The sequence below is a fragment of the Kitasatospora sp. NPDC048662 genome, assembly GCF_055587065.1.
The window spans coordinates 1-109,544 of sequence record NZ_JBVJHA010000013.1 but is presented as its reverse complement, the minus strand read 5'-3'; the positions used below and the strand labels follow the sequence as shown (position 1 = coordinate 109,544).

General features: G+C 73.2%; 107 protein-coding genes and 4 pseudogenes (1 of these 111 running past the window's edge). 47 read left to right on the top strand and 64 right to left on the bottom strand.

Annotation, left to right across the window (positions count from 1 at the left end; all coding sequences use genetic code 11):
• Positions 1–66, top strand: the 3' end of a protein-coding gene (locus tag ACZ6R9_RS28220) for a hypothetical protein (protein WP_380478351.1). The gene continues 378 nt to the left of window position 1, outside the view; only the last 66 of its 444 coding nucleotides appear in the window; its start codon lies off the left edge, out of view; it ends in the stop codon at positions 64–66.
• Positions 67–73: 7 nt separating this feature from the next.
• Here ACZ6R9_RS28220 and ACZ6R9_RS28215 read toward each other — a convergent pair whose 3' ends face one another.
• Positions 74–457 carry a hypothetical protein gene (locus ACZ6R9_RS28215; protein WP_380478353.1) on the bottom strand — a complete coding sequence of 128 codons (384 nt, stop codon included), beginning with the start codon at positions 455–457 and terminating at the stop codon, positions 74–76.
• A gap of 59 nt (positions 458–516) precedes the next feature.
• On the opposite strand from ACZ6R9_RS28215, the gene ACZ6R9_RS28210 reads away from it, so the two are divergent.
• Entirely contained in the window at positions 517–1,548 is a 1,032-nt protein-coding gene (locus ACZ6R9_RS28210; protein ID WP_380478355.1) for a hypothetical protein, read from the top strand.
• Here ACZ6R9_RS28210 and ACZ6R9_RS28205 read toward each other — a convergent pair.
• Entirely contained in the window at positions 1,478–3,013 is a 1,536-nt protein-coding gene (locus ACZ6R9_RS28205) for a helix-turn-helix domain-containing protein (RefSeq protein ID WP_465541148.1), read from the bottom strand. The genes ACZ6R9_RS28210 and ACZ6R9_RS28205 overlap by 71 nt on opposite strands.
• 275 nt (positions 3,014–3,288) lie before the next feature.
• Here ACZ6R9_RS28205 and ACZ6R9_RS28200 point away from each other — a divergent pair, with 275 nt between their 5' ends.
• Positions 3,289–6,483: a M28 family peptidase gene (locus tag ACZ6R9_RS28200; RefSeq protein WP_465541146.1), complete on the top strand. Its 3,195-nt coding sequence runs from the start codon at positions 3,289–3,291 to the stop codon at positions 6,481–6,483.
• Between the two features lie 78 nt (positions 6,484–6,561).
• Here ACZ6R9_RS28200 and ACZ6R9_RS28195 read toward each other — a convergent pair whose 3' ends face one another.
• Entirely contained in the window at positions 6,562–7,404 is an 843-nt protein-coding gene (locus ACZ6R9_RS28195; protein ID WP_380478361.1) for a hypothetical protein, read from the bottom strand.
• 156 nt (positions 7,405–7,560) lie between these two features.
• On the opposite strand from ACZ6R9_RS28195, the gene lepB reads away from it, so the two are divergent.
• A complete protein-coding gene (gene lepB / locus ACZ6R9_RS28190) occupies positions 7,561–8,301 on the top strand; it encodes a signal peptidase I (RefSeq protein ID WP_465541144.1) in 741 nt (246 codons plus the stop codon).
• A gap of 88 nt (positions 8,302–8,389) precedes the next feature.
• The gene (locus ACZ6R9_RS28185) at positions 8,390–8,524 is read left to right on the top strand and encodes a hypothetical protein (protein ID WP_465541142.1); all 135 of its coding nucleotides are present in this window, start codon (positions 8,390–8,392) and stop codon (positions 8,522–8,524) included.
• A gap of 4 nt (positions 8,525–8,528) precedes the next feature.
• On the opposite strand, the gene ACZ6R9_RS28180 is transcribed toward ACZ6R9_RS28185, so the two are convergent.
• Positions 8,529–9,080, bottom strand: coding sequence for an NIPSNAP family protein (locus ACZ6R9_RS28180; protein ID WP_380478367.1), 552 nt, complete (start codon positions 9,078–9,080; stop codon positions 8,529–8,531).
• Positions 9,077–9,547, bottom strand: coding sequence for a hypothetical protein (locus ACZ6R9_RS28175; protein WP_380478369.1), 471 nt, complete (start codon positions 9,545–9,547; stop codon positions 9,077–9,079). The genes ACZ6R9_RS28180 and ACZ6R9_RS28175 overlap by 4 nt, the downstream gene beginning before the upstream one ends.
• A 64-nt stretch (positions 9,548–9,611) precedes the next feature.
• On the opposite strand from ACZ6R9_RS28175, the gene ACZ6R9_RS28170 reads away from it, so the two are divergent.
• Both ACZ6R9_RS28170 and ACZ6R9_RS28165 read left to right on the top strand, forming a co-directional pair.
• Entirely contained in the window at positions 9,612–10,538 is a 927-nt protein-coding gene (locus ACZ6R9_RS28170; protein WP_380478371.1) for a helix-turn-helix transcriptional regulator, read from the top strand.
• A gap of 58 nt (positions 10,539–10,596) precedes the next feature.
• On the top strand, positions 10,597–11,529 hold the full coding sequence (locus ACZ6R9_RS28165; RefSeq protein ID WP_380478372.1) for a DUF389 domain-containing protein: 933 nt from the start codon (positions 10,597–10,599) through the stop codon (positions 11,527–11,529).
• 108 nt (positions 11,530–11,637) lie between these two features.
• Here ACZ6R9_RS28165 and ACZ6R9_RS28160 read toward each other — a convergent pair whose 3' ends face one another.
• The 5 genes from ACZ6R9_RS28160 to ACZ6R9_RS28140 all read right to left on the bottom strand — a co-directional run bounded on the left by ACZ6R9_RS28160 (position 11,638) and on the right by ACZ6R9_RS28140 (position 15,366).
• Positions 11,638–13,230 (bottom strand): MFS transporter, encoded by a 1,593-nt coding sequence (locus ACZ6R9_RS28160; RefSeq protein ID WP_465541138.1) that lies wholly within the window; start codon positions 13,228–13,230, stop codon positions 11,638–11,640.
• A 37-nt stretch (positions 13,231–13,267) separates the two neighbouring features.
• Positions 13,268–13,564 (bottom strand): SHOCT domain-containing protein, encoded by a 297-nt coding sequence (locus ACZ6R9_RS28155; RefSeq protein ID WP_380478376.1) that lies wholly within the window; start codon positions 13,562–13,564, stop codon positions 13,268–13,270.
• 88 nt (positions 13,565–13,652) lie between these two features.
• Positions 13,653–14,126, bottom strand: coding sequence for a DUF6325 family protein (locus ACZ6R9_RS28150; protein WP_380478378.1), 474 nt, complete (start codon positions 14,124–14,126; stop codon positions 13,653–13,655).
• Between the two features lie 157 nt (positions 14,127–14,283).
• Positions 14,284–14,940, bottom strand: coding sequence for a hypothetical protein (locus tag ACZ6R9_RS28145; protein WP_465541136.1), 657 nt, complete (start codon positions 14,938–14,940; stop codon positions 14,284–14,286).
• 63 nt (positions 14,941–15,003) lie between these two features.
• Positions 15,004–15,366: an SUKH-3 domain-containing protein gene (locus tag ACZ6R9_RS28140; protein WP_465541134.1), complete on the bottom strand. Its 363-nt coding sequence runs from the start codon at positions 15,364–15,366 to the stop codon at positions 15,004–15,006.
• Positions 15,367–15,740: 374 nt separating this feature from the next.
• Here ACZ6R9_RS28140 and ACZ6R9_RS28135 point away from each other — a divergent pair, with 374 nt between their 5' ends.
• The 4 genes from ACZ6R9_RS28135 to ACZ6R9_RS28120 all read left to right on the top strand — a co-directional run bounded on the left by ACZ6R9_RS28135 (position 15,741) and on the right by ACZ6R9_RS28120 (position 20,485).
• Positions 15,741–15,992 (top strand): hypothetical protein, encoded by a 252-nt coding sequence (locus ACZ6R9_RS28135; protein WP_380478381.1) that lies wholly within the window; start codon positions 15,741–15,743, stop codon positions 15,990–15,992.
• Between the two features lie 760 nt (positions 15,993–16,752).
• Complete coding sequence (locus ACZ6R9_RS28130; protein WP_380478383.1) at positions 16,753–17,295, top strand: hypothetical protein; 543 nt, start codon at positions 16,753–16,755, stop codon at positions 17,293–17,295.
• A 66-nt stretch (positions 17,296–17,361) separates the two neighbouring features.
• Entirely contained in the window at positions 17,362–19,770 is a 2,409-nt protein-coding gene (locus ACZ6R9_RS28125) for a hypothetical protein (protein WP_465541131.1), read from the top strand.
• 151 nt (positions 19,771–19,921) lie between these two features.
• Positions 19,922–20,485 carry a hypothetical protein gene (locus ACZ6R9_RS28120; protein WP_465541129.1) on the top strand — a complete coding sequence of 188 codons (564 nt, stop codon included), beginning with the start codon at positions 19,922–19,924 and terminating at the stop codon, positions 20,483–20,485.
• A 15-nt stretch (positions 20,486–20,500) separates the two neighbouring features.
• On the opposite strand, the gene ACZ6R9_RS28115 is transcribed toward ACZ6R9_RS28120, so the two are convergent.
• Positions 20,501–21,553, bottom strand: a complete 1,053-nt coding sequence (locus ACZ6R9_RS28115) for a hypothetical protein (protein ID WP_465541127.1) — start codon at positions 21,551–21,553, stop codon at positions 20,501–20,503.
• A gap of 93 nt (positions 21,554–21,646) precedes the next feature.
• Positions 21,647–21,880 carry a hypothetical protein gene (locus tag ACZ6R9_RS28110; protein ID WP_465541125.1) on the bottom strand — a complete coding sequence of 78 codons (234 nt, stop codon included), beginning with the start codon at positions 21,878–21,880 and terminating at the stop codon, positions 21,647–21,649.
• A gap of 237 nt (positions 21,881–22,117) precedes the next feature.
• On the opposite strand from ACZ6R9_RS28110, the gene ACZ6R9_RS28105 reads away from it, so the two are divergent.
• The 4 genes from ACZ6R9_RS28105 to ACZ6R9_RS28090 all read left to right on the top strand — a co-directional run bounded on the left by ACZ6R9_RS28105 (position 22,118) and on the right by ACZ6R9_RS28090 (position 25,370).
• Complete coding sequence (locus ACZ6R9_RS28105; protein WP_465541123.1) at positions 22,118–22,621, top strand: toxin-antitoxin system HicB family antitoxin; 504 nt, start codon at positions 22,118–22,120, stop codon at positions 22,619–22,621.
• 76 nt (positions 22,622–22,697) lie between these two features.
• Positions 22,698–23,543: a DUF4097 family beta strand repeat-containing protein gene (locus tag ACZ6R9_RS28100; protein ID WP_465541121.1), complete on the top strand. Its 846-nt coding sequence runs from the start codon at positions 22,698–22,700 to the stop codon at positions 23,541–23,543.
• A 37-nt stretch (positions 23,544–23,580) separates the two neighbouring features.
• Complete coding sequence (locus tag ACZ6R9_RS28095) at positions 23,581–24,576, top strand: ATP-binding cassette domain-containing protein (RefSeq protein WP_465541119.1); 996 nt, start codon at positions 23,581–23,583, stop codon at positions 24,574–24,576.
• On the top strand, positions 24,573–25,370 hold the full coding sequence (locus ACZ6R9_RS28090) for an ABC transporter permease (protein WP_465541117.1): 798 nt from the start codon (positions 24,573–24,575) through the stop codon (positions 25,368–25,370). Before ACZ6R9_RS28095 ends, ACZ6R9_RS28090 begins: the two co-directional genes overlap by 4 nt.
• A gap of 41 nt (positions 25,371–25,411) precedes the next feature.
• On the opposite strand, the gene ACZ6R9_RS28085 is transcribed toward ACZ6R9_RS28090, so the two are convergent.
• Positions 25,412–27,070, bottom strand: coding sequence for an alkaline phosphatase D family protein (locus ACZ6R9_RS28085; RefSeq protein ID WP_465541115.1), 1,659 nt, complete (start codon positions 27,068–27,070; stop codon positions 25,412–25,414).
• A 290-nt stretch (positions 27,071–27,360) separates the two neighbouring features.
• Complete coding sequence (locus ACZ6R9_RS28080) at positions 27,361–29,907, bottom strand: collagenase (protein WP_465541113.1); 2,547 nt, start codon at positions 29,905–29,907, stop codon at positions 27,361–27,363.
• A gap of 313 nt (positions 29,908–30,220) precedes the next feature.
• On the opposite strand from ACZ6R9_RS28080, the gene ACZ6R9_RS28075 reads away from it, so the two are divergent.
• The 3 genes from ACZ6R9_RS28075 to ACZ6R9_RS28065 all read left to right on the top strand — a co-directional run bounded on the left by ACZ6R9_RS28075 (position 30,221) and on the right by ACZ6R9_RS28065 (position 32,888).
• Complete coding sequence (locus ACZ6R9_RS28075) at positions 30,221–30,748, top strand: alpha/beta hydrolase family protein (RefSeq protein ID WP_465541111.1); 528 nt, start codon at positions 30,221–30,223, stop codon at positions 30,746–30,748.
• A gap of 173 nt (positions 30,749–30,921) precedes the next feature.
• Complete coding sequence (locus ACZ6R9_RS28070; RefSeq protein WP_465541109.1) at positions 30,922–32,298, top strand: ATP-grasp domain-containing protein; 1,377 nt, start codon at positions 30,922–30,924, stop codon at positions 32,296–32,298.
• Entirely contained in the window at positions 32,292–32,888 is a 597-nt protein-coding gene (locus tag ACZ6R9_RS28065; protein WP_465541107.1) for a GNAT family N-acetyltransferase, read from the top strand. Before ACZ6R9_RS28070 ends, ACZ6R9_RS28065 begins: the two co-directional genes overlap by 7 nt.
• Before the next feature lie 97 nt (positions 32,889–32,985).
• Here ACZ6R9_RS28065 and ACZ6R9_RS28060 read toward each other — a convergent pair whose 3' ends face one another.
• The 3 genes from ACZ6R9_RS28060 to ACZ6R9_RS28050 form a co-directional block, all read right to left on the bottom strand.
• A complete protein-coding gene (locus tag ACZ6R9_RS28060) occupies positions 32,986–33,864 on the bottom strand; it encodes an aminoglycoside phosphotransferase family protein (protein WP_465541105.1) in 879 nt (292 codons plus the stop codon).
• 34 nt (positions 33,865–33,898) lie between these two features.
• Positions 33,899–34,540 carry an HNH endonuclease family protein gene (locus ACZ6R9_RS28055; RefSeq protein ID WP_465541103.1) on the bottom strand — a complete coding sequence of 214 codons (642 nt, stop codon included), beginning with the start codon at positions 34,538–34,540 and terminating at the stop codon, positions 33,899–33,901.
• 209 nt (positions 34,541–34,749) lie between these two features.
• Entirely contained in the window at positions 34,750–35,244 is a 495-nt protein-coding gene (locus ACZ6R9_RS28050; protein ID WP_465541101.1) for an Lrp/AsnC family transcriptional regulator, read from the bottom strand.
• Between the two features lie 105 nt (positions 35,245–35,349).
• On the opposite strand from ACZ6R9_RS28050, the gene ACZ6R9_RS28045 reads away from it, so the two are divergent.
• The 5 genes from ACZ6R9_RS28045 (at position 35,350) to ACZ6R9_RS28025 (ending at position 39,621) form a co-directional block, all read left to right on the top strand.
• Positions 35,350–36,645 (top strand): APC family permease, encoded by a 1,296-nt coding sequence (locus ACZ6R9_RS28045; RefSeq protein WP_380478415.1) that lies wholly within the window; start codon positions 35,350–35,352, stop codon positions 36,643–36,645.
• A 153-nt stretch (positions 36,646–36,798) separates the two neighbouring features.
• Entirely contained in the window at positions 36,799–37,752 is a 954-nt protein-coding gene (locus tag ACZ6R9_RS28040; RefSeq protein WP_465541099.1) for an aldo/keto reductase, read from the top strand.
• Positions 37,753–38,140: 388 nt separating this feature from the next.
• Entirely contained in the window at positions 38,141–38,383 is a 243-nt protein-coding gene (locus tag ACZ6R9_RS28035) for a hypothetical protein (protein WP_465541097.1), read from the top strand.
• Positions 38,380–38,766, top strand: coding sequence for a hypothetical protein (locus tag ACZ6R9_RS28030; protein ID WP_380478421.1), 387 nt, complete (start codon positions 38,380–38,382; stop codon positions 38,764–38,766). Before ACZ6R9_RS28035 ends, ACZ6R9_RS28030 begins: the two co-directional genes overlap by 4 nt.
• A gap of 240 nt (positions 38,767–39,006) precedes the next feature.
• Positions 39,007–39,621 carry a hypothetical protein gene (locus tag ACZ6R9_RS28025; protein ID WP_465541094.1) on the top strand — a complete coding sequence of 205 codons (615 nt, stop codon included), beginning with the start codon at positions 39,007–39,009 and terminating at the stop codon, positions 39,619–39,621.
• Positions 39,622–40,242: 621 nt separating this feature from the next.
• Here ACZ6R9_RS28025 and ACZ6R9_RS28020 read toward each other — a convergent pair.
• The 3 genes from ACZ6R9_RS28020 to ACZ6R9_RS28010 all read right to left on the bottom strand — a co-directional run bounded on the left by ACZ6R9_RS28020 (position 40,243) and on the right by ACZ6R9_RS28010 (position 41,642).
• Entirely contained in the window at positions 40,243–40,590 is a 348-nt protein-coding gene (locus tag ACZ6R9_RS28020; RefSeq protein ID WP_465541092.1) for a hypothetical protein, read from the bottom strand.
• Positions 40,591–40,729: 139 nt separating this feature from the next.
• Positions 40,730–40,981 (bottom strand): hypothetical protein, encoded by a 252-nt coding sequence (locus tag ACZ6R9_RS28015; RefSeq protein WP_465541090.1) that lies wholly within the window; start codon positions 40,979–40,981, stop codon positions 40,730–40,732.
• On the bottom strand, positions 40,956–41,642 hold the full coding sequence (locus tag ACZ6R9_RS28010; RefSeq protein ID WP_380478423.1) for a hypothetical protein: 687 nt from the start codon (positions 41,640–41,642) through the stop codon (positions 40,956–40,958). The genes ACZ6R9_RS28015 and ACZ6R9_RS28010 overlap by 26 nt, the downstream gene beginning before the upstream one ends.
• A gap of 109 nt (positions 41,643–41,751) precedes the next feature.
• Here ACZ6R9_RS28010 and ACZ6R9_RS28005 point away from each other — a divergent pair, with 109 nt between their 5' ends.
• From ACZ6R9_RS28005 to ACZ6R9_RS27995, 3 genes are all read left to right on the top strand, one after another.
• On the top strand, positions 41,752–42,186 hold the full coding sequence (locus ACZ6R9_RS28005) for an Hsp20/alpha crystallin family protein (protein WP_465541088.1): 435 nt from the start codon (positions 41,752–41,754) through the stop codon (positions 42,184–42,186).
• A 130-nt stretch (positions 42,187–42,316) separates the two neighbouring features.
• On the top strand, positions 42,317–42,610 hold the full coding sequence (locus ACZ6R9_RS28000) for an STAS domain-containing protein (RefSeq protein ID WP_465541086.1): 294 nt from the start codon (positions 42,317–42,319) through the stop codon (positions 42,608–42,610).
• 42 nt (positions 42,611–42,652) lie between these two features.
• Positions 42,653–43,057, top strand: coding sequence for a DUF2267 domain-containing protein (locus ACZ6R9_RS27995; RefSeq protein ID WP_380478428.1), 405 nt, complete (start codon positions 42,653–42,655; stop codon positions 43,055–43,057).
• Between the two features lie 42 nt (positions 43,058–43,099).
• Here the strand turns inward: ACZ6R9_RS27995 and ACZ6R9_RS27990 are convergent, their stop codons facing one another.
• Entirely contained in the window at positions 43,100–43,930 is an 831-nt protein-coding gene (locus ACZ6R9_RS27990) for an oxidoreductase (protein WP_380478430.1), read from the bottom strand.
• A 93-nt stretch (positions 43,931–44,023) separates the two neighbouring features.
• Here ACZ6R9_RS27990 and ACZ6R9_RS27985 point away from each other — a divergent pair, with 93 nt between their 5' ends.
• Entirely contained in the window at positions 44,024–44,632 is a 609-nt protein-coding gene (locus tag ACZ6R9_RS27985; protein ID WP_465541083.1) for a TetR family transcriptional regulator, read from the top strand.
• 7 nt (positions 44,633–44,639) lie between these two features.
• Here ACZ6R9_RS27985 and ACZ6R9_RS27980 read toward each other — a convergent pair.
• From ACZ6R9_RS27980 to ACZ6R9_RS27970, 3 genes and pseudogenes are all read right to left on the bottom strand, one after another.
• Positions 44,640–44,810 (bottom strand): annotated as a pseudogene (locus ACZ6R9_RS27980) (methyltransferase); the annotation flags it as partial.
• Between the two features lie 80 nt (positions 44,811–44,890).
• Positions 44,891–45,334, bottom strand: coding sequence for a hypothetical protein (locus tag ACZ6R9_RS27975; protein ID WP_465541081.1), 444 nt, complete (start codon positions 45,332–45,334; stop codon positions 44,891–44,893).
• The gene (locus ACZ6R9_RS27970; RefSeq protein WP_465541077.1) at positions 45,331–45,780 is read right to left on the bottom strand and encodes a MarR family winged helix-turn-helix transcriptional regulator; all 450 of its coding nucleotides are present in this window, start codon (positions 45,778–45,780) and stop codon (positions 45,331–45,333) included. The genes ACZ6R9_RS27975 and ACZ6R9_RS27970 overlap by 4 nt, the downstream gene beginning before the upstream one ends.
• Positions 45,781–45,942: 162 nt before the next feature.
• Here ACZ6R9_RS27970 and ACZ6R9_RS27965 point away from each other — a divergent pair, with 162 nt between their 5' ends.
• Complete coding sequence (locus tag ACZ6R9_RS27965; protein ID WP_465541075.1) at positions 45,943–46,605, top strand: DUF6193 family natural product biosynthesis protein; 663 nt, start codon at positions 45,943–45,945, stop codon at positions 46,603–46,605.
• A gap of 50 nt (positions 46,606–46,655) precedes the next feature.
• Here the strand turns inward: ACZ6R9_RS27965 and ACZ6R9_RS27960 are convergent, their stop codons facing one another.
• From ACZ6R9_RS27960 to ACZ6R9_RS27925, 8 genes are all read right to left on the bottom strand, one after another.
• A complete protein-coding gene (locus ACZ6R9_RS27960; protein WP_465541074.1) occupies positions 46,656–47,963 on the bottom strand; it encodes an SUKH-4 family immunity protein in 1,308 nt (435 codons plus the stop codon).
• Between the two features lie 58 nt (positions 47,964–48,021).
• Entirely contained in the window at positions 48,022–49,830 is a 1,809-nt protein-coding gene (locus ACZ6R9_RS27955) for a P-loop NTPase family protein (RefSeq protein WP_465541072.1), read from the bottom strand.
• A gap of 52 nt (positions 49,831–49,882) precedes the next feature.
• Positions 49,883–52,009 carry an SUKH-4 family immunity protein gene (locus ACZ6R9_RS27950; protein WP_465541070.1) on the bottom strand — a complete coding sequence of 709 codons (2,127 nt, stop codon included), beginning with the start codon at positions 52,007–52,009 and terminating at the stop codon, positions 49,883–49,885.
• Between the two features lie 34 nt (positions 52,010–52,043).
• Positions 52,044–57,572 (bottom strand): toxin glutamine deamidase domain-containing protein, encoded by a 5,529-nt coding sequence (locus tag ACZ6R9_RS27945; protein ID WP_465541275.1) that lies wholly within the window; start codon positions 57,570–57,572, stop codon positions 52,044–52,046.
• Positions 57,573–57,733: 161 nt separating this feature from the next.
• Positions 57,734–58,063 (bottom strand): hypothetical protein, encoded by a 330-nt coding sequence (locus ACZ6R9_RS27940; RefSeq protein WP_380478446.1) that lies wholly within the window; start codon positions 58,061–58,063, stop codon positions 57,734–57,736.
• Positions 58,064–58,507: 444 nt separating this feature from the next.
• The gene (locus ACZ6R9_RS27935; protein ID WP_380478447.1) at positions 58,508–59,188 is read right to left on the bottom strand and encodes an ArsR/SmtB family transcription factor; all 681 of its coding nucleotides are present in this window, start codon (positions 59,186–59,188) and stop codon (positions 58,508–58,510) included.
• 194 nt (positions 59,189–59,382) lie between these two features.
• Entirely contained in the window at positions 59,383–61,080 is a 1,698-nt protein-coding gene (locus tag ACZ6R9_RS27930; RefSeq protein WP_465541067.1) for a hypothetical protein, read from the bottom strand.
• Positions 61,077–61,799 (bottom strand): ABC transporter ATP-binding protein, encoded by a 723-nt coding sequence (locus ACZ6R9_RS27925; protein WP_465541065.1) that lies wholly within the window; start codon positions 61,797–61,799, stop codon positions 61,077–61,079. The genes ACZ6R9_RS27930 and ACZ6R9_RS27925 overlap by 4 nt, the downstream gene beginning before the upstream one ends.
• 248 nt (positions 61,800–62,047) lie before the next feature.
• Between ACZ6R9_RS27925 and ACZ6R9_RS27920 the strand changes: the two genes are divergently transcribed.
• Positions 62,048–62,269, top strand: coding sequence for a helix-turn-helix domain-containing protein (locus ACZ6R9_RS27920; protein ID WP_465541273.1), 222 nt, complete (start codon positions 62,048–62,050; stop codon positions 62,267–62,269).
• Positions 62,270–62,277: 8 nt separating this feature from the next.
• Here the strand turns inward: ACZ6R9_RS27920 and ACZ6R9_RS27915 are convergent, their stop codons facing one another.
• A complete protein-coding gene (locus ACZ6R9_RS27915; RefSeq protein WP_465541063.1) occupies positions 62,278–62,826 on the bottom strand; it encodes a GNAT family N-acetyltransferase in 549 nt (182 codons plus the stop codon).
• A 61-nt stretch (positions 62,827–62,887) separates the two neighbouring features.
• Complete coding sequence (locus tag ACZ6R9_RS27910) at positions 62,888–64,048, bottom strand: FAD-dependent monooxygenase (RefSeq protein WP_465541061.1); 1,161 nt, start codon at positions 64,046–64,048, stop codon at positions 62,888–62,890.
• Between the two features lie 149 nt (positions 64,049–64,197).
• Here ACZ6R9_RS27910 and ACZ6R9_RS27905 point away from each other — a divergent pair, with 149 nt between their 5' ends.
• On the top strand, positions 64,198–64,920 hold the full coding sequence (locus ACZ6R9_RS27905) for a TetR/AcrR family transcriptional regulator (protein WP_465541059.1): 723 nt from the start codon (positions 64,198–64,200) through the stop codon (positions 64,918–64,920).
• A gap of 355 nt (positions 64,921–65,275) precedes the next feature.
• Here the strand turns inward: ACZ6R9_RS27905 and ACZ6R9_RS27900 are convergent, their stop codons facing one another.
• From ACZ6R9_RS27900 to ACZ6R9_RS27890, 3 genes are read right to left on the bottom strand one after another with little or no spacing between them, the layout of a single operon-like run.
• Positions 65,276–66,061 carry a heme ABC transporter ATP-binding protein gene (locus tag ACZ6R9_RS27900; RefSeq protein WP_465541057.1) on the bottom strand — a complete coding sequence of 262 codons (786 nt, stop codon included), beginning with the start codon at positions 66,059–66,061 and terminating at the stop codon, positions 65,276–65,278.
• Positions 66,058–67,134: a FecCD family ABC transporter permease gene (locus ACZ6R9_RS27895; RefSeq protein WP_465541055.1), complete on the bottom strand. Its 1,077-nt coding sequence runs from the start codon at positions 67,132–67,134 to the stop codon at positions 66,058–66,060. The genes ACZ6R9_RS27900 and ACZ6R9_RS27895 overlap by 4 nt, the downstream gene beginning before the upstream one ends.
• Positions 67,131–68,198: a heme/hemin ABC transporter substrate-binding protein gene (locus tag ACZ6R9_RS27890; protein WP_465541053.1), complete on the bottom strand. Its 1,068-nt coding sequence runs from the start codon at positions 68,196–68,198 to the stop codon at positions 67,131–67,133. The genes ACZ6R9_RS27895 and ACZ6R9_RS27890 overlap by 4 nt, the downstream gene beginning before the upstream one ends.
• 145 nt (positions 68,199–68,343) lie before the next feature.
• Here ACZ6R9_RS27890 and ACZ6R9_RS27885 point away from each other — a divergent pair, with 145 nt between their 5' ends.
• From ACZ6R9_RS27885 to ACZ6R9_RS27875, 3 genes and pseudogenes are all read left to right on the top strand, one after another.
• The gene (locus tag ACZ6R9_RS27885) at positions 68,344–69,759 is read left to right on the top strand and encodes an HtaA domain-containing protein (protein ID WP_465541051.1); all 1,416 of its coding nucleotides are present in this window, start codon (positions 68,344–68,346) and stop codon (positions 69,757–69,759) included.
• 192 nt (positions 69,760–69,951) lie between these two features.
• Positions 69,952–71,508, top strand: a complete 1,557-nt coding sequence (locus ACZ6R9_RS27880) for an HtaA domain-containing protein (RefSeq protein ID WP_465541049.1) — start codon at positions 69,952–69,954, stop codon at positions 71,506–71,508.
• A 184-nt stretch (positions 71,509–71,692) separates the two neighbouring features.
• A pseudogene (locus ACZ6R9_RS27875) lies at positions 71,693–72,130 on the top strand (NAD(P)H-binding protein); the annotation flags it as partial.
• Positions 72,131–72,328: 198 nt separating this feature from the next.
• On the opposite strand, the gene ACZ6R9_RS27870 reads toward ACZ6R9_RS27875, so the two are convergent.
• Complete coding sequence (locus tag ACZ6R9_RS27870; protein WP_380479267.1) at positions 72,329–72,649, bottom strand: hypothetical protein; 321 nt, start codon at positions 72,647–72,649, stop codon at positions 72,329–72,331.
• A gap of 82 nt (positions 72,650–72,731) precedes the next feature.
• Positions 72,732–73,406, bottom strand: a complete 675-nt coding sequence (locus ACZ6R9_RS27865) for a biliverdin-producing heme oxygenase (RefSeq protein WP_465541047.1) — start codon at positions 73,404–73,406, stop codon at positions 72,732–72,734.
• Positions 73,407–73,552: 146 nt separating this feature from the next.
• On the opposite strand from ACZ6R9_RS27865, the gene ACZ6R9_RS27860 reads away from it, so the two are divergent.
• Entirely contained in the window at positions 73,553–74,317 is a 765-nt protein-coding gene (locus tag ACZ6R9_RS27860) for an SAM-dependent methyltransferase (protein ID WP_465541045.1), read from the top strand.
• A 7-nt stretch (positions 74,318–74,324) separates the two neighbouring features.
• Here the strand turns inward: ACZ6R9_RS27860 and ACZ6R9_RS27855 are convergent, their stop codons facing one another.
• On the bottom strand, positions 74,325–75,272 hold the full coding sequence (locus tag ACZ6R9_RS27855; RefSeq protein WP_465541043.1) for a hypothetical protein: 948 nt from the start codon (positions 75,270–75,272) through the stop codon (positions 74,325–74,327).
• 202 nt (positions 75,273–75,474) lie between these two features.
• Here ACZ6R9_RS27855 and ACZ6R9_RS27850 point away from each other — a divergent pair, with 202 nt between their 5' ends.
• On the top strand, positions 75,475–76,644 hold the full coding sequence (locus ACZ6R9_RS27850) for a serine hydrolase domain-containing protein (protein ID WP_465541041.1): 1,170 nt from the start codon (positions 75,475–75,477) through the stop codon (positions 76,642–76,644).
• Positions 76,645–76,689: 45 nt separating this feature from the next.
• Here ACZ6R9_RS27850 and ACZ6R9_RS27845 read toward each other — a convergent pair whose 3' ends face one another.
• A complete protein-coding gene (locus ACZ6R9_RS27845; protein ID WP_465541038.1) occupies positions 76,690–77,724 on the bottom strand; it encodes a methyltransferase domain-containing protein in 1,035 nt (344 codons plus the stop codon).
• An 86-nt stretch (positions 77,725–77,810) separates the two neighbouring features.
• Between ACZ6R9_RS27845 and uppS the strand changes: the two genes are divergently transcribed.
• Positions 77,811–78,587 (top strand): polyprenyl diphosphate synthase, encoded by a 777-nt coding sequence (gene uppS / locus ACZ6R9_RS27840; protein WP_380478478.1) that lies wholly within the window; start codon positions 77,811–77,813, stop codon positions 78,585–78,587.
• A gap of 37 nt (positions 78,588–78,624) precedes the next feature.
• On the opposite strand, the gene ACZ6R9_RS27835 is transcribed toward uppS, so the two are convergent.
• Together ACZ6R9_RS27835 and ACZ6R9_RS27830 are read right to left on the bottom strand one after the other, a co-directional pair.
• Complete coding sequence (locus tag ACZ6R9_RS27835; RefSeq protein WP_380478480.1) at positions 78,625–80,262, bottom strand: alkaline phosphatase D family protein; 1,638 nt, start codon at positions 80,260–80,262, stop codon at positions 78,625–78,627.
• A gap of 137 nt (positions 80,263–80,399) precedes the next feature.
• The gene (locus tag ACZ6R9_RS27830) at positions 80,400–80,891 is read right to left on the bottom strand and encodes a YfbM family protein (protein WP_465541036.1); all 492 of its coding nucleotides are present in this window, start codon (positions 80,889–80,891) and stop codon (positions 80,400–80,402) included.
• Positions 80,892–81,617: 726 nt separating this feature from the next.
• On the opposite strand from ACZ6R9_RS27830, the gene ACZ6R9_RS27825 reads away from it, so the two are divergent.
• Together ACZ6R9_RS27825 and ACZ6R9_RS27820 are read left to right on the top strand one after the other, a co-directional pair.
• Positions 81,618–82,139 (top strand): NUDIX hydrolase, encoded by a 522-nt coding sequence (locus tag ACZ6R9_RS27825; protein WP_465541034.1) that lies wholly within the window; start codon positions 81,618–81,620, stop codon positions 82,137–82,139.
• A 92-nt stretch (positions 82,140–82,231) separates the two neighbouring features.
• Entirely contained in the window at positions 82,232–83,038 is an 807-nt protein-coding gene (locus ACZ6R9_RS27820; RefSeq protein ID WP_465541032.1) for a GNAT family N-acetyltransferase, read from the top strand.
• Positions 83,039–83,045: 7 nt separating this feature from the next.
• Here the strand turns inward: ACZ6R9_RS27820 and ACZ6R9_RS27815 are convergent, their stop codons facing one another.
• Positions 83,046–83,864 carry a class I SAM-dependent methyltransferase gene (locus tag ACZ6R9_RS27815; RefSeq protein ID WP_465541030.1) on the bottom strand — a complete coding sequence of 273 codons (819 nt, stop codon included), beginning with the start codon at positions 83,862–83,864 and terminating at the stop codon, positions 83,046–83,048.
• Between the two features lie 157 nt (positions 83,865–84,021).
• Between ACZ6R9_RS27815 and ACZ6R9_RS27810 the strand changes: the two genes are divergently transcribed.
• Entirely contained in the window at positions 84,022–84,627 is a 606-nt protein-coding gene (locus ACZ6R9_RS27810) for a hypothetical protein (protein ID WP_465541028.1), read from the top strand.
• A gap of 84 nt (positions 84,628–84,711) precedes the next feature.
• Here ACZ6R9_RS27810 and ACZ6R9_RS27805 read toward each other — a convergent pair whose 3' ends face one another.
• The gene (locus ACZ6R9_RS27805) at positions 84,712–84,939 is read right to left on the bottom strand and encodes a hypothetical protein (protein ID WP_465541026.1); all 228 of its coding nucleotides are present in this window, start codon (positions 84,937–84,939) and stop codon (positions 84,712–84,714) included.
• Positions 84,940–85,531: 592 nt separating this feature from the next.
• Here ACZ6R9_RS27805 and ACZ6R9_RS27800 point away from each other — a divergent pair.
• Positions 85,532–86,257 (top strand): GNAT family N-acetyltransferase, encoded by a 726-nt coding sequence (locus ACZ6R9_RS27800; protein ID WP_465541024.1) that lies wholly within the window; start codon positions 85,532–85,534, stop codon positions 86,255–86,257.
• Between the two features lie 91 nt (positions 86,258–86,348).
• Positions 86,349–87,191, top strand: coding sequence for an aminoglycoside phosphotransferase (locus tag ACZ6R9_RS27795; protein WP_465541022.1), 843 nt, complete (start codon positions 86,349–86,351; stop codon positions 87,189–87,191).
• Between the two features lie 73 nt (positions 87,192–87,264).
• Here ACZ6R9_RS27795 and ACZ6R9_RS27790 read toward each other — a convergent pair whose 3' ends face one another.
• Complete coding sequence (locus ACZ6R9_RS27790; RefSeq protein ID WP_465541283.1) at positions 87,265–87,414, bottom strand: hypothetical protein; 150 nt, start codon at positions 87,412–87,414, stop codon at positions 87,265–87,267.
• Between ACZ6R9_RS27790 and ACZ6R9_RS27785 the strand changes: the two are divergent.
• Positions 87,395–87,505, top strand: a pseudogene (locus ACZ6R9_RS27785) (hypothetical protein); the annotation flags it as partial. The gene ACZ6R9_RS27790 and the pseudogene ACZ6R9_RS27785 overlap by 20 nt on opposite strands.
• A 144-nt stretch (positions 87,506–87,649) precedes the next feature.
• Here ACZ6R9_RS27785 and ACZ6R9_RS27780 read toward each other — a convergent pair.
• From ACZ6R9_RS27780 to ACZ6R9_RS27760, 5 genes and pseudogenes are all read right to left on the bottom strand, one after another.
• Positions 87,650–88,003: pseudogene (locus ACZ6R9_RS27780) on the bottom strand (methyltransferase domain-containing protein); the annotation flags it as partial.
• Between the two features lie 209 nt (positions 88,004–88,212).
• A complete protein-coding gene (locus ACZ6R9_RS27775; RefSeq protein ID WP_465541020.1) occupies positions 88,213–92,286 on the bottom strand; it encodes an SAV_2336 N-terminal domain-related protein in 4,074 nt (1,357 codons plus the stop codon).
• A 4-nt stretch (positions 92,287–92,290) separates the two neighbouring features.
• Positions 92,291–93,286 (bottom strand): AAA family ATPase, encoded by a 996-nt coding sequence (locus ACZ6R9_RS27770; protein WP_465541019.1) that lies wholly within the window; start codon positions 93,284–93,286, stop codon positions 92,291–92,293.
• Positions 93,287–93,362: 76 nt separating this feature from the next.
• Positions 93,363–95,567 (bottom strand): VMAP-C domain-containing protein, encoded by a 2,205-nt coding sequence (locus ACZ6R9_RS27765; RefSeq protein WP_465541017.1) that lies wholly within the window; start codon positions 95,565–95,567, stop codon positions 93,363–93,365.
• 5 nt (positions 95,568–95,572) lie between these two features.
• Complete coding sequence (locus ACZ6R9_RS27760; protein WP_465541015.1) at positions 95,573–96,001, bottom strand: CU044_2847 family protein; 429 nt, start codon at positions 95,999–96,001, stop codon at positions 95,573–95,575.
• Positions 96,002–96,188: 187 nt separating this feature from the next.
• On the opposite strand from ACZ6R9_RS27760, the gene ACZ6R9_RS27755 reads away from it, so the two are divergent.
• Positions 96,189–96,758, top strand: coding sequence for a TetR/AcrR family transcriptional regulator (locus tag ACZ6R9_RS27755; RefSeq protein WP_380478505.1), 570 nt, complete (start codon positions 96,189–96,191; stop codon positions 96,756–96,758).
• A gap of 535 nt (positions 96,759–97,293) precedes the next feature.
• On the opposite strand, the gene msrA is transcribed toward ACZ6R9_RS27755, so the two are convergent.
• Complete coding sequence (msrA, locus tag ACZ6R9_RS27750; RefSeq protein WP_380478507.1) at positions 97,294–97,812, bottom strand: peptide-methionine (S)-S-oxide reductase MsrA; 519 nt, start codon at positions 97,810–97,812, stop codon at positions 97,294–97,296.
• 132 nt (positions 97,813–97,944) lie between these two features.
• Positions 97,945–98,523: a YbaK/EbsC family protein gene (locus tag ACZ6R9_RS27745; protein WP_380478509.1), complete on the bottom strand. Its 579-nt coding sequence runs from the start codon at positions 98,521–98,523 to the stop codon at positions 97,945–97,947.
• Between the two features lie 151 nt (positions 98,524–98,674).
• Here ACZ6R9_RS27745 and ACZ6R9_RS27740 point away from each other — a divergent pair, with 151 nt between their 5' ends.
• Positions 98,675–99,955 (top strand): YhgE/Pip domain-containing protein, encoded by a 1,281-nt coding sequence (locus ACZ6R9_RS27740; RefSeq protein ID WP_465541012.1) that lies wholly within the window; start codon positions 98,675–98,677, stop codon positions 99,953–99,955.
• An 8-nt stretch (positions 99,956–99,963) separates the two neighbouring features.
• Here the strand turns inward: ACZ6R9_RS27740 and ACZ6R9_RS27735 are convergent, their stop codons facing one another.
• Entirely contained in the window at positions 99,964–100,533 is a 570-nt protein-coding gene (locus tag ACZ6R9_RS27735) for a maleylpyruvate isomerase N-terminal domain-containing protein (protein ID WP_465541010.1), read from the bottom strand.
• A 41-nt stretch (positions 100,534–100,574) separates the two neighbouring features.
• Complete coding sequence (locus ACZ6R9_RS27730; protein ID WP_465541008.1) at positions 100,575–100,949, bottom strand: VOC family protein; 375 nt, start codon at positions 100,947–100,949, stop codon at positions 100,575–100,577.
• Positions 100,950–101,241: 292 nt separating this feature from the next.
• On the opposite strand from ACZ6R9_RS27730, the gene ACZ6R9_RS27725 reads away from it, so the two are divergent.
• A complete protein-coding gene (locus tag ACZ6R9_RS27725; protein WP_465541006.1) occupies positions 101,242–101,967 on the top strand; it encodes a class I SAM-dependent methyltransferase in 726 nt (241 codons plus the stop codon).
• A gap of 7 nt (positions 101,968–101,974) precedes the next feature.
• Here the strand turns inward: ACZ6R9_RS27725 and ACZ6R9_RS27720 are convergent, their stop codons facing one another.
• From ACZ6R9_RS27720 to ACZ6R9_RS27685, 8 genes are all read right to left on the bottom strand, one after another.
• Positions 101,975–102,385, bottom strand: a complete 411-nt coding sequence (locus ACZ6R9_RS27720; protein WP_465541004.1) for an Imm7 family immunity protein — start codon at positions 102,383–102,385, stop codon at positions 101,975–101,977.
• Positions 102,386–102,395: 10 nt separating this feature from the next.
• On the bottom strand, positions 102,396–102,932 hold the full coding sequence (locus tag ACZ6R9_RS27715) for a DUF6193 family natural product biosynthesis protein (protein WP_465541002.1): 537 nt from the start codon (positions 102,930–102,932) through the stop codon (positions 102,396–102,398).
• 63 nt (positions 102,933–102,995) lie between these two features.
• The gene (locus tag ACZ6R9_RS27710) at positions 102,996–103,766 is read right to left on the bottom strand and encodes a MerR family transcriptional regulator (protein ID WP_465541000.1); all 771 of its coding nucleotides are present in this window, start codon (positions 103,764–103,766) and stop codon (positions 102,996–102,998) included.
• Between the two features lie 26 nt (positions 103,767–103,792).
• The gene (locus ACZ6R9_RS27705) at positions 103,793–104,617 is read right to left on the bottom strand and encodes an alpha/beta fold hydrolase (protein ID WP_465540998.1); all 825 of its coding nucleotides are present in this window, start codon (positions 104,615–104,617) and stop codon (positions 103,793–103,795) included.
• A 71-nt stretch (positions 104,618–104,688) separates the two neighbouring features.
• Positions 104,689–105,630 carry a sigma-70 family RNA polymerase sigma factor gene (locus ACZ6R9_RS27700; RefSeq protein ID WP_465540996.1) on the bottom strand — a complete coding sequence of 314 codons (942 nt, stop codon included), beginning with the start codon at positions 105,628–105,630 and terminating at the stop codon, positions 104,689–104,691.
• Positions 105,631–105,640: 10 nt separating this feature from the next.
• Positions 105,641–106,867 carry an NAD(P)/FAD-dependent oxidoreductase gene (locus tag ACZ6R9_RS27695; RefSeq protein ID WP_465540994.1) on the bottom strand — a complete coding sequence of 409 codons (1,227 nt, stop codon included), beginning with the start codon at positions 106,865–106,867 and terminating at the stop codon, positions 105,641–105,643.
• 80 nt (positions 106,868–106,947) lie between these two features.
• The gene (locus tag ACZ6R9_RS27690) at positions 106,948–107,307 is read right to left on the bottom strand and encodes an MmyB family transcriptional regulator (protein WP_465540992.1); all 360 of its coding nucleotides are present in this window, start codon (positions 107,305–107,307) and stop codon (positions 106,948–106,950) included.
• 100 nt (positions 107,308–107,407) lie between these two features.
• Complete coding sequence (locus ACZ6R9_RS27685) at positions 107,408–108,016, bottom strand: TetR/AcrR family transcriptional regulator (protein WP_380478529.1); 609 nt, start codon at positions 108,014–108,016, stop codon at positions 107,408–107,410.
• Between the two features lie 90 nt (positions 108,017–108,106).
• On the opposite strand from ACZ6R9_RS27685, the gene ACZ6R9_RS27680 reads away from it, so the two are divergent.
• On the top strand, positions 108,107–108,490 hold the full coding sequence (locus ACZ6R9_RS27680) for a DUF4345 domain-containing protein (protein WP_465540989.1): 384 nt from the start codon (positions 108,107–108,109) through the stop codon (positions 108,488–108,490).
• 153 nt (positions 108,491–108,643) lie between these two features.
• A complete protein-coding gene (locus ACZ6R9_RS27675) occupies positions 108,644–108,784 on the top strand; it encodes a hypothetical protein (protein ID WP_380478533.1) in 141 nt (46 codons plus the stop codon).
• 53 nt (positions 108,785–108,837) lie between these two features.
• On the opposite strand, the gene ACZ6R9_RS27670 is transcribed toward ACZ6R9_RS27675, so the two are convergent.
• Positions 108,838–109,380, bottom strand: a complete 543-nt coding sequence (locus ACZ6R9_RS27670) for a HEAT repeat domain-containing protein (protein WP_380478535.1) — start codon at positions 109,378–109,380, stop codon at positions 108,838–108,840.
• Positions 109,381–109,544 lie beyond the last annotated feature (164 nt).

Genomic DNA, 109,544 nt, shown 5'->3' with positions numbered 1-109,544 from the left:
CCCTCGGACGAGTCCCTGCGCATCGCCCGGACGATCGCCTACTACGAAGCTCGGCGGGGCAGCTGACGAGGCATCAGCGCCGTTCGTCGCGCGGGCGGTCCCACTCGTCGTCGGGCTCGTCCGGCCCGTACTCGGCCTCGGACTGCTCGCGCAGCTTCTGCGCCCGCTTCTCGGACGCCGCGCGTTCCTCGGGCGACATGTTCTCCGCCGCGGCGCGCATCTCACCGAGCCGCGCCCCGATCGCCGAGAGGTACCGGTCGGACTCGACCACGTCCCGCATCCCGATCCGCCCGCTCAGCACTTCCCGGGCCATCTGCTGGAGCTCCGGCCCGACGCCGTCCGTCTTGGCGAGCGTCCGCAGCGCCCGGTGCAACTCCGCGGCCTGCGACGGATTGTCGGCGACGTCGAGCAGGTCCGCGTCCGAGATTTCCGGCTCGCGATCGTCTGCTGCGCCCATGGCTGCCCCCTCGGGATCGGTGGATCAGGCGATCATAATCCCCGCCCGGAGGGGGCGTCATGTGCCTCGATCTCCACCCGGCCGAGTGGCGGCGCCGTTGCGGGGATGCGCGGAAAATGGCCTCTCCGCCACCGGTGGAACGATACTGGCCCGCCATGACGAGCGATGAGGACTCGCCCGATCCGGCGTTGCGCCGAGTTCTGGCCAAGGCGGGCGGACCGGAACTGCTGGACCTGCTGACCGAGGGGCTGACCGGTGCGGATCTGACCACGCTGCTTCTGGAAGTCTTCCGGCGCCGGGCCGAGCGGCTCACCCCGACCGAGGTGATGCGGCGTTGTCGCACCGACCGTTTCGTGACCCCGGCCTCGACCGGATTCACGCAACTGCGGCGGGCCGAAGACCTCCTGCTCTCGGCGCTGCCGGACGACTTCCAGTTGGTCACCTTGGCTCCGCTCGTCCCGCTGGCAACGCATACGGCGGTCGCGACCGTGGACCCGCGCAAGGTCGTCGCCACCGTTCGAGGCAGCGAGGTCGCAGCCGACCCGACCAATGCCCTGGCCCTGGAGGCGGCCCGGCGGAGGTCCCAGGCCCTGGCCGCCGATCCCCGCTCGGCCGTGCCGGTCCGGCTGGCCGCCGGCCAACGAGTCGTGCGTGCCCAGCACTTCGACGCGCCCGGCATGCTCGCCCACTTCCAGCTGTTCGCCCTGGTGACCGCCGGCCGGGACACCGGCGGCCGGGCCTTCGAGCAGCAGCACCTGGTCGAGCACCTGCGTTTCGCCGTCCGGGCGATGACACGTGCGGGAGCGCGCCGGACGGAGATCCGCCTCACCTGCCTCGACGAGTCCGCCGCTCCGGTCCTGGCCCGCACACGTACCGAGCTGGCCGGAACACCGGGCATCGACATCATCGACGACCCCGACCGGGCGACCGGACGCGGCTACTACACCGGCCTCCCACCGGCCCAACTGCCCTGCAGGAGCCCGCCTCGCCGCGCCGTACCAGCCGGCACGGACCGAGTTGTCAGATCGCGGCGGCCAGCCGGGCCGCGGTCTCGGTGGCGGTGCGGCCCCAGCGGGGGGCTCCGGCGGTGAGGCGGGTGCGCAGGCCGCGCAGTTCGTGGCGGACCAGGGCGGGGAGGGCGGCGGGCGGGGTGTCGAGGAGGGGGGTGAGGGTGGCGACGGCGGCGTGGGGGTCGTCCTGGCAGAGGTGGCAGTCGGCGAGGCGGGCGGTCAGCATGGCGCGGGCGGCGGGGAGTTCGCCGGTGCCGAGCAGGTCGAGTGCGGTGTGGGCGGCGGCGAGGGCGCGGCGGGCGAGGCGGGGGTCGCCGTTCGCGGCGGCGAGGTCGCGCAGGGCGGCGGCGGACCCGGCTTCGATCCGCATCCGCAGGGCGGCCGGGGTGAGCCAGGGGACCAGGAAGGAGGTGTCCTCGGGCTGGTCGAGGTGGAGGCGGGCCCGGCCGAGGTGGTGGACGGTGGCGGGGGCGTCGCCGGCCAGGGCGGTGGCGCGGGCCTCGCCGATCTGGGAGAGCGCGCCGGACCAGTGGTGGCCGGGCGCTGCGCGGCGGATCTCGCGGGCGTAGTCGCGGGAGGAGAACGGGTCGTCATCGAGCAGGCCGAGCACGGCCATGTCGCTGAGGGCGGCGACCTGGGTGGCGGGGTCGCCGGCGAGTTGGGCCCAGCCGACGGCGCGGTCGAAGCAGGCCATCGCGGTGGCGGGGCGTCCGCCGTGCAGGCGCAGGCTGCCTGCGGCGTGGGCGTGTTCGGCGGCGAGGCGGGCGAGGACGCGGCGGTGCCGGGCGGGTGCGTCCGCGAGCCGGGCGACCACGGCGCGCAGCGTGGTCTCGATCACGGCGCCGGGTCCGCGTTCGCCCACGGCTCGTTCGGCGCTGTGGAGTTGGGCGCCGAGGACGGCGGCGAGGGCGTGCACGGTGTCGGTGTCGATCGGCGCGGCGGGGTTGTCGCAGAACGCCGTGTGCAGCGCCAACACCTCTGCGTAGGACGGGAGTTGACATCCGGCGGCGCCGTGCAGCGGGCACTGCAGGTCGTGGTGCGGCAGCCGGGCGGGGACGTGGTCGGGAGAGGCGTGGGGCACGGCAAGGATCTCGCCGGGCGGCAGCGGCGGCCGCAGCAGGTGGGCCGGCAGGGCGGGCCGGTCGGCCTCGGCGGTTTCGGCGCGTCCGTAGCAGCGGGTCAGTTCGCCGCCGGCGGACAGGAGTTCGTCGAGGCGGCGGACGAGTCGGGGGGTGGCGCGGCGGGCGCCGTGTTCGAGGCGGCTGACGGCGGTGTGGTCGTAGCCGACGGCGGCGCCGAGTTGGGCCTGGGTCCAGCCGGCCTGGCGGCGCCAGTGGCGCAGGAGTGCGCCGAATTCCTGCCAGCTGCCACCGCCGACGCCACTGCCGGCGCCACTGCCACTTCCGCCGCCGGCGCCGATCCCACTGCCACTTCCGCCGCCGGCGCCACTGCCACTGCCACTTCCGATACCGCCGCCACTACCGATGCCGCCGCCGGTGCCACTGCCGCTGTCCGGCGTCGCGGCCGGGTCGGGTGCGCCCAGCATTCGCCGCCACCTCCCCGAGGGTTCCGCTGCGCCCGCCCGTGCGGGGGCGGTATTCGAGACGGTACCGAACCGGCCCGGCCGCGTACATGGCGTGGTCTGTACCTGTTGTCTGCCAACTCCGCTGAAGATCCGGGCATTTGACGGAACTTGCCAGCCTTTGGCACGCCCTGTCAGCTCCGTTGACCGTGGCATGGCGAGGGTGTGAGGGTTCCGGGCACCCCCACACCTGTGGCGCCCCCACACCTGTGGCACCCCCCACACCATAGGAGCTCTGAATGAAACGCAGATTGCTGACCGCCGGCACCACCCTGGCCGTGCTGGGCGGCATGCTGGGCGGTTTCGCCGGCCAGGCGTCCGCCGCCCCCGCGCCCGCTCCGCTCGCGCCGACGCCGCTGGCCGCGGCGGTCTCGGCGGCGGATCTGGCCGCGTCGGCCGGGTTGGACGCGTTGGCCAAGGGGCCTGACGAGTCGTACGAGCGGCGGTCCGTCACCCCGTTCCTGGGCGGCCTGTACTCGGTGTCCTACGAGCGCACCTACCAGGGTCTGCCGGTGGTCGGCGGCGACGCGGTGGTGCTCGCCGACGGCCAGGGCCGGGTCCGGGCGGTGCAGAACGCGGCGTCCGGGCCGGTCGGGGTGCCGACGAAGGCGAAGATCGACGCCGCGGCGGCAGAACGGGCGGCGCGGGCGAAGCTGGCGAAGGTCGACTCCGCCGAGGCTCCCCGCCTGGTGGTCCGGGTCAAGGACGGTACCTCGCGCCTGGCCTGGGAGTCGGTGCTGTCGGGTTCGGACGGGAACCGGCCGAGCCACCTGCACGTGTTCGTCGACGCGGTCACCGGCGAGGTCGCCGACAGCTACGACGACGTGCGGGCCGGCACCGTCAACAGCAAGTGGAACGGCCCGTCGCCGCTGACCATCTCCACCACCGGCTCCGGCAGTTCGTACTCGCTGCGCGACCCGAGCCGTCCGGGCCTGCAGTGTTCGGACTACTCGACCGGTTCGGTGTTCAGCAAGTCCTCCGACTCCTGGGGCACGGGCAATCCCGCCTCGAAGGAGACCGGCTGCGCCGACGCGATGTTCGCGGCGCAGAAGGAGTGGGACATGCTCCGCGACTGGCTGGGCCGCAACGGCCACAACGGCAACGGCGGCAGCTGGCCGGTGAAGGTCGGTCTGAACGACGTCAACGCGTACTGGGACGGCTCGACCATTTCGATCGGCCACAGCCAGGCCAACGAGTGGATCGCCGCGATCGACGTGGTGGGCCACGAGTTCGGCCACGGCCTCGACCAGTACACGCCGGGCGGCGCGAACAACGAGGCCGGTCTCGGCGAGGGCACCGGCGACATCATGGGTGCGCTGACCGAGGCGTACGCCAACGAGCCGGCGCCGTACGACTCCCCGGACTACACGGTCGGCGAGATGATCAACCTGGTCGGGCAGGGTCCGATCCGGGTGATGTACAACCCCTCGCAGATATCCGGCAACCCGAACTGCTACTCGGCGTCCATCCCGAACACCGAGGAGCACGCGGCGGCGGGCCCGCTGAACCACTGGTTCTACCTGCTGGCGGAGGGCTCGAACCCGGGCGGCGGCAAGCCGTCCAGCCCGACCTGCAACTCCTCGTCCGTGACGGGCGTCGGCGTCCGGGACGCGGGCCGGGTCTTCTACGGCGGCATGCTGCTGAAGACCAGCGGCATGACGTACAGGAAGTACCGCACCGCGACCCTGACGGCCGCCAAGAACCTGGACGCCTCCTGCAACCTGTTCAACCGCACCAAGGCCGCCTGGGACGCCGTCAGCGTGCCGGCCCAGGCCGGCGACCCGACCTGCGTGGGCACCCCGACCAGTGACTACTCGCTGGCGCTGAGCCCGTCCTCGGGCACCGTGCAGCAGGGCGGCTCGACCACCGCGACGGTCTCCACGGCCGTGGTCACCGCCCCGGCGGCGAACGTCTCGCTGTCCGTCAGCGGCGCGCCGTCCGGCACCACCGCGACGGTCTCCCCGTCGAGCGTGCAGTCCGGCGGTTCGGCGACGCTGAACATCGCGGTGGGCGCGAACACCCCGGCGGGAACCTACCCGCTGACCGTCACCGGCTCCGGCCCGGCCACCCACACCGCGCAGTACCAGTTGACCGTGAGCGGCGGTGGCGGCAACCCGGGCGGCCCCGCCCCGGACATCGACGTGGCCAAGGTGCAGGCGCACCTGAGCCAGCTGTACACCGTGGCGCAGCAGAACGGCGGCAACCGCCGGGCGGGCAGCGCGGGTTACACGCAGTCGCTGGCGTACCTGAAGGGCAAGCTGCAGGCGGCGGGCTACACCGTCACCGAGCAGACCTGCACCTCGTGCAGCTACCCCTCCAACAACCTGATCGCGGACTGGCCGGGCGGCCCGTCCGACCAGGTCACCATGTTCGGCGCGCACCTGGACTCGGTCGCGGCCGGCCCGGGCATCAACGACAACGGTTCCGGTTCGGCGGTGCTGCTGGAGAACGCGCTCGTGCTGGCGCAGCAGAACCCGACCATGAGCCGGCACGTCCGGTTCGCCTGGTGGGCCGGTGAGGAGCAGGGCATGCAGGGTTCGGCGTCGTACGTGGGGCAGCTGTCCTCGGCCCAGCGCTCGGCGATCAAGGGCTACTACAACTTCGACATGGTCGGCTCCCCGAACGCGGGCTACTTCATCAACAACGTCAACTCGGCCACCGCGGCCCCGCTGAAGGCGTACTGGGACTCCCTCAACCTCCAGCCGGAGGAGAACGTCGAGGGCCAGGGCCGTTCCGACGACTACTCGTTCCAGCAGGGCGGCATCCCGACCTCGGGCTACGCGGCGGGCGCGGACGCCACCAAGACCTCGGCGCAGGCCGCCAAGTGGGGTGGTACGGCGGGCCGTTCGTACGACTCCTGCTACCACCAGTCCTGCGACACCACCTCGAACATCGACGCGACGGTGCTGAACCGCAACGCCGACGGTGTGGCGTACGCGATCTGGAAGACCTCGGTGGGCGGCACCACCACGCCGGACAACGACTTCAGCGTCTCGGTGAACCCGGCCACCGGCACCGTCCAGGCGGGTGGCTCGGCCACCGCGACGGTCTCCACCGCGACCACCTCCGGCTCGGCGCAGAGCCTGTCGCTCACCGCGAGCGGCGCGCCGTCCGGCACCGCCGTCTCGTTCAGCCCCGCCACCGTCTCCAGCGGCGGCAGCTCGACGATGACTCTCGCCACCTCCGCCTCGACGCCGGCCGGCACCTACACGGTCACCGTGACCGGCTCGGGCGCCTCGGCCACCCACGCCACCACCTTCACCCTGGTGGTGAACGGCGGCGGTGGCGGTGGCACCAGTTGGACCGCGGGCGTCAACTACAACGTGGGTGATGTGGTCACCTACAACGGCGTCGGCTACCGCTGCCTGCAGGCCCACACCTCGCAGAGCACCTGGACTCCGGACGTGGTCCAGGCCCTCTGGCAGCGCGTCTAGCCCGGGGGCGCGGAACGCGGGTGGTACTGCGGCCGGTTGGGGGACCGGCCTCGGCACCACCCGTGCTTCGGGGTGTCGTCAGCCGGGCAGGCGGACCACGGCGACTCCCGCCTGGGACTCGCCGAACCCCCAGCCCATGACGAGCGAGCAGCCGGCCGCGTCCAGCACCTCGCTCCACGGCCAGTGCCCGGAGCCGCTGCAGAAGCCGCCCTCGCTGCGCGCGTCGGCCTCGGAGCGGCAGAGCAGGCGCAGATGGTCGCGGAGCCCGGGGTGCGCGACCGCGCCCAGCCGCGTCTCCCAGGGCTCGGCGGCGGGGCGGTCGGTGCGTGCCTCGCGCCTGGTCATCAGGTGCGCGGGGCCGCGCTCGGTGAAGGTCGCGGCCCGCATCGCCTCGTGCAGGGTGCCGCCGGTGGCGACGCGCAGCACGACGGTCAGCCAGTGGTTCAGCTTTCCGGACGCCTCGCCGGTCAGGTCGATCCCGTGGCGGCGCAGCAGCGGTGCCAGTTCGGCGCCGCGCAGCACCGCTCCGTCCGTCTCGTCCACGGCGGCGACGGCGCGCAGGTCGGCGACGAAGTCCTCGTCGAACGGCCGGGGGCCCTTGTGTCCGTCCTCGCCCCACGCTCCCGCCGCGGCCAGCAGGTCGGGGTCGAAGCGGAACAGCGACGCGCCGAGGTCGAACTGCCAGTTCCACGGGGAGAAGGGGTGCGGGCCGTCCGGGTCCGGCAGGTGGCTCGGCCGCGCCGCCGACAGGGCGTCGGGGGTGGCCCAGGAGTTGGGGAACAGGAACTCGTCGAGGGTCTCCGAGGCGTAGTACGCCCCGTACCGGGCGGCGGGGCCTGCCGCCGCTCCTTCGCCGAGGAGTGTCGCGAAGGCCTCGGCCAGCGTGGCGTCCCATCCGCCGAGGTCCGTTTCGGTCGTCACGGGTGATGCTCTCCTGCCTTTCGTGTCACGGGAGTTGGGGCACGGTATCGGCTTGCGGTGACAGGCGTTTTACGTTCCCCCGACGGGCCGTGTCCCTACGATGGCGCCCGGGCGGAGCCGCAAGGGCGGTCCGGCCTCCGGGGGAAGGGTCGTCCGTTGTCGTACCGTGCCGCGCTGCTCGCCAGCACCTCCGCCCGCCTGCGGGCGATCACCTCGTCGAAGCGGAAGCGGCCCACCGGCCGGCGTTCGGTGCTGCGCGGGCTGGTGGTGCCTGCGGCGGTGGCGCTGGTGCTGGCGTTCGTGCTGAAGACCTTCGTGTTCCAGGTCTTCGTCATCCCGTCCGGCTCGATGATGGGCACCCTGCAGAAGGGCGACCGGGTCGCGGTCGACAAGTTCAGCCCCTGGCTCGGGGACACCCCGCGGCGCGGGGAGGTCGTGGTGTTCCGCGACCCGGGCGGCTGGCTCACCGGCGCCACCGACACGGGGGGTGTCCTCGGTGGCGTCCGCTCCGCGCTGAGCTGGGTCGGGCTGGCGCCCTCCGCCGACGAGAAGGACCTGATCAAGCGGGTCGTCGCGGTCGGCGGCGACACCGTGGACTGCCGCGCCGGCCGGCCCCTGACGGTGAACGGCACCGCGCTCGACGAGCCGTACCTCTACCCCGGCGCGACGCCCTGCGACGACTACCCGGTGGGCACCGTCACCGTCCCGGCGGGCCACCTGTGGGTGATGGGCGACCACCGCAACGACTCCGCCGACTCCCGCTACCAGCAGCTCCACAACCCCGGCGGCGGCTTCGTCCCCACCGACCACGTCGTCGGCCGCGCCCGCGTCCTCCTGTGGCCCCTCCCCCGCTGGGCCTCACTGCCCGTCCCGGCGACCTTCCACCGCCTCGGCTGACGGCCCGGGGCCCGGCCGGGCCGCCGCGACTCCCCGGTTCCCCGTGCTCCTCCGGGTCGCGCGGATCGCCCCGGAGTCACACAACGCCTTGAACAGCAGGGCCAATTCGGGGCGCAGGTACGGCGCCGGGCTCGACGCCGAGGGCTCGTGCGTCGAGGTCGGGGAGGCGGCGGTGGTGTGCGAGAACGCCACGCTGCTGGGGTGCACGGTGCAGCGCCGGTGAACCGTCAGGCCGTCACGGGCGCCAGCCGCAGGCGCTGGAGCGGCGGCCACGGCGGCGGGGCGGCCGGGCCGAACCAGACGCGGACGTCGAGGCCGGTGCGGACGGGGAGTTGCGGGTAGTCGTTGACGGCGTGTTCGGTGCGGTGCAGGGCGTGGCACGGGTGCAGGTGCCGGTCGGCGTACGTGTCGAACGCGGTGGCGGACGGCGGCCGGCAGATCGTCACCTCCACCTCCTTCGTGCCCGGGTCGGGGCGGAAGCCGGGGCCGCGCAGCAGCAGGACGTCGTCGCTGTCGGCCATCGTGGCGTTGGCCTCCTCGCGGTGCGCCCGCCACACCTGGCCGCCGTAGAACGCCTCCAGGGCGCGCCGGCGGTGTGCCATGTCGGGGAAGGCGCGGATCCAGACGAAGCGGTCGGGGTCGTCCAGGTCACGGAAGCGGCCGCCGAGCGTGATGCCCGCGTCCTGCTGGCCGGCGACGAACTCGCGCTCGAACAGGTCGATCAGGGTGTCCCGGGCGCCGGGGTGCAGGGTGTACTGGCGAAGTTCGACGATGTTCATGCGGCGGCTGCCCCGGTGCGGGTGAGGTCCATGGTCCAGTTGAGTTCCCAGCTGCGGCCGCCGTCGGTGGAGAAGGCCTGTTCCCAGCGGGCGGTGTCGGGTCCGAGGCGGTGCCAGGTGAAGTGCACGCGGATCGGGCGGCCCTCGTACTGGTCGTCGCCGTAGAAGTCGCCGCGGTCGCCGGTGAACCCGCCGACCACCGGCGGGTCGAGCCGGCCGGTGCGGCTGTCGGACCAGTGGATCGTCCACTGCCGCGCCCGGTGGTCGTACAGGCGCAGCGTCACGCCCTGCCGTCCGAGGGTGGGGAAGTCGATCTCGTCGATGTTCCCGGCGCCGCCGAACAGTGGCCGGACCACCGCGTGGCCGGGGAACTCCGCCCAGGTGCCGCCGGGCGGCTCGGCCAGCGGGGTGGTGAGACGGCGGTTGGCGACCTGCCAGGTGCCGTGCAGGAAGTCGAAGTCGTTCATGCGGCGCACGCTACGGCCGCTCCCCTGACATCCACTGTCAGTGAAGTCCGGGACACTGGCGATCATGCGTGCGAGCCGACTGGTCACCCTCCTGCTGCTGCTCCAGAACCGGGGTCGGTTGACGGCCCGTCAGCTGGCCGACGAACTCGAGGTCTCCGTCCGGACGGTCTACCGGGACGTCGAGGCGCTGGCCGCGGCGGGCGTCCCGCTGTACGGCGAGGCCGGGCACGCGGGCGGCTACCGCCTGGTGGACGGCTACCGGACCAGGCTGACCGGGCTGACGGCCGACGAGGCGCAGGCCGCGTTCCTCGCCGCGCTGCCGGGCACCGCCGCCGAGCTCGGCCTGGGCGAGGCGCTCACCACCGCCCGGCTGAAGCTGCGGGCCGCGCTCCCGGCGGAGCTGCGCGCGCACGCGGACCGGATCCAGGAGCGTTTCCTGCTCGACGCCCCCGGCTGGTACGGCGACGCGGACCGCACCCCGCACCTGGCGGCGGTGGCCGGCGCGGTGTGGGCACGGCAGGCGGTACTGCTGCGCTACCGCCGCTGGCGCGCCCCCGAGGAGATCTCGCGGCGAGTCGAACCGTACGGCCTGGTACTGAAGGCCGGCCGCTGGTACCTGGTGGCGGGCGGGCCGTCCGGGATCCGCACCTACCGGGTCGACCAGATCCTCGAACTCACCTGCCTCGACGAGGAGTTCACCCTCCCGCCGGACTTCTCCCTGCCCGCGTACTGGGCCTCCCACCTGGCCGATTTCCGCGCCCGCCTGCACACCGGCCACGCCCTGGTCCGCCTCACTCCCGAGGGCGCCCGCCGCCTCGGCGTGCCCCCGGAGGGCGCGTGGACGCACGCCCGGGTGCCGATCGAGTCGGTCGACCACGCACACGGCGAGTTCCTCCGTCTGGGCACCGGGATCGAGGTCCTGGAACCGCCCGAACTCCGCGCCCGCCTCGCCGCCACGGCACGCACCCTGGCGGCCCGCTACGCCGGGTGAAGCGGGCCCGGGGGCAGGGCCTAGGGTTTGGCGGACAGGCGACCGTCCGGAGGACTCCTTGCTTCAGCTGCGACTCATCGTTCCCACCGACCTGCGCGGGCAGGTGCTCGACCGGCTCGACGCCTGCGTCGGCGTCGCCCATGTCGCGGTGCTGCCCGGCGGGGCGGTCCGCCCGGCCGGCGACCTGGTGCTGTGCGACGTGGCCCGCGAGGCGGCTTCCGAGCTGCTCGGCGAGCTGCGCGCGTTGGGCCTGGCCGAGCACGGGGCCATCACCGCGGACGAGTCGGGGCTGACCATCTCGCGGGCCGCCGAGGAGGCGGAGGAGCGGGCCCCGGGCGAGGGCGTGGACGCGCTGGTGTGGGAGGAGGTGTCCGGGATCGTCCACGAGGAGTCCACTCTCAGCTGGGTCTTCCTCGCCCTGCTGACCGTCGCCACCATGCTGGCCGCCTGCGGCGCCGTCCTGGACAGCGCGATCCTGGTGGTCGGTGCGATGGCCGTGGGCCCGGAGTTCGGCCCGCTCGCCGGGCTGTGCGTCGCGATGGTGCAGCGCCGGGCCCGCCCGGCGGCCCGCTCGCTGCTGGCGCTGCTGGTCGGGTTCACCGTGGCGATGGTCCTCACGGTGGGGTTCGCGCTGGCGATGGACGCGCTCGGCCTGTTCAGTGACGCCAAGTTCGCGGCGGCCCGCCCCAATACCTCGTTCATCTGGCAGCCGGACGCGATGTCCTTCGTGGTCGCTTTCCTGGCCGGTGTCGCGGGCCTGCTGTCGCTGACCTCGGCCAAGGCGTCCGCGCTGGTCGGGGTGGCGATCTCGGTCACCACCGTGCCGGCCGCGGCCAACGCCGCGGTGGCCGTGGCGTACGGCGAGTACGCGCAGGGCTGGGGCTCCGCGGTGCAGCTCGCCCTCAACCTGTCGGGGATCGTCCTCGCCGGGGTGCTCACCCTGCTCGCCCAGCAGGGCGCCTGGCGCTTCGCCCGCCGCAGGCGGCGCTGAACGCTGCGGACGGCGCTGACCGCTGCGGGCGGCACCGAACGCCGCGAAGGCTCTGGGCGCCGCGAAGGCTCTGGGCGCCGCGAAAGGCGCTGAGCGCCGCGAACGGCGTCAGCCCGGCGGCCGGGGTGCCGCGCGGGTGGTGGGGAGGTGGCGGGTGAACAGCAGCGCGCCGCCGGTGATGATCGCGCAGGCGAGGACGGCGGACTTGAGGCCCTGGATCTGCGCGTCCTGGTAGTGGCCGACGATCGCCTCGGCCTCCTGCGGCGGGATGTCGGTCCGGGCCGCCAGGTCGGCCGCGACCTGGTCGGCGGGAACGAAGGACACCCCCGCCTCCACGTGCGTCCCGGTCTCCTGGGCGACGGCCTCGCTCACCCGTGGGTCGCTCTCGATCCGGGTGGTGACGGAGGCGGCGAGGGCGCCGATCAGGAGTGCGCCGATCAGCGCCGTGCCCAGCGAGGAGCCGAGGTTCTGCGCGGTGTACTGCAGGCCGCCGGCCTCGCTGCGTTCCTCCGTCCGCACGCTGGACTGCACGGTGTTGCCCAGCTGCGAGGCGAGCATGCCCATGCCGACGCCGAGCAGCGCCATCGCACCCGCGAACGAGGCGCCCTTCAGCTGCGGCCCGATCGCCGCGATCAGCCACAGCGTGGCGGCGAGCAGCACCAGCAGGCCGGTCCGGACGATCGTCCGGGAGGAGGCGAACCGCAGCAGCAGCGAGCCGCACATCGAGGTGGCGAGCATCGCCACGGACACCGGCAGCAGCCGCAGGCCGGTCTGGAAGGCGTCCAGGCCCTGCACGACCTGGAGGTAGAGCGGGATGACGAAGAACAGGCCCAGCAGCACGGTGTTCTGGTTGAACAGCGTCACCAGCCCGGCGCGCAGCGGCTGGTTGCCGAACAGGTCCAGCGAGACCAGCGGCGTTCCGCCCCGCCGTTCGCGGTGCCGTTCGTGGACGGAGAAGAGGTACAGCAGTACGACGCCCAGCCCGATGGCGAACAGCGTCGGCGCGAAGCCGAGCACGGTGAACGGCGGGTTGCGGGGCTGCACCCAGCCCCAGGTGCCGCTCTGCAGGACGGCCAGCACCATCAGGGCGAGACCGGCGGCGGACAGCGCGGCACCGAGCACGTCCAGCGCGGGTCGCACCTTCGGCGGGGGCTGCGCCGGCACCCAGCGCATCACCGCCAGGATCGCGACGACCAGCACCACCTCGCCCGCGAACACCAGCCGCCAGGTCAGGTAGGTGGTGACCCAGCCGCCGAGCAGCGGCCCGACGGCGATGCCCGCGCCCGCCAGACCGCCGACCACGCCGTACGCGATCGCCCGCTCCCGCCCCTGGTAGGACCCGGCCACCAGGGCCGCCAGCGCGGGCAGCACCAGCGCCGCGCCCAGACCCTCGATCACCGACCAGCCGAGCGCGAGCACCGCGACGGTCGGGGCCAGCGCGGTCAGCCCGGAGCCGATGCCGTACACGACCAGCCCGATCACGAAGACCTGCCGCCGGCCGACCATGTCGCCGATCTTGCCGCCGGTCAGCATGAAGGCCGCCATCACCAGGGTGTAGAGGGTGATGACGGCCTGGATGGTGGTCACCTCGGTGTGGAAGTCGGCAACCAGCTGGCTGATCGACACGTTCATCACCGAGGCGTCCAGCACCATCAGGAACTGGGCCGTCCCGAGGACGATCAGCGGCTTCCACCTGTTCACTGCGCCTCCCAGCCTGCCGGGCGTGCCGGTCCCCGGTTCAGCCGCCGAGGATCCGCGCCTTCTGCGCGGCGAACTCCTGCTCGGTGAGCACGCCCTGCTCCTTGAGCGTGGCGAGCTGCTGGAGCTGGTCGAGCTTCTGCTCCATGCTCGGGGCGCCCGCCTGCGCCTGTGCCTGCGGCGGCGGGGGCGGGGCGGCGGGCTCGGCGTAGCCGACCTGCTGGGACTCCTGCTGCGCCCACCGACCGGCCTGCCGACGGGAGACCCGGTTGGAAACGGCGGTGGCGGTACCGGAGATGACCGCCGTGCGGGCGACGCCGCGGAGCAGTCCTGGCATGGTGTTCTCTTTTCTCTTGAGGCTTCTCCGGGGACTTCTCCGCAGGCTTCTCCACGGACTTCCCCGCAAGCTTCTCCACGGACGCGGTTCAGGCCGTGCGCCCGGTCCCGGTCCCGGTCTCCTCGATCGCGTCGAGGACGTCGACCAGGTCCTGCAGCGGGACGCGGCCACCCGCGAGCATCCGGGCGTCGGCCCGGCGCAGCGCGGCGGCCAGGGGGGCGGCCCACCGGTTCTCGTAGAGCAGGACGACGGCGGAGTCGCCGGGGTCGAGCAGGGCGCCGGCCTCGGCGAGGTCGGCGTCGCCGAGCAGACCGGAGGAGGCGCCCTCGAACACGGCGAGGTCCAGCTTTCCGTCCCCGTCGAGGTCGGCCACTTCGACGCCCACGACCGTGCCGTCGGCGCCCTTGCGCAGGAACGTCAGGTCGAGGATCCGGATGATGCCGCGCTCGACCAGGTCGAGCAGCAGCGGCATTCCCTCACCGGTCAGTCGGCTTCCCGGAAACGAGATCACCAGGTAGTCGATCGGGCCCAGTTCGTCCGGGCCCTGGGGTTCGTTGCTCACGGCGGCTCCCGGGGACGGCCGGTCGGCCACGTCTGCCGACCGGGATCGGGCCGGCGGCGCTCGCCGCTTACCGGCCCGGTCCCACGCTAGCCCGCACCCCGGATCTCCGCGCCCCGGTGCGGCCGGGCCGCTACGCCGGGTGAACGGGCGCGGGCCGCTACGCCAGGTGAACGGGCGCGGGCCGCCGGGGGCGCAGCAGCACCTCACTGCCGATGGGGGTGAACCCGCACGCGAGGAAGGCGCGCAGCGAGCGCGCGTTGCCGGGCGAGACAGCGGCGAAGACCGGCTCGCCTTCCGGGACGAGGGTGAGCGCGTCGGTGATCAGCGAGCGCCCGCGGCCCGGGACGGGCTCGTCCGGATCGTGCAGTTCGATGCTCAACTCCCGGCGCCCGGCCAGGCCTTGGGCGAGGGTGACCAGTCCGCGCCCGTCCCCGTACACCTCGACGCCGCTGCGCAGCTCGCGGGCGTGCCGTACCCGGGGGTGCTCGTCCGCCCCGTCCAGCGCCCCGAGTTGTGCGGGGCCGCCGCTGCCGGGGGCCACCAGCGTCGCGTCGAGGCAGCCGATCCATCCGCCCGGGCCGGCCAGGTGGCGCAGGAAGTCGGGCGCCATCGACTCGCCGAACCCGTCCGCGCCCAGTGCCCGTACTTCTTCGGCGGCCCGCGCGGTGGCGACCACCGCGTGCCCGGTGAACGCGACCGAGCACTCCAGCCCGCCGCCCAGCGGCCCGTGCACCGTCACCTCGCCGTCCGCCGGCGGGAACACGCCTTTGGCGGCGTTCAGGAAGTACTCCAGCAAGGGATGCGCCTCGATCATCCTTCTACCACCCGTCAGTTGTGGATCACCACGGTCGAACCTACGCCGAACCCGGCACGGCGGTCAGCTCGTTTCCTGAGCGCTGGTTGACGGTTCGTCACGGATCCAGCGGGCGGGGCCGCCGAGGATCAGGTGCTCCATCGCCTGCGGCATCGGCTCGAAGCTCGCCGGCCCGCACTCGACCAGGTAGACCTCGCCGGTCTCGTCGATGCCCAGGAAGAAGCGGCTGCGGTCGAGTCCGCCGAGCGGGAAGATCCGCCGCCCGGCGGTCTCCCCCAGCTCCAGGTACCTGTCCTCCTCCCCCACGGCCAGCTCGGGATCCAGCTCGAACGGCGTGCGCGCGCAGGTGATTCCCGGCCCGTCGATCTCGGCGGTCAGCCCGCCGAACTCGCGCAGGAACGCTTCCGCCGCCGCGTCCAGCTCCACACCCCCGGGCTCGAACAGCTACCGCCACCGCCCGGCCCCCACGGCCCTTCCCGGTGTCCACCCGGAGGCCGTCAGCACCCTGGTCACCTCGTCCGGCCATCGGTTCCCTCGCCATCCCCCTTGCTCTCAAGACAGTTCACGTTCCCACAGCGCGCATGGGGCGCACTTCGGGCCGGCGCACGCCGGGACGCGGTACTACGTACCACCCGATCGGCCGAGTGGGACCACTCTCGCATCGATCGCGGTCCCATCGGCCCGCCATCATCGTGCCGGTACCCGAACCACCGTGGCTGCGACCGGCTTCCGGCCGCCCGCGGTGCGTGCTTGCGCGGTGCCACTCCTCCCGCACGGCCATTCGAAAGGGAATGCGCACGATGAAGTTCCACCACCTCGCCCGCCGGGCCCACTCGATCGCCGCCGCGGTCGTCCTCGCCGTCGGGACCTTCACCGGCGCCTCCCCGGCCCACGCGGCCGACTCCTGCGAGCAGGCCCAGCTGCGCATCTCGCAGGACTTCGATGCCAGCTCCCCCCGTCCGGTCCGAATCCCCGGCAGCGAGTACCGCTCCGCCGCCGCCCACCTGCTCGGCCGCGGCCCCGCCGACCTCACCGGCTGGACCAGCAACTGACCAACCCGCGCCGTCGGCGCTCGAACGGTCGATGCCCGGCGGGCGGAGAGTCGGTTTCTCCACCGCCGGCGCTCCCCTCCCCACCTGCGCCCGCAGGCGACCGCCCGCTCAAGGTCTCCGCCACGGACCCGTCACCGCCGTCCGCCTGCACAGCATCAGCCCCCGGAAGCGGGGAGCCGCTGCCCACACACATGGTCGACACCGCACCTCACCCCCGTTGCACCGGATTTGGTCAGGCGGCGGCGCCCCCTGAACTCACACGAGCCAATTCCTTGTTCAACCGGTTCCCGCACTCCGGCCCGAGAGATTCCAAATAATTCGAACATGAGGCTGGTCTACCAGCTCTCCACATCTGCCGCCCGATCCTCTTCGCCGTGCCACACTCCAACAATGACGATGCGTCGATGGATCCTGGCCCCACTGACGAGCTGGTGCGCGCTTCGACTGGTTCGCGCCAGCGCCGGCATGCTCGACACGGACACCGCATGGAGAACGGCCCGCATGTGTCTCAACCCTGACGAGCTACCATTCCTCCTATCAATACACGAACCATTTCCGACAGTTCGGCATGCGCAAATTTGCACACTCGAAGGCTGCCGCCGGATCGAAACTCTGACCGATTGATCGACAGATCGAAAAGACGTTCTCCATGTCGGCCGGCTCGGATTCAGCCATTGTCTCGATTTTCCACACGCCACCACCTGCCCCGGCTGTATGAATGTTTCTCCACTGACCAGCTGTCGAAATTCCGGGGGATCCGATGTCCGACGTTCTCAGCCTCGCCGCAGTGGCCGCCACGGCACTCCAGCCGACTTTCACCTTCCTCTACGGGCGCGTTGAGGCACTCCTCGACCGTCATGGGGGGCGCGGAGCCGCCGTCGAACTCACCGCGTCCGACCTGCCGCTCACACTCGTGGGAACCGTCGCTCTGCCGCTGACGGTCAACGACCAGTGCCTGCATGAGCGCGCCGGGCAGCTGCGGATGGCCAGGACGGTACTTGCCCGCTACCAGCAGAATCCGGCCCTGGTCGTACCGGACGACGAAGTGTTGACCGAGGTCCTCGGTCAACTCCGCGCGGCACTGGAGGAGATCTACTCGCACCGCTTCACCTTCACCGGCGAGCAGCGTCCGCACTCCGCCCCCGTGGTCATGCAGCGAATCGACGACCTGGCAGGCGACTTGACGGGCATGCACGCGTCCCGGGCGATCGTTGCCGGAGCGGTCGAGCAGGACGTCAAGACCGTCGGACGCGGCTCGACGGTGATCGGGATGTCCGCCCCCGTGATCGGCGGCGGGGCATGAGGAACTGATCCCCGCCACCCGCGAGCGTCCCCGGCACCACACTCGTCCAGCACCAGGAGATGCGGCATGAACTCCCCCTTCCGATTCCGTGGCCAGGGCCCCGCCGACGATCAGCCGCCCACGCCCGCGCCTCTTCCCGCGGATGCGGCTTCGACGGACGGGCCCGCGGAGGCGGTCGATCTCGGGACCGCCCACCTCCTGGCCCCCGGTCAACACCTGCCACCAGCGACAGCAGTTGCGGAGTTCGACGACGGCGCCGAAAACGAACCGGCGGGCCGCATTACCGCTCAGCACGGCCACCACCGGCCGGTGCCACCCGGCACGCCGGAACAGGATTCCGACAACGAGGTGCTGGAGGAGACCGGATCCCCTGACCGGCACTCGGCCTCCGCAGCGACGGATCCGGCCGAGCACGCTGCACCCAGCGACACACACCAGGAAGACCCGGGTGTCCTGCTGCCCGAACAGCCCACCGCTGCCGGACCGTCGGTCCAACAGAACGTCGGCACGAACTACGGTGTCACCATCGGCGCACAGTTCCAGAACATCATCAATGGCATGCGCACCGTCGAGCTGCGCCCGGGCTGGGTCGACCAGCAGCTCGCGGTCCACGTCCCGCCGAAGAACCTCGACGAGGCGAGAATCAAGCTGCGCGACGAGCACGTCGTCGTACTCATCGGTGAGAACGGTGCAGGACGCGAGGCCGCCGGCCTCTGTCTCCTGCGGGAACTCGGCAAGGACCTCACGTTCAAGCGCTTCCACCGAGAGCCACGGGACCCGTTCTCGCTCGCCGACCTGACAGGCCAACAGAACATCGGCTGGATTCTTGATCTCAGGGCCGAGGGCGACACGGTGGCGGGCGGCTTGGGCTACTCGCTTCAGGACACCGGCACACTCAAGGCCGCGACGTCGTACCTCGTCGTACTGACCAGCCCACAGATGTGGTCAACCATCAGCGACGGCAGCGACAAGTCCCATGTGCTGATCGAGCCGGCCGACGCTCCGGAGGTCCTCCGGGCCCATCTGGCCTTGGCCGGGTGTCAGGAGCCCGAGCGGTGGATCGGGAATTCGCGGATCGAGCGTGCGATCGCCCGTAAGCTTCCGGGCGAGGTGAAGCGCTGGGCCGAGGCCATCGTGACCGAGGAGGCTCGGCCGGCCCCCACGCTGGTTGCCGCGGCAGGCGGTGAACAGGGCGTCGAAGAGTTCAGGGCTCGGGTTGAACGTGTCGTCGAGGCCATGGCCGACTGGCGAAACCAGTTGCTCTCCTGGCACATGGCCCATCCCAACAGTGATCACCGCAACTACCTTCTCGCGGCAGCCGCCATGGACGGCAGTCCGGTCGAGCTGATTTATCACGCCTCGGAGAGCCTCGCCAAAGATCTCGGAGAGGAACCCACGCCGAGGCCGGGCCAGCAGGGGCCGGGCATCATCGAACTCACCCACATGATCGGCGCGGAGCTCTCCGCCGAAGCCACGGTCACGCTGCCCAGCAAGGACTACGCGGAGGCGGTCGTCGAGTACTTCCTGCTGGACCGGGCCCATCTCGTGGACCGCTTCACCGAGTGGACGGCGCACCAGGCCGCCTGCCTGCCGGGCGGTCTCGGCACACAACTCGCCGATCGCGTGGCGGTGTGGGTGATCCGCCACACCCAGAAGAGCCGTTCGGTGAAAGTGCTCAAGGCGGTGGCCACGGTGTGGTCCGCCAGGCCCCTCCTCCGCGGGCACGCCCGCGACCTCCTGTCGATCGCGGCGGTGGACAGCGGGGTCGGTCGTCTGGTGCGCGAGCAGAGTCTCGTCTGGACACGCGACGACAAGGAGCCGGACAGCCTTCGGGCCACCCTGGCCGGTGTGTGCCAGCAGGTGAGCCAGGTCTATCCGAAGGAGGCACTGCTTCGGCTGGGTGAACTGGCCGCTCGTGGCAATACCGCCGTCACCGCCGCGGTGGGTGAAGCGATCAACACCATGTGGGAGCACCCCGACGAACGCCAGCAGACTCGGAAGGTACTGCGTCAATGGGCCCGTAGCTCCACCGAGTCGCTCCGCCGCTACAGCAGTCAGGCGTTCCTGTACCTCGCCACCCGCACGGAGGCATGCGGCACGCCGTCCCTGCTCGTCGCAGGTGCCGAGTACGAGGGCAATCTCCCCTGGATCGTCCAAAGTTGGCGCACCACCCTGGAGAACGACACTGCCCCCGACAACGCGATCGACGCCTTCAAGGTCTGGATGGACCACTCGGCCGCTGAACCGAACACCCGCGATGCTGTGTTCGACATTCTCGCCCGAGCTGTCCACGACGCCCCCGAGGCCAGCAGTGCTGTCCGCTTCCTGAGTCTGAACCGGCTGGCGAGCCACTGGGAACCGTCCGAGCCGAGGAAGCCACTGACCGAACGTGCCCGCTTCCGTGACTCGCTGATCGACTGGGTCAGGGCCGCGGACCCCACCGCACGAACGGACTCCGGTGTTTCGCAGCCGTAGCCGCAGGCTTCGCGACGGTCCCCTCCAGGCCGCCGGCACCGTGCCGAGCTCCGTCGAGTGCTACCGGTTCCACTTCGAAACCACGGGCCATTGGTGCGACTCCCCAGGACCGGATCGCCATCACGACCCCGAGGCTGCTGCGACCGACCACGTGCTCACGGTCATCCGCGAGATCGCCGGCGCTCACTCGACACCGGACGCACTCGCGGTGGAGAAGCGCCTCAACTCCCGTCTCGGCATGCCGACTTCGGTGCCTGGCAGGCCGGTCTCCGTCCGCTGGGCATCCGTCCGTCTGTGGGTGACAGCAGAGGACGTCGCCCGCGCCGACCGAGCCATGCAGCGCATCCACGAGCACAACCTGAAGGAGGAGCTGCACAGGCGGGAGATGGAGCTCAGCGAGGCCTTCCGGAACGCACTTCGCGTGGATCCCAGCCTGGCGCTCGCCCATCTTGCCCTTCGTCACCCGCAGGGCCTGTCGGCGGACACCATCGAGGTGATCGACCAACTCATCGTCCGAATCGTCTCCTGCGACCCCGGTACCTCATGGGTCGCAACGGCCAAATTCCTCCACGAACTCGTCCACGACATGAAGCCCGACACAATCGCGCATCTCATCGACGAGCTCGCGTCCCTCGCCGCCCGATTCGGTCAACCGAAGGCTGCCGCACGCCTGCTGAGCCACCGCCCGCCGCAGGCCGAGACAAGTGGTCGGTGACGCTCCGACGCCCCGTCAGCACCACCCGAACGGCATCCAGCCCGGGTGGATGGAGCGCACGACCGGGCGCCGGCCTGCGGGGCGGCGGGCCAGCAGGTCGTGGATCAGCCGGTCGTCGAAGTAGGTGCCGGTGCGCCAGGTCGGCAACGGCGGGTCGTCGCGGTCGAGTTCGGCACGCAGTCGGCCGTGGACGCGGACGGCGGACCGCGTGCGTGGGAAGGCGAGGTATCGCCAGACCTCATGGTCGAGCGGGACGCCGGTGACGCCGGGCGGGGTGGGCCAGGGGCGGCCGGTCTGCGGGTGGCGCGGGACGAGCGCCAGCTCGGGGTGACGGTCTGCCAGGGGGCGGCCGGGGCCGTGCAGGGCGCAGCGTTTCGCGGGCCGGCCGGCGCCGGCCGGGAAGTGGCGCATGGCACGGTCGAAGACGGCGGCGGCCCCGTCGTCGTCGAACACGACGGGCGCGCCATCGGCGGCGAGGGCCAGGTCGACGAGGGTCACGCTCATCTCCTGCTCGCAGCGGTGGCTCCAGCGGCCGCGCGGCTCGATCGGGGGGACGGCGCAGGGCTCGTGGATCAGCTCGTCCCAGTCGGCGACGGGTGGATCGAGGCCGGCAGGGACCGCGCGGACCGCGTCGGGCTCCAGCCAGACGGTCTGCCACACCGAGCAGTCGTCCTCGCGCACGCCGACGGGCTGCTCGCAGTGCGCGCAGGCCAGGTTGGGGCCGTACTGGCCGGTGACGCCGCAGCAGTAGCCGTCGGCGCCGTCGACGATCAGCATGGTGCCGATGTCGTCGCCGGGTGCCAGCAGGATCCGTCCGGGAGCGCCATCCGACAGGCTGTACACGCGGTCGTAGTAGCCGCGGGCCTCCGCCTCGCCGTCGGCGAGCTCCTCCCAACGCCGCCAGGGCGGGCCTGACGGCTCCGGGTCGACGGCGTAGCTCCCGGCTTCCATCAGGGCGGGCATCCGCAGGCCGTTGCCCACTGGGTGATGGGCGTAGGGCGGGAACCGGACCCTGCTGACCGGCCGGGTGAGTGTGCTCGCGCAGTGCGCGCACGCGAAGTGCTCCAATGGGCACCCTCCTTCGACGACCGGCACAAGATCGCACACCAACCGGATCGGATGCAAAGGGTTTTCGACCACGCATCAGGGCAGCGGCTTCGTTCAGCCCCGTTCGCGCAGCGCCCGGTCCACCTGGCCGCGCTCGTAGCCGATCCGGACGATGTCGAACGCGGCGGGGCGCGGCCGCTGTTCGGGCGGCAGTGCGAGGTGGGCGTCCACCTGCTGCCGGTCGTAGCCGCGCCGCACCAGGTCGAACGGGGCGGCCGGGCCGTCAACTGCGGCCTCGGCGGGGGCGGTTCGGCGCTGCCACCAGCGGATGCGGTGCTCCTCGGTCATGGCGGCGGTCCTCCCCTGTCGGCGGCTCCTCCCGGGGATGCTACCCGCCGGGCCGATCGCCACCATGACGCACCATCAGTGGCACCACTTGGCACCACTTGGCACCACATGGCGCCACCACAGGTTTCCCCGATCCACCAGCTGTCCCCGCTGGTCAGCGCAATCCAAAGCCGGAGAGCAACAGCCGGTCGCCACAAGGGACTTGTCGTGGCATCACAGTGGTGCCATCATGGAGCCATGGACCTCACCCCGTATGTCGACAACCTCCGGCGCGAGTTGGCAGTGGCCGCCGAGGCCGGCGGGCTGGAGGCCCGCGAGCTGGCCGACCGGCTGACGGCACCACTGGAGTCGGCGACCCGGCTGACCATGCTCAACGTGCTCTCCGCCGCAATGGCCGAGGTCACCCGCGAGCTCGCCCCGGGCTCGGTCGACGTACGACTGCGCGGCCTGGACCCGGACTTCGTGGTCACCGCCCCACCCACCGAACCCTCACCCGCCGGGCCCGCACCCACCGGCGACCTGCCCGCCGCCGAGGACGACGGCGGCACCGCCCGGATCAACCTGCGCCTGCCCGCCCAGCTGAAGGCGCGCGCCGAGGAGGCCGCCGCCCGCGAGGGGCTGTCGGTCAACGCCTGGCTGGTGCGGGCGGTGGCCTCCGCCGTCGAGGGCGGGGCCCGTCCGCGCCCGCAGGCGGAGCGTTCGCAGACGTTCGGCCAGAGCTTCACCGGCTGGGTCCGCTGACCTGGCAAGCGCCATCACCCCGACACCCGACGACCAGGCCCCGACGCCTCCGACGACCCCTGAGGACGGTACCGCCATGCCTTCTTTCGACACTCCCGAGCCCATCTCGCTGAACGTCCAGGTGCAGGCGGGCTCGTTGCACGTCATCGCGACCGACCGCACCGACACCGTGGTCGAGGCCCGTCCGCGCGACCCGGACCGGGAGGTGGACGTGCGCGCCGCCGAGCAGACCGGGATCGACTTCGCGGGCGGCGTGCTGACCGTCCGCACCCCCAAGCAGCGCCACCCGCTGGGCCGGACCGGCACGGTGGACGTGTGCGTCGAACTGCCGGCCGGCTCGCACCTGGAGGCAGGCGGCGCGTGGACGCAGGTGCTCGGCGAGGGCCGGCTCGGCGAGGTGCGGGTGAAGACCGCCTCCGGCGACGTCCGGCTGGACAGCACCGGGCCGCTCCACCTGACGGCCGCGCACGGGTCGGTGACCGTCGAGCAGGTGCGGGGCCGGGCCGAGATCAGCACCAGTTCGGGCAGCGTCCGGGTGGGGCTGCTGGACGGCCCGGCGGTGGTGAAGAACTCCTACGGCAGCACCACGGTCGCGCTCGCCGCCGCCGACCTTCGGGTGAGCGGCGCCCACGGCGACATCACCGTCGAGCGGGCCGAGGCCTCGCTGCGCGCCAGCACCGCCCGGGGCACCCTGCGGGTGGGCGAAGTCGCGCGCGGCAGCGTGCAGTTGGAGACCGGCTTCGGCACCATCGAGCTCGGCGTCCGGGCGGGCACGGCCGCCTGGTTGGACGTCAGCGCACAGCGCGGGCAGGTCCGCAACTCGCTCACCGGCACGGACGCCCCGGAGCGCGGCGAGGAGACCGTCGAGGTCCGCGCCCGCACCCGCTACGGCAACATCGACATCCGCCGCGCCCGCGCCTGACGCCCCGTCAATCTCAACTCACCCACCGGGAGGGCACATGCCCACGTTTGTCATGCCCGCGCCCAGGAAGGCGCCGAGCGGCCCCGCCATCACCGTGATCGGCCTGCGCAAGTCGTACGGGAAGAAGACCGTCCTCGACGGCATCGACCTCACCATCCCCACCGGCACGGTGTTCGCCCTGCTCGGACCGAACGGCGCTGGCAAGACCACCACGGTGGAGATCCTCTCCACGCTGGTCGGCGCCGACGGCGGCCAGGCGCAGATCGCCGGCCACGACCTGAGCACCGACCCGGACGGGGTGCGCTCGGCGATCGGGGTCACGGGGCAGTTCGCCGCCCTGGACGACCTGCTCACCGCCGAGGAGAACCTCCTCCTGATGGCCGACCTGCTGCGCCTGCCCCGGGCTCAAGGACGCGCCCGGGCAAGGGAGTTGCTCCAGCTCTTCGACATCGCGGAGGCGGCCGGCAAACGCGCCGCGGCCTTCTCCGGCGGGATGCGCCGCCGGCTCGACCTGGCCATGACGCTGGTCGGCGACCCGCAGGTGATCTTCCTGGACGAGCCCACCACCGGCCTCGACCCGCGCAGCCGCCGCACCATGTGGGACACCGTGCGCGGCCTGGTCGCCCGCGGCACCACCGTCTTCCTGACCACCCAGTACCTGGAGGAGGCCGACCAACTGGCGGACCGGATCGCCGTCCTGGACGGCGGCCGGATCGTCGCCGAGGGCAGCCCCGACGAACTGAAGTCCCGCATCCCCGGCAGCCACGTCCGCCTGCGTTTCGCCGACCCGGCCGGATACGCCCGCGCCTGCGCCGCGTTCCCGGGCGCGGGCCGCGACGAGGAGAACCTCGCCCTGCGCATCGCCGGCGACGCCGGGCTGGACGCCCTGCGCGCCCTGATCGACCGGCTGGACGCGGCCGGGGTCCCCGCCGCCGACTTCTCCGTGCACACCCCGGACCTGGACGACGTCTTCCTCGCCCTGACCGGCACCGCCACCACATCCCGTCTCGCCACCGAGGAGACCCCACGATGAGCAGCACCCTCGCCCTGGCCGCGCGCGACTCGATGACCATGCTGCGCCGCAACCTCAAGCACGCGGCCCGCTACCCGGCACTCTCGTTCAGCTCGGCGATGACGCCGATCCTGATGCTGCTGCTGTTCGTCTACGCCTTCGGCGACTCGATCGGCGCCGGGCTGGGCTCCGGCCCCGGCGGCGGGCGCGACGCGTACCTCGCCTACCTGACGCCCGGAATCGTGGTGATGGGCGTGGCGGCGGGCTCGATGACCACCTCGGTCGCGATCTGCTCCGACATGACGGGCGGCATCATCAACCGCTTCCGCACCATGAACATCACCCGGTCCTCGTTCATGACCGGCCATGTGATCGGCAGCGTGCTCCAGACCGTGCTCAGTGTGGTGCTGGTGGTCGCGGTGGCACTGGCGGTCGGCTACCGGTCGGACGCGGGCGTGCTGGCGTGGCTGGCGGCGCTCGGGCTGATCCTCGCGATCGCGGTCGCCGTGACCTGGCTGTCGGTGGCGCTCGGGCTGATCTCGAAGACCGTGGAGTCGGCCAGCAACAAGCCGCTGCTGATCCAGTTCCTGCCGTTCCTGGGCTCGGCGTTCGTACCGGCCGGCTCGATGGCGCCGGGGCTGCGCCTGTTCGCCGAGTACCAGCCGTTCACCCCGATGACGGAGACCCTGCGCGGCCTGCTCTCCGGGACGGCGATCGGCTCCAGCGGCTGGCTGGCGCTGGCCTGGTGCGCGGGCATCGGCGCGGTCGGCCACCTGTGGTCGCGCTCGCTGTTCAACCGCAGCACCACCCGCTGAGGCGGCGGCCTGACGAATCGTCAGGCCGCCTGCGGTGTCCGTCAGTTGACCGGAGCGTGGACCCGCTCGATCTGCTGGGTGCCGGAGCGCGTGCGGTAGGAGCGGCTCCACTTGGTGGTGGCGTCGGGCTTGGTGCGGTCGGACAGGACGTAGTAGTCCATCTGCGCCCGCTCGGCGGTGATGTCGAGGACGCCGTAGCCGTGCGAGTCCAGGTCGGTCCACTTGACGTGCCGGTTGGACGACTGGATCGCGGCGGAGGCCACCAGGGACAGGGTCTGCGGGGCGACCTTGAGAATGTCGTCGATGTTGTCGGAGCTGACCGAGGTGACCACGAACTCGGTGGCGGCGCTGCCGGAGGCCGGGTAGGTGGCGGCCTCGAAGGGCACGTCGCAGGCCCAGGCGGAGTGGATGTCGCCGGTGAGGAACACCGTGTTGGTGATGTGGCGGTCCTTCAGGTGGCCGAGCAGCTCGCGCCGGTCGTGGGTGTAGCCGTCCCACTGGTCGGGGTTGACGGCCAGTCCCTCGCCGGGCAGGCCGAGCAGCTGGGCGAGCGGGCGCAGCAGGTAGTCCGGCAGCGCCAGGAAGGCGACGGGCGAGATCATCACCTCGTTGCCGACCAGCCGCCAGGTGGTGTCGGAGGCGGCCAGTCCGGCCTTCAGCCAGTCGAGTTGGGCCCGGCCGGTGATGGTGCGGTCGGCGGAGTCGATGTCGCCGTTGCCGATGGCGGCCTGCTGCGAGCGGAACGAGCGCAGGTCGAGCAGGTGCAGGTCGGCGAGTTTGCCGTAGCGCAGCCGCCGGTAGGTGGTGCCGGCGATGGACGGGCGGACCGGCATCCACTCGAAGTAGGCCTGCTTCGCCGCGGCGACCCGGGCGCTCCAGTCGCCCTCGGCACCGGGGGTGTGGTTCTCGGCGCCGCCGGACCAGGCGTCGTTGGCGAACTCGTGGTCGTCCCAGATCGCGATGGTGGGGACGGCGGCGTGCAGCGCCTGGAGGTCCGGGTCGGTCTTGTAACGGCCGTGCCGGGTGCGGTAGTCGGCGAGTGTGAGGATCTCGTGCGCGGGGGCGTGCGGGCGCACCACGGTGCCGCGGGTGCCGTAGGCGCCGGAGGCGTACTCGTAGATGTAGTCGCCGAGGAACAGGAAGACGTCGAGGTCGCCGCGGGCGGCCAGGTGGCGGTAGGCGGAGAAGTAGCCGGCCTCCCAGTTGGCGCAGGACGCGACGCCCAGGCGCAGCCGGTCCACGGCGGCGTCGGTGGCGGGGGCGGTGCGGGTGCGGCCGAGGGGCGAGACGGCGTCGCCGGCCAGGAAGCGGTACCAGTAGGCGGTGTCGGGGCGCAGGCCGCGGACGTCCGCCTTGACGGTGTGGTCGGTGGCGGCGGTGGTGGTGACGGCGCCTTGGGCGACGACGGTGGTGAACGCGCGGTCGGTGGCGAGCTGCCACTGGACGGCGGTGTCGGGCCCGAGTCCGGAGCCGGGCACGGCGTTGGCCGCGGGGGTGACCCGGGTCCACAGCAGGATGCCGTCGGGCAGCGGGTCGCCGGAGGCGACGCCGTGCAGGAACTGGGCCCCGTCGGTGGCGGCTGCGCTGCCGGCGGTGGCGGTGAGCGGCAGGGCGAGGGCCCCGGCGGTGAGGGCGGCCGCCTGGATGACCTGGCGGCGCGCTGGGCGGGCGGTGGGCGCGGTGGCGGTGGGTTCGGTCACACCACCTGAGGTTTACCGACGGGTAATGGCTTGTCCAGAGCCCGAGTTGACTATTCGTCAAGCCTTCACCGCGATATCGCCAAGGCGGTCGGGTCGCCCGCGATTCGTCCGGGGGCCGTACGCCTGGGGGCCGGGCCGGTGGCCTGGTGCAACGACGGCAGACCGGCGCCCGCCCCGCCTCCGTGCGTCCCGACCGGCCACTGCGCCCCGCTCCGGCCGGGTGGCCGGAGCGGGGCGCCCCTTGGACGGCGCGGTGGCCGTGTCGGGTGTCGGTGGTGGTGCGGGCGGGGTCAGTACTGGGTGGTGACGGTGACTCCGCTGAAGGCGGTCTTGCCGTAGAGGCTGATGTAGCGGTAGCCGGCGGTGGGGTTGGTGACGGTGATGCTCTGGCCGCCGGTGGTCTTCGTGGAGGAGGCGGTCCAGGCGGTGTCGGAGGCCCAGGTGTCGGCGTTGTAGTAGAGGTAGGCGGTGCCGGTGCCGCCGGTGGTGGTGATGTTGAGGGTGACGGTGCCGGCCGGCATGTAGATGTACATGCGGTCGAGGCCGCCCGCGTCGGCGGACCGGTCGGCGCGGAAGCAGTTGCGGTCCAGGGCGCGGGTGTCGCTGCCGGTGCAGGCGGTGGGCGCGGCGGGCGCGGTGATGGTGACGGGCTTGCTGGTGGTGGCGCTCTTGCCGTTGCTGTCGGTGACGGTCAGCGTGACGGTGTAGGTGCCGGGGGTGGTGTAGGCCTTCCAGGGGGAGGCGCTGGTGGAGGTGGTGCCGTCGCCGAAGTTCCAGGAGCGGGTGCTGATGGTGCCCTTGCCGCCGGTGACGGTGGAGCGGTCGGTGAGCTGCGCGGTCAGGCCGGTGGTGGTCGCGTCGAACGCGGCGACCGGGGTACCTGCGGTCAGGCAGGTGTCGGTGGCGCAGGTGTCGAGCCAGGAGGCGAAGCCCGGGTCGTAGGAGGTGCCGAGGGCGTTGTAGTAGCCGTAGCCGCGGGCGTAGTCGCCGAGGCGGAAGTAGTAGAGCATGCCCTGGATGACGGTCGGGTAGCGCTCGAACATGTGGCGCGTCGCCAGGTAGCCCCAGGCGTAGGTGCGGGTGGTGTCGCTGTTGCGGTAGGTGCTCTGGAACAGGGTGCTCAGCGCGTAGGTGTGCTTGGGTGCCTCGCCGACGGCGAAGGCGTCGGTGAGGCCGCGGTAGGTGTAGGAGACGTACTCGGCGAAGCCCTCGAGCCACCACAGGTTGGGGACGCTGGTCTGCTGGTTGAAGCCGCCCTTGAAGTTGTAGCGGGCGTCCAGGACGTGCGCGTACTCGTGGTTGAGGTTCCAGATCCGGGCGGTGAAACCGTTGTCGGTGGGGTGGCGGTACATGATCGTGACGGGCTGGTTGGCCGGGTCGGTCGGGTCGCCGGTGAGGGTGATGCCGCCGTTGTTGGTGTTGGCGCCGTAGATCGCGCCGGCGTAGGTCCGGTAGTCGGCCTGGCTGGCGAACACCACGATCTGGACGGTGGACTCGTACTGGCCGGGGACGGGGCCGTTGTCCCGGATCAGGTTGTGGACGAAGGCGTCCTCGCGGGTCAGGTCGGCGCAGACGGCGGCGAGCTCGGCCGGGGTGAGGTCCTGGGCCAGGATGGTGCGGGCGGCGTCGCACTTGTAGGTGGTGGGCAGGACGGCGGCGGTGAGGCGCTTGGCCAGGTCGCAGACGCCGTAGTAGGAGCACTGGTCGTGGTCGAGGAAGTCGGTCATGTTGGCGGTGGACACCCACAGGGGGGCGGTGGGTCCGGTCATCGCCGAGCCGTCGAGAAGTTCCTTGGCCATCGGGCGGACCTTGGCCTGGAAGGCCGGGTACTTGACGAAGCGGGCCAGTTCGAAGCCCGCGTTGGCGTCGAGGAAGGCGTTGTCGGTGCCGAGCAGGTCGCGGTGGGCGAGGGCGAAGGCGTCGAGCGTGTCGATGATGCCGGGGTCCGCGGTGACGGCGGCGACGAAGTCCTGGTGGTCGTGGCCGCGGTCCAGTGAGGTGAAGACGCTGTTGACGAAGGTCAGCAGGTCCCGGGACTTGTTGTACGAGGCGTTGTAGCCGTCGAGGATCTGCTTGTAGGTGTTGAGGTAGCGGGCCTGCAGGCCGGTGCTGTCGGTGAGGATGACGACGTCGTTGGCGACCTGGCCGTTGGCCTCGGTGGCGTCGGTCAGGTGCGGACTGGCGACGAAGCTGTCGATGCCGCGCGTCACCGCTGCGGTGAGGGAACTGTCGTAGGCCGGGATGTTCTTCGGGTAGTTCGACTGCACGTAGTAGCCCGCGCGCAGGAACAGGACGAGCTGCCACAGGGAGGTGGAGTTGTCGCCCGAGTAGGTCGCGGAGGCGCTCTGGAAGGCGTCGGCGACGGTGGCCATCTGGCTCTGACGGTAGACCGCCGCCCCGTCCGCTCCGGACATCATGAACAGGCTGCCGATGCACTTCGGGGTGGATGCCTTGATGTACGACACCAGGGCCGTGCCGGTGCGGGAGCTGTAGTCCGCCGGGGAGCAGGACTGGGCCGCGGTCGCGTCCGCGCCGCCGGGCGCGGCCAGGGCCTTCGGGGCCTTGGCGGGGGCGGAGGTCGTCGTGCCGGGGGCGGTGGCCTCGGACGGGTTCGGCGGGCTCAGCGGCAGCAGCTGGGTCGGGGCGAGCCGGCGGGCCTGCGGGGCGGCGTTCTCGCTGTCGGGGTCGATGCTGCTGCCGGTCACCTGCCCCGGGGCGACGGTGTCCTGGTCGGCGCGGGCGACGGGCGGCTTGGCGGGGACGGCGGCCGCGCCGGGGGCGGCCGCCAGCCCGAGGAGGGTGGTGCCGGCCGCTATCGCGGCCAGGAGCCTGGGCATGCGGGTATGCAGGCGCACAGTCGGTCGTCCTTTGTGGGGGGAGGTGACAGGGGGGCGCGCCTTGGCCAGGCGGTGAGGGGCCGCAGAGCAGGCGCGCGCACGCATGCTTCCACGTCATCTGACCGTCATTCAATAGCATGTGACATGTCATCTGACGTTGACTGGCCATAACATCGCTGCCCACCACCCTGCGGCCCACGGGCGGTGCTCGGCGCCGACCACCGCCCGTGGATCCGCCAAGTTCCGGGCGCCGCCGACCCGTTGGTGCGACAGTATGTCCGCCTGCCGTCCTGACGAGCGAAGGGCGGTCCGCATGCCGCTCCCCGCACCGCCCGAGCCGACCGCACCGACCGAGCCGCTCACCGCCGAACTGGTGGTGGGCCGGGGCGTCGCCGACCCCGAACGTCTGGGAATCTCCGGCTGGAGCCACGGGGGCTTCCTCGCGGCCTGGGCGGCAGGCCGTTCGGACCGGTTCAAGGCCGCCGTCATGGGTGCGGGCATCAGCGACTGGGGCATGCAGGCCGGGACGGGCGACTGGGGAATCCTCGACGCGGCACTCGGCGGCAGCACCGGCTGGGAGGGCCCGGGACCGCACGTCCACGACCGCAACAGCCCCATCTCCTACGCCTCCCGGATCCGCACCCCGATCCTGATCCTGCACGGCGAGGAGGACACCAACGTCCCGCTGAGCCAGGCGATCCACTTCCACCGCGCCCTGCGCCACGCCGGAGTGGAGCACGAGTTCGTCGTCTACCCCCGCGAGGGCCACGGCCTCGACGAGCGCGCCCACCAACTCGACGCCCTGCGGCGCATCCGTGCCTGGTTCGCCCGCTGGCTGTAGGCCCGGCCCGGGCCTGCGGACCCACCCGTCACCGGCACCACGACCACCGGCCGACGGCCCGTCAACGCCGCGCGCCCCTCGTACGGGTGAGGTCGAGGGCGGCGCGCGCCCCGCACCAGTGGGTTCGTGACGGGGCGGCGCCGGGGCCTCGCGGGGACTCCCATAATCACCTGGTGATCACATCCTGTGACGAAGCGATCGACCGGCTGCGGGCAGTCCCCGGGCTCTCGGTCTGCCCCCGCCCCCTGCTCGCGCTGCCCCTGCTGCGCACCGGGTGCCTGTCCGCCGTGCTCAGTGTCGAGGCCCCGGATGCGGGCTGGGAGGGCGAGTTCGGCGCCGAGTTCCACGCGCTGGAGGCGACCACCGGGCAGCGCGACCACACCGCGATGGGCGCCGGGATCCACGACTTACTCCGTGCGCTCGCACGAAGCGGTGAACGGCCGTGGCTGGGCCGGGAGTTGGCGCTGCTGCCGTACCAGGCGTTCCAGCCGCACTGGCGCACCGCGCTCGCGGAGCTCGGCACCCGGCTGGTGGAGCCCACGCAGTCGGTCTCGCTGGCGGGCCTGCAGGACAAGACCGCGCAGCGGACATGGCTGCGGTCGGTGGGGGCGAACACGCCGCCCGACGCGGTGGTCGGCACCCTCGACCACCAGCAGCTGCGGCGCCGCTTCGGCCGTACCTACGTCGTGCAGGCGCCCCGCGGCTCCGGCGGGAAGGGAACACACCTGATCACCGACGAGGCGGACCTGCTGCCCCTGCACGCGGGGCCCGGGCCGTGGCTGGTGAGCGGGTACGTCGAGGGCCCCCCGGTCAACGTCCACGGCCTGGTCTCGGTGGACGGCACGGTGCGAATCCTGCGCCCGTCCGTCCAGCTGACCCGGGTCGAGGGCGTCGGCGCGGCCTTCGGCGCCTACTCCGGCTGCGACTTCGCGGCACCCGCCCTGCTCCCGCCACGCGCCCTCGCCCGGGCCGTCGAGCAGACCCGGCGGGTCGGCACGGCGCTCGCGGGTCTCGGCTACCGGGGGCTGTTCGGCGCCGATTTCGTCCTCGACGGGCCGGACGACGCGCTGCTGCTCGAAGTCAACTCCCGTATGCAGGGCTCCACTTGGCTGCTGGGTGAGATCGAACTCGCCCAGCACGCGCTGCCCGCCGCGCTGCGCCACGCGCTGGAGCGCCACGGCCACCCCACCGGCGGCGAGCCCGTCCTGGACGCCGCCGACGGCTGTCAGCTGGTGGTCCGGCACACCGGCGGCCCGGTACGGGTGGCCGCCGCGCCGACCGGCGGACTGCACCGGCTCAAGGACGGGCGGCTCCAGCGCTGCGGCGACGGATTCGGCCTGCTGGAGTGCGGGCCCGACGACTGCGTGCTGCTCCAACTCCCGGCCACCGGTACGGTGTTGCAGCCCGACGTACCGATCGCCAGGCTCGTCACCCGCTACTCGCTGACCGGCCCGGACGGGTCCGGGCTCACCCCGCAGGGGCGGCAACTGGTCGAGGCCCTGCACACGGGCTTCGTCCTGGAGCCGGCCCAGGTCGGCGCGCCGTGCTGACCGCACCCTTCCCGCTGTACCTCCGCACGGCGGTCGCGGCCGACCTGGAGCGACTGGCCGACCTGCGTGGCGCCGCCGCCGACTGGATCGCCCGGGTGCACGGCTCGCCGCAGTGGTCGGACCCGTACAACGCCCGGCGCGGCCTGGCCCGGATCGGCCGGGGCGCGACGGTGGTGGCGATACCGGAACCCGACGGCGAGGCGATCGCCACGCTCACCCTCCGGCCGGCGGCCGGCTCCGGGCTGTGGACCGCGGAGGAACGGTCCTGCCCGGCAGGCTACTTGAGCGGCTTCGTGGTGGACCGCCGGTGCGCCGGGCGCAGCGTCGGCACGCGGCTGCTCGACTGGGCGCGGTGGCGGGCCGCCCGCGCGGGCGCCCTGGTGCTGCGGGCGAACGTGTGGAGCGACAACACGTCCCTGCACGCCTACTACCGCGCCCACGGCTGGCACTCGGTGCGCACCGTCGCCGGCAGCCGCAGCGGGAGCCTGTTCGAACTGCCCTTGCGTCCGCCGCCGCCACCTCCGCCGCAGGTCCACGAGCTGGGCGGCCTCCAGGTACTGCAGGGACCGAAGACCGGCCCAACTCCCTGACCAGCCGCGCGAGTCGACTCGGGTGGGAAGCGGGCGCCGACTCGGGGGTGCTGGCGCCTCCTGACAGCGGGGACGCTGAACTCTCCGGCGCCGTCCGCTACTTCAGCACCGCTCGGAGGGTGCGTGCGCCGACGCCGCGCATCAGCGGGTTGTCCGCCGAGTGGGAGAGGAACACCAGGGCCAGCGCGAGCGCCCACCCGCGGGCCCGCTCCCACGTCGCGTCGTCCGCCCGGCCGTAGGCCTGTCGGAGGGCGGCGCGCTGCTGCGGGGCGAACAGCATCCAGGCCACGGACAGGTCGGTCGCGGGGTCGCCGCCGGTGAGGTCGCCGAAGTCGATCACGGCGCTGATCCGGCCGCGGTGGACCAGGATGTTGGCCGGGTGCAGGTCCCCGTGCAGCCACAGCGGCGGCCGGTCCCACCCGGGCGTGGCGGCGGCGGCTTCCCAGATCCGCCGTGCGGTGGTGCGGTCGGCCGGGCCGAGGTGTGCGAGCCCGGCCTGGACGCCCTCGGCGCGCGCGGCCAGTGCGATCCCGCGAAACGCGTTGACAGGTGCTTCCGTTGGGGCCGGGGTGTGCAGCGCGGCGAGAAAGCCGCCGAGCGCCGTCGCGGCCGACCAGGGGTCGTCGGGCTCCGCCTGCGCCGCGATCCGGCCGGGGAGGTACGGCACCACGCTCCACGCCCACGGGTACTCCTCCGTCGGCCGCCCGACCCGCACCGGCGCCGGCACGGGCAGCGGCAGCCGTCCGGCCAACTCCGGTAGCCAGCGCTGCTCGTGGGCCACCAGCCCGGCTGCGGCGGCGCGCCGCGGCAGCCGGACCAGGAACTCCTCGCCGAGCCGGCACACCAGGTTGTCCCAGCCGTTGGCCAGCACCTCGATGGGCAGTCCCGCCAGGTCGGGGTGCTGCGCCTCGAGCAGACGGCGCACCAGCTCGAGGGAGACGGAGACCTCGGCAGCGGGCATGCGGTGGGCTGTCACAGCGAGAACCCTACGAGCAACAGCCGTCGGACGGTCAGCAGCCGGCCAGGAGGTTGGTCAGGGCCGTCTTCTCGGCGGCATCGACAGACAGGTTGTAGGAGTACTTCACCTGCACCCAGGCGCGGACGTAGGTGCAGCGGTAGCCGGTGACGGGCGGCAGCCACTCGGCCGGGTCCTTGTCGCCCTTGGAGCGGTTGGTGCTGGCGCTGACGGCGAGCAGCTGGGGGCGGGTGACGTCGTTGGCGAAGGCCTGGCGCTGGGCGGTGGTCCAGGCGGAGGCCCCGGAGTCCCAGGCCTCGGCGAGCGGGACGATGTGGTCGATGTCCAGGCCGGAGGCCGAGGTTATGGTGACGCCGTCGTAGGGGGACACCCAGGTGCCGGAGGTGGCGGCGCAGCTGGCGTCGGTGACCACGTTGGAGCCGTCGCGCTTGAGGACGGTCTCGCGGGTGTTGCAGGTGCCGGAGATGGTGATCCAGGTGGGGAAGAGGTCGCGGCTGTACCCGGTGCGGTCCTCTGCCTGGACGGTGAGTTGGGCCAGGTAGCCGCGTGCGGTGGCGGCGGAGACCGGGGTGGGCAGCGCGGCTTCGGCGGTGCCGGCGTTGACCGTGAGAACACCGGCGGCGAGGGCCGCGGTGGCGGCGAGGGTGGCGAAGCGGCTGAGGAAACGATTCGTCACGGCGGAGAACTCCTGAACTCGGCGGCAGGGCAGGGGTGCAGTGCCGAGCCAGCGTGCCAGCCCGCGGTCTATGCGGGTAGATCCTCCGTCGTGAAGATTGCATTACCGTCTGATGGCCATACCGGCCGCCAATGTGAAGGTTCATCATCAACGGCCGTGCGGGCGGCCCCTGGCGACCGGGCCGCCGTTCACCGCCCCCGGGCCACCGTTCACCGCCCTCGGGTGGCCGGCCAGCGGTCGAGCGGGAGCGGGCCCCGGGAGCGGATGGTGCGGATCGCGAAGGTGGAGCGGGCGTCGCGGACCGGTCCGATCGCCAGGATCTCGTCCAGCAGCACCAGTTCGTAGGTGGCCAGGTCCGGCACGGCGATCTCGACCAGGAAGTCGGCCTCGCCGGAGACCACGTGGCAGGCGACCACGGAGGGGATCTCGGTCAGCCGCTGCTCGATCTGCCGCGAGGTCTCCCGCGAGTGCTGCTCCACCCGCAGCGAGACGAACACCGTCAGGCCCAACCCGACGCGCTCCCGGTCGAGTTCGGCCCGGTACCCGGCGATCACCCCGTCCGCCTCCAGCGCCTTGGTGCGGCGCAGCGCGGAGGACGGGGAGAGCCGGACGGCCTCGGCGAGATCGACGTTGGGGGTGCGGCCGTGGCGCTGGAGGTGCTCCAGGATGGCACGGTCGATGCGGTCGTACTGCTGGCTCGGCATGATGTGCACCCTAGTCGTCGCCTCGCGGTGGATTCTGCCGTTCCGGGCATCCCGCACGGCGAAATTCGCCAGCGCGTGCCGCGCGATCGGGGCCACAATCGCCGCATGTCCGAGAAGAGCACCGAAGCCCGCTCCTACCTGTCCACGGCCGGCGCGTCCGCGCTGTACATCGGGGCCCTGCTGGGCCCGAGCCTGTTGCTGCTCCCCGCGCTGGCCGCCCGCGCGGCCGGTCCCGCCTCGCTGCTGGTGTGGCTGGCCCTGCTGGTGCTGTCGGGGCTGATAGCCGTGGTGTTCTGCGCGCTGGGCACCCGCATCGGCTCGACCGGCGGTGTCGCCGGGTACACCGCCGCGGGCCTCGGCGAGCGCGCGGGGAGGGCGGCCGCCTGGTGCTTCCTGGCGGGCGTGGTGGCGGGCGCGCCGGTGGTCTGCCTGATCGGCGGCAGTTACGCGGCGGCGGCGATCGGCGCGGGTGAGTCGGCGGCGGTACCGGCCGGGCTGGTGCTGCTCGGCCTGGTGCTGACGGTCCGGCTGGTGGGGGTGCGCACCGGCGCGAAGCTCCAACTGGTGCTGGTGTCCGTCCTGGTGGCCCTGGTGCTGTTCGCGATGCTCGGCTCCGCGCCGTCCGCCAGGGCCGCCAACTGGACGCCGTTCCTGCCGTACGGTTGGGCGGGCGTGGCGCGCGCCGCACCGCCGCTGATGTTCGCCTTCGTCGGCTGGGAGGCCGCGGCCTCGCTGACCACCCGGCTGCGCGACCCGCGCCGGCAGCTGCGCCTGGTGGTGCTGATCGCCTTCGTGGTGACGTCGCTGCTCTGCCTAGGCCTGGGCGCGGCCACCGTTGCGGTGCTCGGCCCCGGCGCGGGCGGCGCCGTCCCGCTGGCGGACCTGATGCGTGCCGCGATCGGCGACGGCGGCCGGATCCTCGCCGTCGGAGCGGCTCTCGTCCTCACCCTCGCCGCCACCAACACCTACCTGACGGGCGCCGCCGAACTCACCGAGGCCCTGCTGCCACCCACCCCCAGCCCCGGCCGGCGCGGCTCGTACGCGGTACTGGCGGTCACCGCACTGACCGGCGGCCCGCTGATCGCCCTGGTCGGCTCGGGCGTCCTGACGACGGACCAGTTGGTGGCCGTGCCGACGGCGCTCTTCCTCTCCGTCTACCTGGCCTGCACGGCCGCCGCGATCCGGGTTCTGGACGGACTGCCCCGGCTGGCGGCGATGGTGTGCTGCCCGGCCGTCCTCGCCCTGGTCCTGGGCACCGGTTGGCCCGTCCTCGCGGTCGTCGCGGTCGCCCTGGCGGCGGCGTTCCTCCCCGGGCGGCGCCCGGCAACGGCTGCCCCGGCCCCGGACCGCCCCGAACTCGCGGAAGGAACAGTGACTTTGGCTTCCCACGAGGGTCGTTGAGCTGACGGCTGGGCCGGCCGGCTGCTAGAATCCCGACCGTCAACTGAGCCTTCTCGGCGCGGATTCCGATCCGCCGGGGAGGCTTTTTTCATGCCCGGATCCGGGCCCGCGCGCCCGACCACCGCTTCCCCACTGCCCAGGGAGACCCCTGCCATGAGCCCACACACCACCACCGCACCCGCACCCGCACCCGCACCCGCACCCGCACCCGCACCCGCACCCGCACCCGCCGGTACCTGGCGGCTCGGCGACCGGACCGTCAACCGCCTCGGCTTCGGCGCGATGCGGCTGACCGGCACCGCGCCGTTCCACGGCGGTGTGCCGCGCGATCGGGAACGATCGATCGGCGTGCTCCGGCGGGCGGTCGAGCTCGGCGTGAACCACATCGACACCGCCGCGTTCTACTTCTCGGCGACGCGCTCCGCCAACGAGTTGATCAACCGGGCGCTGGCGCCCTACCCGGAGGAGCTGGTCATCAGCACCAAGGTCTGGCCGGGCCGCGACCCCTCGGGCGCCTGGTGGTGGGCCGACCCGGCGCAGCTGCGCGGTCAGGTCGAGGAGAACCTGCGTCAACTCGGGCGCGAGCACCTGGATGTGGTGAACCTGCGGGTGCCGCCGAGCCGTCGCACCGGCTCGATCGGCGAGCACTTCGGCGCCCTGGCCGAGCTGCGCGAGGCCGGCCTCGTCCGGCACCTCGGCGTCTCCCACGTCACCGCCGAGCAGCTCGCCGAGGCCCGCGCCATCGCGCCGGTCGTCTGCGTGCAGAACCCCTTCGGGATCGGCGCGTCCGACGAGGACCGGACGATGGTGCGGCTCTGCGGTCAACTCGGCATCGCCTTCGTGCCGTTCTTCACGATCGCCGGCGCCAGGCGCGAGTCGGGTCCGGACGCCCAGGAGCACGGGGCCGTGCGCGAGGTCGCCCGTGCGCGCGGTGCGTCCGTCGCCCAGGTACGGCTGGCCTGGACCTTGCAGCAGGGGCCGCACGTGCTGGCCATCCCGGGCACGGGCGATCCGGATCACCTCACCGAGAACATGGCCTCCGGCGCGCTGCGGCTCTCGTCCGACGAACTCTCACAACTCAACTCGGTGAACTCCGCGTCGAACTGACGGTCCGTCATCGCTCGGACATTCCGCCCGGGGCGGTGGGTGTTTCACCGCCCCGTGGGGTTTGGGCGGTGACGGGTGTCGGACAGGGTGGCGGCGGCCGGAGGATCTTGCCATGGACCCCGCCCCGGGCGCGTTCCCACCGCCCGTCCCCCCTTTCCCGCATCTGCCGTGGCCATCACCGCACCCACATCCGCACCCGCCACCCTGGCACTGCCCGTCCCCCAGCCCCACGCCCCCTCCCACGCCCACTCCGACCCCCGCTCCCCCGTCGCACCCCACCCCGACGCCGAGCCCGACGCCGACCCCGACACCCGCCCCGACTCCGACAGCGGCCGCCCCGGCACCGCACACGCCGACGCCCCGTCAGTCCCCGCCTGCCAAGCCGAAGGTGCCCGCATCCCACGCACCGGCCCCGGTCGTCGTCGCGCCGTCCCCGTCGGCCGTCCAGGCGCGTCCCACCCTCACCCCCTCGACGACGGTCGCCGCGCCACCGCCGGTGGCCGCGCCGGCCGCCCCGGCGGCGATCGAGCCGTCGGTGTGGGCGACCGTGCTGATGCTCACCGTCCTGCTGCCGGCGGCGCTCGCCGCGCTGGCCGGGCAGGCTCTCGCGTTCTCCAGGAGGAACCGATGAATCCCTCTCCGCTGCTCGGTGCGCTGGCCGCGATGACGCTCGCCGTCGGCGCGCTCGCGATGGCCCACCGGCTCCGCCCGAGGACGCCGGAGGGCGAGCCACCACCGGACCCGCACCCCGCGCTGGGCGCGATCGGCTCCGGACTGCTGTCCGGGTTCACCCTGCTGACGGGGTTCCTGATCGCCACCGGCTGGGCCGCGCACAGCACCGGCATCGTCCCGCCGGACGGCCTGTACCTGGCGGACCTGGCGGCGGGCGGCGCGGTGCTGCTGTACCCGTCGCTGGCGGGCCTGCCGTTCACGCCCCGGTACGTGACGGCGGTCTGCCTGTTCGGCCTGCTGGTCGGCTATGTGATGGTGACGGCCGTCCAACTGCGGCCCTGAACACGGGAATCCCGCCCCACCGTGCGGGCCCCGAAGGCAGACTCCACGCACCGCCAACTGCCCTCGCGCCGACCCGCGTTGAAGCTCGCTCCCGCTCCGACCAGCACCCTTCGCTCGCCTTCCGGGCCTTCGGGGCCCACACCGCCCGTCTGCGACTTCCACCGAATCACCATGGGCCGGTGTCGGAGCGGGCGCGTACGGTTGTCCCGGCACGTGCAGCGGCCTGGGGAGGGGCGAGCGATGCGCACTGCGGGGTGGGCGGCCGGGAACGCGGTGCTGGCGGCGCTGATCTGGGCGGCGGTGGTCTTTGCCTTCCGCGGACTGGCGGAGGTCTCCTACCGGGCGAACGCGCAGGTCGCCATGCCCGCGATCGTGATCATCGCCCTGTGGATCGTCCTCGCCGTGTGGTCCTCCTCCCGCAAGGACCCGACAGGCTGGATGATCATGGTCGCCGTCCTGGCCGTCATCATGCTGGTCGCCCACACCCACCTGCTGGACGTCCGGGCGCTGCGCGACCACGGCCTGCTCCAGCACGCCCGGGTCACCGAGGTGACCACGGAGTTCAACGCGGACAACACCTCCTACCCGCGCTACTCCCTGGAAGCCCTGGACGGCCCACCCATCACCAAAACCGTCGCGGGAGGCGTCGGCTCCTCCTACCGGGTCGGCGACACCGTCACCGTCGCCACCGACCCGTCCGGCCGCGTCGGCCCGAGCCTGGGCACCCTCCCGGGCGCCACCGCCGAACGCTGGACGGGCCGGGTCGACACCGCGACGGCCGCCCTGATGATCCTCCCCCTCATCGGCTGGACGGTCGGCCGCACCCGCAAACATCCTTCTCCCCACCGCAGTTGACGCCCCGAAAGCCGGAGCGTCGCAAGTCGCAGCAGATGCGAATACGCGACGGTCTGAACCGGAAGGTCGCTGGGAGCGCTCCTGGTCGTTGGCCTGGAGGATCGTCAGTCGGCGGGTGGCAGGGGAGGAGCGTATCCGTCTGCCGTGCGCTCGCTCTCTCGGGCGATTGAGCTGGGAGACGCCGGGCGGTCACATCGGATGCGAGAAGCTCGCATCCGATGCGATACACGGAGGGTGATGAGACGTGACCAAAGCTCCCTGCCCGCCTGGCTCGGCCAGGCTGCAACTGGTCGAAAGCCTCCCGCTGCTGCGGCCTGAGCAGCAGGTGTTCGAGGCGATGCTGGAGGGCTTGCGCAACCAGCAGTTGGCCCGGAATCTGTCGCCTCGATACATTCAGGCTCACGAGCGGGCAGTCAGGGCCTTGGCCGATCACGCCGACGTGATGCCGTGGGAGTGGACTGCGGCGCACGCGGACGACCGGTTCGCCGACCTGCGGGCCGTGCACGGCTGCGTCCCCCTTGTCGGGTGCAGCATCTCTTATCCCCGTGGTCGTTACCGCGCCCACCGTAGCCGCCATCCACACCCTCCTCACCTGCGGAACTCAGGATGAATGAGGTTTAGTCAGCGTCCTCCAAAGTACTTCTTGACGAGTGCCCTCTTGTCTGCCGGCCCCGCCCCCGTGAAGAGATTACAGTTGGCCTTCACGGCAATAGCCAGGGCCAACTTGTTCCGGGCGTCTTCCGAGTGGCATTCGATGGAAAAGAAATTGCCGGCATCGATTACGATGAATCGATCTCTCTCGTGATGGACCGCGCCAACAGCAGTCAGGCGTGTTCTCTCACGTTGGGCGCCGGGGATAACCAACTCGTCATCAGTCACGACGCACACCTGCCCGTAGCAGTCGCCGTGGACCTGTCCAGGTTGGGATCGGTAGCCGACGATACGCTGCTCATAACGTTGCTCAGACATGGCAATTACACTCTCTTACCGCGCGAGCCGCCCATGCGAACCGTCCTGCAGGGTGGGTCTGGGCCCACTTTCGACGCTAGCCGACCCAATCGGTTCCGCGCGACTTCGCCGCCGCCGACACAGGTTCACTCACGGTTACTCATGCGTGGGACTGCTCGCGAATACACGACACCTGAACATGCGAGCTCACCAGTCGAGCGTCAACATCCTGTACACCGGCGTCCTGCCCCCGGTGGGCGTCGAGCCGGGCGAGGTGGTGGTCGCGGGCGGCGTTGACGGTGCTCGTGGTGGCAGCTACTCGTGCTTCGAGGTCGTCGATCCCGTCCAGGAGGTCCTGCCGACGCCTTTCGGCGACGGCGACAGGGTCAGGCGCGGCGTCGGTCGCTGTCATCGCGGAGCTGGGTGGTGCGGTGGGTGAGGGCGTCGAGGCGGGTGGCGAGGTCGCTCTGGCCGGTGCCGAGATGGGGGCGGATGGCGGCGAGGTGCTCTATGAGGTCGGCGGGGTCGGTGGCGCCGAGGGCTGCGGTCAGGGCGGCCTGGGCGGGGCGGGCGTCGGGGGCGAGTGCGGCCGTGGTGATCTGGGCGGCGAGGACCCGCAGCTCGGCGGCGTTGTCGCGGGCCCAGGCGGTGACCGTCCGGTCGGCGGCCCGCCGGTCGCGGACGGCCTTGACGCGTTCCGCGCCGGTACCGGACCGCGTTGTGCCCTTGGCGGGTTTGAGGCGCAGGTAGCGGTTCTCGGCGGCCTGGCGGCTGGCGACGCCCATGGGCCGGGCGAGGTCGGCCCAGGTGGCACCGGCCTCGCGGGCGGTCTCCACCAGGCCGGCTTCCCAGCCGGCGAGCTGGCCGCGTAGTTCGCGCAGCAGGACGAGTGCGGCCAGGGCCTGCTCGGGGCCTCCGTGCTCGTCAGGGGTGGTCGGGGGCCGGGACGCGGGATTCTGGGCGGTGCGGACGGCATCGTCGATGGCGGCCAGCGCGGCCGCGGCTGCCAGGAACGAGGCGGGCTCGACCGGCGGGGAGGCGTCGGGGGCGGCTCTGCGGGACTTCTCGCTCATGCAGTCACTCTATAGGCGACAACACGACTTGTCATCGGATGGATGACGCGCTAGAAAGGAATCAGGTGAAGCGCACTGGCACCCATTCGATCAGTGGAGGTGTTTCGCGATGCTGCTGCGCACTGACCCGTTCCGCGAGTTGGACCGGCTGACCCAGCAGTTCCTCAACACGACCGGCACATGGTCGCGTCCGACGCCGATGCCGTTGGACGCCTACCGGGCCGGCGACGAGTACGTGATCTGCTTCGACCTGCCGGGAGTTGACCCGGAGGCGATCGACATCGACGTCGAGCGGAACATGGTGACCGTCAAGGCCGAGCGCCGCCCGCGCCAGGAAGGTGAGGACGTGAAGTGGGAGTTGTCCGAGCGCCCGCTCGGCGTGTTCTCCCGCCAGGTCATGCTCTCCGACACCCTCGACCCCGCCGGGATCACCGCCGACTACGACGCCGGGGTGCTGACCCTGAAGATCCCGGTCGCGGAGAAGGCGAAGCCCCGCAAGATCGCGATCAGCCACAGCGGAAGCCGCAAACAGATCCAGGCCTGACGCGTTCCCCGATGCCGTTCCGGCCGCCCGTGATCTCTCCCCCCTCGATCGAAAGGGGCGGCCGGAACACCCCTCGACCGCCGGGCCGGCCTCGCCCGGACCGGCCTACCCGCAGCGACGCGGAAACGCCATGAACGGCGAGAGCAACGAACCCTTCACTGTGCGGTTGACCGGCGAGATCGACCTCGACACCGCACCCTCGCTGGGCCGTGCTCTGGCCACCGCGCTCGAGTCGCACCGGGAGGTGGTACTGGATCTGTCGAAGGTGACGTTCATGGACTGCGCGGGCCTGGGCGCCCTGGTCCGGGCCCGCAACCAGGCCGACCGGTGCGGTGCCCACCTGGTCCTGCGGGGGGCCGGGCGCTGCGTGGTGCGGCTGCTCAGGCTGACGGGTCTGCACCGGCGCCTGGCCGTCGAGCCCTGACTGGCGGCGTGCCGGGCAGGCCGGGACGGAGGGAGAACCGCGATGACGCTTCGATGGGAGGCGTTCCTGGAGGAGGTCCAGGAACGCGGTGAGTACGACACCCCGCAGGAGGCCGAGCGGGTCGCCCGGGTCGTCCTGGCCCTGCTCGGCGCCCACCTGGTCGGTGAGGTGCGGGCCGAACTGGCCGCCCGCCTGCCGGAGATCATGGCCCTGATCCTGCTCAACCCGCTGCAGGCCGCCGAGCCCCTCAGCGCCGAGCGGTTCGTGCGCGCGACCGCGGCCTGGATCGAGGGCGCCACCGAGGCCACGGCCCTGTGGGACATCGGCGCCGTCCTGTCCACGCTGGCCGACGCCGCCGGCGACGACCTCACCGGGCGCGTCCTGCTCCAGCTGCCGCCCGGCTACGCCCTGCTGTTCGGCCGCCCGACCGCAGGCGAACGACCCTGATTCGACAGCACCTTGCGGGCCTCGACGACTTTCCCGGGTGGTTCAGCGCGGTAGGCCGACGGCGCGGGAGATGACGGCGTCGAAGGCACGGTCGGGCAGGAGGCGGCGCAGGGCGATGAGGGGGCGGGCGCCGAAGCCGGTGGCGTAGCGGGTCCTGGGGCGGCGGGCGGTGACGGCCCTTCCGATGGCGTCGGCAATGACGCCGGGCGGGGAGTTGCGCTTCGCGTTGGCTTCGGAGCGCAGGGAGGAGGCCACGGCGGCGGCCTGGGTGGCGTAGGCGCCGTCGGCGGAGGACTTCTTCAGCCTGTCGGCGGCGATGGCGCCCCATTCGGTGGCGATACCGCCGGGCTCGATGACGACGACGTCGATGCCGAAGGGCTTGGCTTCCAGGCGCAGGCAGTCGCTGAGGGCTTCGAGGGCGAATTTGGTGCCGTGGTACCAGCCGCCGAGCGGGGTGTAGATCTTGCCGCCCATCGAGGTGACGTTGACGACGGTGCCGGAGCGCTGGGCGCGCATGTGGGGCAGGACGAGCTGGGTGAGGCGGACCGCGCCGAAGACGTTGACCTCGAACTGGTGGCGGGCCTCGTCCAGGGGCACGTCCTCGAGGGCGCCGTAAGAGCCGTAGCCGGCGATGTTGGCCAGCACGTCGATCCCGCCGGTCTCCGCGATGATCTTGTCGATGCCGGTCCGCATGGAGGCGTCGTCGGTGACGTCCATGGTCAGCGGGCGGATGCCGCGGTCGGCGAGTTCGGCCAGGCGGTCGGCGCGGCGGGCGGCCCCGTAGACGGTGTGGCCGAGCTCGTGGAGCTTCAACGCGGTGGCCTCACCGATGCCGGAGGAGGCACCGGTGACAAGGGCGATCTTGGCGGGCATGACGGGAGTCCTCACACGTAAGATGAACCGTGGTTCACCATCCATCCTGAACCTTGGTTCCCTTCATGCAAGTGGAAGGGCAGGCGAGTCCCCGTGACCCAGGCCAGGGCACCGCGCGCCGACGCGGTGCGCAATCGAAGGAAGATTCTCGCCGCCGCCGGTGAGCAGATCACCCAGCACGGCCCCGAGGTCGGCATGGACGAGATAGCCGCCGCGGCGGGTGTGGCCGTGGGCACCCTGTACCGGCACTTCCTCACCAAGACGGACCTCGTCGCCGCCGTCGTCGCCGAGTACGTCGCCCGTGTCGCCGACGACGCCGAAGCCGTGCTCGCCCGCGTCGCCGACGGAGCCCGGGCCGCGGACGAGCTGACCGCCTTCCTCGGCCGCGTCATCGAAAAGTCCGTAACCGACCGCGCCGTGAAGGCGGCCGCCCGGACGCTGGGCGCGGAGCCGGGCGACCGCGCCGACGAGGACCGCGCCGGCGCCGCCGTCGCCGCACTCATCCGAGCAGGCCAGGCCGACGGCGACATCCACCCGGACGTCACCGTCGGTGACATCTACCTGCTGCTCTCCACCGCCCCCACCGATCAACCACCCGCAGCCCGGGCCCGTTGGCTCGCCCTGGTCGCCCCCGGGCTGACCGCCAGAGCCCGGCCGGCAGATAGCCGCAGGCCGTCGGCGCCGGGGTTGCCGCCTGCGTGAGCCGTGGTCAACCGCCGGCCAGACGCCACAGCGATGTGACCTCCGCAGCGCGGGCAGCGTGGAGGGGGTCGGTGCGGTCCGAAGCCCGCGGATGCTGCGGCCTGGTGTCGATTTTGTCCACCACGTGCAGGCCCGCCGCTTCGATGGCGGTCAGCAACTCGCGACGCGTCCTGAGCCCGCTGCCGATCGCGGCGGGAGAGCCGGCTGCCCCCGCAGGCCGACCGGTCCGTCAGGCAGGGCCGAGGGGCGACCCGCGCTTCAGCCGCCGGCCTGGCGCCAGGGGAACGGAGCGAGGTCCGGTTCGACCCAGCCGGTCCTGGCCGGGTCGCTTGTCAGCGTCGAGGACCGGTAGAAGCGGGTGAGCAAGTTCTTGTCGAGCAGTGTGGGGTGCTGGTCGGCGAAGGCGTCGAAGTCGGCGGTGTCCGACTGCTCGGCATGGTGGCCCACCAGTTCGACCCAGGCCCGGCTGACGGTGGCGTTGTACTTCTGCGGGGCCCCCGCGTCGCGGGCGGTGCGCCGGATGCCGTCGCTGACCAGCTCGACCGCCGCACTGGTGCCGTGGCGTCGGACGGCCAGCCAGGTCAGTTGGATGTGCTGGCGGTGCCCGAAGCGCTCGGCGGTCGCCATCACCTCCCCCAGCAACTCGGCGAACGGCGAGGACTCCCCCTCCGCGCTGTGCGCGCCGTGGTGGTGCGTGGTCATGAGCTCTCCTTGACGAGCGCGTCAAGGACGGCGTGGAAGCCGGCGACCGCTTCGGCGGGCAGGCCGTCCAGTGCGCGGTTCTCGATCTCGGCCAGGGACTGGGTGATGGCGGCGGCCGCCGCGCGCCCGGAGCCGGTCAGCTCGATGAGCACCGAACGGCGGTCGCCGGCGCGGGTGCCGCGGGTGATGTGGCCGCGGCGTTCCAGCCGGTCCAGCACGCTGGTGAGCGTCGTGGGGCGGGTGCCGACCGCGGCCCCCAGCTGGGAGACGGTACGGCCCCGACCGTCGGCGAGGTTGGCCAGCGCGTTGATCTCGGAGGCGGTCAGGTCGAGGTCGACGAGTTCGGTGGCGATCAGGTGCAAGGTGGCGTGGGTCGCGCGTTGCAGGGCCAGCAGCGCGGACCGACCCGGTGATACGGATTCGGACTTCACGGACTCGGACTTCACGGTTTCGGATAGTACGATATCGGAATACTTGGCGGCAAGCCGCTCACGGTGACGCTCGGATCAAGTGTGAGACAGCGCCAGAAGATGGGGACCCGGCAGATCCGGGCAACAACTGCCCAGTCCGCCAGGCACGTTCGCACCCGCGCCCCTACACTGCGCGCCATGACCGACACACCCGCCACTGCCGACTTCAGGGCCGTTCTCGATCAAATCGCCGCCGACCAGGGGCTGGCACTGCCCGCGCCGGAGAGGTTCGGCCCCGCCTACGCCAACTTCCATGACGCGGCGACCGGCGACCGGGCGTGGATCCGGGACTGGACTCCGGACGCGGGGCCGTCCGTCTCACTGGCCCGCGGCGGAGTGACGCTCGCCAACGGACACGCCCCGGACCTCGCGGCGGCGGTGCGCGCGGTGGTGGCCTGGCTGGCGGGCGCCGACCTGGCGGCGGCGCGAGCGGCCACGCCGTTCCTGGTCGTGCACGACTGGGCGTTCGCCCACGAAAGCGAGCCGTTGGACGAGGCGGAGCTGGTCTGGCGTCAGCGGCTGGGCCGGTTCGACACCCAGGCACCCCACTACCAACCGCCCGGCTACCGGGCGCTGTTCGAGGCGGCGTTCGGCGAGCCGAGGCTGCGCCGACTGACGCCGGTGACCAGTCACTTCACGCTGTGGTTCTCCGCCACACCGAAGTACCCGTACCAGCCGGTCGGCCGGACGGCCATCGAGCCCCTGCGCGACGGGACCTTCCTGGTCAGCGACGCGGGCCCGGCCGCCACCGCCGAAGAAGCCGTCGCGCTCGCGGTGGCGACCCTGCCGCCGGGGTACTGACGCCGGGGCACTGACGGGCAGGGCAATGACGCCGGGGTACTGACGGTCGCTCAGAGCAGGCCGTCCCACAGCTGCTCGACGATGACGGCCCACCAGTTCTCCGGGTCGCCGAACACCGTGCCGTCGAGCGCGGCCAGTTCGCGCTGGAAGGCGTCCACGGCGAGCCCGGCGGCCTGCGGGTCGAGGCCGCGCAGGGCGGGGTGGCGGGTGGCGAGCAGGGAGAGGCAGCGCAGGTATGCGGCGAGGTCGGTGTTGAGGTAGCGGCCGGTGCCGGTGTCGGGGTCGACGGCCCAGATCCGGCCGATGCCCGCACCGGTGCCGGTGCCGCCGTCGCCGCACTGGACGGCGATCAGTGCGTGGCCGTCGTCGCCGAGGACCAGGTAGGAGGCGAGCAGGGCGCGGGTCCGCTCGGGCACGCGGGCGCCGCGGCCGGTCGCGGCCAGGTGCGCGGCGACCGAGGGCAGCCCGGGGCGGTGGTGGAAGAACCCGGGGACCTCGGCGGGCAGCCCGGCCTCGGCCAACGTGGCCGCGGTGGCGGCGGGTGCGGCGGGTGCGGGGCCGTCGGCGGGCGCGGCGCCGGTGACGCGGTGGATCCGCTCGGCGCCGAACTGCGCGTCCAGCCGGGCGCCGAGTTCGCGGTCGCTCTCGGGGGCGGCGGCGGGCACGGCACGCGGGAACGGGATCCGGTTGGGACGCGGCGGGGCGGGGCGCCCGGCCCGCCTGAAGGTGGCCTCGGTGGCGTCGGTGAGGGCGCGGACGGCGGCGGCCCGGCGGTCGTAGCGCGGGCCGTACGCGTGGCCGAAGTCGAAGGTGGCGTTGGGGAGTTCGGCGAGCAGCACGGGCGCGCAGTAGCCGCCGGGCAGTTCGCAGGGCCGCAGGTCGGTGTAGACGGACAGCACGTCCTCGGGGCGGACGCCCTGCTGTTGGAGGGTGCGCCAGGCGCGGACCTCGGGGTGTCCGGCGCCGGGGGTGGAGAGCTGGAACAGGCTCTGCTGCTCGCCGGCGGCGTCCCGGTAGGTGAGGACGACGGAGGTGCCGGGGCCGACCACCGGCGGGCGGGACGGGTCGTAACTGCCCGCGCCGAGCTTGTCGCGGTAGAGCTGGACGACCTCCTCGACGGGCACCGACGGCCAGTGGGTGAGTTCACCGGTCTCCCGGTCGACCACGGCGCAGGCGGTGCCGATCTCGGCGGGGGCGCGGCGTTCGCCGACGGGCCGGTCGGGTTCGGCGTCGGGGATCGGCCAGAGCACCCAGCCGAGGTCGAACTCGTGCACGCCGATCCGGTGCCACTGCTCCTCGGGCCGGGCGCCGTTGATCCACTGGTGGGCCGTCTCGATGGCCTGTTCGCGGGTCGTCACGCGGTCGTTCTCCTTCGGAGCCGGTTGGTCGGTGTTCACAGTAGTGGACGGGTACCGGTCACCGGCCGGCCGGTTGCAGGGCCGCGACGCCGTGCGCGTCGGCGATCAGCAGCAGGCCGTCGGGGGTGACGTCGGCGCCCGCCAGTGGTGCGGCGGACAGGAACGCGGCGATCGGGCCGGTGACGGTGCCGTCGAGGGGGTTGCGTGACCAGAGCCGGACGTAGTCGCTGCCGGTGCTGAGCGCGAGGGTGCCGGTGGCGCGCTGCTCGTCGCCGGGGCGGGCGAGCTGCTCGGGGTCGGTGGTGTCGGGTTCACCGGAGCGGGCGTCGTAGACCGCCAACTCGGGCTGCCGGCCCGGGCGGTGGGCGACCAGCAGGTGGCTGCCGTCGGGGCGGACGGCGGCGGTGACGGCGCCGACGCCGGTGAGCGGCCGGGCCCACAGGGTGTGCCAGGGCACGTCCAGGCCGGTGGTGTCGAGGCCGGGCAGGCCGTCCTGGCGGGCGGCGTGGTCGAGCAGGGCGGCGCGCAGTTCGACGTCGAGTTCCTGGCGGGCGAACAGCGGGGCGAGGCGCAGCCAGGTGCGGCCGAGTGGCGGCAGCGCGGCGGCGTCGAGCCGGTCGACGGCGGCGCGCAGCCGGTGCTGTTCGGCGTGCAGCAGGAAGCCGGGGTCGGTGAGGAGTTGGTCGAGCAGGCCGCCGTGGAGGGCGTGTCCGGCGAGTTGTTCGCGGACGTAGCGGGGGGCGTCGGCCCAGCGTCCGGGCCGGTCGGCGTCGAGCGTGGCGAGCAGGGCGGTGGCGATCCGGCGGTGGACTTCGCGGGCGGTGCGGCCGAGGCGTTCGCGGATCTCCTCGGCGACGGCGGGGTGGACGATGCGGGCGCCGGGTGTCCCGTCCTCGGTGGCGGCGAGGTCGAAGAACGGCAGCAGCAGGTCGCGTCCGGCGGCGAGGGCGGGGCCGAGGTCCTTGCCGGCGACGGCGGACGCGACGGGGGCCCACAGGTGGAACGGCAGGGGTTCGCCGGGGCCGGCCAGGGCGAGCGGGGCGAGCAGGCGGCGCAGGGCGAGTTCGTCGCTGCCGCAGCGTTCGGCGTGCAGGTCGAGGGCGTCGCCGGGGCTGCGGGGCAGCGGCAGTGGTCCGGTGGGGTGGGCCTGGACGGACCAGCCGGCCAGCCGGACCACCAGCGGGGTGCCGGCGACGGCGGCCAGCTGGCGGGCCACGGTGGGGGTGGGGACGGCGAGTTCGGCCTGTCGGAGCAGGGCGTCCGGGTCGCGCCACGGGTCCTGGTCGAGGTCGAGGATCTGCACCTGGCCGTCGGGGATGTCCTCGGCGAGCCGGTCGGCCTCGGCGCGGGGCAGGTCGGCGAGCAGGCGGACGCCGGGGTTGAGGGCGAGTGGCAGCAGCACTTCGGTGGTGACCTTGGCGGCCTCGTCGGTGCCGGTCAGCAGGCCGGCCCGGTCGATGTCGGCGACGACCACGGCCTGTGGCTGCTGGGGGGTGCCGATTCCGGCGAGCACGGCGGGCAGGTGGTCGGCCCGGTCGGTGCCGGGGGCGAAGGTGTCGGCGAGCAGCCAGCGCAGTTGGACGGCCGTCAGGCCGGTGGCGTCGAGGACGGGGGGTGCGGGCAGCTCGGCGGGCGGGACGGTGGCCGGGTCGAGGGCGGCGGTGTCGATCCGGGTGCGGTGGGCGGGGTCGCAGAGCATCAGGAAGGCGGTGAGCAGCCGGGTGCGGCCGCTGCCGCTGTCGCCGGTGATCAGCACCGTGCGCGGCGCGTCGGCCGTGCCGGACCGCCAGGCCGCCAGGGCGCGCAGCGCTGCCGCCCGGCCGCCGAGGTGCGGGTGGGGCTGGTGCGCGACGGTGGTGTCGGTCACGTCGGGTCTCTCCGGTCGGGGGGAGGGGGCGGCGGGGAGGGGATGGCAGGGATCAGGCCCAGGTGTCGGGTTCGAGGACGTGCTGCCAGCTGTCGGTGGCGGCGGCGTCGGGGTCGATTCCGGCGAGGCGGGTGCGGAGTTCGGAGAGCAGGTCGTGGCTGTCGGCCTCGCGGGGCCAGTAGGCCGACAGGTACTGGGCCTGGACGGCGATCAGGGTGAGGAAGCGTTCCAGGGTGGTGCCGATCAGCGGCTCGCGGGGGCGGCTGGTGTCGGGCCAGTGGGCGGGCATCATCCGCAGGACCCGGCCGTCGCTGCCGTCGAGCACCAGGTCGGCGCCGAGCCAGCCGCCGAGCAGGTGGAACGGTCCGCGGCCGGCGGGCTCGACGCCGTCCGGCCAGGGGCGGGCGGGCAGGTGGTCGGCGGGGGTGAGCCAGTAGCCGGTGGGGCTGTCGATGGCGGGCAGGCCGACGGTGGCGAGCAGTTCGCGGGTCGGCCGGTGGGTGATGCCGTCCGGGACGGGGTCGATCCGGTGCAACTGCCCGGCGCCGAAGGCCTGTTCCAGCAGCTGTCGCAGGTCGGGCAGGTCGGCGGGGTCGTAGGGCCGGGGCAGCTGGCGGCCGAACGAGCCGACCAGCGCGACAAGTCGGTGTTCGGGCGCGTCGCGCAGCAGCTTGACGTCCGGCCGGACGGCGTAGGCGCCGCGTACCCCGGCCAGCACCAGCAGGTCGCCGACGGCGCCGGCGGCGTCCGCGTCGGGGTGGTGGAACAGTCCGAGCGGGGCGCCGTCGGGGCCGTCCAGGATCTCGGCATAGCCGACTTTCTGGCGTACCGTCAACTCGGCGCTGCCCGGCCCGAGTTCGTCGCCGTCCTGGTGGATCGACGCGCCCGTGGCCGCGTCACGGAGGAAGCGGTTCTCCTCCTCGTCCTCGATGAGGACGACGGGTGTGCCGCGCAGTTCGGCAGCCTGCACCAGGTCGATCTCCTCGGTGTGCCAGGGCTCGGTGCGGGGGGTGAACGCGCCGATCGGGCGCCACCGGGACCAGACGGTGCGGAAGGTCAGCGGTTCGGGGCAGGCCGCGGCGAGCGCCTCGGCGCGGTCGAACTGCCCTCGGGTGTGGGCGTCGTGAGCGAGCCGGGCGACCCACTCGCCGTGCGGCGCGCCGGCCAGGCCGTAGCCGGTGAGGTAGCGCAGGGCGGCGGCAGGGGTGCCGTACCGGAAGCCGCCGCTGCGGCCGTACGCGGTGCGCAGGGCCTCGGTCAGCGCGTCCTGCGGGACGTGCGCGAGGGCGCGGGCGTCCTCGACCAGTTCGTCGAAGCATCCGGCGGCGGCCGCGTGGCCGGGCAGCGACCGGGCCGCCCACGGGGCGGTCAGATCGATGGTGGTCAGCAGGCGGTCCGTCATCCGGCCGTGGAACGCGGCGGCCTCGGCCGGGGCGTACCGCAACTCCTCGACCAGCGCGGGACGGTCGAAGCCGACCGTCCCGTCCGGCTCCCGCACCAGCGGATCGGCCGCGAGGGCCGTCAACTCCGCCTCACCGAACGGCACATCGGCGGCCCGGCACAGCTCGGCCCAGGCGGCCACGGGCACCCGGTGCAGCTGGGCGTTGGCCAGCGCCCGCAGCGCGGCGAGGGCCTGCGGCGGAGCGGCCGCGGTCAGCGCCGCCAGTTCCTCCGGGCCCGGCCCGCCCGGCAGACGAAGGACCTCCAGCCAGTACGCGGTGGGCTCGGCGGGGGGCGGCTCGGGGGGCTGGGACTGTTCGACAACCAGTTGCAGCCGGCCCTCCTGGGCGGAGGTGGCGAGCGCGGCGACCACCGCCCGGGCCCGGTCGGCCTCGCCGCCGCAGGCCAGCGAGCCCGCCAGCTGGGTGTTGGCGAGCAGCACGGTGCGGGCCGTCCGGTCGCGGCGCAGCGCCCGCTCCAGGTCGTCCAGGGTCCCGAAGGCGCGCCGCCGCAACACGCCGGTGCGGTCGATCAGTTCCTGCACCACGGAGTCGGCGCTGCGCCCGGCGACGTCGATCAGGAGGGCCGCCGGGAAGGCCTCGGCGATCCCGGCGAGCACCGCGCTCTTCCCGCTGCCGGCCGGGCCGGTCACGTGGAGCCGACCCCGGCTGCCGCCCTGCAGTCGTTCGGTGGCGGCGGCGATCGCCTCCGTCACCGCCGTCTCGTCGCGCCCGGCCATCCGGCCACTCCCTTGCTCACTGGCTCATGTTCGTTCACAGCTGCGGCGGCCCGGGGACTCCGGGCTGGCGGTTCTGCTCCATCTCCATCCAGGCCCGGCCCACCTCCGCCACGTGGTCGCCGAAGTCCCGGTCCATCTTCTGCTTGCCCGTCAGCCCGCCGTCGGCAGGCGTCGTTCCGGCCGCCGGATCCGTGCGGTACCCGGTCGCATAGTAGACCGGCACGCCGGTCTGTTCACGCCCCAGATAGCCGGAGCAGTCCGCGTGACCTTTGCCGATGCCGCACGGCTCGCGCTCGGTGTAGAGGCTGAGCACCTCCGGCTTGTCCTCCTGGCCACGGGTGGCCTTCAGGTGCTCCATCCACCCGCCGAGGTGGGTCTCGGAGTGCAGCGGCGTGACCCCGACCCGCGGGCTGCTGGGCGGCACCGAGCTGTCCACCACGAAGCCGACCTGCCCCGTCTTGGGGTCGTACACCTCGATCACCGCGTAGTTGCGGCCGGTGAGGTCGGGCCGGTGCACGGCCTGGTTGACCGCAGCCTGGATGCTGCGTGTGCCGAACGCGTCCTTGATGTCCTTGCGGAGGTCCTGGTAGTTCTGCGACTGCTTCAGTCCCGCCTCGCCCTTGGACGTGCCGTGGTCGGCACCACCGCGACTCGCCGTGTCCGCCTCGCCCGGAGCGGTACCGGCCACCCGCGGGTCGGCGTTGTACGGGTACGCCATCGACTCGGGGCTGGCGCCCACGCCGTGGCTCTGGTGGAACGCGTCGCTCATCCGGCCCATGGCGGCGACCGCCGCGCCCTGCTCGCCCGGGTTCATGTCCTTGAACCCGGGCAGCTTGGCCTCCAGGTCGGCCCGGTTGAACGTCTTCGGGTTGGTGCCCGCGCTGCCCTTGCTCTCGTCCAGCACCTTGGCGAGATCGCCGCTGCTCGCCCAGTCGTTCAGGTTGTCGTAGACGCGGTCCATGTCGACCTGGCGGACGTCGTTGGTCTCCCGCAGCCGGCCCTGGGCCTCGTCGGGCGGGAGGTTGTAGATGGTGTCGTTCTTCCCCTCCTTCGGGCCGAGGTTCTCCTCGCTGCGGGCCGCTTCGTGGATCGGGTGGTCGGGGTCGTTCGCCCGCCGCTCCTCGATGACCTCCTTGTCGGTCTTGGGGGGCGTTTTCTCGTTGCTGTGCGACGGCCCCGCTTCGGCGTCTCCGTCGCCGTCCCCGTGCTTCGCCTTCTTCTTGGCCGCGCCGCCCTCGGGGTCGTCCTCCGCCTTGTTCTTCTTGCCGGCCGGGTCCTCCGGCCGCCGGTCGGATGTGCCGTGGTCGGATGTGCCGTGGTCGGGGGTGCCGTGGTCGGGGGTGCCGTGGCTGTTGGTGGGGTTGCGGTCCGGATCCAGGGTGATCGCGAACACGCCGTGGTCACCGTTGTGCAGCGGCCGGTCGCTGCGTTGTCCGGTCTGATTGTCCAGATAGGTGATCTTCCCGTCGTGGTTGACGACGTTCCACGCGTGGGCCCGCCCGTTGGCGTCCTGCGTGATGATCACCGCCTGCGAGCCGTGCCCGTCCCCGCGCAACTGGTCCTCGACCCGGCGGAACGCCGCGTCTCCGTTGCCCATGTCCCGGAACGGCGCGCCGAGTTGACTCTCCGCCCGGTCCCGGCCGCCCCGCTCGCCCTCCGGCCCACCATCACTGCGCGGCGCCGCCGCCGTCGGGTTCCCGCTGTACGTGTCGGCCGTCGAAAGCGCCACGTCCAGGCAGTTGTTGTCCCGCCCCGGCGCCCGATGCCCGTCCCCATTGACCGCCCCGGGCCAGTCCCCGTTCGGATCCGGATGCCGCTGCGGCGTCCCGTCCGGATTCCGCGGCACCCGGCTCTCCAAATCCACCTGATGCTGCGGATCCGGCCGGTCCAACCCACCCGGAGTGTCGTACGGACGACTGTCCGCAAGCGCCTCCGGCCGGGGCGCGTGGCCGTCCGCGGCACCGTCGTGCTGCGAGGGGTCGGCGGGGTGTGCAGGGTCGGCGTTCGACGCGTCGGGGTGCGAACTGCCCGCGTCGGGCCGGTCGGTGTCGGGACGGTCGGTGTCGGGACGATCCGCGTCGGGCCGATCCGTGTCGGGGCGTGCGCCGTCGGGGTGGCCGGTGTCGGGGTGCGCCGAGTCCGGACGAGCCGCATCCGGGCGGGCCGTGTCGGGGTGCGAACCGTCCGGACGGCCAGCGTCAGGACGGCCCGTATCCGGTCGCGTTGAGTCCGGGCGACCGGCATCGGGGCGCGCCGTCTCTGGGCGACCTGTGTCGGGACGAACGGCATCGGGACGCGAACCGTCGGGACGACCGGCGTCAGGACCGCCCGTATCCGGTCGCGTTGAATCCGGGCGACCGGCATCCGGCCGTGCCGCATCAGGATGCGAACCGTCCGGGCGACCAGCGTCAGGACGGCTGGCATCCGGGCGAGTTGAATCCGGACGACCGGCATCGGGACGCGCCGTCTCTGGGCGACCTGTGTCGGGACGAACAGCATCGGGACGCGAACCGTCGGAACGACCGGCGTCAGGACGGCCCGTATCCGGTCGCGTTGAATCCGGGCGACCGGCATCGGGACGCCCACCATCAGGGCGGGCCGAGTCCGGACGACCCGCATCCGGCCGTGCCACGTCAGGGCGCGCCACGTCAGGGCGCGCCATGTCCGGCCGGGCCGTGTCCGGCCGTGCGGTGTCGGGACGGACCGAGTCCGAACGGCCCGCATCGGGGCGTCCGCCATCCGGGCGCGCCGCCTCGGGACGACCCCCGCCAGGGCCGCTCGCGTCGGGACGTGCACTGTCCGGCCGCGCCGTGTCCGGGCGCCCGCCCTCGGGGCGCACCGGGCCCGGCCGACCCGCGTCCTGACGGGCAGCCGCATCCGAACGTCCTCCGCCAGGGCCGCTCGCGTCGGGGCGGGCCGTGTCGGGGCGGGCCGTGTCGGCACCCGAGCGCTGGCCGAAGGCCGCTCGCGGGTCGGGGCGGTCGGCGGCCGGGCGCGGCGTGAACGTGGAGTTGCCGTCGGGCTGTTGGCCCTGGCGGGTGGGTCCCTGGCCCGGCACCGTCGGGGTGGAACTCGGTCCGGAAGTCGGCCGGACCGCGCCCGAACCGGACGGAGCGCCGCCGCCCGGCACCGCACCAGCGCCCATCGGCATGCCACCACCCGGAACGCCGGCCCCGCCCCCGGCGCCGACACCGGCGCCAGTACCGTCCGGACCGGCCGTCGGAGCACCACCGGCGCCGGGCCGCTGATCGGGACCGGCGTGCGACGGCGGCGGCGCCGTGGCGGTGGCACCGAGGCCGGCCACGTCCAGGCGCGGCGGCACCTGGCTGGTGTGCGTCCCGGGGTCGGAATCACCGTTCCGCTGCTCGCCGCCCCGGAACGGTGGCACACCCCCGGCCGAGGCGGTGGCCCCGACAGGCGGCCGCATGTCGGCCCCGCCGGAACCTCCGTGCTGCGCCCCGTCCGGGCCCGGCGCGTGCTGCGGCCCGGGCGTCCCGCCCGAGGGTGCGGGCTCGTTCACGGCGATCCCGGCCCGCTCGTGGTTCGGCGCCTCCCCGGTCCGCGACCCGGGAATCGGGGTGGCCCCGTGCGACGGGCCCGAGGACGAATCACCCCCACGCACCGACTCGGACCCGAAGCTGTCGCCTACCCCCGGCTGATGCGCGGTCGGCTGATGCACGGTGAAGCCCGGCTTGTCGGCGGCGTCGCCGAAGTCGATGGCGGCACCGCCGTGGTAGGGGGAACTCATCTGGTCAGGGGTGACCTTGACACCGTTGGAGTCCTTGACGACTTCGCCGTCCAGCGAATGCTCGTCGAAGGACAGCTGGTACCTGTGATCGGGCCCACGCGACGGACCGTCGGGCCCACCCGGACGCCCACCGTCGGTACCGGTCTGCGACGAGCCATCACTCGCGGGCCCGTGATGCTCAGGCCCATGCCCCGCGCCCTCGTGCCCGGCCGGACGACCCGAATCAGCATCCGGCCGGTGCGACGAACCATCGTGTCCGGCGGGCCGCCCACCATCCGGCCCCGACCGATGCGGCGCACCATCCGTACCCGTCTGCGACGAACCATCACGCGACGAACCGTCCTGCCCCGCTGGACGACCCACATCCGGCTCCGACCGATGCGGCGAACCGTCATGCCCGGCCGGACGCCCATCCGTACTTGTCCGTGAAGTGCCATCCTGCGACGACCCGTGATGCTCAGGCCCACGTCCCGCACCGTCCTGCCCCGCCGGGCGACCCACCTCCGGCCCAGCCCCGCGCGACGAACCGTCATGCCCCGCCGGACGACCCACATCCGGCCCAGCCCCATGCGACGCGCCGTCGTGCGAGGACGGGGCGGGGGTGGCGTCGTGGGTGGGGGGCTGGTGGTCGGTGCCGAGCCGGGTGCCGAACGGGTCGAGTGCCGGGCCGTTGTCGGCGCGCGGCGGGCGGGGCGGAGTGGGCTGGGTTCCGCCGTTCGACGCGTGGTCCGACCCGTTGCCGGTCGAATCGGCGTTGCCGGACGAACTGAGCGTCGGACCGTTGCTGCCGCTCCCACCGTGCTGCGAAGGCCCGCCGGTGGACGAACTCCCGCTCCCGGACGGCGAGTTCACGTGCCCACTCGACGGCACCGACCCACCGCCACCCGTACTGGCACCCACCCCGGACCCGGAACCCGAGCCCGAGCCCGAGCCCGAACCCGACGAGTCCCCTCCCCCACTCCCCGAACGGTCACTCCCCGACCGGTCACTCCCCGAGCGTTCGCCCCCGGAACGCTCGCCGCCCCCGGAACCGGATTCGCTCGAATCATGCCCGCCACCCGACGAATCGCCGTGCCCGGCCGCGTGATCGATGCCACTGCGCGCATGCCCACCGGCGCGCGAGCCCACTCCGTCCCGCAGGGCCTCGGTGAAGGTCTGGCCCGAGTTCTTCACCGCGTCAGTGAAGTCCTCCGCACCGCGCTTCGCCGTCCGCCCCAGGTCGTACCCGCTCTGCGCACCGAAGTTCTGGTTCACGGTCTGCGCGATCAGGTCACTGATCATGCCCTGGATCGCCGACACCGCCGGCTCCTTCAGGGTCTCCATGATCGCTTCCATCAGCGCCTGACGGAGTTCCTTCAGCAACCGCCGCACGATCATCTTCGTCGCGGTCGTCGCACCGGCCGCACCCAGTTCCGACAGACCGAGCGTGAACGGCGCAGCCGCCTGAGCAGCAATCAACTCAACTGCCAACGCGACAAGTTGCGCGATCACCGCGACCTTGCAGGTGACCACGATGACGGCCGCCGCGTCGAACGCGACAGCGATCATCCGGGCCGCCGTCGCCGCATCCGCCAGGTAGCCGTTCGAGCCGCCGCCGGAGAACTTCTCCCAGGTCTTGCCGAACGCGTCGATGCTGTCACCGGAGTTGCTCGACAGCACACCGTTCGCGGCGCTCACGCCCCGGTAGTGGAGCTCGTCGACCTGGTCCGCGAAGTCCCGCCAGACCTGCGCGGACTCCCGGAGCTTGTCCTCGTCCGCGGTCGGCCAGTCGAAGCCGAGCATCTCCAGGACCCACTCGACACTGTCCGGCAACATCAGCGACACTTCGTCAAACCCCCTGCGCCTTACGGAAACGAACGGACGAGCGGACCAACAGGCAGCTGGACCACCGGACAAGCGGACCGTCAATCGACCCGCGGCGGACGCCGGTACGGGCGCGGCTTCGGGCTGCACGCCCGTCGCGCCGCGCGGGCGGGTCAGTAGACCCGCGGCCGGTACAACGACCGGATCTGGCCGCCGACTTCACCCTCGCGGGCTTCCAGGGTGTAAATGTCGCCCTCGGTCCGGCTCTCGTTGGCCTCGTGACGGTCGGCCATGCCCTGCAACTTGTCGCCGATCTCGCCGAGCCGGGTGCCGAGGGAGTCCATCGACTCCTTCATGCCGTCGCGCAGGCCCTCGTAGACGATGCCGAACTTTTCACCGAGGTCGTCGTCGCCCCAGGGGGGTGTGTCGCCCTGTTCGAGCGATTCGAGCCGACCGGAGAGGTTTTGGAGGGCGGCGAGGAAGTCCTGGCCGACGGCGGACATGTTCCTGCCCTCTGTCCGGAGACTCGCCGAATCGACAACGATCTGCTGAGACATGCCCGCCCCCGACTCGGACCGCCGAGGTCCGCTCGCACTGCCGACCCCGTAAGTTCGGGACCCTCGGGCCGGTTTCGGCGGCTGTGGGTCCGTTTTGGTGTCTGCATCATAGGACCGGAATCATTGCCGAGCCATGCTGTCTGCCGACTGTGCAAAAGCTCGTCACCACTCCTCCACCGCCCGGCCGGTGGCCCGCACTTCCCCGATCGCTCCCCCGATCACTGCCCGAACTCCCCCGATCACCGGCCCGGGGCCCGTCGGCCTTGGTCGGCCCCGGTGTTCCACCGACGAAGCTCGGGGCCGACCGAGGTGACGCCAACCCCCAAAGGTCCACCACTCACCCACAATTCCCCCACGATCCCACCGCGCGCCCACCACCCCGACGGGCCGTCAACCCACCGTCTCCCCCGCATCGACGGGGAGGTCGGCGAGCCGCCACTCCAGCATCCCGTCGTCCAGCCGGATCGCCCGCCGCCCGCGCGCGGTGAGCAGTCGGACGGCGTCGTAGGCGAGGGCGCAGTACGCGCCGCGGCAGTAGACGACAACCTCGGCGTCCTCGGGGAGTTCACCGATCCGCTCGACGAGTTCCTCGACGGGGATGGAGAGCGCGCCGGGGATGTGCCCGGCGGCGTACTCCTCGGCGGGGCGGACGTCGAGGGCCACGGCCCGGCCGGCGGCGATCCGGGTCAGCAGGTCCTCGCGGGTGACGACGTCCGGCTCGTCGGGGGCCTCGGGGCCGAGGTAGGCGGTCCGGGCGGGTGCGACGGCGGCCTGGTGGCGTTCGGCGACCCGGCGCAGCAGGTCGAGGAGTTGAGCGACGTCCCCGCCCGCCAGGCGGTAGTGGATGCGGACGCCGTCGCGGCGGGTGGCGACCAGGCCGGTCTGCTTGAGGGTCTGGAGGTGCGCGGAGGCGGTGGTGAGGTTGAGGCCGGCGGCTTTGGCGAGTGCGTCGACGGTGCGTTCACCCTGGGCCAGCAGGTCGAGCAGTTCGAGCCGTTTGCCGCTGGAGAGGGCTTTCCCGGTGGCGGCGAACGCCTCGTAGAGCTCGGTTTTCGCGGCCCGGTCCGCCATTGCTGCGGCCCCCTTCTCGGTAATTCTATGGAATAAGGGTACTCCCCACCCGGGCCCGAACCCGGCCGAGACCGCCCGAGACCGGCCGGCGACCCCGGCGACCCCGGAGACCCCGTCGGCCCTGGGCGGCGACGACGCCACCACACACCGCAGGGCCGGAAGGCCGTGCCCGCCGCCTCCCGGCCTGCGACCCGCTACGACCGACCGACCGTGCCGGGCCGGGCCTGGGCGGGGAGTCTGCCCGCTCTGCCCTTCGCCCAGTGGAACAGGGCGACGGTCACCGTCAGCGCGATGGCCAGGGATTGGGGCAGCGAGCCCGCCGAGCCGCTGCGCAGGGCCGCCGAGAACGGCAGCGCCAGCACGGGTACGGCCACGGCCGGGCCTGCGGCGTACCAGGCGGTGAAGAACGCGACGCCGCCGCTCCCGCCGGCCCCCGCGGAGCGGTAGAGCAGGTCTTGGCGGGCCGCACCGCGGCAGGCGTTCACCAGGCCGGCGGCGACCAGGGGTGGAACCGCGAACGGGGCGAGCCAGGCGGTCGGGCCGCCGCCGAGGGCGAGCACCGCCACCGACCCGGCTGCCGCCAGAAGGAGGCCGAGGGCGGTGGGTACCACCGCGTGGCGCAGCATGAGGCCGGCGAAGGGGTACGGGGACCAGGACGCGCGGCGGACGTCGTCGGTCTCGATCCGGGCGGGTTCCAGGAGTTGGGCGACGGCCAGGTAGCCGAAGGTCAGGGCGACGACCGTGACGGCCCAGGAGAGCACGCCCCGGGTGTCGTGCGCCAGCACGGCGCAGAGCACGGCCGGGACGGTCAGCAGGACGGCGCGTCCGACTCGGGCGGGCGCGCGGAGCAGCGAGAGCACGTCCCGCCAGTACAGGATCAGCCAGGGCTGCCGGGGTGCGGGCAGCCGTACCCGGAACTGGCGGTCGCCGCCGGACGCGCCGGCCACGGTCAGCTTCGCGGCGCGCAGTTCGACCGTCCGCAGCGCGGCCAGTACTCCGGCGGCCGTCCGGGCGCGCTCCCGCAGCAGCGGCAGCGGGAGGGTGGCGACGGCACGGTCGGCGAGCACCAGGAACAGCACGGTGGGCACGGCCAGCAGGACGGCTGCGACCATGCCTCCCGGGACGGCGGCGGGCGTGGGCGCCAGCGCGGCGAGGGCCGCCCAGCCCCACGGGCCGGACCAGAGTTCGACCCGTTCCAGCCAGGGGACGGGGTGGCCGGCGACGGCCAGCGCGCTCTGCGTGGCGAGGGCCAGGATCAGCACGGCCGCGTAGGGGGTCAGGCGCCGCGCCCAGCGGGCGGCCGGTGGGCTGTTCTGAACCAGCAGGCCGGCGCAGACGCCCAGCAGCGGCAGGCAGAGCCCGCCGACCAGGCACCAGCCGAGGGCCGCGGGCAGGCCGACGCGCACGGTCAGGCCGAGCGCCACCATGCCGCCGACGGCGATCACCAGTCCGGGGAGGACGGCCAGCCCGCAGGAGAGCCAGAACCACGGCCGCAGCACCGGCCGGGGCCGGACGGGGTGGGCGAGCAGCCAGTCGGTGGTGGCGCGGGGCGGCACGACCGGTCCGCGCCACAGTCCGTCGCGGACGGCCAGCAGCAGGGTCGCGAGGCCGGCGGCGGCGATGCCGCTGGGCATGGCGGCGAGCAGGTCGGGGCCGTGCCCGGTGTAGTCGGCGCCCAGCGAGGCGTGCAGGAAGAGGCCGAAGCTGGGGATGCCGCCCCAGATCACCAGGATGAGCACGGTGCAGTAGAGCGCGAAGGCGGCCTGCTTGGCCCGGTTGCGCCGGTGCGGTGCGCGCAGGGCGCGCAGCACGGCGAGTGCCTCGTCGGTCCAGTCGTCGTCCGCCGTCCATTCGGCGACCGAGGCGTCCTCGGCCACGGCCTTGCCGCTCACCGGGCGCCGGCCGAGGCGGCGAGGACCGTGGAGGGTGCGCCCTGCCGGACGATCCGTCCTTCCTCCAGCATCACCACCCGGTCGGCGACCTCCAGCGCGAGGTCGGTGTGGTGGGTGACCAGCAGCACCGCGACCCCGTCGGCGAGTTCCGCCTTCAGGAGTTCGGCGAGCCGCCGCCGCGCCTCCGGGTCGAGCCGCTGCTCGGGCTCGTCGAGCAGCAGCAGGTCCCGGGGGCGGACGAGTGCGCAGGCCAGCAGCAGGGCCTGCATCTGGCCGGAGGAGAGGGCGGAGGGCAGGGCGTCGGCCCGTTCGGTGAGCGAGCGCATCTCCAGGACCTGCTCGACCCAGTCGGCGGCGTCGGCGACGCCGTGGGCGACGGCGACCAGCAGGAGGTGTTCTCGCACCGTGAGGTCGGGGTAGCAGGCGACGGTGTCGCCGACGACGGCGACCCGGGCCCGTATCCGGGGGTCGTTCTCGTTCATCGCCAGGCCGTCGAAGCGGACGGTCCCGTTGGTCGGCAGGTCGCGTCCGGCGGCGATCCGCAGCAGGGTCGACTTTCCGGACCCGTTGTGCCCGAGCAGCGCCACGCACTCACCGGCCGCCAGGTCGAGGTCGACGGGATGGAGCACCTCCCGGAGGCCGTACGACCGGCTCACCCCGGTCAGTTGGAGCAGTGCCTTGCGCGCGGTGGCGGGCGGTGCGGCGGAGTTCTTGGCCATGTGGACGACGCCTCTCGACAAATGGATCGCCCAAGTATGGCCCGCTTCCCCCGCCCCGCGTTCCCCCCGCCCCCGGCCCGGACGGGCACCGTCAGGCGGTCACCGCTTCGCGCAGCGTCGCGCCGGGCACCGTCAGGCGGTCAGCGCTTCGCGCAGTGTCGAGGCCTTGAGGCCGAAGGTGTCGCGGATGTCGCTGTCGTCCACCTGGAACGGGCGGTCGGACATGTGGCGTCGCCGGGGCCGAGGTACTGGGTGTCACACCGTTCCAATGGCTGCTCCAGCAGCGGCTGTTGCGGGCGCGCGAACTGCTGGAGACCACCGGGCTGACGGTCGACCAGGTGGCCGACCGCAGCGGCCTCGGCTCCGGCGAGTCCCTGCGCCAGCACCTGAACCGCCGGCTCGGCATGACCCCGGCCGCGTACCGCAGCGCCTTCGCCCACCGCCCGGCAACGACCGTGCAGCGAGCGTGAGTCGAGACTCAGACGCGCCGGTCGAGGACCATCTCGTACTCCACGGCCGACTCGTCACCGGGGACGAGGAAGGTCCGGCCGCTGCGGATGAAGCCGATCTTCCGGTAGAAGGCCTCCGCACGCCGGTTGTCCTGGTGCACGTACAGGCGGACGCGGGAGATCCGGGGCTCGTCGAGCCCGTCGGCGAAGGCGATCGCCGCGTCGAACAGGGCGCGGGCCAGGCCGCTGCCGCGCTGCTCCGCGCGGACGAACACGCCGACCAGGTGGGCCTGGTCGGCCTCGGCCTGCCCGCCGAAGACGTCCCGGCCGGCCCGCTCGACCAGCACCGTCACCGATCCGTCCAGGCCGCCGTCGGCCCGCTCGGCGACGAACTGGCGGGCGAGCAGTTCGCCCCCGCCTGCCGCGCGGTCCCGCCAGAACTCGTCCGGCCTGGCGGCCTCGGCTTCGTAGGTGGCCAGGAAGGCGATGCTCGCCACCGGATCGCGCAGCGCGTCCAGCCGGAGTTCCTTGGCCTCCTGCCAGTCCTCGGCAGTGGTGGCTCGTATCACGTGGTTCATGCGCACGATCTTCGGCGAGCCCCGGGACGGCGGGCAAGCGCATTGCCGCACCGGCGGGGTCTCACACGGGCTCCGGCAGCTCCATCGTGGCGACGTCCTGGCCGAGTTGGAGCATCCGATCGAGGATCCGGCGCCGGCCGAGCAGGGCGTTGCGCGCCCGCAGGCCGGCGGCGGTGCGCGGGGCGAGGAAGGGGCCGGTGCGGTCGCCGCCGCGCTGGCAGCGCTCGGCGTAGGGGCGGACGGCCCGCTCGTAGCGGGTGAACGCGGTGCGGAAGTCGCCGTCGGCGCGGGCGAGTTCGGTGGCGAGGACGTACGCGGCGACCAGCGCGGTGCCGGTGCCCATGCCGCCGATGGTGGCACCGCAGGCGGCGTCGCCGAGCAACGCGATCCGGCCGTTCGACCAGTTCGGCACGTCGGCGCGGCTGATCGAGTCGACGTACAGGTCCTCGGCGTCGCGCAGGGTGTCCAGCAGGTGCGGGACGGGGCGGCCGAGGTCGGCGAAACGTTGCTGCAGCAGGGACTTGAGGGCCTCCGTGTCGTGCCGGTCGTGGTCGAGCTGCGGCGAGGCGAACAGCAGGAAGGCCCCGGCCCGCGCCGGGTCGCGGGGGTCGGCGCCGGCGGCGGCGAGCCGGCCGGGGGTGTTGATGCCGGTGCTGCCGGCGGGCAGGCCGAGGGTGTTGGGGAGCTGCCAGGTGGCGGCGTAGTAGCCGAGGTGGCGGACGTAGTCCCGTTCGGGGCCGAAGGCGAGGGCGCGGATCCGGGAGTGCAGTCCGTCGGCGCCGATCACCAGGTCGAAGCGCCGTTCGGGGCCGTACCGGAAGGCCACCCGGACGCCCCGGTCGTCCTGCCGGAGCGCGGTGACGGTGTTGCCGAACAGGTACTCGGTGGTGGATTCGCTGTGCCGGTGCAGGAGTTGGGCGAGTTCGCCGCGCGGGATCTCGATCTCGCCGCCGGCGAAGTCGGCGGGCAGCCGGAGCCGGACGCGGCCGTGCCGGTCAGTGAAGGTCATCGGGTTCCCTCCGGTGTCGAGCGTGCGGAGTTCCTCCAGCAGGCCCATCCGCTGGAGCACCGTCAGGTGGGTGGGCCCGCGGAAGTCGACGGCCTGGCCGCCGGAGCGCAGCGCGGGGGCGAGTTCGACCACGGTGGGCCGGTGGCCGTACCGGCCGAGCCAGTGGGCGAGCGCCGGTCCGCCGATGCCGGCGCCGGAGATCAGGATCTGCATGGTGTTTCCCCCTCGGAAGGCAGGTCCGACGGGCCCTCCCCGGGCCCGGAGCAAAAGTGTGTCTCGCGGACACTATTTGCTGCTGTGTACGGTAGACGCAGTTTCTGGCCGGGCGCAAGGCGGGCCCGGCACGGCACCAGGGAGGGCCCGTGGAGAAGCAGCCGGAGCAGGCGGAGCACGAGGCGGCGGTACGGCTGCTGTGGGGCCCACCGGCCCGGCCGACCCGGGGGCCGAAGCCGGCCCTCAGCCTGGAGTCGATCGCCCGGGCCGGGATCGAGATCGCGGACGCCGAGGGGCTGGCGGCGGTGTCCATGCAGCGGGTGGCGGGGCTGCTGGCGTACACCAAGATGTCGCTGTACCGGTACGTGCCGGGGAAGGCCGAACTGATCGCCCTGATGGTCGAGTACACCGTCGGCGAGCCCCCGCCGCCCAGCGCGTCCCCGTGGCGGGACCAACTCACCGACTGGGCGCACCGGATGGCGGCCCTGTTCGCCGCCCACCCGTGGGTGCTGGACGCGCTGTCCGGCCCCCGGCTCACCGGCCCGCGCGAACTGGCCTGGCTGGAGCGGGTGGTGGCGGCGCTCGACGGCCAGGGCCTGAGCGGCGCGGAGCGGATGGACGCGGCCGTTCTGCTGGTCGGCCATGTGCGGGCGATCGCCGCCCAGCAGCGGCAGTCCCGGGAGGGTTCGCCGGAGGCCGAGCTGCTGCGCGCGCTCGGCGGGCTGGTCGCGGCCCACGCCGAGCGCTACCCGGCCCTCGCGTCCGCCCTGGCCGAGCCGGGCGAGGGCCGCGACAACGCCTTCGATTTCGGCATCGAACGGATCCTGGACGGCTTGGCCGCCCTCATCGACCGCCGGGCCCAGCATCCCTGACGGCCCTTGTCATCCCGGCAACCGCCAACCGGAGCATCGGATCCGACGATCGCACCGGCACGGGCGGCGCGGATCAGGGGTGCGGACGGCGCGGCCCGGCGCGGTGCCGACCGCGCCGGGCGGGGGCGCGGGTGGCGCTGACGGCGCCGGCCAGCACGAGGGGGGTGAGCAGCAGAACCATGGTCAGGTGCATACCGTGCCTCCGGGTGGTCCGGTTACTGCTGGTGGCCGTTCCCGTGCCGGGCCCGGACATGTGGGCCGCCGGCGCGGGATCACCCGCCCGGACCGCCTCGCGATCCGGATCTCCCCCGGTCGGTCGTCGCCCAGCAGTGGATCTCCCCGGGCCGACGATCCGTCAATCTGCTTCGCGGGGGCGCTCGGGCAGCACGATGGGCGCGCCCCCGCGAGGGTGCGCCAGCACCTCGACGGGGTGCCGGTAGACCCTGCTGAGCAGTGCGGCGTCCAGAATCTCGCCGGTCGGGCCGACGGCGACGGTACGGCCGGCGTCCAGCAGGGCGATCCGGTCGGCGTGCGCGGCGGCCAGCGTGAGGTCGTGCAGCACCACGATCACGCCCCGGCCCGCTTCCGCGCGCTCCCGGGCGATCCGCAGGACCAGTTCCTGGTGGCGCAGGTCGAGCGCGGCGGTGGGTTCGTCGAGCAGCAGCAGCGGGGTGTCCTGGGCCAGGATCCGGGCCAGCGCGACCCTGGCCCGCTCGCCGCCGGAGAGCGCGGTGAACGGACGGGCGGCCAGGTGGGCGCAGTCGGTGGCGGCCATCGCAGCGGCCACCACCCGCTCGTCCTCGCCCGCGGCGGGGGTACCGGCCCAGGGCGCGCGGCCCATCCGGACCACCTCCCCGGCCGCGAACGGGAACGACACCTCGTGGTGCTGCGGCAACAGGGCGCGCAGGCGGGCGAGTTCGGCCGACCGGTACCCGGCGAGCGGACGACCGTCCACCCGCACCTCGCCACTGCTCGGCCTCCGGTCGCCCGCCAGCACGGACAGCAGCGTGGACTTCCCGGCACCGTTCGGTCCGAGCAGTGCGAGGATCTCGCCCCGGCGCACCGTCAGCCCGACGTCCGTCAGCAGCGGGCGGCCACCGACCGCGCAGCCGATCGCGTGCGCGTGCAGCAGTTCCGTCATGCCCAGCCTCCCTGGCGGCGTCGGGTGCGGCGCAGCAGCCAGAAGAAGAACGGGCTGCCGAGGAGTGCGGTGAGGACGCCGAGCGGGAGTTCGGCGGGTGCGGCGAGGGTGCGGGCGGCGAGGTCGCCCGCGACCAGCACGAGTGCGCCGCCGAGGGCGGAGGCGGGCAGCAGGAAGCGGTGGCCCGGTCCGGCGAGCATTCGCAGCAGGTGCGGGACGACCAGGCCGACGAACCCGATGATGCCGCTGACGGCGACGGCGGCGGCGGTGAGCAGCGCGACCACGGTGATCAGCACGATCCGCATCCGCTCGACGTCCACGCCGAGGTGGCGGGCGGGGCGCTCGCCGAGGGTGAGCAGGTCGAGGCGGCGGGCGTGGCGCGGGGCGACGGCGAGTCCGAGGGCGGCGAACGGCACCACGGCCAGGACCTTGCTCCAACTCGCCTGCGAGAGCGAGCCGAGCTGCCAGAACGTCACCTGGCTGATCGCGGCGGTGTCGGCGGTGAACAGCAGCAGGCCGATCAGCGCGCCGCAGAACGCGTTGACGGCGACGCCGGTGAGCAGCAGCGTGACCACCTCGGTGCGGCCGCCGCTGCGCGACATCGCGTAGACGACGCCGACGGTGAGCAGTCCGGCGGCGAACGCGGCGGCGGTGACGGTCCAGCTGCCGAGGGCGTCCAGGCCGAGCACGATGCAGCTGACGGCGCCGACCGCGCCGCCGGAAGACACCCCGATCACGGCGGGCTCGGCGAGCGGATTGCCGAACACGCCCTGCATCAGCGCGCCCGCGCAGCCGAGCGCGGCGCCGACCAGCAGGGCGAGCACCACCCGGGGCAGGCGGACGTTCCACAGCACCGATTCGGGGACCCGCTCCAGCGGGTGGCCGCCGAGGTGCGCGCGGTGGGCAAGCGAGGCGAGGATGTCGCCGAGCGGGATCCGGTACGCGCCGGTGCCGGCGGCGAGCAGCGCGCAGGCCAGCAGGGCGACGCCGAGGGCGGCCAGCAGCAGCGGCCTCCGGTCGCGAACCGCCTTTGCCTGAACAGCAGTTGAATGCTTTTCGAGCGTCGTGGTCATTTGGCGTCCCGGTGCAGCTGGGTGGCGATCTCGTGCAGCACCTGCGGGGTGCGCGGCCCGTAGGACAGCAGGCGTCCGTCGTCCACGGAGATGATCCGGCGGTCGAGTCCGGCGGGGGTCTGGGCGACGCCGGGGAGCGCGAGCAGGCCGTCGATGCCGCCGACCGAATCGAGCCCCTTGCTCATCACCAGGATCGCGTCGGGTGCGGCCTTGACCAGGGCTTCGCTGGTGAGCGGGGTGAAGTCGCCGGTGAGGTGGGCGGCGGTGCCGGCGTCCTCGCCGCCGGCGGCCTCGATCAGCGAGGGCGCGCCGGAGTCCGGGCCGCCCAGCAGGAACACCGAGGCGCTGCCACGCAGGTAGAGGAACGCCACCTTGGGCCGGGCCGCGCCGGTCACCGGAATCTGCGCCTGCACCTCGGAAATCTGTTGCGCCGTACGGGACTTCAGCTCCGCCCCGGCCTCGGGGACGCCGAGCGCGGCCGCGACCCGGTCGATCCGGGCGCCGATGTCGTCGAGCTTCTTCGCGTCGTCCAGCACGATCAGCGGGACGCCGGCGGCGCGGATCTGTTCGACCGCCCCGGCCGGGCCGGTGCTGCGGTCGGCGAGCACGACAGTGGGGCGCAGCGAGAGCACGCCTTCGGCGGAGACCTCGTGCGCCTGGGTGATCACCGGCAGCCGCGCGGCCTGTTCGAAGGTGGTGGACACGTCCCGGGCCACCGCGTTGGCGCCGAGTCCGAGGCTGAAGACCAGCTCGGCGAGGCTCCCGGTCAGCGGGATGATCCGCTCGGCGCTGCTGACGGTCACCTGGCGGCCGTCGGCGGACGGCACGGTGACGGGCAGTCGGGGCGTCGGCGTCCCGGGCAGCGCCTCGATCCGGTCCGGGCTCGCGGCACCGGCCGTCGCCGGCGCGGCAGCGGGTGCGCCGGTGGCGCAGGCGCTCGCGCCGAGCAGCAGGGCGAGGACGCCGAGGGCGGCTCCCGCGCGGACGCGCAGGCTGCGTGGGCGGCGCGGACAGCGTGGACTTCGGGGGCTGCGGGGGCTGCGGGGGCTGCGGGGGCTGCTCAACCTCGGGCCTTTCCAGGTGCATTGACGTCCCGGCCGGGCCGAACCAAGGGGCCGGGGGCGGAACACTTGACCCATATATTAGGTTAGCCTTACCTCACTTCAGCAACCCCCTCCCTTCCCTTCCCTCCCCGAGGAGTGATTCGCCATGCCCGTCTCCGGACGGCCCCCCGCTCCCCGCAGCCGCCTGCGCGCCGCCCTCACCATGCCGCTGGCCCTGCTGCTGACGCTCCTCTGCCTCCCCGGTCGGGCCGCCGCAGCCGAGTCCCCGGTCTCCGGCGGACGGCTGGACTGGGGGATCAAGGCGAGCTTCCTCAGCTACGTCACCGGCCCGGTGGCGAACGGCAAATGGGCCCTGACCGGCAGCGCGTCCACGGTCGGCGGCTCAGTGTTCCGCTTCCACTCCGCGACCGGCGCCTACGACCCGACGACGGGCCGGCTGTCCGCCGCCTTCCAGGGCGGCGTCCGCTTCACCGGCCACCAGGAGAACGGCGGCAACGCGCTGGACCTCAGCATCTCCCGGCTCACCGTCAGATCCGCCGAGGACGGCAGCGCCGCGCTGTACGCCGACGTCAGCTCCAAGTCCCGCCAGAGCGGCCGCACTTCGTCCACCAAGCAAGCCCGACTGGCCGACCTCTCGCTGGCCGGAGTCTCACTGAAGGGCGCGTCCGGCACCGTCACGCTCAGCCAGGTGCCCGCCACCCTCACCTCCGCCGGCGCCAACGCCTTCGGCGGCTTCTACACCGCAGGGACGGCGCTCGACCCGCTCACCTTCTCCGTCACCCTCAAGTCCGCCCCGCCCTCCACACCCCCCGCCTCCTCTTCCTCCCCCTCCGCTCCCTCGTCGAGCACCGCCCCGCCCGCCGCCACCTCCTTCAGCAACGGCGCACTCGACTGGGGCGTCCGCCGGACCTTCCGCGACTACGTCACCGGCTCGATCGCCCAAGGGAGTTGGCAGCCGACCGACGGCGCGGCGGACGGCGGGGCGTTCTTCCGCTGGACGCCCGGCCACGGCACCTGGGACGCCACCACCGGCACCCTGGACGCGGCCTTCACCGGCGCCGTCCACTTCACCGGCCTGCGCCAGGGCGACACCCTCGGCCTCGACCTGACCTTCGCCAACCCTCGGCTGACCGTGACGAACGGTCAGGGCCGCCTGCTCGCCGACGTGAACGGACGCACCCCCGACGGCTCCACCCGCACCTCGCCCGCCACCGAACTCGCCACCTTCCCCGCCACCGCGCTCAAGGCCGAGAACGGCCTGCTCACCGCCACCGACCTCCCCCTCACCCTGACCACCCCCGGCGCCCAGGCCTTCGGCTCCCTCTACCCGGCGGGCACCGAACTCGACCCACTGACCTTCGCCATCGCCCTCGACCCCACCGTCCCCCTCCCCCCGCTCCCCGACCTCGGCAGCCCGGCCCCCAGCCCCAGCACCACCGCCCCGGTCGCCGCCCGCACCGGCAACGACGGCCCGTCCGCCACCCTCACGCTCACCGCCCTCAGCGCCCTGCTTGCCGCCGCTACGGCCACCACGCTCATCGTCCGCCGACGCCGCCACTGACCACCTCCCCGATCCTGGCAGCCCGGCCCCCAGCGCCACCGCCACCCCGGTCGCCGCCCACACCGACAGCGGCGGCCCGTCCGCCAACACGCCCGCCGTCCGCAGCACCCTCCCCGCCCCCGCGCCAGCCACCACGCTCGCCGTCCTGACCACCTTCCCCCTTTCCCCCCTTCACCCTGGAGTCCTTCACCCATGTCCCGAACCACCACGTCCCACCGCAATCGCACCCGCCTGGCCGCCCTCGCCGCCGTCACCACCGGCCTCGGCCTGACCGCCTTCGGCCTGCCGGGCCTCGCGTTCGGCGCCGGCGCACCCCCCGCCGTCACGTACGACACGGGCTCGCTCGACTGGGGCGTCAAGGCGAGCTTCCGCACCTACGTCACCGGTCCGGCGGGCGGCGGCAGCGTCGAGCTGACCGGCGGTGCGACGCTCAACGCGGACGGCTCGTACCACTTCAACCTGGCCTCCGCCGGCTACGACATGACGACCCACTCGCTGAACGCGGCCTTCGACGGCGGGGTCCGCTTCCTCGCTCACGGCGGCGCGCTCGACGTGGCCCTCAGCGACCTGCGGATCACCACCAGCGGCACCACTGGCACCCTCACCGCCGACACCGCTTCCAAGGAGACCGTCGGCGCACCCACCCCGACGCTCCGCCAGGACGTCCCGCTGGCCACCTTCACCGTCGCCCGCGACACCACCAACGGCACCGCCACCCCGGCCAAGCTCACCGCAGAGGGCGCCAAGGCCTTCGCCGGCTTCTACCAGGCCGGCACCGGACTGGACCCGCTGTCCGTCGTCCTGAAGCAGTCCACCACTTCGCCGTCCCCGACCCCGAGCACCGAACCCAGCACCGAACCCAGCACCAAGCCGTCCACCCAGCCGTCCACCCAGCCCTCGACCGAACCGACCGCCGCACCGTCCACCACTCCCTCCCCCTCCCCTTCCACCTCCACCTCCAGCAGCCCCTCCCCCTCCACCCCGGCGACCAACGAACTGGCAGTCGTGGACGGCCGGTTGGAGTGGGGCGTCAAGGAGGGGTTCCGCAGCTACGTGACGGGGCCGATCGCGGGTGGCCAGGTGCAGTTCGACGGCGGCGCGAACGACTACCGCTTCGGGTCGGCCACCGGCAGCTACCGCACCGACAACCACGCGCTGACGGCCGACTTCGCGGGCTCGGTCCGCTTCCTCGGCCACCAGGCGGCCGACGGCCACTACGAGTTGGACACCCGGCTCTCCCACCTGGGCCTCCGGGTGGACGGCTCCGGCGCGTACCTGGTCGCCGACGTGGCCGCCGCCACTCGCGGGGGCGGCGCACCGGCCTCCCTCCGCGGGGTGCGCCTCGCCGAACTCGACCTCTCCAAGGCCGACTTGAAGCCCGTCAACGGCGTGGTGACACTCCGCCAGGTGCCCGCCAAGCTCACCGCCGACGGCGTCCCGGCGTTCGGCACCTACCGCGCGGGCGAGGCCCTCGACGCCCTGACCGTCACCCTCTCCTTCGACCGCAACGCCACTCTCCCGACGCCGGGCACCGCCCCGAGCACCGGCACCTCGGGAACCTCCACCACCGACACCACCGGTACCACCGGCACCACCGGCACCACGGGCGCAACCCTCACCAGCACCAACGGCGAACTCGCCTTCACCGGCGGCGGAAGCAACTCCCTGCCCCTGCTCGCCACCGCCGCCGGTTTGGTCCTGCTGGGCGGCGCCACCACCGTCCTGGTCCGCCGCCGCACCACCGGCTGAAAGCCCTCGGGGCCCGGGCGGGAGCCTCAACTCCCGCCCGGGCCCTCGGGCGTTCCGGTGCGCGCGGCGCGGCCGGTGAGCGGGTGACCGCTCGTAGGGTGGCGGGCATGCCGATTGTCATCGCGGGCGGCCACGGCAGGTCGCGCTTCTGACGTCTCGTCCACTCGCGGATCGGGGCCGCCGGGTGGTGGGGATCACCCGCCGCCCCGAGCAGGCCACGGGGGCGCGGGCCGCCGGCGCCGTGCCGGTCGTCGCCGATCTCGTCCGGGCCACCCCGGGGGAGCTCGCGCAGGTGCTTGCCGGCGCACACGCCGTGCTCTTCGCCGCCGGCGCGGGTCGCGGGGACTCCCCGGAGCAGGCGAACCCGGTCGACCACGACGCGATCCTCGCCCTCGCGGACGCGGCCCGACTCGCGGGGGTGCGCCGTTTCGTCATGCTCTCCGTCATGGGCGCGGATCCCGCCCGGCGCTATCCGGCCGATCCGCTGGTGGAGACCTTCCTTCGGGCCAGGGGCCGGACCGGTCGGAGGCTGTTGTCCCGCCCTGCCTTGGACTGCACCGTCCTCCGCCCGGCCTGGTTCCGCGACGGGCCGGGCACCGGGCTGGTCGATCTCTCCGAGCACACCGGCCCCGGCGAGAGCGACCGCGTGGACGTCGCGGCCGTTCTGGCGGACCTGCTCGCCCTGCCCGCCACCGCCCCGCGCGTCCTGGAGCTCATCTCCGGCTCCACGCCCGTCCACGAGGCGGTCGAACGAGTCGCCGCGCGCCGCACCGCCGGTGGAGCCGGGAGGCCATGGCCCTGCGCCCTCGCCCGGTTCCGCTCAGTCCTGCCCGTTCGGGGCCTGGCGTTCGGCGGCGAGGACGGCGAGTTCGCGCAGGCGGGTGAAGTACTCGCGGGCCCCGGCGTCCGCGGCGAGGGCGGGGAGGACGCGGTGGACGGCGGCGATGCCGTTCCGGAGGGCCTCGCGGCGGCGTTGGTCGAGCGGGCCGGTCAGGGCGGAGGACACGCAGCCGGCCAGGTGGCTGTCGAGCAGGACCAGGTCTTCGCCTGCGGGGGCCTGCCGGTAGCAGCTGCGTGGGAAGGGCAGGACGAGGAAGTCCTGCCACAGCTGGTCCAGCCGGTCGGGGTGCGTGTCGCTCATGGCGTCGATGATGCCCGAGCGAACAGCGGCGACGTCACCCCGTCCCGGCCTCCGGAAGAACACCTGGACAACAACCGGTCCGTCAGGCACTCGCCGGGTGCCGCTGCCCGAGCTCCGCGAATATCGCGCCGTTGAGCGTGAAGGCCCGCTTGCACTCCTCGGCGACCCGCCGGCGCTCCGTCTCGTCCATCAACTCCCCGGCGGCGTCCAGCTTGGCCCGGTAGTCGCGCTTGAACGCGGCGGGGTTGTCGATCTCCTCGAAGACGTAGAACCGGACGCCGTCGCCCTTCCGCTCGAACCCCCAGGTGCGTTCGGCCACGCCGCGGATGATCTGACCGCCCGACAGGTCGCCGAGGTAGCGGGTGTAGTGGTGGGCGAGGTAGCCGCCCGGCCAGCCGGTCGCCAGGGCGTGGATCCGCTCGGCGCAGGCGGTGGTGGCGGGCAGCGGGGCGAGGGTGTCGCGCCAGTCGGGGCCGGCCAGGTGGTCGAGGTCGCGTTCGATCGCGGCGGTGCGCAGCAGGGCGCGGTCGATGAACGGCCCGGCCGCGGGGTGTTCGGCGAGGGTGGCGAGGTGGGCCTCCAGCGCGCGGTAGACGTACCACAGTTGGCCGGTCAGGTCGGTGTAGGCCTCGATGCCGAGCCGTCCGCCGAGCAGGTCGCTCATGAAGGAGGACTGTTCGGCCGCCTGGTGCTCCTCCGCGCTGGCGGTGCGGAGCCGGGCGGAGAACGGGACGGGCAGCAGGGCGGAGCTGGGCATGAGGAAGGGCCTCCAGAGATCGAATTCCCCCGATGACATAGGTGAGCCTAACCTAACCAGGCATGTTGCCGACACCCTGTCGGGAAACCCTCCCCGAACATCAACTCCCTCGCCCGCAGCGGCTCCCGAGTGCTTGAATGCTTGGCATGGACGCTTCCTTCGATGACCTCCTCGACGAGGCCGCCACCGCCCCGGTCGACGGGTGGGACTTCTCCTGGCTCGACGGCCGGGCCACCGAGCAGCGCCCTTCCTGGGGCTTCCAGCGGCTGCTGGGCGAACGGCTCGCGGCCGCCACGGCCGCGCTCGACCTGCAGACCGGCGGCGGCGAGGTGCTGGCGGGCGCCGGAGTGAAGAACTTCCCGCCCACGCTGGCCGCCACCGAGGGCTGGCCGCCGAACGCCGCGCGGGCCACCCGGCTGCTGCACCCGATCGGCGCGACGCTGGTGACGCACGAGCAGGGCACGCCACTGCCGTTCTGCGACGGCGCGTTCGACCTGGTGACCAGCCGCCACCCGATCGCGGTGCAGTGGCCGGAGATCGCCCGCGTCCTCACCCCCGCCGGCAGCTATTTCGCACAGCACGTCGGCGGCCGCTCCAACGTGGAGCTCAGCGCGTACTTCCTCGGCCCGTTCGAGGTGGGCGACGCGCGCGAGCCCGAGGTGGAGTCGGCGCAGGCCCGGGCGGCGGGGCTGGAGATCGTGCAGTGCCGCAACGAGCGGCTGCGGCTGGAGTTCTTCGACGTCGGCGCCGTGGTCTGGTTCCTGCGCAAGGTGGTCTGGGCGGTGCCGGACTTCACCGTGGAGCGCTACCGCGAGCGCCTGCGCGAGTTGCACGAGCACATCACCCGCGAGGGCGTGTTCGTCTCCACCACCTCCCGCACCCTGATCGAGGCCCGCAAGCCCGCAGCCTGACCCTCCGTCAGGCGAGCCACCGCACGGGGTGCCCGGCCGGGCCGGTGGTGAGCCAGCTGCCGTCACCGAGCGGGTGCAGGTCGTAGGCGTGCTCGCCGTGGGTGGTCAGCTCACCGAGGACCCGGCCGTCGTGGGCATCGACGCGGTAGGTCCGGAACCACTCCTGCTCGTCCTCCGTCTCGCCGACCAGGACCAGCAGCAGGGTGTCCGCGTCCAGGTAGCCGCCGCTCCACTCGACGACGGCCTCCAGCTCCTCGGCGTCGTACCCGAAGTCGCCCACGGCGAGGGTGAGGTGCACCTCGCCGCCGGGAAGCGCCAGCACGGTGGCGTCCTCCTGGCTGTGATCGACCGTCAGCAGCCGGCGGCCGTCCGGCGACATGCCGATCGGGCACCGGTCGTCCCACGGCAGGTGCTCGACCTTCAGGCCGTCCGCGCTCAGTGTGCCCCGGTACACGGTGGTACCGTCCTGGCCCTCACCGACATCGAGCAGCATCGCCCCGCCCGTCCGGTCCGCCCACTGCTCGCCCCCGTGACCGGCCGTCTCCAACCCGGCCTGCCCGAGCACCTCGCCCGTCCCGGCGTCCAGCACCGTCCAGCGGTCGGCCTCGCCCCGCCCGGCCATCGCGTCCGGCTGGTACACCCAGACGCTCCGCCCGTCCGGCGCCAGAGCGCAGTTGGGCGTGTGATTCCACGTCCCGTCCTTCTGCGGCCCGAACCCGAAGCGCCACATCTGCTCCCCGTCCGCGCTCACGCACACCACCCCGTCCGGCGTGGCGTAGTACGCCCGGCCGAGATCGGCCGCCACCTCGCGGCTCACCACCTCGTCCCCGGCCACCGGCCGGAACACGGCGGCGGGCACCAGCTCGCCCACCGTGTCCCCGTCGGGCCGGTAGGCGCAGATCCGGTCGTCCACCAGGCGCGTGACGACGGGGCGGTACTGCGAAGAGTCGCTCATGCCCGGGAGGTTAGCGGGCGCCCCTGACAAGCTCATCCTCCCCGTCGATCGACGGGGTCTCGATGCGTCACCTTCCGTCCGGAGAATGATCTTCCGGTGCGGTCTCTCCTCCCGGCGAGCGATGCCGTGCGAACGGTGCAGCCGTGAGGCTGTCGGGCGACGAACCCCCTTCCGATCTGAGCGTTTGTCGAAGGAGACTCGTGTGAAGAATTACCGATCCGCACTGCGGCTGGCCGCGTCCTTGCTGGCGGGTGCGTCGGCGCTGGCCCTCGCGCCCACGGCCGGGGCGGCCACCCCGAGCACCCCGGTGCCGCAGCGGGCCGCGCTCCAGCAGGGGCTGGACGCGCTGACCGTGCGGGCGGGCGCGAGTGGCGCGGTCGCCGAGGTGCGCGACCACGGGCGGGCGGTGTGGCGCGGCACCTCGGGCGTCGCGGACCTGACCACGCAGCAACCCGCGCCGGTGAACGGGGAGTTCCGGGCGGGCAGCATCACCAAGACCTTTGTCGCCACCGTCGTGCTCCAGCTCTCGGCGGAACGCCGGGTGGGCCTGGACGACCCGATCGAGCGCCACCTGCCGGGCATGATCCCGAACGGCGCGAACATCACGGTCCGTCAGGTGCTCAACCACACCGCCGGCCTGTTCGACTTCCTGGAGGACCCGCGCTTCGCGTACGAGTCGGACGAGGCGCTGCGCCAACTGCTCGCCGTGGACCGGTGGAAGACCCTCGCGGCCCGCGACCTGATCGCGATCGGCGTCTCGCACGAGCCGTACTTCGCGCCGGGCCAGGGCTGGCACTACTCGAACACCGACTACCTGGTGCTGGGCGAGCTGGTGCGGCAGGTGACCGGCAACGACTGGCGCACGGAGGTCGACCGCCGCGTGCTCCAGCCGCTGGGCCTGCGGCACACCTTCCTGCCGGGCACCTCCACCACCGTCCCGGGGCCGCACAGCCACGGCTACCTGGCGCTGTCCGACGGGCCGGCCGACATCACCGAGCTGAACCCGTCGATGGCGGGCGCGGCCGGTGAGATCATCTCCACCACGGACGACCTGGCGCGCTTCAACGCGGCGCTGCTCGGCGGCCGGCTGCTGGCTCCGGCGCAGCTCGCCGAGATGACCACCACGGTCGCGGCGGACGAGCAGCCGCCGACCCGTTACGGCCTGGGCCTGATGCAGCTGCGGACCTCCTGCGGCGAGGTCTGGGGCCACCCGGGCGGCATCCACGGCTACGTCACCTACCTGTTCGGCGACCGCGCCGGCACCCGCCAGATCGCCATCTCGGCCAACCCGTACGACCCGCAGAAGGGCGCCGAGCTGACCCCGGCCGTCCTCGGCCTGATCGACCTCACCTTCTGCGGCCCGAAGTCCTGACCCGCCCCACCGCCCCGCTCCCCGTCCGAGCGGGGCGGTCTGCGTTCAGGGTTTCTCGGCGGTCACCACGTACAGCGTGACCGAGGCCAGGAACGGCCCGCGCGCAAGGTGGTCGAGGAAGTCCCCGGCCTGGCGGCGGCTCAGGTAACCTGCGGCGACCGCGCGTTCGGTGTTGCGGTGCAGTCCGAGCACCTGGTCGGCGGCGCGGACCTCGCGGTACACCGAGGTGACGGGGACGACCGACCGCACGTCGAAGCCGAACTGCTGGGCCAGCCTCGGTAGTTGGCGGCCGATCACGGGGTTGCGGACGATCCGGTCGGCGAGGTGCCTGGTCCAGGCGCGGGCGATGTCCAGGTCGGGGTGGTCGACGGCCAGGGTGTCCCAGTCGGGTTCGGCGGCGACCAGCCTCCCGCCGGGGCGCAACACCCGGTGGGCCTCGGCGAGGGCCCGGGGCACCTCGGCGAGGTGTTGCAGCAGCCGCTCGGCGCGCACCCGGTCCGCGCAGTCGGCGGCCAGCGGGAGCTTGTGCACGTCGGCATGCAGGACCCGGGTTCCCGGGAGGTCCCGGGCCCGCTCGGCGGCCTCCCGGACCATCGCCGGATCGTGGTCGATGCCGAGGACCCGCCCGCGGGCGGTGACGGCGCGGGCCAGCGCGTCCAGGTCGGTGCCGGGGCCGCAGCCCCAGTCGAGCACGAGCTGCCCGGGGCGGGCGTCGAGCGCGTCCAGCAGGATCTGCTTGTAGGCGCGGACCTGGTCGGTGGCGGCGAGTCGTTCCTGGTAGGCGATCCGGTCGGGGACGACGGTCTCGAAGAGCCGGCCGGTGACGTCGGCGAGCGCGCCCAACTCCCGTCCCAGCGCGGCCCGTCCGTCCTCGGTGAGCCGGATCGGGCGGCGCCGGCCGTCGCCGTCCAGGTAGGCGATCAGGCCTTTGCCGCGCAGCCGGGCGAGGGCGCCGGAGAGGCTGCCGCGGCCGAGCCGGGCGCCGGTCATCCGCTCGATGGCGGTGTTGACGGCGTAGCCGTGCAGGGGGCCGTCGGCGAGCGCGGTCAGTACGAGCATCTGGGCGTCGTTGGTGCGCACCTGGTTCCGTTCCGAATTCCCGATAGCACGCGACGCGTGCTATTCATGTCCCAGTATGCACCGGCCGATCCCTGAAGGACCGTCACATGCGCCTCACCGCCCCGCTGTACGCGCTGTACACCCGCCGCCTGCGCCGCCGTCTGACCGGCGCCGAGCTCCCCCGGCACATCGGCCTGATCATGGACGGCAACCGCCGCTGGGCCCGCGAACGCGGCCTCGCGGACACCCGCCTGGGGCACCGGTTCGGCGCGCAGCACGTGGGCTCGGTGCTGAACTGGTGCGAGACACTGGGCATTCGGCACGTGACGGTGTTCGTGTGCTCGGCGGAGAACCTCCAGCGGCGCGGCAACGACGAGATCACCTTCCTGATGCGGGTGATCGAGGACGTCCTGACCGCCCACCTGGCCGTCCCCCGCCCCCGCTGGCAGGTCCACCTGGCCGGCGACCTGGACACCCTGCCGGACTCCACCGCCCGCGCCCTGAAACACGCGGTGGAGGCGACGGCCGACTGCCCCACCGGCGCCCAACTGACCCTTGCCGTCGGCTACGGCGGCCGCCAGGAACTGGTCGACGCCGTCCGCGACCTCCTGCACGAACAGGCCGACGCCGGCCGCCCGACCCGCCAGGTCGCCGACACCCTGACCGCCGAGGACATCGCCCGCCACCTCTACACCGCGGGCCGCCCCGACCCGGACCTGGTGATCCGCACCAGCGGCGAACAGCGCATGTCCAACTTCCTGCTCTGGCAGAGCGCCTACGCCGAGCTCTACTTCTGCGAGGCCTACTGGCCCGCCTTCCGCGAACTCGACTTCCTCCGCGCCCTGCGCGCCTACGCGGCCCGCCGACGCCGTTACGGCGCCTGACGGGCCGCCGCAGGTGCCGGGCGGGCCGTCGCAGGTGTCAGGCGGGGCGGATGCCCGGGTTGCCGGCCTCGGTGACGAAGGAGGCGGCGGTGAGGAGGGTGCCGTCGGGGCGGGTGATGTGGGTGACGGCCCGGTAGTCGGCGCGGGCGTGGTGGCGGTCGAGGGTGACGAGGGTGTAGCCGCGCCGGCCGTCGTAGAACTTCATGTGCGGGTTGGCGGCGGTCAGGGTGGCCCAGTTGGACGGGTGGGCCTCGCCGTCGCCGTCGCTGCTGATCGAGGTGCCGACGAACTCGACGCCCACGGTGCGGGAGTTCGGGTCGTCGAAGTCGCGCTTGACGTCGAGCGCGTAGGCGACGTGCACGTCACCGGTGAGCAGCACCAGGTTCTTGACGCCGGCCTGTTCGACGGCGGTCAGGAAGCGCTCGCGGGCGGCGGGATAGCCGTCCCAGGCGTCCATGGAGAGCTTGGAGCTGGCGGCGGTGGTGTTCTTGCGGCGGGAGAACACCACCTGCTGCGGGACGACGTTCCACAGCGCCTTGGAGCGGCGCAGCCCGTCGGCGAACCAGCGTTCCTGGGTGGCGCCCATCAGGGTGCGGTTCGGGTTCTGGGAGTCGGGGGTGGGGTACTGCCAGCCGTCGCCGTTGGCCTGGTCGTCCCGGTACTGGCGGGTGTCGAGGATGTCGAACTGCGCCAACTGCCCGTACTGGAAGCGGCGGTAGAGCGTGAGGTCGGTGCCGTTGGGCTTGGGCATCCGCAGCGGCTGGTTCTCCCAGTAGGCGCGGTAGGCGGCGGCGCGGCGGGCGACGAACGGCGCCGGGTCCTGGTTCTTCTCGGGGATGCCGGCGGCGTAGTTGTTCTCCACCTCGTGGTCGTCCCAGGTGACGTACCAGGGGTGGGCGGCGTGCGCGGCCTGCAGGTCGGGGTCGGTCTTGTAGAGCGAGTACCGCAGCCGGTAGTCCTCCAGCGTGGTGGTCTCGTGGCCGAGAGCGGCGGGCAGCACGCGGTCGGTGTACTTGCGGTCGCCGCCGACGGAGTCGATGCCGTACTCGTAGATGTAGTCGCCGACGTGGAACACCGCGTCCAGGTCCTCCTGGGCGAGGTAACGGTAGGCGGTGAAGTAGCCGTCCTCGTACGCCTGGCAGGAGACCAGCCCGAGCTTCGTGCTGTCGAGCTTGCGGCCGTGCGAGGGCGCGGTGCGGGTGCGGGCGACGGGGCTGGTCCACTGGCCGACAGTGAACCGGTACCAGTACGTGCGGGCCGCCTCCAGGCCGTCCGCGTCCACGTGCACCGACCAGTTGAACTCGGCGTGCGCCCGCGCGGTGCCGCGCCGCTCGACGCGGCGGAACCGCTCGTCCCGGGCGATCTCCCAGCCGACCTTGACGCTCCCCGCGGGCGGCATCCCGGCCCCGGGCTCCAGCGGACGCGGCGCGAGCCTGGTCCACAGCACCACCGCGTCCGGCAGCGGGTCACCGGAGGCGACGCCGAGGGTGAACGGGTTCTCGGTGAGGCTGCGCGGCGCGAGTTCCTTCTCGTCGGCGTGCGCGCTGGGCAGGTTGACGCCGAAGGCGAGCGCGGCGGCGGCCGAGGTGACGGTCAGGAACCGGCGCCGGTCGAGCCGCCCGGCGGCGGCGAGCAACTGCTGGTCGGGCGTGGGACGGGCGGAACTGCTGCTCATCGGACGGGGCACCTTTCGCTGGACGGGTCGGCGTGCGAAGGAGATTCGATCCGTCCTGGTGGTCTGCCCGTGGTCCTCGCCTTGGCAAACGAATGATCATTTGATGGCAAAGTCGTGAAGGCCGACGACATTCTCCGTCACTGATCGACGGTGAACACCACCGCCCGCCCCTCCTCGGCCGCCCGCCGGTAGAACTCCCGCAGGTCCGGCAGGAAGCACACCGTGTACGCCAGGTCCTCCTCGCCGCGCGCACCCTCGTAGTCCTCGAACTCCAGCTCCGCGTACCGCCTCCGCAACCACGCCTCGTCTACCGGCTCCAACGCGGCCGCCACCGCCCGCACCTGCCCAGGATCCACATAGCAGACCACGTAGTCCTCCCCGTCCAACAGCGGCCGCCCGCCCAGCACCGCACGGGACAGCGGGAACTCCCCGTTCCCGTACTCCAGGCGACCGTCCGTCAGGCACCGGTGCAGCGCGTCCCACGCCTTGTCCAACTCGCACACCCGCGCCCCGTCCCAGGCCTCCTCCACCTCCTCGACCAGCGCCATCACCTCCTCATCCCCCTCACACGCCAACAGCCGCGCCCGCTCCCCCTCCGCCAGCGCGAACAGCACTCCCAGACACCCCATCGCGGCGCCCCCTTTCCGTCCCCGGAATTGAAGCGAACAGCACCGACAAATCCCGCGCCGGACCGACCCAACCCCGCCCAAGGCTCCGCGGCGCGCACGACCTCCTGTCGGCACTGCGTGATCACCCGAAACCGACGCCCGGCCGGCTCGACGCCCTGGCGGCCGCCGAACTCCGGTACGGCCTCGCCGAGTTGACTGCCGGGGCTACGGGAAGGAGCGATCTTCCCGCAGGCGTGGTGGAACACAGCGCTCTGGGATTGCGCTCCGGATCGTCAGTGAAGGTGGCCCAGGACCGCGACTCGTGAACAGAACCACTGGGTGTGACGGTGGGCTCCTCGCCACCCTCCCGCGGCGCTGAGCCGCTGAAGACCCCCGGATCGCAAACCCGCTCCGGCGCCCGGAGCTGAGGCCCGTGCCCTCGCTGTTCACGTGGCCGGGGTGCACAAACGTCCGGTCGATCTTCCGGACGGTCCCCCGGGACTTCCGCCGATCGCTCCCGACCCGCACCGTGCCGTCCGGCTCGATGCCCTCGCCCGTCACTCGGTGGGCCACGGTCCCGCCACGACGCTGGTGCAGGCGAGGACAGCGAGAATTCCGGTGGCAGCCACGCGGGCTGAACTGCGTCGGGACGGCTTCGGCCCGAACCCGGAGTTGCGCGACCGCGCCCCATCGCTTTCGACGGCTGCCACCGGCAGAACTGTCCGACCCGCGTCGTAGGGTGCCGCGATGGCCGCCCAGCAGACACCCCGAGGTCGATCCCTGGCCGCAGCAGCCGCTGACGCCGCGTCGGCCGCCGCCGAGTACGACAACGCCCGCCACTGGTTCGCCACCGCACTGCGCACCGGCCGGGTCGAACCGCTGGGCGCCGAGGTCTGGGTCTTCGACCCGACCCTGACCCAGGTCCTGCTGGTGCAGCACCGCCTCCGGGGCTGGGTGCCGCCGGGCGGCGAGGTGGAGGCCGAGGAGACCCCGCGCGAGGCCGCCGCCCGCGAGCTGCGCGAGGAGACCGGCCTTGTCGCGCAGTTGCTGCCGCAGCCGGCCGCCGCCACCGTCCGCTCGTACCTTCCGGATTTGCCGCCGACGCTAGGCCTGTCGTACGTCGCACTGGCCGACGCCGCGACCCTGCTCGCTCCCGAGGACGGGCAGCCGGCGGCGTGGCTGCCGCTCGACCGCCCGTGGACGAGTTGCTTCCCCGAGGACCGCCCCCGGATGCGCGACCACATCGAGCGCCTCGCCCACGGCCGCTGACCTGCACCCCGCGCACCAGCCGCGTCACCAGCACGTCGTGATCACGTAACAGCGCCAGGGTCACCGCCACCCACCCGCCTACGCTGCCCCGCATGAGCCTGACAGTTTCTGCCGTTGCCGCCGCGGGTGCGGCCTGGGTGTGGATGCCGGACGACGCCGAGGTCGTCGCGGAGCCGGAGTTCACGATCCTCCGCCTGCCCGACTACATCGCCTTCGACCTCTCGGTGGTCTCCTTCACGCCAACTCGCCCGCTGAACCAGGCCGTTGACGCGGTGGTGGCGCGGGCCCGCGCTTTCGGGCCGCCGGTGCTGGACTGGCAGGTGCTGCTCGGCGCCCCGGAGGGCCTGGAGGCCGAACTGTCCGCGCGCGGTGGGCGGGTGAAGCTCGAACTGGAGATCCTGGCCGCCGACCTGAGCAACGGCGCGCCCGTGCTCCGGCCGCCGACGGTGGACGTCGAGCTGCGCTGGGCCACGGACGTGGCGACGGCCCGGGACGGGCTCGCCATCGAGGCGGCCGCTTTCCGCGGCGAACTCCCGCCCGCCGAACGGATCGAGGCGGTCACGGCAAAGAACACGGAGACCGTCCCGTCCGGCCTCGGCGGCCTGCTCGTCGCCTACGTGGACGGCGAGCCCGTCGGCACCGGCGGCGTCGCGATCGTGGACGGCGTGGCCCGGCTCACGGGCGGAGTGACGGCCCCGTCCTGGCGGGGACGCGGGGTGTACCGGGCGGTGCTGGAAGCCCGGCTGAACTACGGTGCGGCGCACGGCGCGACGATGGCGCTGGTCAAGGCGAACCCGACCACCTCCGGCCCGATCCTGCGCAAGTCCGGCTTCACTGGTTTCGGCCCGGAACCGGTCTACGCGATCCCCCTCCACGACGGCCGGCCGGACCGGCACTGACAATGCCTCACAGCCGGCGGGCCCGCAGCACCCCGGTCAGCATCGGCAGGACGAACTCGCCGCCGGCCGTCTCCGGCCGGCCCGCCAGGAAGTCGCGGGCCCGGGCCAGCAGCGACTCCCGTTCGTGCTCCGGCATCACCAGCACCCCGGCCTTGGTGCCGAGCGTCGCCACCAGCGACTCGGCCGTCCGGCGCTGCCCGTGCGGGAACTCGGCCTGCTCGGCGGCCCCGAACCGGGCGGGCCCGCCGGCCGGAGGCAGGTGCATCCGGGCCGTCCCGGTGCGCCAGCTCGCGGGGATGTCGCGCGGCCCGATCGCCGCACTCCCCCCGACCTCGGCAAGCCCGGCGACCCACGCGACACTGTCGTCGAACAGGTTCCACAGCCCGGCCAGCACCCCACCGGGGGCCAGCACCCGGGCGATCTCGGGGCCGGCGGCGTCCATCTCGAACCAGTGCATCGCGTTGCCGGACAGCACCGCGTCAACCGACCCGTCCGGCAACGGAATCGACTCCGCACAGCCCGTCAGCGCCCGCACCTGCGGCAGCTCCCGGCGCAGCTCGGCCAGCATCGCGGGGTCGGGTTCGACGGCGACCACCTCGACGCCCGCCGCAAGCAGGCACCCGGTGAGCTTGCCCGTCCCGGCCCCGAGGTCCAACACCCGCCGCCCGGGCGCGGGCTGGAGCGCCCACCGGACGGCGGCGGGCGCGTAGTCCGGACGGTGTGCGGCATACGCGCCGGCGGCGGCGCCGAACGACGAACGGTGTCGCAGGTGGTCGTCGCCCGTCATGCCCGCGGCTCCTGCCGCCGCGCCGTCCCATGCATCCATCCGACGATCGTGACAGCCCCGCTCCGGCCGCTCCACCGAATTTCGGGCCCCGAACCTGAGTACGAGTACGCTGTCGAACGGTCCATCGCGCGCGGAGGACTCCCTGCCGAGGGGACGGGCCGCCCGGGGCCCACCGCCGTCCTTTGGAGTGCTCGCCGTGAAACGTCCTGTCCTGGTCCTCGCCGCCGTCGCCTGCGCCACCACCGGGGCACTGACCGGCTGCGGCAGCAAGCACGTGACCGACTCCGGCCCGGCAGCGGCGCCCAAGCCTCGGACGTCGACGAGCATCAGCAAGGCCCAGCAGGAGGCGCAGGAACGCTGGCAGCGCCAACTCACCGAAGCGGACCGGAAGTTCCCCGACGTGGCGAAACTCTGTGCGGGCAGGTCCACCGCGCAGCCCTCCCCGCCGTCCGCCCCGTCCGGGTCGGACCCGGAGAACTCCAAGTACGCCGAGAACCACGCCTACTTGCAGACCGCGACCCTGACGGACAATCAGCGCTGCCAGGGCGAGGCCCACGCGGCCCGCATCACCGCGGCCGCCACCAGGACCACCCCCACCGACGAGACCCAGGCCCGCACCCTGCTGGCCGGCCTCGACTACCCCGAAGCCACCCTCACCCCCTACGGCGACGGCATCCACTTCACCCTCCCCGTCCCCGGCTCCGGCGGCTGTCTCACCGGCAACCTCTCCGCCCCCGCCCGCATCGAAGTCCACGGCGCCTACCTCGAAGGCGGCTGCGAACGCCCCCGCGGCGGCCACTGAACCCCCACCGCATGCCCTCGCCACCCCGTCGAGCGGTGTGCGCGGCGTGCGCAGCGGCGGCACGGCCGACCGACGAGATCGCCATCAGCGGCCGGAGTACCGCCCAGTGATTCCAGCCGCGCGGGCCAGGACGTCAGCGGTCCGCGAGCCCGCCCGGACGGCGCGGTCGGCGGTGCTGCGCAGGCAGCGGTCGCGCTCGGGGACGAACTCGGTCATGACGACGCCGGCGTGGTCGGTCGCGACCTCGTCGAGCGACACCGGCCGGCCTCGGTCCGCGAGAGCCGTGCGCAGCTCGCGTGAGCGCCCAGCCACACCGGTATCGGCGGCGCCGGGTCGTCGCCCACCCCAAGGTCGTCGATCGGGACGGTGCTGGTGCTCGGTGCCGCCGATCCGTATGCGCCGGCGATGCCCACGACGGCCTGCGGCCGCCAACTGCCGAATGCGGCGGGATTCAGCGCCACACCAACGCCCCTTTGCCACCCGGCGACCAACCGCCGAGCACGATCCGCTCGGGTCCCCGCCGGAGTCGGCCGCGCTCTGCCGTGCGAAGGCGGCCGACTCCCTCAGGTGCGTTCGCCCGCCGTCCGGCGCGTCGGGGTACCAGTCCGGCACCAGGACGACGACGCGACGCTCCGCCGCAACGCGCGCGACGGGCGCGAGGACGTCCCGCTCGTTGGGGCCCCGGCCGTACCGGAGCAGCACTGCGGGCAACAACTCCGACGCATCCGCAGGCCGGTGGACGTCCATGAGCTTCCACTGACCCCGTACCGGAGCCCCGTCCTGACGACGACCTCTGCGGCCACCGCGACACCCCCACTCGTCGGACCACGAACGATGTCACGCTACCGACACGGATCAGCCGACCGGGCTGCCGGGCATGGCGCAGGCCGGGCAGGATGCGGCCATGACGAACTCTTCGCTGCTGCAAGCCGTTTGGCGTCGCTGGGAAGGACTGGCCGGGGTACCGGCCACCTTCCCGCCGCCCGGCGGGGCCACCGTCGTGGTCGAGCCGCGCTCCGGCCTGTGCCCGCCCGGGTGGGTCGGGCTGGTGGCGCTCGGCGGTGCGGTGCTCGCGACGGCGCCGGACGAGCGGCGGGCGCGGCTGGTGCGGGCGGCGTTGCGGGAGCGTCCGGCGGAGGTGGCCGGGGACGCCGAGCAGCTGCGCCAACTCCTGCCGACCGGTGAGGTGCTGGGCCCGGCAGCGCTCGCCCACCTCGCCCCGAACGGGCTCCTCCCACCGCCACCCAGCACCCTCACAGTGCGCCAACTCCCGCCCACCGACAGCCGGTTGCGTGACCTGGAGCACCGCTCCGGACAGGCGGACGCCGACGAATCGGGTCTCGAGGACCTCACCTCCCCCGTGTTCACCGTGCTCCTCGGCGACCGCGCGATCGCCGCCTGCGGCTACCGCACCTGGCCGTTCGACATTGCCCACCTCGGCGTGCTCACCGACCCCACCCACCGCGGCCGCGGCCTCGCCGGCCACACCGCCGCTGCCGCCGCCCGCCACGCCCTCGCCACCGGTCTTCTCCCCCAGTGGCGGGCCCGCGTCCCGGCCTCCCGCCGGGTCGCGGCCCGGCTCGGCTTCAGCGAACTCGGCACCCAGGTGTCCATCGAGGTGCTTCTCTGACTTCACCCAGAAGAGTGGCCGCCGACTCTTGCCTTGGGTAGGCCGTAAAAGCGGGTGCGCCGGCCAGGCTGGTGTAGGCATGATCCTCAGCGTGACCGACCTGCCGAGCTCCTCTGTGCCACCCCGTTCCGTCCTCGATGCCTTCGGTGTGGAAGGCGACCCCGTCCCACTGGCCGGGGGGCAGGGACGCAGCGTTCTTGTCGGCGGCTTCGTCTTCAAGCCTGCTGACGGAGCCGATGACTTCGTCGAGTGGGCTGCGTCCTTGTCCGAGAACCTCGCGCCTGCCGACGGTTTCCGTGTCCCGTTCCCGCTGCGGTCCGCTGACGGGCGGAGCGTTGTGGACGGCTGGAGTGCCAGCGAGTTCCTCAGCGGTGAGCACGGTCCGCGGGGGCACTGGGCTGGCGTTCTCGGTGCCGGCCGCGCCTTCCACGCTGCTCTGCGGCATCTGCCCCGGCCCAGCTTCCTGGATCGGCGGACCGATCCATGGGCTGTGGGCGATCGGGTCGCCTGGGGCGAGCAGGAGGTGACCGTGATCGAGGATCTCGCCGCGCCGTTTGCGAATCTGCTGGAGCTGAGGCGCCCGGTGGAGCAGGACGCAGCTCAGCTCGTGCACGGCGATCTGACCGGCAACGTGCTCTTCGCCGCCGATGAACCCCCTGTCGTGATCGACTTCTCGCCGTACTGGCGGCCGCCGATCTTCGCCGAGGCCGTCGTGGTGGCGGACGGCCTGCTCTGGTTCGATCCTCCGTCCAGCCTGCTCAAGGCCGGTGAGGACCACCCGGAGTGGCAGCAGATGCTGATTCGGGCATTGATCTTCAGGCTCGTCGCCCACAGTGAGAGCGCAGGGCCGTCGGGGCAGGCTCAGCCGGGTGAGCCGGCGCGCTATGCGAGGGCGACGGACCTTGTGGCGAAGTTGGTGGCGCGACAGAAGTAGTCCTTTCTCCTGACCGCCCAACACCACGACCAACGAAGAGAGAAAGGTGTAGATAGCGGTGCACTGAAGGTGATCAGGCCCCGGCAACACCGAGGTGGGTTCGGTGGTGGCGCGGGGTCTCGATCTCGTCGAGCAGGGCACGGGCGACGTCGCCGTGGGTGACACGGGCGGCGAAGTCGCCGGTCGCGACGGCGTAGTGGCCGGTGGTTGTGGCGGTGCTCACCGCGTCGCTCCGAGCCCTGGTGCGCGACGGTTTTGTCCTCGGCACCGTCCACACCGGCCCAGCCCGCCGCGTCGAGCACGAGCTGACGCCGCTCGGCCGCAGCCTCCTCGGTCTGCTGGCCACCGCCCTTGCCTGGGCCGAGGCCCACCTGGGAGAACTGCTGGGCACCCGCGAGGCGGCCGTCCGAACCGCCCGGGCTAACGCCGCCCCGACACCAGCAAGGCCGCGTGCGGCAGTTGCCGACCACGGCATCGAACGCGCCGTCCGCGAACGGGAGTTCGGGGAGGGTCGCGACGCGCAGTTCGGCCTCGGGCGCGGCCCGCCTGGCTTCGGCCAGCATGCCCGGTTCGGCGTCCACGGCGGTGACGCGGGCTCCGCGGGCGCAGGCCGCCGCCGCGGCGGTGCCCGTCCCGGTGCCGACGTCCAGCACCGTGCTGCCGGGCCGGACCTCGGCGGCGTCGAGCAGTGCGGGCACGGGGTGGGCGCACAGCCGGGCGACGCTCGCGGCGTAGGCGGTGGTGCTCCTGGCCCAGATCCGGCGCTCCAGCGCGTCGAACGCGTCCACCTCCGCCTCTCCGACCCCGCTCATCCCCGCACCCTCCCGCATCTCGACCGCCCCGCATCGGCCACGAATCCTGCCAGACTCTCCCGCAGCCGCCCGATCCACTGCACCGCCGTCAGCCGACGTCCCCCGTGCCTCGTTCCTCGTTCCTCGTACCTCGTCCCCGTGCCTCGTCCCCGTGCCTCGTCCCCGTGCCTCGTCCCCGTGCCTCGTGCCCCGTGCCTCGTGCCTCGTGGTCAGCGGGGAAGGCTGAGGTCGGCCACCGCGCGGCGCAGCAGGGCGCGGACGGACGCCGGGCTCAGGCCCTCCGTCGAGACCACCGGGGCCCCGCGCAGCGCCTGCGCGGTCGCCCGGCCGTCGGTCTCGACGACGACCAGGCGGGTGGCCGCGACCGCGACGAGCAGGGGCATCCAGGCGGGGTGGCGGTCGGTCCAGGTGATCGCGGTTCGGGAGAGCAGCAGGACGACGTTGCTGCCCCGGCCGGCCTCGGCGAGGAGTTCGGAGCGTCCTTCGGTGGAGTCGAAGCGGTGGACGTGCACCGGGAGTTCGCCGAAGCACTCGCGGATCCGGTCCACCCACTCGTCGGTGGGCTCGCAGTGCGCGAGGACGAGCGGGGTGGCGGCGGGGTCGGGGACGCGGGTCAGCTCCAGGTACTGCTCGCGCAGGCGGGCGGCGACCCGCCAGGTCTCGGCGGGCCGTGACTCCCGGTCGTCGGCGAGCAGTTCACCGACCAGCCGGCGCAGGTCGAGCGGCACGGCCAGGGGCAGCAGTGCGACGGCGTCGGCCCGCATGTAGTGCCTCGCCAGGACCTCGTCCGGGAGCGGCCGCGCCAGGCCGGTGAACAGCGACACGGCCAGGACGCCCAGCGAGTACAGGTCGTCGGCCTGCCGTCCGGTGGAGCCGGCCCGGACCTCCGGCGCCGCGTACGGGAGGGCGTGGGCGAGCGGCGCGCCGCCGGGGTCGGCCGGTCCGGGCGCGGCGAGCAGCGCGGCGCCGTCGGGGCCGATCAGCACCTCGTGCGGGGAGACGCTGCCGTGGTGCAGGCCCCGACGGTGGAGGGCGTCCAGGGCGCCGGCGAGGTCGGTGAGCCAGCGCAGTGCGTCGGCGATCGGGACGGGCGAGTCCGGCCGGTCGAGGAGTTCGACCAGCGGGCTGCCCTCGCCCCAGGCGGAGACCACGCAGCCGAGGCCCGCGGACACGCCCGCCGCGAGCAGCGGCAGCAGGTGCTCGCTGTCGGCGGACGGCTCCTGGCTCTCCTGCGGCTCGGGTCGGCCAACGGGCCACGGCCGTGCCTTGATCAGCACCCAATCGCCCGTGGCCGGGTTTCGGCCGATCCACGGCCCGCCCAGCTGCCGGACGGTCCGGTACCGGCGTCCGGCCACCCGCACCTCCTCGGGCACCTCGAAGGTGTGCGGCGGCCCGGCGGGCACCCGGGCCGGCGGCGCTGCGGCCGGGCCCGGCCCGGTGGGCTCGCGGGTCGGCGGCTCGCCGACGCCGACCGAGGGGACGGGCCGCAGGATGTCGATGGCGGTGCGCAGCGAGGGGCGGCCGTCGGCATCGACGGTCACCACGCACGGAGTGCCGGCGTCGGGCACGGCATGCACGGAGCCGCCCGGCGGCGGCTCGACGGTGACGGGCGGATTGCCGAGGCTGAGCAGGTCCCAGACCTCGGCGGCCCCGTCGGGGCGGACGGTCACGGCGTAGGGCTCGGCGAGGACGGCGTCCGTGATCGGCATGGGGATTCCGCTCCGGACCCGGAACTCCAGGCCCATGGCGAGGCTCCAGTGCCGGATCGTCCCGTCCGAGCCGAGGGTGACCACGGTCGGGTCCTCGCGGTCCGATCCGGCGAACACCTTGAGCACCGGCCCGGTGTGCCCGGTCAGGACCACCGGGGTGCCCCCGCGTGGCAGGTCCCGGGCCACCACGCTGCCGTCGTCGTGGCCGGTGACCGCGACCGGCAGATCGTTCCATTCGGCCACGGTGAGGTCGGTCGCCGCGGCTCGGTGGGCGAGCGTGCCGACCGGGTCGAGGCTGCGCAGGCTCCGCACCGTCGACCTGCCGCCCGCCTCGACCGTGACCGAGTGGACGTCGTCGAAGGCGGTGACGGTGGTCAGCCGAGTCACCGCCCGTCCCGTTCCGGTCCGGTGGCGCAGCGTCCCGGTGCTGAGGTCCCAGACCCGGAGGATGTCGTCCGCGCCGGCCGTGACGAGGTGCGGCCGGCCGTCGAGCTCGGTCGGCACCAGGTGGGTTACCGGGCCGGTGTGGCCGGTCAGCGTGGACCGCAGCCGTCCCTCGGCGACGTCCCACATCCCGATGGATCCGTCCGCCATGCCGACCAGCGCCCACGGCTGGCCGTCCAGCATCGTGGTGGCGACCTGGGTGATCCCGCGGCTGCCGCTCGGCATCAGCACCGTCCGCCCGGTACCGGACTGCCACGCCGTCAGGCCGTGCGCGCCGTACGTCAGGATGTACCGTCCGGCGCCCGACCCAGCGAAGGCGACTCCGCTGCGCGACTCCGGGACGGCCGCCTCCCAGGCGTCAGCGTCGTCGGGCAGCGAGGTCCGGCCGGCGGCGGGCCGGACGTCCGCCTGCTGCATTGCACGGTCAAGGCCGGCCGGGGCAGCCGGCCCGGCGGGTTCCAGGGTGACCCCGAGGTGGCGCAGCAGGCTGGGCCCGATCCGGGCGAACGGGACGCCGGCCGGGGCGACGTCGCTGGGGAGGCGGGTGTCGGCGAGCCAGGCGGGGAAGTCCGGCGAGCGCCCGAGGAGGGCGGCGACCCGGTGCGAGACGTCGCGGGCGACGGTCAGCAGGCCGACGGCGGGGACGGCCGCGAAGAGTTCCTGTTTGACTTCCTCCGCCAGGTCGAACATCCGCTGGTTGGGCGGGAGTTCGGCGCCGTTCGGGCCCGGCGCGGCGACCGGGCGGAGCAGGCCGCCGAGGAAGACCTCGGCGAGTGGCAGGGTGCCGGCCCGGCCCGCCGGGTCGAGGGCGGACTGCACCAGTCGCATCACGGGGACGCTGACCGGGGCGAGCCCGGCGACGTGCGCGGCGAGCCGGTGCGCGGCGGGCGAGGCGGCGGCGGTGAAGCGCCGGAACCGGGCCAGCGGGTCGGCCGGCCGCCTCGTGCGGGGACCGGGCGCGGCGTTGGGGTCGCGCGGCTGCCAGAGCGGGATCTCCTGCTCGGCGCGGGTGCCGGCGGCGAGCCGGGCCCAGTCGGACAGCGCGGCGGGGGTGAGCTCCAGGACGGGCACGGGCACCCGGTCGCCGGGCCGGCGGTCGGTGGCCTGCGGCAGCAGCGGGTCGCGCACCCGCCAGGCGGAGTTGGGCGAGCCCTGCCGTTCGACCCGGACGGTGTGGTGGCGGGCCGCCAGCCCGGTGCCGGCCCACAGCCGGCGGGGCAGCGTGTGGACCACGGCCAGCGGCCCGGCCCGGCCCCAGTCGTCCAGGACGCGCTGCATCCGGCCGTCGCGCCAGGCCAGCCCGGCGCCGTCGCTGACCACCACCATCAGGGTCTGCCCGGTGGGGTCGGTGACCGCGCGGGGCGGGACGGTGCCGGGGGCGGAGGTGAACGGCCTGGGCCGCAGCGCGACCGGGCCCGGCCCGCGCGAGCGCAGCCCGAGCACCTTCACCTGCCGGAACGCGCCGGTGTGCTGGAACAGGTCGGTGAGTTCGGTGGCCAGGCGGCGCCACAGCAGCATCGACACCCCGTCGTCGACCACCAGCACGCACCGCAGCCGGCGTTCCCGCTCGGGGCGCAGCACCACGGTGGGCAGCCGGGTCTCGGCGACCGCTTCGGCCGAGGCGGTCTCGTCGAGGCGCAGTTCGTGCCGGCTGGGCCGGTGCAGGCGCAGCGGGCGCAGGCTGCGGGCGAGCAGGCGTTCCTGGTCGAGTTCCTTCGGCTCGGGGACGCGGATCGCCTGGCTGCCGCCGGGCGCGGTGCATGCGGGCGCGGTGGGCTGCCGGGCGGCGTGCAGCGGCATGGCGGTCGGCGGGCCGTGCGGGGTGCGGCGCGAGGTGGTGCGGTCGGGGGCGGGTGCGGCGGGTCCGGGCGCCGGACGGTCGGGCTGCGCGGGGCCGTCGGGTGCGGGTCCGGCGGACGGGAGCACCGGCGCGGGGTCGGCGGGCAGGGGGTGCGGGGCCGGGGGCGCCGGCGGCTGGGAGTCGGGTTCGGTTCGGGTGGGCGCGGGGAGGCGGTCGGCGAGCCAGAGCACGTCGAGCAGGGTGTCCGTGTCCAGCGTGAAGCCGGCCGCGGCGATCGCGTCGAGCGCCCGCCGTGCCGTGTCCCGGTCCCCGCCTCCGCCCCCGGTCATCGGGTCAGCTGCCCTCGCCGAGGCTGCGCAGGACCGCGCGGTGCACGTGGTCGCGGTCGGCGGGGGCCCCGCCGTGGCGCAGGAAGACCGCGTTGAGCAGTTGGTCGGTGGCGAGTTCGCCTTCGGCGCGGCGGGCCAGGAAGTCGTCGAGCAGGGCCTCGGCGCTGCCCAGTGCCTCGCTGCCGAGGTGGGTGCCGATGATGTCGAGGAGCCGGTCGCGGTCGGGTTCGGGCAGGTCGAGGCGGAGGCAGCGGCGCAGGAAGGCCGGCGGGAACTCGCGCTCGCCGTTGCTGGTGATCACCACGACGGGGAACTCGGTGCAGGTGATCCGTCCGGCGCGGACCACGGCGGGCGGGCCGTCCGGGTCGGCGGTCCGGACGGTCACCTCGGCGCCGGCCGTGCCGTTGGCGGCGTCCTCGCGGCTGCGGGCGAGTTCGGGGATGTCGAAGAAGCCGTTCTCGAAGACGGTGAGCAGGTCGTTGGGCAGGTCGATGTCGCCCTTGTCGAGTTCGTCGACCAGCAGCACCCGCGGCAGCTCGCCGGGCACCAGCGCGGTGCCGACCGGGCCGAGGTGGACGAACTCGCCCGGGTCGGCGTCGGCCCCGGCGCCCTCGGCGGCGGGGCGGGCGCTCTCCCGCAGCCGCCCGATCGCGTCGTAGCGGTACAGCGCGGCCTGCAGGGTGGAGCGCGAGTTGATCGGCCAGTGCAGGACCTCGCCCAGCCCCAGTTCGTGGGCGAGCGCGTACGCCAGCGAGGACTTCCCGGTGCCCGGCTTGCCGGTGACCAGCAGCGGGCGGCGCAGGTGCAGGGCCGCGTTGACGATGTCGGCCTCGGCGGGGCCGAGCCGGTAGGGGTGGACCGGCGGGCCGTCGGTGGCGGTCGCGGCCCCGAAGCGCCGCCAGGGCGGGGCCTCGGGCATCCGGGCGACGGGCCGGCTGACGCCGTCGCCCCGGAACAGGCCCCAGGAGGTCCGGCCGGTGTCCTCACTCGTCGAGCTCATCGAGCCGTTCTCCCTCGTCCGCCCGGCGTGCGCCGGTCCGTGGTCGCTGCCGCCGGCGCGGCGTCGTCGGTCGTCATCAGGCCGGTTCCTCCTCGGGGTCGAAGAGTTCGGGCACGATCGGTGCGGGCCAGTCGGGGCGTTCCTGTGCGAGGACCGGCCGCAGGGGGTACGCGGTGTCGTCGCCGCGCACGAGCGCGCGGTACTGGCGGACCCGTTCGGCGAGCGTGTCGTGCGGCCCGTCGGGGTCGAGCGGGTCGTAGTGGTCGGCGGGCAGCGCCTCGGGGTCGGCCCGGTCCCACAGGACCGTCGGGATGCCGGCGTGCAGGCAGAGCGCCGCGTGGCGCTGCCGGACGGCGGCGCCGGGCGTGCGGACCAGGACGCGGGCGGCCGTCAGGTCGCGGAAGAGCACGGACTGGACCTGGTGGTCGGCCGTGCAGGTCTCGTCGAGGTGGAGGGCGGGCGGCGTCTCGCGGTACTCCCAGCGGTTGGCCAGCGAGCCGGTGCGTTCGGCCAGATCGACGCCGCTCAGGGTGCGGCCGAGCCGGACCAGCACCCGGCGGCGCAGGCCGAGCGGCTCCGAGGTCAGGCCGGCGGTGTTGGCCGGGTCGGCCCCGTCCCAGGTGTCGACGGGCAGTGCCAGCTCGTGGTCGTCGAGGAAGAATTCGATCACCGCGTCGGTGCCCCGGACAGCGGCGATCGAGCGGATCCGCCGGGCGATCGCGTCGGGCGGCATGGGCTCCGGGGCGACGTCCGTGGCCAGCCGCAGGCTCCCGTCGGGCTCCGCCGCCCACACGTGGCACAGGTAGCGGCCCGGCGCCCCGTTGTTGGGCCGCTCGTACAGGCTCAGGCTGACGGCCACCCGCCCGGCGCTCCACTGTTCGGCCCGCCGCTCGGCCCACTGCTCGGCGAGGGCGCGGTGCTCGTGCAGCGCCGCCTCGGGGATGCCCAGGCGGCGCAGGACGCGGCTGCCCCAGTCCCTGAGTTCCTCCGCCGCCTCCGGGCGGTCGGCGGCGAGTTGGGCGGCCCGGTACTCGGTGAACCGGAGCAGTTGCGGAACCAGCCGGGAGGAGTGCCGGTACAGGCCCTCCAGGTGCGCGATCAGCCTCGGCAACCGTTCCCGTTCGAGCGCCTCGGTGTTCGCTTCGAGGGGCAGCCGGAGGTCCTCCGGCAGCGGGACCCCCGCCAGCGGCTCCACGCCGGCCAGGCCGATCGGGAGACCCGCGACGGGCTCGCCGATCTGCTGGAACAGCCACGCGTACTCCTCGGGCGAGAGCAGCGCGCTCACCCCGAGGAGGGGCATCTTGGCGAGCAGCAGGTCGGCCGTCGCGTCCTGCGAGTCACGCAGCGACTCGACGAACGCGGCCAGGCCGCGGGGCGTGTGGAGCAGCACCTCGGCGAACTCGTCCGGATCCGGCGCGGCTCCGGCGCCCTCCAGGACGGTCAGCCCGCACGCGTCGGCCACCGCCCTGGCGTGCTGAGCCCGCACGCTGTCCTTCAGGTGCCCGCTGATCAGGGTCTTCAGGGTGCGCTGCGCCGTCCGGCGGGCGCTCGGGTCCGACGGCCGACCGTGCGCGGGCCGGGTGCCTCCGGCCGGTGCGGGCAGGAGCTTGTCCGCCGCGGCCTCGCCGAGCCGGTCGGCCAGTTCGCGGTGAATGGTGCGCCAGGGGATGGTGAACGCCCGGTTGATGAAGCCGTCGCCCCGCAGCCGCCCGAGGATCAGTCCGACGACCGCCTCCGTACCGCCCGACCAGAGCGGGCCGCCGCTGTAGCCCGGACCGATTCGCGGCCCGGTGCCCCACCGGTCCAGGTAGGCGACGGACGGCTCCACCGACGAGATCGTGCTGTCCACGAAGCTCGCGCCGGACTCCGCGCTGAACCAGGCCCGGACCTGTTGGTCCCGGCCCGGCTGCTGCCAGTACTGCTGGACGGTGCCGGGCGGCTCGGGCCCGAGGATCTCCAGCAGCGCGAGGTCGCCCTCCCAGGACTCGGCCCACGGCGACACCTGCGCACCGTCCGCGTCGCGCGGCGGGATCCACTGGCGGCAGCGCGCCTCGAACTCCCGTCGGCCCAGCTCGATCCGCACCGACCCGGCACCCGGGTGGTCCTGCTGGAACTGGCCGCGCCCCAGCGCGTCGTTGACGACGTGCGCGCAGGTCAGCACCAGCCCGTCCCGCAGGTACAGGCCCGCACCGGACTGGTCGCCGGCCTCGGTGAGCACCGAGACGTGCGAGGCCAGCAGGTCGGCCTCGGCGGCGCGGCCGCTGCTGAACCACTTGCGCACTGTGCTCAGTTCCCGCCGACCTGCGCGGCTCCCGGCTGCGCCGGCAGCGCCTGGGCGGGATCGGCCGTGGGGAGCTTCCAGGTCGCGGAGATGGTCAGGCTGGCCTCGGCCGTACCGCCGACAATGCCGAGCTTCAGGTCGGAGCCGAACTGCACGCCGAACTCCACCGCCACCTCCTGCGGGCGCGAGGGCACGGCCGTCACCGTGTCGTGCACCTCCTGCAGCAGCGGCACCAGCGGTCGCAGCGCCGTCCGCAGCGCGTCCTGCGCGAGCGCGGCGGTCCGCCGCCCCGCCCCGGAGGACACCGCCTCCCCGCCCGCCAGGTCCGGCGGCCTCCGCGCACCCGGAGGCCGCTCCCGCTCGGCGTCCACGGGGAACACCCGCAACCTGACCGACGTACCGTCCTGAAGACCCAGCTCGATGAACTCCGTCACAGCCAGGATTATGGTGACGGCCCGTCGGCCCGGGGGCCGGATCCCGCAAAGTCGGTCAACTCGTTATCCACCCACCTGGCGCCCGGCACCGATCACGGGGGCCGGGCGGTCCGCTCACGAGACACGATGCCATTTCACCTAAGCTGCTTAGGTATCTGGATGATCGAACAGCAGGAGGCGGGTCCAGGTGGCACGTGCGGGACTGTCCGCGGAAGTCCTCACCAAGGCGGGCGCGGAACTGGCCGACGAGGTGGGCTTCGAACAGGTCACGGTGACGGAGCTGGCGCGACGCTTCGACGTCAAAGTGGCCAGCCTGTACTCGCACGTGAAGAGCTCGCACGACCTGAAAGTGCGGATCGCCCTGCTCGCCCTGACCGAACTCGCCGACCGCGCCGCCGACGCAATCGCCGGACGGGCGGGCCGCGACGCGCTGGCCGCCTTCGCCGAGGCCTACCGCGGCTACGCCACCGAACACCCGGGCCGCTACCAGGCCACCCGACTCCGACTCGACCCCGAGACCGCGGCGGCCAGCGCCGCCCCCCGGCACGCCCAACTGACCAGGGCAATCCTGCGCGGCTACCACCTGCCGGAACCCGCCCAGACCCACGCGGTACGCCTCCTCGGCGGCGCCTTCCACGGCTACATCGAACTGGAGACCGCCGGAGGCTTCGCCCACACCCCGGTCGACCCACAGGCGTCCTGGGACTGGATCATCGACTCCCTGGACACCCTCCTGCGCACCCACGCCGAAACCTGACACCACCCCGGCCCCACCCACCCAGCCCGGCAACCATCACCGCCTCCCCCAGCCCCCGACCGGCCCCCGCCGTCGCGTCCAGGCAGCTTCCACCCGGGCCTCAGGAACCACCACCACCGACCCGCTCCCGGCCCAACCGCCATCACCGCCGCTCCGACCCGCCGCCAGGCGCCATCGCCGTCGCGCACCGGCAGCAGCCCCCACCCCAGCCGCAGAAACCACCACCACCCCGCGACCCGCTCCCCGCCCAACCGCCATCGCTCCGACCCGCCGTCAGGCGCCATCGCCTATCGGCAGCAGCCCCCACCCCGGCCACCGACCCACTCCCCACCCGACGACCATCACCGCCCCCTCCGACCCGCCGTCAGGCGCCCGCGCCGGCGCCGTCGCGTACCGGCAGTCGCCACCCCGGCCGCCGACCATCACCGCCGCTCCGACCCGCCGTCAGGCGCCATCGCCTATCCGCAGCAGCCCCCACCCCGGCCACCGACCCACTCCCCACCCGACGACCATCACCGCCCCCTCCGACCCGCCGTCAGGCGCCCGCGCCCGCGCCGTCGCGTACCGGCAGCCTCCACCCCGGCCGCGGGTAGTGGCAGGTGTAGCCGTTGGGGTAGTGCTGGAGGTAGTCCTGGTGCTCGGGCTCGGCCTCCCAGAAGTCGCCCAGCGGCGTCACCTCGGTGACCACCTTCCCGGGCCACAGGCCGCTCGCGTCGACGTCGGCGATGGTGTCGAGCGCGGTGGCCCGCTGCTTCTCGTCGCCGTAGAAGATCGCGGAGCGGTAGCTGCTGCCGATGTCGTTGCCCTGCCGGTCCACGGTGCTCGGGTCGTGGATCTGGAAGAAGTACTCCAGCAGCGTGCGGTAGCTGATCCGCGCCGGGTCGTAGACGATCTCCAGCGCCTCGGCGTGGCCGGGGTGGTTGCGGTAGGTGGCGTGCGCGTTCTCTCCGCCGGTGTAGCCGGTGCGGGTCGACTGGACGCCGGGGAGTTTGCGGATCAGCTCCTGCATTCCCCAGAAGCAGCCGCCGGCCAGGACAGCCCGGTCCGTGGTCATCTCGTTCTCACTCCTCGTGTGGGACGTCCGCACCCCTGGTGCGGTGCGTGGCCCGTCCGCCCGGGCACCGCCCGGCGGGACCATCCCCTCCAACCTCCGCCGCCCGTCCGGTGTTCCCACGGCCCGAGAGGTTCAGCCCGCCAGCCCGTCCAGCACCTGCGCACCGGGCAGCGCGGCCAGTGCCGCACCGGGAAGGATCAGCTTGCCGCGCCGCCGTCCGCTGCCGATCAGCACCCACGGGGTGGCCGCGACGGCGGCGTCGATCAGCAGCGGCCAGTGCGCGGGCAGGCCGACGGGGGTGATGCCGCCGTACTCCATGCCGCTCTCGCCGACGGCGGTGTCCATCGGCGCGAACGAGGCCTTTCGCGCGCCAAGGTGACCGCGCACAGCCTTGTTGACGTCCAGCCGGGTGGTGGCCAGCACCACCCCTGCCGCCAGCGTGGTCTCGCCGCCGCGCTTGGCGGCCACCACCACGCAGTTCGCGGACGCCTCGGCGGGCACGTCGTACGCGGCGCAGAACACGGCGGTGTCGGCGAGTTCCGGGTCGGTGTCCACGTACCGCACGGCGCCCGCGAGTTCGGCGTCCCAGTGCTTCAGCGCTGCCGCCACCGGCCCGGCCAGCTCGGCGACGGCGTCCAGCGCGCGCCGCACCTCGGGGAAGTTCCCGAACGGCGCCGCCACCTGCTCGTCCAAGAAATCCTGCTCGTCCATGGGCCCACCCTAGCGAACGCACCGCGCAACCCAGGCTGGCCCGTTGGAGTGAGCGCGGCCGGTGTCGCGGCCGCCCCGGCCGGGGCCGGACCCTATCGTCGTGGGCGTTCCGCCGGGGGAACGGCAGCCGGCGTCGACTGGGTGGAGTGGCATGGCGACCGAAGTTCCCCCGCAGGAGCCCGCCCCGCAGGTCCGCGCGGGGCGGGTGCTGCGCCGGTGGCGGATGTGGCTGGTCCCGGGGGTGCTCAGCGCGCTGGTCGCGCTGGTGCTGTCGCTGCTGTACATGGGCGGCATCCTGACCCCGTCGGAGCATCTGCACCGGATGCCGATCGCGCTGGTGGACTCGGACGCCGGACCGCCGCTGCCGGGTCAATCCGCGCCGCTGGGAGCGGAGTTGACGGACGCGGTGGCGGCGGGGACGCCGCCGGGGCAGGTGCAGTGGCAGCGGGTGTCGCGCGCGCGGGCCCAGGAGCTGCTGGCCTCGGGCCGGGTGTACGGGGCGCTGGTGGTGCCGGAGGACTTCTCCCGCACGGTGGCCGCCTTGACGGCGGATCAGGCCTCGAAGCGTCCGGTGCTGCTCACGCTGACCAATCCGGGCGCCGGTTCGCTGGCGTCCTCGCTGGCGAGCCAGATCACCCAGCAGTCGGCGCACCGCTCCTCGCAGACCCTCGGCACGCGGCTGACGGCGGCCGTGCCGAACGCCACGGCGACGGCGCGGCTGCTGCTGGCCGACCCGGTGGACGTCCAGGTGCAGCCGGGGCATCCGATCGGTCGGCACACGGGGCTCGGTCTGAGTGCCTTCTACTACACGCTGCTGCTGGTGCTGGCGGGCTTCCTGAGCGCCAACCTGGTGCACAACGGGGTGGACACCTCGCTCGGTTACGCGGACAGCGAGATCGGGCCCTGGCATTGGCGCCGGCCCACGGTCCCGATCAACCGGACCCAGACGCTGGTGGTGAAGATGGTGATGACGGCGGAGCTGTCCGTCGTCACCACCACGATGATCATGCTGGCGACGATCGGCATCCTCGGCATGGACGCCCCGCACCTGCCGCTGCTGTGGCTGTTCTCGTTCTGCGCCTGCGTGGCGGTGGGTCTGGGCGTGCAGGCGATCAACGCGGCGTTCGGCTCGCTCGGCCAGCTGGTGGCGATGTTCGTCTTCATCGCGCTCGCGCTGCCGTCCTCGGGCGCGACGGTCCCGCTCCAGGCCACGCCGTCCTTCTACCGGTTCCTCGGCGCGTTCGAGCCGATGCGTCAGGTCGCGGGCGGGGTGCGGGCGATCCTCTACTTCGACGCGCAGGCCGACGCGGGGCTGACCCGCGGCTGGGTGATGATCGCGGTGGGTTTCGTGGTGGCCCTGGTCTTCGGCTTCGCGATGACCTTCTACTACGACCGCAAGGGCCTGCACCGGATGGTCCCGATGCCGTCCTGACCCACCGGTCAGGACGACAGCGCCGCCCGCCAGCCCCAGGACTCGCGCCGCGCCAGGCCCGGCAGTTCACCGCGCCCGGTGCACCACAGCAGCACCCGCACCGGGTCACCGGCCGGCGCGTCCGGGAACAGCCGGGCCAGCACCGCGGCACAGAGCCCGGGCGGCGGGGTGCGGTCGAGGCCGAGGCCGGTGACGATGTCGTGGGTGTGCAGCAGGATCTCGGCGACGCCCATCGCGGCGAAGCCGGTCCGATCGGCCGGGCCCCAGTGCCAGGCCCGCAGGTCCGCATCGGTGGCGGCCAGCGCGAGGGCGAGCAACTCGCCGCAGGCCAGAGCGATCTGCAGCGTGGTGGCGGGGTCGGTGCCCGGACGGACCGTCAGGTCGAAGGGCAGGTAGCGGTCGGCGGGCCGGGCCGCCAACTGGCCGGCGTAGGCGAGCAGATCGTGGCCGATGTGCGCCAGCGTCTCCTGGCACGACCACTCCAGCCCGCCCGCCGGAACGCTCCAGTCGGCGTCCAGATGCGGGGCGAGGGTGAGCCGCAGCTCCGCGAGGGCCGCACGCAGATCCTGATCGTTCATCAGCTCATCCTCGCACCCGCACCGTTGACCGGCTACCGGCCCTACAGGTACGGGCGGGTGATCAACTCCAGGCCGTGGCCCGCCGGGTCGAGCAGGTAGACGCCGCGCCCGCCGTGCTCGGTGTTGGTCTCGCCGGGGCGCCGCATCTGCGGGTCGGCCCAGTGCGGGATCTCGCGCTCGCACAGCAGCGCGTAGGCCCGGTCGAAGTGCTCGTCGTCGACCAGGAAGGCGTAGTGCTGGCGCTGGATCTCCACCGGCGGCTCGGCGAACTGGAGCAGCACGCCGTCGGCGAGCGTCAGGTTGGTGAACGGCCCCCAGGACGGGGCCTGTTCGGCCTCCAGCAGCTCGCGGTAGAAGCGTGCGGCCACCTCGCGATCGACGGACGCGATGATGGTGTGATTGAAGGCAGCAGGCATGGCTTTGGGTGAACCTCGTTCCGGTTTCGGGGAGTTGGCGCAGGCCCTGTCGGCCTGCCCGGTCTGCTGGCACTGCCCCCAGGACCGGGCGGTCCCCTGACCGGCGGGCACCCCGAGGGCACCCGGGGCGGCCTCAGCCGCCCACCGGGTCACCGATCCGTGCGTGGCCCATGGCCGTTCCGGTGTTCACCCGGGCACCGTACGCAACACCCCGCCCGGGCGGCAACGGGTTTTCCACCGCCCGCCGAAAACCGCAGGTGCCCGCCCCTCCGCCCGGCATACCCTCGCCCGCATGGCAGACGAGTGCTTCACCGACCCCCGACTGGTCGCGCTCTACGACGCGCTGGACCCGGACCGCTCCGACCTGCTCCCCTACCTCGGCCTGGCCACCGAACTCGCCGCACACAGCGTCCTCGATCTCGGCTGCGGCACCGGCGTGTTCGCCCTGCTGCTGGCCGCCCGCGGCATCGAGGTGACGGGGGCGGACCCGGCAGCCGCGTCCATCGAGGTGGCCCGGTCCAAGCCGGGCGGCGACAGCGTCCGCTGGATCTGCGGCGACGGAACGACGCTGCCGCCGCTTCACGTCGATCTGGCCACCATGACGGCCAACGTCGCCCAGGCGATCACCGACCCCGCCGGATGGCTCGGCACCCTGCGGGGCGTCCACGCGGCGCTGCGGCCGGGCGGCCACCTGGTGTTCGAGACCCGCGACCCAGCCCGTCGAGCCTGGGAGCACTGGACCAGGGAGGCCACCCACCAGGTCGCCGACCTGCCGGAGATCGGCCCGGTGGAGACCTGGTTGGACCTGCTGGACGTCAACGGGCCACTGGTGACCTTCCGTTCGCACTACGTCTTCCGCTCGGACGGCCGGCACCTCACCTCCGACTCCACACTGCGCTTCCGCGAGCGCGCCGAGGTGGCGGCCGACCTGCAGGCGTCGGGCTTCGAGCTCCGGGAGGTCCGCGACGCCCCCGACCGCCCGGGCCGCGAGTTCGTCTTCCTCGCCCGCCGCCCCTGACACCGCGTCAGGAAAGCCAGGGGTCCTCCAGCACCGGAATGCACGGCGACAGGTGGGCGTCCTCGTGCACGCTCACCTGCCCCCGGACCATCCGGTGCACCACGAACCCGTCCGCATGCGCCCGGTCCTCCTCGTCGTGGACGTACAGCAGCCCGTAGGAGCCGGGCGCGCGGACTCCGACCTCGCGGAAGAACGCCAGGATCCCCGGGTACGTGTGGTTGCTGAAGCCGCCGAGATGCAGGAACGGTTCGCCATTGATCCACCGCACATCGACCAGCCCGTGCCCGGCGAACTCCCGGGCCCGTTCCTCGATGCCCTCCACCAGCCGCCACAGGCGCGCCTGTTCCACCGCGAAGTCCTCGTCGTCCTCCGCGTCGGCGCGCTCCCGGACGGTCACCCAGCCGTGGTATTCGAACACGCGCGGCAGGCTACCAGTCGCCACCGGGCCGCACCGGACCGCCGAGCCGCACGGGGCCGACGCCGGAGGGCAGTTCACGAACGGCCTGCGCGACCGCCTCGCCCGCGGTGGCGAACCGCCCAAGGTTCGACGTGGCGAGAATCCCGGTGCCCACCCCGAATTCACCGTCCCCGTTCGCCGACAGAACGGGCCCGACCGCCACCATCAACGGCCCGGTAGCAGTGGAGAAACGCAGCCCCCAGTGGCTGGTGAAGGGATACAGCGCACGCAACACCGGCTCCGCCCAGGCAGCCTCGACCAGCTGCCGGTACGACTCGGCCCAGGAGTACTCCAGGACGGCCGCCTCCGCACGCAGCCGTTGCCACGCGGACTCGGTCAGTCGGGCAGCGGAAACCTCGGCGAAATTCGGTGAGTCAAACACGGCCCCGATTCTCCCCGACCGGCGGAGCCCTCCCGCGACCGGAACACCCCGCGCCACGAAGCAGCCCGAGCCTGTGCCCACGCTTTCGTCCAGGACCGGGGCCGATACTTCGAGGCTGTTGTCCACGCGGGCGAGGATGACGCGGTGCGTGGTCTCAAGAAGTTCGACGACGCCTGCCTCCGCCACCCGTCAGGGCAGTTCGGCCCCGGTCGCGTGCAGCTTCTGCTGGATCAGTTCGGTGAGCCGGCTCCACCCCGGCCGGGTGTCCTCGCCGTGGTGGGTGAGAAGGGCGTGGCGGGTGGTGGCGTCGTCCTTGTCCTGGAGGCCCGTCAGGGTGGGCAGCAGGGAGGGGTCGGCGAGGAAGTGCTGGGCCATCTCCTCGGCGAGTTCCTCGATCCGGGGGTCGTCGGCGGCCCAATTCCCGGCGCTCCAGGTGAGTTTGATCAGGGCGACGTGCCGGGGGTCGTCGAGGCCGTGCTCGATCTGCGCGAGGTAGTCGTCGAAACCCTCGGGCACCAGCGCCCGGACCAGGATCAGTCCCTCCCGGGCGATGGCCATGTCCTCGGCGGAGAAGCCCAGTCCGGGCATCCGGTCGAGGATGGCGCAGGCCCGGTCGGGCAGCAGCACCCGGTCGCCGGTGGCGAGTCGGCGCAGCGTGTCTCGGCGGGCGGTCAGTTCCTCGATCCGGCGGGTGAGGTCGTCCTCGACCTGGTCGAGCGCGGTCGTGAAGTTCTCTCCTTCGGCGTCCAGGATGGGGCCGATCCCGGCCAGCGGGACGCCTGCCCCGGCCAGGGTGCGGACCTGGACCAGGCGAAGCAGTTCGGCGGTGCCGTAGCGGCGGTAGCCGGAGCTGTCGCGGCGGGGTTCCTCGACCAGGCCGCTGCGGTGGTAGACCCGGATGGTCTTCACGGTGATGCCGGCGAACGCGGCGGCCTGTCCGATGGTGATCCCGTCTGTCATCCTGCCTGTCATCCCGTCAGAGAACCTCACTGCGCGGTGTCCTGTCCAACCTCGCGCACGGCGGCTGCGACGGCCCGGTGGTCCTTGCGCACGATGGTGGTGTGCTTGCTCGGGACGGTGGCGCTGACCTGCACGTGCGGGTTGCGGGCGAGGACCGGGTCGAGGGTGGCGCGCATCGCGGTCAGGCCCTCCTCGGTGCCGCCGAGGCTGGCGCCGGTGGCGACCAGGAACCGCATGGGGAAGGTCACCAGGTCGAAGGCCGGGTCGCTGTCGGCGACGATCTCGTTCAGTTCGATGTTGATTTCGGCGTGTTCCTCGGCGGACATCCGCGCGGCCATGCCCAGCGGCCGGACCAGTGGCATGATCCAGCCGAACTTCCGGAACATGGCGCGGATCTGTTCGCGTCCGGCCTCCCGGCCGCCTTCGACGGTGGCCAGGTAGTCCCAGGGGTAGCCGCCGTCGACCATCACCGCGCCGACCGTCCGGTCCGGGTTGCGGGTGCTCCAGTGCAGGGCCAGGGCCGCGCCGTAGGACCAGCCGACCAGCAGCGGCCGCTGCACCCCGGTGGCGTCCAGCACCGCGTCGATGTCGCGCAGGCAGGCGGCGAAGGAGTAGTCAGCCGACTGCTTGGAGCGGCCGCGGGCCCGTTCGTCGAAGGTGATGTGCCGGTAGCCGTCGCCGAGTTCGGCGATGACGTGCCGCCAGTTCCGCTGGGTGGCGTAGGAGCCGTTGAGGTAGAGCACGGGCTGCCCGGGGCCGCCGGTGTCGGTGACGGCGAGCGCCGTGTCCTCCACCGGGACCAGCCCGGACCAGGGAGCCTTGTGGGTCGTGGTGTTCGCGTTCTTCGTCATGCCTTCAGCGTGGGGCTTGACCTCGGGTCAAGGTCAAGCCGACCGCATGTGACCTACCAGGTGACCGACCGTCACCACTCCGCGACCAGCGGCGCCCCCGTTTCGTGCTGCCCCCAGACCGTGTTGAGACGCGTCAGCCGGTCCGCGGCGCCGATGCCGCACAGCGCCGCGACCTGGCCGTCGCGGAGCTCGAACACCACGACGCCCGCCACCCGGCCGCCGACCACGGCGGCCACGGCCGGGGTGCCGTTGACGTCCGTGAGGTGCAGCGCGACGGAGCCGCCGGCCAGCCGCCGCTTGGCGGGGGTGGGACGGAAGCCGGCCCGCACGGTGGCGGCGATCTGCTCCCGCGTGGTGAACCGCAGCAGTCGCTTGGCCAGCCCGGCGCCGTCCGAGACCATGGTGGCGTCGGCGGTGAGCATCGCCACCAGCTGGTCGACCCGCCCGGAGGTGGCGGCGGTCAGGAACTCCTCCACCACCCGCCGCGCGGACGCCGGGTCGGCCGCACGGCCGCCGCCGGGGCGTTCGGCGGCGACCCGGCGGCGGGCCCGGTGGACGTGCTGCTGGCTGGCGGACTCGCTGATGTCGAGGATCCCGGCGATCTCGGCGTGCGGGTACGAGAACGCCTCGCGCAGCACGTACGCGGCGCGTTCGACGGGCGCGAGGCGCTGCATGACGGTCAGCACGGCCAGCGACACCGACTCACGCTGCTCGACGGTTTCGGCGGGGCCGAGCATCGGGTCGCCCTGGAGCAGCGGTTCGGGGAGCAGGTCGCCGACGGCCCGCTCGTACCGGGCGTGGGCCGAACGGAGTTGGTCGAGGCAGAGGTTGGTGACGACCTTGGTCAGCCACGCCTCGGGCACCTCGATCCGGTCGCGGTCGGCGGCCTGCCAGCGCAGGAAGGCGTCCTGCACGGCGTCCTCGGCGTCGCCGGCCGAACCGAGCAGACGGTAAGCGAGCGAGGCCAGCCGGCTCCGGCTGGCCTCGAAGCGGTCGATGGCGGCGCTGTCCATGTGCGACAACTTAGGCGGCGCTCCGCACCGGGCCCTTCGCGGGGTTCTGGCCGGCGTTCTGGCCGGGTGTCCGCGCGGGGACGGCCGTCAGGTGGTGCTTGCGCCTGGGCAGGCCGTAGGTCGGGTGCGCGATGGTCCACGCGGAGGCCTTGAGGACGCTCGTCTTGAACCGCACGGCGGTCCGGCCGCCCAGGAACCAGGACTTGGAGCGTTCGGCGCCGTCCACCATCTGTACGAGCGCGTCCCGCTGCCCGAGGCTGATGTGGTTGCCGAAGTACTTCAGTCCGGAGACCGTGGCTTCGCGGCCCGTCAGGCGCGCGACGATCGCGGCGGTGGCCTGGCCGGCGGTGAGGCCGGCCGAGGCGCAGGACATCGGCAGCGGGCGGCCGTTCACTCCGGTCGCGTGGGCGCAGTCCCCGGCGACGTAGACGTCCGGGTGCGAGACGGAGCGCATGGTGCCGTCGACCAGGATCCGGCCGTCCACGGCGAGCTCCAGACCGCTCAGGGCCGCCAGCGGGTTCACGGCGAACCCTGCTGTCCAGACCGTCACTTCGGCGGGCAGGGCGCGCCCGTCGGCGGCGATCGCCCGGCCGGGCTCGACGGCTTCGATGCCGGTGTGCTCGTGGACGGTGATGCCGAGCCGGGCGAAGGACGCCCGCAGGTAGTGGCCGGCCTTCGGGGAGAGCCAGGCGCCGAGTTCGCCGCGGGCGGCGAGCGCGACCGCCAGGTCGGGGCGGGCCTCGGCGATCTCGGCGGCGGTCTCGATGCCGGTCAGCCCCTCCCCCACCACCAGTACGGTGCCGCCGGCGCCCAGCGCGGCCAGCCGGTCGCGCAGCCGCAGCGCCGAGGGCAGGCCGGTCACGTCGAACGCGTACTCGGCCACACCGGGGACGCCGTGCCGGTCCACCGCGCTGCCGAGCGTGAACAGCAGGGTGTCGTAGGCGAGTTCGGCGTCCCCGTCCGCACCGCTGACGGCCACGGTCCGGCGCTCGGGGTCAAGCCCGGTGACGCGGGCCACCCGCACCCGCACCCCGGTACCCGCGAACATGTCGGCGAGCGGGCGGAATCCGACCTGGTGGCCGCTCGCGAGCTGGTGCAGCCGCATCCGCTCGACGAAGTCGGGGGCGGCGTTGACGACGGTGATCTCGATGTCCTCGGCGTTCAGCCGGCGGGCCAGGTTTCCGGCGGCGAAGGCTCCGGCGTAGCCGGCGCCGAGGACGACGATGCGGTGCCTCATGAGGGTGCTCCTGTCTGGTTCGCGTGCCCTCTGAACGGGACGGCGCACCGATTGCTGACAGCACCTGAAAGTGACCTGCGTCACCAGACCCTGGCGCCACCCCCGGCCGGGCCCATGACAACCCAACCGGCAAGCAGGGTGAGCGCGTCCGCGGCGGCACCGTCCGCAGGCGCGCCGCAGACCACCGCACCGAACCCCTCCGGCACCCCCATTCCCTCGCGGCCACGTTCCGGTTCGCCGACCACCGGGCGCCGGAAACGTCTGACGCCCGCCCGGACCACGCGCACGTCACGGCCGCCCCGCACGGTGCCGAACTCCTCGCTGCGGACGGACAGTTCGCCGATCGGCCGGGCCGGCTCCGAATCACACGGCCGCCCACCCTGCCCGCCGCGTGGAGTTGCGCCCGGCGACGAGGCCGCCCGGACCGTCCCCGCCGTCAACCAGTGTGGGGCACCCGCTCCTCCAGCAGGCCGAGGCAAGGCTCTCCAGGACCCGCAACGACTCCTCCTGAAGCACGCACGCCCCGCCCCAACCGTCCGCTCAGCGCGGCCAGTCCGGCGCGGGGTCCTCGTCGAGCAGCGGCCTGATCGCGCCCAGGACCGCGCCGATGCAGACGTCGCGCAGCTCGGCGCGGGTGCAGTTCGGCGCGATCAACCAGTCCACGCACAACACCTGAACAAACACCAGCCAGCTCTTCAGCACGCCCGACACGGCCTCCCGGCTCCGGTCCCCGGCGGGCGGGAGCGCGCTCAACAGGCGCTCCCGCAGCGCGTCGAGCTCGTCGGCGATGATCGTCTGGACCAGCCGGTCGCCGGCCAGCACCCGGTTCGCCGCCAGCACGGTGTTGCGGTTCTCCGCGAAGTACTCGATGTGCGCGTCCAGCCCCTCGGCGAGCTGCTCGACCAGGGAGTCCGCGGGGTCGAACCGGGTCTTGGCGAGCAGCTGCTCGGCGACCTGCCGGTAGAGGGCGGCGAACAGGTCCCGCTTGCTAGGGAAGTGCCGGTAGAGCAGCGCCCGGGAGACCCCGGCGCGCTCGGCGATGTCCTCCATCAGCACCTCGTCGTACGCGTGCGCGGCGAAGAACTGCGCGGCGACAGCAAGGAGTTGGGCGCGGCGTTCGGCGGGGCTGAGGCGCTGGCGAGGAGGCATCCGGCCATGCTACTTGACACGCGTCCACTAGCGGCGCGTAGCCTGATGCTCTGGTTGACGCGTGTCTACTAACAGGGGGTTGACGCTGTCATGACCAAGGCCAAGGCACTACGCGCGCTCATGCTCACCATGGGCTTCAGCTGCGTGGCGATCGGGCTCTTCCACGTCCTGCTCGGCAACTCCGCGATCCCCGGCGAGAGTTCGGCCGGCCCGACCATGGACAGTCTCGGCCGCTTCTTCGGCGCGATCTTCGCCGGGTACGGCGTCGCCTGGCTCCGGGCCGCCCGCCAGTCGCCGATCCGCACCACCACCGTCCAATGGCTGTCCGGAATCCTGCTCCTGGGCGCCCTCGGACGACTCCTCTCCCTCGCCGTACACGGCTGGCCGCACTGGTTCCAAATCGCCCTGGCCGCGATCGAACTGGCCCTCCCACCCCTCTTCCTCCGGCTGGCCCACCCCGCCCCCGCCCGGTAACCCCGACCCGCCTCACCGGGCGGGCTCCCCACGCACCACCCCGCCCGGGCACATACGATCAACTGCCCGCCAGGGACCGGCACCGCCGCAGACGGGAGCCCGACCGGTGGAGGACCGGAACAGACTCTGCTGCTACTTCTCCGCTGCTACTTCGTGGCCGTCCCCGAACCACTGACCGGCGGCCCCACCCTGCCCGCCACAAAACGGCTGACCACGGCATCCACCTGCCTGATCGGCCAACTCCCGCAGAACGACAGCCGGTTCGCCGCCCGCCAAAGCGCCCCGGCCGCCTGATCGAATGGCAGCTCCCCACCTGAGCCCACCCCAACGTTCGGCCGACCGCCGCGCTATCTGGGCACGCGGGGACCGGTCCGTTCATAGATGGCCCCGCCGGGAATGAACCAGCCCGCCTTCTTCCGGACGGCCGGGCTCGGGTCCTGCCCGTGGGACGTCTGCAGGGCTGCGAGGGCCCTGGCATCGCTACGGGCGAACTTGCCGACGAGCTCGGCAGCCCGCGCTCGGACTCGCGGGTCGGGATCGGAGGCCAGATGCCGCAACGCGGGCTCGAGGACCTGGTCCGCACCCGGTGCGCATGCGTCGTCCTTGCACCGGTCGCACGCGAGGGCGTGAAACGCGGCGATCCTGACCTGGGCGTCGGGATCGTCGGCCATGGCGATCAGCTGCCCCATGGACTCGGTGTCGACCAGGTGGTCCAGAAGCCGACAGCAGCCCTCCCGGACCGCCGCGCTCTCATGGGACAGCCCGGTCCGAATCGCACCCACGCCAGCATCCTTGCGTCGCAGCAGCTCCCAGTACGCCGCCACGGCACGCTGCGGGTCGCCCAAGTACGAGACGAGGGCTTCGTTGTCGGTCCTGACGAATCCGAGCATGGCCTCAGTGTCGATCCGCCCGGCACACCCCGACAAACGAATTTCGCCCCCGCCTCCCCGACCGGCCTCAGTGGCTGTTGTCGTTCCGATCTTGAGGGGTGCTGGTCGAACGGGAGTCTCGATCGGGTGAGTATGACGGCCGGCGCGCATGAAAGCAGGGCCTC

What these genes read in the sequence shown, in the direction of transcription:
- ACZ6R9_RS28215 (WP_380478353.1), bottom strand. Translation starts at nt 457, where the DNA reads ATGGGCGCAGCAGACGATCGCGAGCCGGAAATCTCGGACGCGGACCTG.
- ACZ6R9_RS28210 (WP_380478355.1), top strand. Translation starts at nt 517, where the DNA reads ATGTGCCTCGATCTCCACCCGGCCGAGTGGCGGCGCCGTTGCGGGGAT.
- ACZ6R9_RS28205 (WP_465541148.1), bottom strand. Translation starts at nt 3,013, where the DNA reads ATGCTGGGCGCACCCGACCCGGCCGCGACGCCGGACAGCGGCAGTGGC.
- ACZ6R9_RS28200 (WP_465541146.1), top strand. Translation starts at nt 3,289, where the DNA reads ATGAAACGCAGATTGCTGACCGCCGGCACCACCCTGGCCGTGCTGGGC.
- ACZ6R9_RS28180 (WP_380478367.1), bottom strand. Translation starts at nt 9,080, where the DNA reads ATGAACATCGTCGAACTTCGCCAGTACACCCTGCACCCCGGCGCCCGG.
- ACZ6R9_RS28175 (WP_380478369.1), bottom strand. Translation starts at nt 9,547, where the DNA reads ATGAACGACTTCGACTTCCTGCACGGCACCTGGCAGGTCGCCAACCGC.
- ACZ6R9_RS28170 (WP_380478371.1), top strand. Translation starts at nt 9,612, where the DNA reads ATGCGTGCGAGCCGACTGGTCACCCTCCTGCTGCTGCTCCAGAACCGG.
- ACZ6R9_RS28155 (WP_380478376.1), bottom strand. Translation starts at nt 13,564, where the DNA reads ATGCCAGGACTGCTCCGCGGCGTCGCCCGCACGGCGGTCATCTCCGGT.
- ACZ6R9_RS28145 (WP_465541136.1), bottom strand. Translation starts at nt 14,940, where the DNA reads ATGATCGAGGCGCATCCCTTGCTGGAGTACTTCCTGAACGCCGCCAAA.
- ACZ6R9_RS28135 (WP_380478381.1), top strand. Translation starts at nt 15,741, where the DNA reads ATGAAGTTCCACCACCTCGCCCGCCGGGCCCACTCGATCGCCGCCGCG.
- ACZ6R9_RS28130 (WP_380478383.1), top strand. Translation starts at nt 16,753, where the DNA reads ATGTCCGACGTTCTCAGCCTCGCCGCAGTGGCCGCCACGGCACTCCAG.
- ACZ6R9_RS28125 (WP_465541131.1), top strand. Translation starts at nt 17,362, where the DNA reads ATGAACTCCCCCTTCCGATTCCGTGGCCAGGGCCCCGCCGACGATCAG.
- ACZ6R9_RS28110 (WP_465541125.1), bottom strand. Translation starts at nt 21,880, where the DNA reads ATGACCGAGGAGCACCGCATCCGCTGGTGGCAGCGCCGAACCGCCCCC.
- ACZ6R9_RS28105 (WP_465541123.1), top strand. Translation starts at nt 22,118, where the DNA reads ATGGACCTCACCCCGTATGTCGACAACCTCCGGCGCGAGTTGGCAGTG.
- ACZ6R9_RS28100 (WP_465541121.1), top strand. Translation starts at nt 22,698, where the DNA reads ATGCCTTCTTTCGACACTCCCGAGCCCATCTCGCTGAACGTCCAGGTG.
- ACZ6R9_RS28095 (WP_465541119.1), top strand. Translation starts at nt 23,581, where the DNA reads ATGCCCACGTTTGTCATGCCCGCGCCCAGGAAGGCGCCGAGCGGCCCC.
- ACZ6R9_RS28090 (WP_465541117.1), top strand. Translation starts at nt 24,573, where the DNA reads ATGAGCAGCACCCTCGCCCTGGCCGCGCGCGACTCGATGACCATGCTG.
- ACZ6R9_RS28080 (WP_465541113.1), bottom strand. Translation starts at nt 29,907, where the DNA reads ATGCCCAGGCTCCTGGCCGCGATAGCGGCCGGCACCACCCTCCTCGGG.
- ACZ6R9_RS28075 (WP_465541111.1), top strand. Translation starts at nt 30,221, where the DNA reads ATGCCGCTCCCCGCACCGCCCGAGCCGACCGCACCGACCGAGCCGCTC.
- ACZ6R9_RS28050 (WP_465541101.1), bottom strand. Translation starts at nt 35,244, where the DNA reads ATGCCGAGCCAGCAGTACGACCGCATCGACCGTGCCATCCTGGAGCAC.
- ACZ6R9_RS28045 (WP_380478415.1), top strand. Translation starts at nt 35,350, where the DNA reads ATGTCCGAGAAGAGCACCGAAGCCCGCTCCTACCTGTCCACGGCCGGC.
- ACZ6R9_RS28040 (WP_465541099.1), top strand. Translation starts at nt 36,799, where the DNA reads ATGAGCCCACACACCACCACCGCACCCGCACCCGCACCCGCACCCGCA.
- ACZ6R9_RS28030 (WP_380478421.1), top strand. Translation starts at nt 38,380, where the DNA reads ATGAATCCCTCTCCGCTGCTCGGTGCGCTGGCCGCGATGACGCTCGCC.
- ACZ6R9_RS28025 (WP_465541094.1), top strand. Translation starts at nt 39,007, where the DNA reads ATGCGCACTGCGGGGTGGGCGGCCGGGAACGCGGTGCTGGCGGCGCTG.
- ACZ6R9_RS28020 (WP_465541092.1), bottom strand. Translation starts at nt 40,590, where the DNA reads ATGTCTGAGCAACGTTATGAGCAGCGTATCGTCGGCTACCGATCCCAA.
- ACZ6R9_RS28015 (WP_465541090.1), bottom strand. Translation starts at nt 40,981, where the DNA reads ATGACAGCGACCGACGCCGCGCCTGACCCTGTCGCCGTCGCCGAAAGG.
- ACZ6R9_RS28010 (WP_380478423.1), bottom strand. Translation starts at nt 41,642, where the DNA reads ATGAGCGAGAAGTCCCGCAGAGCCGCCCCCGACGCCTCCCCGCCGGTC.
- ACZ6R9_RS28005 (WP_465541088.1), top strand. Translation starts at nt 41,752, where the DNA reads ATGCTGCTGCGCACTGACCCGTTCCGCGAGTTGGACCGGCTGACCCAG.
- ACZ6R9_RS28000 (WP_465541086.1), top strand. Translation starts at nt 42,317, where the DNA reads ATGAACGGCGAGAGCAACGAACCCTTCACTGTGCGGTTGACCGGCGAG.
- ACZ6R9_RS27995 (WP_380478428.1), top strand. Translation starts at nt 42,653, where the DNA reads ATGACGCTTCGATGGGAGGCGTTCCTGGAGGAGGTCCAGGAACGCGGT.
- ACZ6R9_RS27990 (WP_380478430.1), bottom strand. Translation starts at nt 43,930, where the DNA reads ATGCCCGCCAAGATCGCCCTTGTCACCGGTGCCTCCTCCGGCATCGGT.
- ACZ6R9_RS27975 (WP_465541081.1), bottom strand. Translation starts at nt 45,334, where the DNA reads ATGACCACGCACCACCACGGCGCGCACAGCGCGGAGGGGGAGTCCTCG.
- ACZ6R9_RS27965 (WP_465541075.1), top strand. Translation starts at nt 45,943, where the DNA reads ATGACCGACACACCCGCCACTGCCGACTTCAGGGCCGTTCTCGATCAA.
- ACZ6R9_RS27950 (WP_465541070.1), bottom strand. Translation starts at nt 52,009, where the DNA reads ATGGCCGGGCGCGACGAGACGGCGGTGACGGAGGCGATCGCCGCCGCC.
- ACZ6R9_RS27945 (WP_465541275.1), bottom strand. Translation starts at nt 57,572, where the DNA reads ATGTTGCCGGACAGTGTCGAGTGGGTCCTGGAGATGCTCGGCTTCGAC.
- ACZ6R9_RS27940 (WP_380478446.1), bottom strand. Translation starts at nt 58,063, where the DNA reads ATGTCCGCCGTCGGCCAGGACTTCCTCGCCGCCCTCCAAAACCTCTCC.
- ACZ6R9_RS27935 (WP_380478447.1), bottom strand. Translation starts at nt 59,188, where the DNA reads ATGGCGGACCGGGCCGCGAAAACCGAGCTCTACGAGGCGTTCGCCGCC.
- ACZ6R9_RS27925 (WP_465541065.1), bottom strand. Translation starts at nt 61,799, where the DNA reads ATGGCCAAGAACTCCGCCGCACCGCCCGCCACCGCGCGCAAGGCACTG.
- ACZ6R9_RS27915 (WP_465541063.1), bottom strand. Translation starts at nt 62,826, where the DNA reads ATGAACCACGTGATACGAGCCACCACTGCCGAGGACTGGCAGGAGGCC.
- ACZ6R9_RS27910 (WP_465541061.1), bottom strand. Translation starts at nt 64,048, where the DNA reads ATGCAGATCCTGATCTCCGGCGCCGGCATCGGCGGACCGGCGCTCGCC.
- ACZ6R9_RS27900 (WP_465541057.1), bottom strand. Translation starts at nt 66,061, where the DNA reads ATGACGGAACTGCTGCACGCGCACGCGATCGGCTGCGCGGTCGGTGGC.
- ACZ6R9_RS27895 (WP_465541055.1), bottom strand. Translation starts at nt 67,134, where the DNA reads ATGACCACGACGCTCGAAAAGCATTCAACTGCTGTTCAGGCAAAGGCG.
- ACZ6R9_RS27885 (WP_465541051.1), top strand. Translation starts at nt 68,344, where the DNA reads ATGCCCGTCTCCGGACGGCCCCCCGCTCCCCGCAGCCGCCTGCGCGCC.
- ACZ6R9_RS27880 (WP_465541049.1), top strand. Translation starts at nt 69,952, where the DNA reads ATGTCCCGAACCACCACGTCCCACCGCAATCGCACCCGCCTGGCCGCC.
- ACZ6R9_RS27870 (WP_380479267.1), bottom strand. Translation starts at nt 72,649, where the DNA reads ATGAGCGACACGCACCCCGACCGGCTGGACCAGCTGTGGCAGGACTTC.
- ACZ6R9_RS27865 (WP_465541047.1), bottom strand. Translation starts at nt 73,406, where the DNA reads ATGCCCAGCTCCGCCCTGCTGCCCGTCCCGTTCTCCGCCCGGCTCCGC.
- ACZ6R9_RS27860 (WP_465541045.1), top strand. Translation starts at nt 73,553, where the DNA reads ATGGACGCTTCCTTCGATGACCTCCTCGACGAGGCCGCCACCGCCCCG.
- ACZ6R9_RS27855 (WP_465541043.1), bottom strand. Translation starts at nt 75,272, where the DNA reads ATGAGCGACTCTTCGCAGTACCGCCCCGTCGTCACGCGCCTGGTGGAC.
- uppS (WP_380478478.1), top strand. Translation starts at nt 77,811, where the DNA reads ATGCGCCTCACCGCCCCGCTGTACGCGCTGTACACCCGCCGCCTGCGC.
- ACZ6R9_RS27835 (WP_380478480.1), bottom strand. Translation starts at nt 80,262, where the DNA reads ATGAGCAGCAGTTCCGCCCGTCCCACGCCCGACCAGCAGTTGCTCGCC.
- ACZ6R9_RS27830 (WP_465541036.1), bottom strand. Translation starts at nt 80,891, where the DNA reads ATGGGGTGTCTGGGAGTGCTGTTCGCGCTGGCGGAGGGGGAGCGGGCG.
- ACZ6R9_RS27825 (WP_465541034.1), top strand. Translation starts at nt 81,618, where the DNA reads ATGGCCGCCCAGCAGACACCCCGAGGTCGATCCCTGGCCGCAGCAGCC.
- ACZ6R9_RS27820 (WP_465541032.1), top strand. Translation starts at nt 82,232, where the DNA reads ATGAGCCTGACAGTTTCTGCCGTTGCCGCCGCGGGTGCGGCCTGGGTG.
- ACZ6R9_RS27815 (WP_465541030.1), bottom strand. Translation starts at nt 83,864, where the DNA reads ATGGATGCATGGGACGGCGCGGCGGCAGGAGCCGCGGGCATGACGGGC.
- ACZ6R9_RS27800 (WP_465541024.1), top strand. Translation starts at nt 85,532, where the DNA reads ATGACGAACTCTTCGCTGCTGCAAGCCGTTTGGCGTCGCTGGGAAGGA.
- ACZ6R9_RS27775 (WP_465541020.1), bottom strand. Translation starts at nt 92,286, where the DNA reads ATGACCGGGGGCGGAGGCGGGGACCGGGACACGGCACGGCGGGCGCTC.
- ACZ6R9_RS27770 (WP_465541019.1), bottom strand. Translation starts at nt 93,286, where the DNA reads ATGAGCTCGACGAGTGAGGACACCGGCCGGACCTCCTGGGGCCTGTTC.
- msrA (WP_380478507.1), bottom strand. Translation starts at nt 97,812, where the DNA reads ATGACCACGGACCGGGCTGTCCTGGCCGGCGGCTGCTTCTGGGGAATG.
- ACZ6R9_RS27745 (WP_380478509.1), bottom strand. Translation starts at nt 98,523, where the DNA reads ATGGACGAGCAGGATTTCTTGGACGAGCAGGTGGCGGCGCCGTTCGGG.
- ACZ6R9_RS27740 (WP_465541012.1), top strand. Translation starts at nt 98,675, where the DNA reads ATGGCGACCGAAGTTCCCCCGCAGGAGCCCGCCCCGCAGGTCCGCGCG.
- ACZ6R9_RS27735 (WP_465541010.1), bottom strand. Translation starts at nt 100,533, where the DNA reads ATGAACGATCAGGATCTGCGTGCGGCCCTCGCGGAGCTGCGGCTCACC.
- ACZ6R9_RS27730 (WP_465541008.1), bottom strand. Translation starts at nt 100,949, where the DNA reads ATGCCTGCTGCCTTCAATCACACCATCATCGCGTCCGTCGATCGCGAG.
- ACZ6R9_RS27725 (WP_465541006.1), top strand. Translation starts at nt 101,242, where the DNA reads ATGGCAGACGAGTGCTTCACCGACCCCCGACTGGTCGCGCTCTACGAC.
- ACZ6R9_RS27710 (WP_465541000.1), bottom strand. Translation starts at nt 103,766, where the DNA reads ATGACAGACGGGATCACCATCGGACAGGCCGCCGCGTTCGCCGGCATC.
- ACZ6R9_RS27705 (WP_465540998.1), bottom strand. Translation starts at nt 104,617, where the DNA reads ATGACGAAGAACGCGAACACCACGACCCACAAGGCTCCCTGGTCCGGG.
- ACZ6R9_RS27700 (WP_465540996.1), bottom strand. Translation starts at nt 105,630, where the DNA reads ATGGACAGCGCCGCCATCGACCGCTTCGAGGCCAGCCGGAGCCGGCTG.
- ACZ6R9_RS27695 (WP_465540994.1), bottom strand. Translation starts at nt 106,867, where the DNA reads ATGAGGCACCGCATCGTCGTCCTCGGCGCCGGCTACGCCGGAGCCTTC.
- ACZ6R9_RS27685 (WP_380478529.1), bottom strand. Translation starts at nt 108,016, where the DNA reads ATGCCTCCTCGCCAGCGCCTCAGCCCCGCCGAACGCCGCGCCCAACTC.
- ACZ6R9_RS27680 (WP_465540989.1), top strand. Translation starts at nt 108,107, where the DNA reads ATGACCAAGGCCAAGGCACTACGCGCGCTCATGCTCACCATGGGCTTC.
- ACZ6R9_RS27670 (WP_380478535.1), bottom strand. Translation starts at nt 109,380, where the DNA reads ATGCTCGGATTCGTCAGGACCGACAACGAAGCCCTCGTCTCGTACTTG.